Annotated in this window: 67 protein-coding genes and 1 pseudogene; 32 read left to right on the forward strand and 36 right to left on the reverse strand. The window is 59.2% G+C overall.

The window, feature by feature from the left end; all coding sequences use genetic code 11:
- Positions 1 to 129: 129 nt before the first annotated feature.
- Positions 130 to 963, reverse strand: coding sequence for a TlpA family protein disulfide reductase (locus tag FJ398_00800; GenBank protein MBM3836493.1), 834 nt, complete (start codon positions 961 to 963; stop codon positions 130 to 132).
- A 255-nt stretch (positions 964 to 1,218) separates the two neighbouring features.
- On the opposite strand from FJ398_00800, the gene tilS reads away from it, so the two are divergent.
- The 11 genes from tilS (at position 1,219) to FJ398_00855 (ending at position 22,794) form a co-directional block, all read left to right on the forward strand.
- Complete coding sequence (gene tilS, locus FJ398_00805; GenBank protein ID MBM3836494.1) at positions 1,219 to 2,757, forward strand: tRNA lysidine(34) synthetase TilS; 1,539 nt, start codon at positions 1,219 to 1,221, stop codon at positions 2,755 to 2,757.
- A 236-nt stretch (positions 2,758 to 2,993) separates the two neighbouring features.
- Positions 2,994 to 5,018, forward strand: a complete 2,025-nt coding sequence (hflB, locus tag FJ398_00810) for an ATP-dependent zinc metalloprotease FtsH (protein MBM3836495.1) — start codon at positions 2,994 to 2,996, stop codon at positions 5,016 to 5,018.
- A gap of 213 nt (positions 5,019 to 5,231) precedes the next feature.
- Positions 5,232 to 5,900, forward strand: a complete 669-nt coding sequence (gene rpe, locus FJ398_00815; GenBank protein ID MBM3836496.1) for a ribulose-phosphate 3-epimerase — start codon at positions 5,232 to 5,234, stop codon at positions 5,898 to 5,900.
- A gap of 223 nt (positions 5,901 to 6,123) precedes the next feature.
- The gene (locus FJ398_00820) at positions 6,124 to 7,542 is read left to right on the forward strand and encodes a phosphoglucomutase/phosphomannomutase family protein (GenBank protein ID MBM3836497.1); all 1,419 of its coding nucleotides are present in this window, start codon (positions 6,124 to 6,126) and stop codon (positions 7,540 to 7,542) included.
- A gap of 487 nt (positions 7,543 to 8,029) precedes the next feature.
- Positions 8,030 to 9,820, forward strand: coding sequence for an elongation factor 4 (gene lepA / locus FJ398_00825; protein MBM3836498.1), 1,791 nt, complete (start codon positions 8,030 to 8,032; stop codon positions 9,818 to 9,820).
- A 47-nt stretch (positions 9,821 to 9,867) separates the two neighbouring features.
- Positions 9,868 to 11,046, forward strand: a complete 1,179-nt coding sequence (lepB, locus tag FJ398_00830; protein MBM3836499.1) for a signal peptidase I — start codon at positions 9,868 to 9,870, stop codon at positions 11,044 to 11,046.
- A complete protein-coding gene (gene lepB, locus FJ398_00835; GenBank protein ID MBM3836500.1) occupies positions 10,992 to 12,233 on the forward strand; it encodes a signal peptidase I in 1,242 nt (413 codons plus the stop codon). Before lepB (FJ398_00830) ends, lepB (FJ398_00835) begins: the two co-directional genes overlap by 55 nt.
- 754 nt (positions 12,234 to 12,987) lie before the next feature.
- Positions 12,988 to 19,896 (forward strand): CHRD domain-containing protein, encoded by a 6,909-nt coding sequence (locus FJ398_00840; GenBank protein ID MBM3836501.1) that lies wholly within the window; start codon positions 12,988 to 12,990, stop codon positions 19,894 to 19,896.
- 67 nt (positions 19,897 to 19,963) lie between these two features.
- The gene (locus FJ398_00845; protein ID MBM3836502.1) at positions 19,964 to 20,992 is read left to right on the forward strand and encodes an ABC transporter ATP-binding protein; all 1,029 of its coding nucleotides are present in this window, start codon (positions 19,964 to 19,966) and stop codon (positions 20,990 to 20,992) included.
- Between the two features lie 11 nt (positions 20,993 to 21,003).
- Positions 21,004 to 21,966: an ABC transporter ATP-binding protein gene (locus FJ398_00850; protein MBM3836503.1), complete on the forward strand. Its 963-nt coding sequence runs from the start codon at positions 21,004 to 21,006 to the stop codon at positions 21,964 to 21,966.
- Between the two features lie 48 nt (positions 21,967 to 22,014).
- Positions 22,015 to 22,794 (forward strand): hypothetical protein, encoded by a 780-nt coding sequence (locus FJ398_00855; protein ID MBM3836504.1) that lies wholly within the window; start codon positions 22,015 to 22,017, stop codon positions 22,792 to 22,794.
- A 6-nt stretch (positions 22,795 to 22,800) separates the two neighbouring features.
- Here FJ398_00855 and FJ398_00860 read toward each other — a convergent pair whose 3' ends face one another.
- The 4 genes from FJ398_00860 to FJ398_00875 all read right to left on the reverse strand — a co-directional run bounded on the left by FJ398_00860 (position 22,801) and on the right by FJ398_00875 (position 26,264).
- Entirely contained in the window at positions 22,801 to 23,655 is an 855-nt protein-coding gene (locus FJ398_00860; GenBank protein ID MBM3836505.1) for a hypothetical protein, read from the reverse strand.
- 149 nt (positions 23,656 to 23,804) lie between these two features.
- Positions 23,805 to 24,830, reverse strand: a complete 1,026-nt coding sequence (gene ilvC, locus FJ398_00865; protein MBM3836506.1) for a ketol-acid reductoisomerase — start codon at positions 24,828 to 24,830, stop codon at positions 23,805 to 23,807.
- Between the two features lie 161 nt (positions 24,831 to 24,991).
- Complete coding sequence (gene ilvN, locus FJ398_00870; protein MBM3836507.1) at positions 24,992 to 25,465, reverse strand: acetolactate synthase small subunit; 474 nt, start codon at positions 25,463 to 25,465, stop codon at positions 24,992 to 24,994.
- 394 nt (positions 25,466 to 25,859) lie between these two features.
- Positions 25,860 to 26,264: a hypothetical protein gene (locus FJ398_00875; GenBank protein MBM3836508.1), complete on the reverse strand. Its 405-nt coding sequence runs from the start codon at positions 26,262 to 26,264 to the stop codon at positions 25,860 to 25,862.
- A gap of 6 nt (positions 26,265 to 26,270) precedes the next feature.
- Between FJ398_00875 and FJ398_00880 the strand changes: the two genes are divergently transcribed.
- Positions 26,271 to 26,849 carry a DUF1802 family protein gene (locus tag FJ398_00880; GenBank protein MBM3836509.1) on the forward strand — a complete coding sequence of 193 codons (579 nt, stop codon included), beginning with the start codon at positions 26,271 to 26,273 and terminating at the stop codon, positions 26,847 to 26,849.
- Positions 26,850 to 26,901: 52 nt separating this feature from the next.
- Here the strand turns inward: FJ398_00880 and FJ398_00885 are convergent, their stop codons facing one another.
- The 4 genes from FJ398_00885 to FJ398_00900 all read right to left on the reverse strand — a co-directional run bounded on the left by FJ398_00885 (position 26,902) and on the right by FJ398_00900 (position 31,090).
- On the reverse strand, positions 26,902 to 28,236 hold the full coding sequence (locus FJ398_00885; GenBank protein MBM3836510.1) for a signal recognition particle protein: 1,335 nt from the start codon (positions 28,234 to 28,236) through the stop codon (positions 26,902 to 26,904).
- A 489-nt stretch (positions 28,237 to 28,725) separates the two neighbouring features.
- The gene (locus FJ398_00890; protein MBM3836511.1) at positions 28,726 to 29,133 is read right to left on the reverse strand and encodes a rhodanese-like domain-containing protein; all 408 of its coding nucleotides are present in this window, start codon (positions 29,131 to 29,133) and stop codon (positions 28,726 to 28,728) included.
- Positions 29,134 to 29,267: 134 nt separating this feature from the next.
- Positions 29,268 to 29,981 carry an SDR family oxidoreductase gene (locus FJ398_00895; protein MBM3836512.1) on the reverse strand — a complete coding sequence of 238 codons (714 nt, stop codon included), beginning with the start codon at positions 29,979 to 29,981 and terminating at the stop codon, positions 29,268 to 29,270.
- Positions 29,982 to 29,995: 14 nt separating this feature from the next.
- Positions 29,996 to 31,090: a Gfo/Idh/MocA family oxidoreductase gene (locus tag FJ398_00900; GenBank protein ID MBM3836513.1), complete on the reverse strand. Its 1,095-nt coding sequence runs from the start codon at positions 31,088 to 31,090 to the stop codon at positions 29,996 to 29,998.
- A gap of 422 nt (positions 31,091 to 31,512) precedes the next feature.
- Between FJ398_00900 and FJ398_00905 the strand changes: the two genes are divergently transcribed.
- Entirely contained in the window at positions 31,513 to 31,929 is a 417-nt protein-coding gene (locus FJ398_00905; protein MBM3836514.1) for a hypothetical protein, read from the forward strand.
- Between the two features lie 174 nt (positions 31,930 to 32,103).
- On the opposite strand, the gene FJ398_00910 is transcribed toward FJ398_00905, so the two are convergent.
- Positions 32,104 to 33,069 carry a ketose-bisphosphate aldolase gene (locus FJ398_00910; protein ID MBM3836515.1) on the reverse strand — a complete coding sequence of 322 codons (966 nt, stop codon included), beginning with the start codon at positions 33,067 to 33,069 and terminating at the stop codon, positions 32,104 to 32,106.
- Between the two features lie 79 nt (positions 33,070 to 33,148).
- On the reverse strand, positions 33,149 to 34,639 hold the full coding sequence (locus FJ398_00915) for a sigma-54-dependent Fis family transcriptional regulator (protein ID MBM3836516.1): 1,491 nt from the start codon (positions 34,637 to 34,639) through the stop codon (positions 33,149 to 33,151).
- Between the two features lie 14 nt (positions 34,640 to 34,653).
- Here FJ398_00915 and FJ398_00920 point away from each other — a divergent pair, with 14 nt between their 5' ends.
- Complete coding sequence (locus FJ398_00920) at positions 34,654 to 36,783, forward strand: hypothetical protein (GenBank protein MBM3836517.1); 2,130 nt, start codon at positions 34,654 to 34,656, stop codon at positions 36,781 to 36,783.
- Between the two features lie 9 nt (positions 36,784 to 36,792).
- On the opposite strand, the gene FJ398_00925 is transcribed toward FJ398_00920, so the two are convergent.
- Together FJ398_00925 and FJ398_00930 are read right to left on the reverse strand one after the other, a co-directional pair.
- Positions 36,793 to 37,770 (reverse strand): TerC family protein, encoded by a 978-nt coding sequence (locus tag FJ398_00925; protein ID MBM3836518.1) that lies wholly within the window; start codon positions 37,768 to 37,770, stop codon positions 36,793 to 36,795.
- 722 nt (positions 37,771 to 38,492) lie between these two features.
- Positions 38,493 to 38,972: a hypothetical protein gene (locus tag FJ398_00930; protein MBM3836519.1), complete on the reverse strand. Its 480-nt coding sequence runs from the start codon at positions 38,970 to 38,972 to the stop codon at positions 38,493 to 38,495.
- A gap of 103 nt (positions 38,973 to 39,075) precedes the next feature.
- Between FJ398_00930 and FJ398_00935 the strand changes: the two genes are divergently transcribed.
- A complete protein-coding gene (locus FJ398_00935) occupies positions 39,076 to 39,981 on the forward strand; it encodes a LysR family transcriptional regulator (protein ID MBM3836520.1) in 906 nt (301 codons plus the stop codon).
- 64 nt (positions 39,982 to 40,045) lie between these two features.
- On the opposite strand, the gene FJ398_00940 is transcribed toward FJ398_00935, so the two are convergent.
- The gene (locus FJ398_00940; protein MBM3836521.1) at positions 40,046 to 40,885 is read right to left on the reverse strand and encodes an FKBP-type peptidyl-prolyl cis-trans isomerase; all 840 of its coding nucleotides are present in this window, start codon (positions 40,883 to 40,885) and stop codon (positions 40,046 to 40,048) included.
- Between the two features lie 96 nt (positions 40,886 to 40,981).
- On the opposite strand from FJ398_00940, the gene FJ398_00945 reads away from it, so the two are divergent.
- Positions 40,982 to 42,628 carry a hypothetical protein gene (locus FJ398_00945; GenBank protein ID MBM3836522.1) on the forward strand — a complete coding sequence of 549 codons (1,647 nt, stop codon included), beginning with the start codon at positions 40,982 to 40,984 and terminating at the stop codon, positions 42,626 to 42,628.
- A gap of 585 nt (positions 42,629 to 43,213) precedes the next feature.
- On the opposite strand, the gene FJ398_00950 is transcribed toward FJ398_00945, so the two are convergent.
- From FJ398_00950 to FJ398_00995, 10 genes are all read right to left on the reverse strand, one after another.
- Positions 43,214 to 43,783, reverse strand: coding sequence for a hypothetical protein (locus FJ398_00950; GenBank protein MBM3836523.1), 570 nt, complete (start codon positions 43,781 to 43,783; stop codon positions 43,214 to 43,216).
- Positions 43,784 to 44,127: 344 nt separating this feature from the next.
- Positions 44,128 to 44,775, reverse strand: a complete 648-nt coding sequence (locus FJ398_00955) for a metallophosphoesterase family protein (protein ID MBM3836524.1) — start codon at positions 44,773 to 44,775, stop codon at positions 44,128 to 44,130.
- Between the two features lie 31 nt (positions 44,776 to 44,806).
- A complete protein-coding gene (locus FJ398_00960; protein ID MBM3836525.1) occupies positions 44,807 to 46,003 on the reverse strand; it encodes a DUF1080 domain-containing protein in 1,197 nt (398 codons plus the stop codon).
- Positions 46,004 to 46,585: 582 nt separating this feature from the next.
- Positions 46,586 to 47,554 carry an ABC transporter permease gene (locus FJ398_00965; protein ID MBM3836526.1) on the reverse strand — a complete coding sequence of 323 codons (969 nt, stop codon included), beginning with the start codon at positions 47,552 to 47,554 and terminating at the stop codon, positions 46,586 to 46,588.
- A complete protein-coding gene (locus FJ398_00970; GenBank protein ID MBM3836527.1) occupies positions 47,541 to 48,512 on the reverse strand; it encodes an ABC transporter permease in 972 nt (323 codons plus the stop codon). The genes FJ398_00965 and FJ398_00970 overlap by 14 nt, the downstream gene beginning before the upstream one ends.
- Positions 48,513 to 48,703: 191 nt before the next feature.
- A complete protein-coding gene (locus FJ398_00975) occupies positions 48,704 to 50,368 on the reverse strand; it encodes a peptide ABC transporter substrate-binding protein (protein MBM3836528.1) in 1,665 nt (554 codons plus the stop codon).
- Positions 50,369 to 50,925: 557 nt separating this feature from the next.
- A complete protein-coding gene (gene secG, locus FJ398_00980; GenBank protein MBM3836529.1) occupies positions 50,926 to 51,366 on the reverse strand; it encodes a preprotein translocase subunit SecG in 441 nt (146 codons plus the stop codon).
- A 12-nt stretch (positions 51,367 to 51,378) separates the two neighbouring features.
- Complete coding sequence (locus tag FJ398_00985; protein MBM3836530.1) at positions 51,379 to 52,143, reverse strand: triose-phosphate isomerase; 765 nt, start codon at positions 52,141 to 52,143, stop codon at positions 51,379 to 51,381.
- Between the two features lie 98 nt (positions 52,144 to 52,241).
- On the reverse strand, positions 52,242 to 53,498 hold the full coding sequence (locus tag FJ398_00990; GenBank protein MBM3836531.1) for a phosphoglycerate kinase: 1,257 nt from the start codon (positions 53,496 to 53,498) through the stop codon (positions 52,242 to 52,244).
- Positions 53,499 to 53,551: 53 nt separating this feature from the next.
- Complete coding sequence (locus FJ398_00995; protein MBM3836532.1) at positions 53,552 to 54,166, reverse strand: sigma-70 family RNA polymerase sigma factor; 615 nt, start codon at positions 54,164 to 54,166, stop codon at positions 53,552 to 53,554.
- 485 nt (positions 54,167 to 54,651) lie between these two features.
- Between FJ398_00995 and FJ398_01000 the strand changes: the two genes are divergently transcribed.
- Both FJ398_01000 and FJ398_01005 read left to right on the forward strand, forming a co-directional pair.
- On the forward strand, positions 54,652 to 56,172 hold the full coding sequence (locus tag FJ398_01000; GenBank protein MBM3836533.1) for an SAM-dependent methyltransferase: 1,521 nt from the start codon (positions 54,652 to 54,654) through the stop codon (positions 56,170 to 56,172).
- Complete coding sequence (locus FJ398_01005) at positions 56,172 to 57,149, forward strand: restriction endonuclease (protein ID MBM3836534.1); 978 nt, start codon at positions 56,172 to 56,174, stop codon at positions 57,147 to 57,149. The genes FJ398_01000 and FJ398_01005 overlap by 1 nt, the downstream gene beginning before the upstream one ends.
- 358 nt (positions 57,150 to 57,507) lie before the next feature.
- On the opposite strand, the gene FJ398_01010 is transcribed toward FJ398_01005, so the two are convergent.
- The gene (locus FJ398_01010) at positions 57,508 to 57,702 is read right to left on the reverse strand and encodes a hypothetical protein (GenBank protein MBM3836535.1); all 195 of its coding nucleotides are present in this window, start codon (positions 57,700 to 57,702) and stop codon (positions 57,508 to 57,510) included.
- Between the two features lie 16 nt (positions 57,703 to 57,718).
- Positions 57,719 to 58,333, reverse strand: coding sequence for a hypothetical protein (locus FJ398_01015; protein MBM3836536.1), 615 nt, complete (start codon positions 58,331 to 58,333; stop codon positions 57,719 to 57,721).
- Between the two features lie 357 nt (positions 58,334 to 58,690).
- On the opposite strand from FJ398_01015, the gene glnD reads away from it, so the two are divergent.
- The 3 genes from glnD (at position 58,691) to queG (ending at position 63,533) form a co-directional block, all read left to right on the forward strand.
- The gene (gene glnD, locus FJ398_01020) at positions 58,691 to 61,468 is read left to right on the forward strand and encodes a [protein-PII] uridylyltransferase (protein ID MBM3836537.1); all 2,778 of its coding nucleotides are present in this window, start codon (positions 58,691 to 58,693) and stop codon (positions 61,466 to 61,468) included.
- A 465-nt stretch (positions 61,469 to 61,933) separates the two neighbouring features.
- Entirely contained in the window at positions 61,934 to 62,512 is a 579-nt protein-coding gene (locus FJ398_01025; protein MBM3836538.1) for a hypothetical protein, read from the forward strand.
- Entirely contained in the window at positions 62,469 to 63,533 is a 1,065-nt protein-coding gene (gene queG / locus FJ398_01030; protein MBM3836539.1) for a tRNA epoxyqueuosine(34) reductase QueG, read from the forward strand. The genes FJ398_01025 and queG overlap by 44 nt, the downstream gene beginning before the upstream one ends.
- Positions 63,534 to 64,129: 596 nt before the next feature.
- Here queG and FJ398_01035 read toward each other — a convergent pair.
- The 8 genes and pseudogenes from FJ398_01035 to FJ398_01070 form a co-directional block, all read right to left on the reverse strand.
- Positions 64,130 to 64,702: a hypothetical protein gene (locus tag FJ398_01035; protein ID MBM3836540.1), complete on the reverse strand. Its 573-nt coding sequence runs from the start codon at positions 64,700 to 64,702 to the stop codon at positions 64,130 to 64,132.
- An 87-nt stretch (positions 64,703 to 64,789) separates the two neighbouring features.
- Positions 64,790 to 65,182 (reverse strand): hypothetical protein, encoded by a 393-nt coding sequence (locus tag FJ398_01040; GenBank protein MBM3836541.1) that lies wholly within the window; start codon positions 65,180 to 65,182, stop codon positions 64,790 to 64,792.
- 336 nt (positions 65,183 to 65,518) lie between these two features.
- Positions 65,519 to 66,283: a dimethylargininase gene (locus tag FJ398_01045; protein MBM3836542.1), complete on the reverse strand. Its 765-nt coding sequence runs from the start codon at positions 66,281 to 66,283 to the stop codon at positions 65,519 to 65,521.
- Between the two features lie 129 nt (positions 66,284 to 66,412).
- Entirely contained in the window at positions 66,413 to 69,052 is a 2,640-nt protein-coding gene (locus FJ398_01050; GenBank protein ID MBM3836543.1) for an SAM-dependent methyltransferase, read from the reverse strand.
- 363 nt (positions 69,053 to 69,415) lie between these two features.
- Positions 69,416 to 69,793 carry a DUF309 domain-containing protein gene (locus tag FJ398_01055; protein MBM3836544.1) on the reverse strand — a complete coding sequence of 126 codons (378 nt, stop codon included), beginning with the start codon at positions 69,791 to 69,793 and terminating at the stop codon, positions 69,416 to 69,418.
- A gap of 639 nt (positions 69,794 to 70,432) precedes the next feature.
- Positions 70,433 to 72,517, reverse strand: a complete 2,085-nt coding sequence (locus tag FJ398_01060; protein ID MBM3836545.1) for a S9 family peptidase — start codon at positions 72,515 to 72,517, stop codon at positions 70,433 to 70,435.
- A gap of 141 nt (positions 72,518 to 72,658) precedes the next feature.
- A pseudogene (locus FJ398_01065) lies at positions 72,659 to 72,763 on the reverse strand (nucleotidyltransferase domain-containing protein).
- Between the two features lie 137 nt (positions 72,764 to 72,900).
- Positions 72,901 to 74,520 carry an L-lactate permease gene (locus FJ398_01070; protein MBM3836546.1) on the reverse strand — a complete coding sequence of 540 codons (1,620 nt, stop codon included), beginning with the start codon at positions 74,518 to 74,520 and terminating at the stop codon, positions 72,901 to 72,903.
- A 289-nt stretch (positions 74,521 to 74,809) separates the two neighbouring features.
- Between FJ398_01070 and FJ398_01075 the strand changes: the two genes are divergently transcribed.
- The 3 genes from FJ398_01075 to FJ398_01085 all read left to right on the forward strand — a co-directional run bounded on the left by FJ398_01075 (position 74,810) and on the right by FJ398_01085 (position 77,423).
- Positions 74,810 to 75,724, forward strand: a complete 915-nt coding sequence (locus FJ398_01075) for a phosphatidate cytidylyltransferase (protein ID MBM3836547.1) — start codon at positions 74,810 to 74,812, stop codon at positions 75,722 to 75,724.
- A 127-nt stretch (positions 75,725 to 75,851) separates the two neighbouring features.
- Complete coding sequence (locus FJ398_01080; protein ID MBM3836548.1) at positions 75,852 to 77,003, forward strand: 1-deoxy-D-xylulose-5-phosphate reductoisomerase; 1,152 nt, start codon at positions 75,852 to 75,854, stop codon at positions 77,001 to 77,003.
- 195 nt (positions 77,004 to 77,198) lie between these two features.
- Positions 77,199 to 77,423: a prepilin-type N-terminal cleavage/methylation domain-containing protein gene (locus FJ398_01085; GenBank protein ID MBM3836549.1), complete on the forward strand. Its 225-nt coding sequence runs from the start codon at positions 77,199 to 77,201 to the stop codon at positions 77,421 to 77,423.
- 259 nt (positions 77,424 to 77,682) lie between these two features.
- On the opposite strand, the gene FJ398_01090 is transcribed toward FJ398_01085, so the two are convergent.
- Positions 77,683 to 79,260, reverse strand: a complete 1,578-nt coding sequence (locus FJ398_01090) for an amidohydrolase (GenBank protein MBM3836550.1) — start codon at positions 79,258 to 79,260, stop codon at positions 77,683 to 77,685.
- Positions 79,261 to 79,841: 581 nt separating this feature from the next.
- Here FJ398_01090 and FJ398_01095 point away from each other — a divergent pair.
- The 8 genes from FJ398_01095 (at position 79,842) to FJ398_01130 (ending at position 90,568) form a co-directional block, all read left to right on the forward strand.
- Complete coding sequence (locus FJ398_01095; GenBank protein MBM3836551.1) at positions 79,842 to 82,307, forward strand: hypothetical protein; 2,466 nt, start codon at positions 79,842 to 79,844, stop codon at positions 82,305 to 82,307.
- Between the two features lie 42 nt (positions 82,308 to 82,349).
- Complete coding sequence (locus FJ398_01100) at positions 82,350 to 83,087, forward strand: type II secretion system protein (GenBank protein ID MBM3836552.1); 738 nt, start codon at positions 82,350 to 82,352, stop codon at positions 83,085 to 83,087.
- A 221-nt stretch (positions 83,088 to 83,308) separates the two neighbouring features.
- Positions 83,309 to 84,703: an RtcB family protein gene (locus FJ398_01105; protein MBM3836553.1), complete on the forward strand. Its 1,395-nt coding sequence runs from the start codon at positions 83,309 to 83,311 to the stop codon at positions 84,701 to 84,703.
- Positions 84,704 to 85,184: 481 nt separating this feature from the next.
- Positions 85,185 to 86,381 carry a hypothetical protein gene (locus FJ398_01110; GenBank protein MBM3836554.1) on the forward strand — a complete coding sequence of 399 codons (1,197 nt, stop codon included), beginning with the start codon at positions 85,185 to 85,187 and terminating at the stop codon, positions 86,379 to 86,381.
- Positions 86,378 to 87,916 (forward strand): MFS transporter, encoded by a 1,539-nt coding sequence (locus FJ398_01115; GenBank protein MBM3836555.1) that lies wholly within the window; start codon positions 86,378 to 86,380, stop codon positions 87,914 to 87,916. The genes FJ398_01110 and FJ398_01115 overlap by 4 nt, the downstream gene beginning before the upstream one ends.
- A gap of 112 nt (positions 87,917 to 88,028) precedes the next feature.
- Entirely contained in the window at positions 88,029 to 89,393 is a 1,365-nt protein-coding gene (locus tag FJ398_01120) for a hypothetical protein (GenBank protein MBM3836556.1), read from the forward strand.
- 13 nt (positions 89,394 to 89,406) lie between these two features.
- Positions 89,407 to 89,769 carry a 6-carboxytetrahydropterin synthase QueD gene (gene queD / locus FJ398_01125; GenBank protein MBM3836557.1) on the forward strand — a complete coding sequence of 121 codons (363 nt, stop codon included), beginning with the start codon at positions 89,407 to 89,409 and terminating at the stop codon, positions 89,767 to 89,769.
- A 172-nt stretch (positions 89,770 to 89,941) separates the two neighbouring features.
- Entirely contained in the window at positions 89,942 to 90,568 is a 627-nt protein-coding gene (locus FJ398_01130; GenBank protein ID MBM3836558.1) for a class I SAM-dependent methyltransferase, read from the forward strand.
- Between the two features lie 72 nt (positions 90,569 to 90,640).
- Here FJ398_01130 and FJ398_01135 read toward each other — a convergent pair.
- Positions 90,641 to 92,496, reverse strand: a 1,856-nt coding sequence (locus FJ398_01135; GenBank protein MBM3836559.1) for a hypothetical protein, incomplete at its 5' end; no start/stop codon positions are given.

Raw genomic sequence — 92,496 nt, forward strand, 5'->3', positions numbered from 1 at the left:
GCCGAATTTTGCCTGGGGCTGCGTTGCTCCTCGGTCACAGCCCCACTGGCGGGGGATGCTCGCTCGTCGCGCCTTGCCCCAGGCCAAATTGGGCGCAACGAACGTGAGCGTATTTACGAAACGGACCCCTTAGGGCTTCGCCACGAGTTTGGCGACCTCCGCTTCCAGCGCTTCGCCTCTTAAATCTTTGGCGACGATTTTGCCTTCGCCGTCGAGCAGGAACGTGGCGGGGATGCTGAGGATGCCGTATTTCTCGGCGAGTTTGTTCTCCCAGCCTTTTCCGTCGAAGAATTGTTGCCAGCCCATGTTTCGCTTCTTAATGAAGCCCGTCAAAGCCGCCTCGTCCTTGTCCAGGCTGATGCCGATGATTTCAAATCCCTTGCCGTGATGTTTCTCGTAGGTCTTGAGCACATTGGGCAATTCGCCGATGCACGGGCCGCACCATGTCGCCCAGAAATCGACCAGCACAACTTTGCCTTTGTAGTTGGCAATGGACAACAGCTTGCCGGCGATATCCTTTTCTTCGAAGTCTGGGAACTTGGCGCCTACGACAAGAGATTTCTGCATCCTGTGCGCGCTATCCTGCTTCTGGATCAAGGTGATCATGTCGTCGGCGCCCTTGGCCCGTTTCGTGTCGGGGAAGTCGGTTTTGAGCCGTTTGACATGATCCAGAGCTTTCTCGAAATTCTCCATGATCTCCAGATACAGGACGGCTTTCATGAAGAGGATTTCAGCGACCTCGTCAGTTTTGTCAGCTTTGTGCTTCTCCAACAGCGCGTCGAATTCCTTGAGTTCGTCGGCCAAGTCCTGCTCCGTATTCTTCTCCTGCTTAAGCTTCTCCTTGACCTTCACGACCAGCGCCTGGAGGTCGGCTTTGGGATTGGTTTTCTCCGCAGCGATTGCAGGGCCGGCCGAAAGGGTCAGCGCGGCAACGACGAACACGAACAGTGTTTTTTTGATCATTAGGGTTGGAAAGTTGAGGATTAGGATGCGTTCAAACTCCGGCGATCAGGCCAGCGAAGCAGAGAGATGGCAAGCGAATTCCCGGCAGCGCGACGGCGTCACGGCTGATTCCAGAATCGGCGAAAGGAGCGCGGGCAGCCGTGCCCGCGCGCTTCTGAAGATCTGGAGAGAAGCCTCTCGCGGGCAGGCTGTCCGCGCTCCTCCCTGCGCTCCACCATGCTTGCCGCTGTCTTTTGGCCACCTTAAGCTGGGTCGGTGAGTGACCTGCCGATCGCGATCAATGAAACCGTCCGGCGCTTGAAGCTCTTTGAGCCGCGCCAGTCCATCCTGGTGGCCGTCTCGGGAGGAATTGACTCGATGGCGCTGCTCTACGTGCTGAACCGGCTGGCGCCGGAGCACGCGTGGCGTTTGGTGGTGGCGCACTTCAATCATCGCCTGCGCGGCCGGGCGAGCGACGCGGACGAAGCGTTCGTGAGGAAATCGGCGAAGGCGCTTGGGTTGGCGTTCGCCAGTTCGGGCGCGGATGTGAAAAGGTTTGCGCGGCGGCACAAACTCTCCGTGGAAATGGCGGCGCGCAAGTTGCGGCACGATTTTTTCGCGCGGACTTGTTCGCGTTTCGGCATCCGGACGGTTGCCCTGGCCCATCACGCGGACGATCAAGTGGAGTTGTTTTTCCTTCGTCTGCTGCGCGGCGCAGGCGGTGAAGGCCTCGCGGGCATGGACTGGATCAGCCCCTCGCCGAGCGACCCGAGGATTCACCTCGTGCGGCCGTTTCTCAATGTTCGCAAAGAGGAATTGCGCGCCTTCGCCCAAGAGCAAGACATCGCGCACCGAGAAGATGCGACGAATGCGGCTCTGGAACACCAGCGGAATCGCATTCGCCACGAACTGCTCCCCTTGCTTCGGGTGAAGTACCAGCCGGCGCTGGCTAAAATCGTCCCGCGTGTCATGGAGATCATTCGTGAGGAGTCGGATTTCGTCACTCGATCCGCGCTGGCATGGTTGGCCGAGAATGGACCGGTCGCTTTGGCGGAACTTTCCCATGAACGGTCTCTTCGGACCGTGGCCTTTAGGCCGCTTCAACGCTCACCAGCGGAGCGCGCGCGGAAGCAGCCTGAAGACTGCGGTCCTCCAGGGCTTCGGTTCATGGGTGATCTCCGACGAGGAGACGCTGTTGCCGGTGGATTTGAACTGCTTCCGGTCGCGGTCCAGCGCCGGATCATGCATTTGGAATTGGCTCGCCTGGGCGTCGCGCCGGAATTTGAGTTGATCGAACGGCTGCGAGGTTCCGTGGGGGAGATTATCTCTGTGAATTCGATCCTGGCGATTTGGAGGGACGGACAGGGCCGGCTCCAATTTCGGCGTCCGACCCAGTTTCATTTCGACTCGAACACGATCTGGCTGAATGTGGCCGAGAAGCGTGGGCATGCGGATTTCGATGGTCTGAAGGTTGCGTGGCAGATCGAGCCTTGGAAACACGGAACAGATTGGCGCCAGAAGCTGAGAGGGCAAGCCGAGCAGTTCGACGCACGGAAGGTGGGATCGCCAATCATCCTGCGACACTGGCGGCCTGGAGACCGATTTCAGCCGATCGGCCTGCCTGCGTCCGTGAAAGTGCAGGATTTGCTGACCAACGCGAAAATTCCCCGGTCGCGCCGCCACCGCTTGGTGCTGGCGACTACACCAAGAAGGGAAATCTTTTGGATCGAGGATTTCAGGATTTCCGAGCGCTTCAAGGTCACGCGGCATACGACGTCTTGCCTGCGATGGGCGTGGCAACGGGCGCGAGCGTGATCCCTATGCACGTTGTCGGGAAACCATGGATTACGTGGCCAGCGAAGCCGGAGCCAAAATAACCGCGGATCTCACGGATTACGCGGCTAGGAGGCGGTTGTTGATCTGTGTGATCCGTGTCATCCGTGGTTGTTATCCTTTGTGTAGCGGACTGATTCACGGCCCAAATCCGGGCCCAAACAGCGGTTGCGTCGCCTATGCCACCATGATAGCTTGGCCCGGATTGGGAAAAGCAAATGGCTGACGAAAACAAACACTCCGGCAACGGAAAAAAAGAAAAGAACGGCGAGATCCGAGTGCCGCCCCGCAATTGGCTGCTCTGGATTTTGATCCTGGGCGCGATCCCTTTGCTGATGCTGCTTCAGAACAGCAAGAAAGCGAATGTCCAGGTGATCAAGCGTTCTCAACTGATTGCTCTGCTCACAAACGATCTGATTGTCTCCGGCGCGATTCATTACAGCCCGCAGGCGTCGCTTCTGAGCGAGATTGAAGGCAAGGCCTACAAGACTGACTTGGAGGGGAAAAAGATCGAAGGAGAGTTTGCCAATTTCCGGATCAAAACGCGCCTGGACGATGATCTGGAGAAGGCGCTGCTGAATTCCGGCAAATTCGAGACTTACGAAGCCAGCGCGCTTTTGTTGAATTTGTTTGTCACGATTCTCCCGATTCTTTTCGTGGCGTTCTTGATTTACTTTTTCTTCATCCGCCAGATCAAAATGGCCGGCAAAGGCGCGCTCAGCTTCGGCAAGAGCAAGGCGCGGCTCCTGAGCAAAGAGAAAAACCGGACGACGTTCAAGGACGTCGCGGGCGTCGAGGAAGCGAAAGAAGAGGTCTCCGAACTCGTTGAGTTTCTCAAAGACCCCAAGAAATTTCAAAAACTGGGCGGGCGCATTCCCAAAGGCATCTTGATGATCGGTGCGCCCGGCACGGGCAAAACGCTCCTGGCCAAGGCCATCGCCGGGGAAGCGGACGCCGCGTTCTTCAGCATCAGCGGCTCGGACTTTGTGGAAATGTTCGTCGGCGTCGGCGCCAGCCGCGTGCGCGATATGTTCGAGCAAGCGCGCAAGAACACGCCTTGCCTGATCTTCATCGACGAAATTGACGCGGTTGGGCGGAGCCGTGGCCACGGTTTGGGCGGCGGAAACGACGAGCGCGAGCAAACTTTGAATGCGTTGCTGGTGGAGATGGATGGGTTCGACACGCAGGAAGGCATTATCATCATCGCGGCGACGAATCGGCCCGACGTGCTCGATCCCGCGTTGCTCCGGCCCGGACGCTTTGATCGGCAAATCACCGTGAATCTGCCTGATGTGCGTGGCCGGGAAGCGATTCTCAAGGTTCACGCGAAGAACGTTAAGCTGGACCCGACCGTGAACCTCGCTGTCATTGCGCGCGGCACGCCTGGCTATTCTGGAGCCGAGTTGGCCAACTTGCTCAACGAAGCGGCGCTTCTGGCGGCGCGCACGAGCAAAAAAGCCGTCGGAATGGCGGAGTTGGAAGAAGCGCGCGACAAAGTGCGTTGGGGCCGTGAGCGCCGCAGTCTGGCCATGACGGACGAGGAAAAGAAGTTCACCGCCTGGCACGAGGGGGGCCATGCGCTCGTGAACGTCGTGCTCGAGCACACGCATCCCCTGCACAAGGTGACCATCATCCCCCGCGGACAAGCGCTCGGCTCAACGATGTCGCTTCCCAAGCAGGATATTTTGAACCGCCGCCGCAAGGAAATGCTCGCCATGATTTCGGTGACGATGGCCGGACGCATTGCCGAGGAAATCGTGTCCGGGGACATCTCGACTGGCGCCGCCGGCGACATTCAGCAAGCGACGCAAATGGCCCGGGCGATGGTTTGCCATTTCGGCATGAGCGAGAAACTCGGCATGGTCCAGTACGGCGACAACAACGAATACGTCTTCCTCGGCCGCGAGATGATTCGAAGCAAGGATTACAGCGAACGCATCGCGGAAGAGATCGACGCCGAGGTCAAGCGCATCATCGACGAATGCTATCGCATCGCCGAAGACATCATTGACATCCACCGGAAGAAGTTGGAGTTGATTGCCCAATCCTTGCTCGAATACGAGACGCTGGACGGAAGCCAGGTGGAAGAGATCGTGAAGACGGGCAAGCTGACTCCGCCTGCGCCAACTCCGAAGACCGACCCGCCCTCCGGCGCGCTGGCCGCCACGCCACTGCCTGAAGTGCCGCGTCCCGCCCCGCCACATTTGCCCGGCCTCGGCTCACCGGCGCCGGCGGCGGCGTAACGCCGACTTTGCGCAGTCCTGGAGCCGCAACCGCGAACAAGGGACACGAAATGGCACGGCGTGGAGGCGCCCTTCAACTCAGGGAATGGGCAGATAACGCGCAGGACATTGGCGCATGATCTCCCAAGTCTAGGCCAGCCGGATTGTTCCCCTCGTTCCTCCGTGAAGTTGGCCCGAAGTTGACTCTGGTCTTCAAATCCTTAGCCTCGCGCCATGATTATTGCGCCCTCCTTGTTGGCGGCGAACTTCGGTCGGTTCGGAGACGAAGCCAGACGCGCGGAAAAGTCGGGCGCGGAATGGTTGCATCTGGACATCATGGACGGCCATTTCGTGCCGAACATCTCGTTTGGCCCGGGCGTCGTGCAAAACCTCCGGCCGCTTTCGCGCCTGTTTTTTGACGTGCACTTGATGTGTTCGAGACCCGAAATTTTGCTGGACCCCTTTGCCAAAGCGGGCGCCGACTTGATCACCGTGCACGTCGAACTGGACGACCGGGTTCTGCCTTTGCTCTGGAAAATCAAGTCGTTGGGCAAGCAAGTCGGGTTGGCGGTCAATCCGCCCACTCCCATCGCCGCCGCGGAGCCGTTCCTGAAACAAATCGATCTGTTGCTGGTGATGACGGTCAATCCGGGCTTCGGCGGGCAATCGTTCATCGAGGAGACGGTGCCGAAGATTCAACAAGCGGACGCCTGGCGTCGCGAGAAAAAGCTGAAATACCGCCTGGAGGTCGATGGCGGAATCAATTTCAAAACCGCCGCCGAATGCGCGCGGTCCGGCGCCGACACGTTCGTCAGCGGCACCGGCCTTTTCGCTCACCGCAACATGAAGGCGGCGGTGCGGAAGATGAGGGCTATTGTCCAGGAGCAGCGCGTTCGCGATTGAGCAGTTGTCAGTTGCCAGTGGTCAGTGGGGCGAAGCGCCTGCCAGGCCGTGATTTCAATGCATCCGAGCAGGCGATTTCTATGCGCGACACATCCCCCTTCCAGCCGGTGTTTATTGGGGACCAATTCCCTGCGAAGCAAGACGATGGCTCCGCAGGAGCGTCGCCCCACCGCCACGCTCACCCCACTGGCAACTGGCCACTGACAACTGACCACTGAAGAGGATGACACCCATCAAATTCGGCACGGACGGCTGGCGCGCGGTCATTGCGGAGGATTTCACTTTTCACAACGTGGACCGTGTCGCCCAGGCGCTGGCCGATTACTGGAACACAAATCCCGTACCGGACACGCAAAAGAAGGTGGTTGTGGGTTACGACCGGCGATTCTTGTCCGATCAATTCGCGGCGCGCATGGCCGAGGTGCTGGCGGGAAATGCATTTCAAGTCACGCTCACGGACCGGCCCACGCCGACCCCGGCCGTTTCGTTTGCCGTAAAAGCGCAGCGGGCGGCTGGCGGGGTCATGATCACCGCGAGCCACAATCCGCCGCGGTTCAATGGCGTGAAGATCAAAGCGCACTTCGGAGGCTCGGCGGATGCCGCCCTTTGCGCGGGGGTCGAGGCGCTCCTGGATCAGCAGGCGGTGAAATCGGTGAGCTTGAGCGCCGGCCGGGCGCGCAAGCAGATTCACGTGAAAGATTTGTGCCCGGCCCATTTCCGAGCCGTGAAGCAGAAGGTTAATTTTGCGCTCATTGCCCGGTCGAGAATTCGTTTTGCCCACGACGCATTATTCGGCGTCGGAGCGGGGTGTTTCGAGGAATTGCTGGCCGGGACGACGTGCCGGGTCACGACGTTGAACGCACAACACGACCCCTTTTTCGGCGGCATCAATCCGGAGCCCATCGACAAAAATTACGGACGCAGTTCGGCCTACTTGAAAAAGCACCCGCACGACATCTGTCTCGTGACGGACGGCGACGCGGATCGCGTTGGCGGAATGGATGGGAGAGGGAATCCGTTGACGACGCACAAAATCATTTGCCTGATGCTGCGTCACCTGATCCACCACCGCCAGGAGAAAGGACGCGTCATCAAGGCCCTCACCACCACCTCCATGGTGGACAAGATGTGCGCGGCCTACGGTCTGCCGTTGGTGGAGACCGGGGTCGGCTTCAAATACATCTGCTCGGAAATGCTGAAGGGCGACGTGCTTCTCGGATTCGAGGAGAGCGGCGGAATCGGCTTTCCGGGACACATTCCCGAACGGGACGGCATCCTGGCCGGCCTGATGTTGCTGGAGTTGCTCGCGGCAGAAGGAGCGCCGCTTTCGAAGCTGCTGGCGCGGCTGGAGAAGGATTTCGGACCGCACCACTACGGGAGAATCGACACCCATTTCCCGCTGGAGAAGCGACCGGAGTTGATGAGCCATTGCCGGGAGCATCCGCCCGCCAGGCTCCTGGGTTCGCCGCTGGCAGGCGTGAAGTCCTACGACGGGGTGAAATTCATCGCCCAGGACGGAACCTGGCTCATGTTGCGCGGATCGGGCACGGAACCGATTCTGCGCATTTACGCCGAGGGTCAATCCGATGCCGCTGTCCGGAAACTACTTCGGCTGGGGGTGGAGATGACGAAGCAAGTTTGAGAAAGGCCATCGTTTCGAGCGCGTGTGGGAGCTGTCTTTCTGTGCACAGTTCGATAAGTGTGCACATGAAGTCGAAGGTCCGTTTCAGGATCGACCAGGGGGGCCAAGTTTTGAAGTGAATTCCCTTTTCTTCGCGCCGAGCGCGATTATCTTGTCCAACCTTCGGGCTCGGAGACGCGGACCGCTGAGTTGGGGGTAGCGCAGAGTTGCACTCTGCCGTATCGCCGATTTGCACTCGGCGGCGCTCGGCAGGTTCCAGGGCGCTCGATCTGGTCGGCCGCTTGCGGAATGCAATTCCGCGATACAGCAGATTGAAAATCTGCGCTACGGTGGACACATACCCGACTGCAAATCGGCGATACGACAGCCTGCAACTCTGCGTTACGTCGAAGGCGCGATGCCGGGCGAACGAAACGAATCCCGTGGTCAACGGTTGAAAAGAAATGGGTTTCAGATTACGTAAAAGCAAAGAAATTGGTTAAAGTCAATGGACGCAAAACACATTCGAAATTTCAGCATCATTGCGCACATTGACCACGGAAAGACCACGCTGTCGGACCGCTTGTTGCACCGGACCGGAACGATCACGGATCGCGAGATGCAGGATCAGTTGCTGGACTCCATGGATCTGGAGCGCGAGCGCGGGATCACGATCAAGGCGCATCCGGTGACCATGCTGTACCGCGCGGGAGACGGGCAGACCTATGAATTGAATCTCATCGACACCCCCGGCCACGTCGATTTTTCCTACGAAGTTTCGCGGAGCCTGAGCGCTTGCGAAGGGGCGCTGCTGGTGATCGATGCCGCTCAAGGCGTGGAGGCGCAAACCGTGGCGAACGTCCACCTGGCGATGAAGCAAAACCTGACGATCATCCCGGTGATCAACAAAATCGATTTGCCCCACGCGAATGTTGAACTGACGAAGACCCAGCTTGAGGACATCCTGGCCATTCCCGGCGAGACCGCCATTTCGGTCAGCGCGAAGGAGGGGATCGGAATCGACGAACTGCTGGAAGCGATCGTTGCGCGCGTGCCTCCGCCGAAACCCACCGGCGCCAAATCGCTGCAAGCTCTGTCCTTCGATTCCTATTTCGACACTTACAAAGGCGTGGTGACGCACGTGCGGGTGTTCAACGGAGAATTGAAACCGGGGATCCAGGTGAAGCTGCTGCACTCCGGAAAAACGGTCGAAGTGAAAGAGGTCGGGAGTTTCAATCCCAAGCCGTACGTGCGGGAAAAACTGGAGGTGGGCGAGACAGGATACCTGACGGCCAATATCAAGAGTCCGAAGGACGTGAAGATGGGGGACACGATCACTGACGCGCGCCATCCTGCTGCGCCGCTGCCCGGATTTCAGGAAATTCACCCCATGGTGTTCAGCGGCATTTACCCGATCAACACCGCCGATTACGAACATCTTAAAGCCAACATGGAGAAACTGCAGCTCAACGATTCCGCGTTCGTCTATCAACCGGAGAGTTCGGTGGCGCTGGGTTTCGGGTTCCGTTGCGGGTTTTTGGGATTGCTGCATTTGGAAATCGTTCAGGAGCGCCTCCGCCGGGAATACGGCATGGACATCATCGCGACCTATCCCAGCGTGATCTATCGCGTGACGATGACGAGCGGAGAATTGAAGGAAATCGACAATCCCGCCTATCTGCCGGAGCCGAACTATATCGGAAAAATCGAGGAACCCATGGTCAAATCTTTCGTGATTTGCCCGAACGAATACATTGGCGACATGATGGGCTTGATCGCGGAGAAGCGCGGCGTGGTCGATCACACCGAAACTCTCGATACGCGGCGCGTGATGTTGACGAGCCTGTTGCCGTTGAACGAAATCTTGATCGACTTCCATGACCGCATCAAGAGCATCACGCGCGGCTACGGGTCGATGGATTACGAGTACGCGGGCTATGCCGAGTCCGAAATGGTCAAGCTGGACATGCTCGTGAACAGCGAGGCCGTGGATGCGTTCTCGTGCATCGTGCACCGCGACAAAGCCGAATTCAGAGGGCGCGCGCTGGCGGCGAAGCTGAAGGAGGTTATTCCCCGGCAGCAATTCGCCGTCGCCATTCAAGCGGCCATTGGCGGAAAGATCATCGCGCGCGAGACGGTCGGCGCGCTGCGAAAGGACGTGACGGCAAAGTGCTATGGCGGCGACATCACGCGGAAACGAAAATTGCTGGAGAAACAGAAGGAAGGGAAAAAGAAAATGAAAGCCTTCGGCTCGGTGCAGATTCCGCAGGAAGCGTTCATTGAGGTGCTGAAAGCATGAGCGCGTTGTGATTTTATGAAGCGCCATTCGGAATACGGATTGATGCGATGAGTAAGCTGCTCTCTCGTTGGTTGTTTTCAAGAACGGTTCGCGAGGCGAGCTACCTGTGCCAGCGCGTCCGGAAAATTGCCAGCGCGCAACGCGATTTGCTTCTTCCGCAAGGGCTGGATTCCATTGGGCGGGCTCTCTCCGAAGTGCGGCTGGCTTTGTCGAACGGCGCGGACACGGCCGCGGTTCTGGACCGAGCCGCGAATTTGGAAGCTACGGCCAACAAATGGCTGAGGCCTTATCCTGCGGCCAGCATCCGCGAAAACGTCGATGTGATGCTGGTCGCGCTGGTCGTGGCGTTGGGGATTCGCACTTTTTTTCTGCAACCCATGGCGATCCCAACCGGCTCCATGCAACCGACTCTCTACGGCATCACCTACGAAGATCTGCGGCAGACGCCGGACGTCGAAGTTCCGGGAATGCTCGCGAGAATTTTCCAGCGGAGCGTTCTGGGCGCCAAGTACTGCCACGTGGTCGCCGAGCGAGACGATGTTTTCCTCGGATTTGAACCGCCGCGAAAAGTGGCTGGTTTTGTCCATACGCAGAGAATGATCTTCCAGAATGGACCGCCGCACACGATCTGGTTCGCGCCGGAGAAACTGGATGAGAAGTCAGGACTTCATTCGCAGCGTCCTGTCCGCAAAGGCGAGGAACTGATCAAACTGAAGGTCATGAGCGGAGATCGGCTGTTCGTGGACCGATTCACCTACCATTTCCGGCGGCCGCGGCGCGGGGAGATCGTGATTTTTTCTTCACAGGGTTTGCCCAAGCTCACGCCGGACACGCATTACATCAAGCGCCTCGTCGGACTTGGCGGCGAAAAAACTCGCATCGGAGATGATCGGCATCTTTACATCGATGGCAAACGCGTCGAGGCGACGGCCCCGGGCTTCGAGAATCTCTATGGCTTTCACGGGCCGCCGCAGGAAAACCAATACAGCGGCCATTTGAACGATGCCACTGCGGCTCGGTGCGGCAAAGCCGGCCTGGCACCCAATTTCCCGAATGCCGCCAGCGAATTTCCGATCCCGCCAGATCACTACCTGTTCATGGGCGATAACACATTGAACAGCTCGGATGGACGATACTTCGATCCGATCCCACAGGAGAAAGTCGTGGGCAAATGCGCGTTTGTTTTCTGGCCTGTGAGCCGGCGTTTTGGGTGGGGTTTCCGGTAAAAAGCTTGACCATGTGCATTCAGTGGTTTCTTTCACGCGCCGTTCGCCGAGCCACGGAGCTCCGGCAACAGGTGCTCCGACTTGTCAACGAGCAGCGGGATATCCTTGCCGCGGACACCGTGACCTCTCTGCTGCATGCGGCGGAAGAACTCAGATCCACGATTCGATCGCGCCAGGGCAAAGCCAAACTGGAGGCCGGGATGGCTCGGGTGACCGAAATTGCCAACGAGAAGTTAAAGCCGTACCCGTGCGCGAGCGCGCGCGAAAACGTAAAGGAGTTGCTCGTGGCCGCGACCGTCATACTCGCCTTCACCACTTTTTTTCTTCAACTCACAAAGATTCCGACCGGCTCGATGCAGCCGACGCTGTACGGCATCACCCATGAGGATTTGCGAAGCCGTCCGGATTTCAGGATTCCCGGACGGCTGGCTCGTTTCGCGCGTTACTGGTTTCGCGGCGAATCCTATTGCGAAATCATCGCCAAGACAGACGGCGTGATCCGAGAGGTGCCCCAGCCGAAGTTGGTTCTGCCGTTTGTAAAGCAGCAGAGCTTCAAGATTGGCGACGTGGCGGACCGAGTCTGGCTCCCACCCGAGCAATTGCTCACGCGGTACGGACTGCATGAAGGCCGCTCCGTGCATGCGGGCGAAACCATCGCGCGGCTCAAAGTTGTCGCGGGAGACCATCTGCTCGTGGACCGATTCACTTACAATTTTCGCCGCCCGACGCGCGGTGAAATTATCGTCTTCAAAACACGCGGCATTGCCGACCTGGACCAGGATCAACTTTACATCAAGCGGCTTGTCGCGTTACCGGGAGAACGCGTCCGCATCGGCAACGACCAGCATCTCGTGATCAATGAGCGGCGCCTGGACGCCGCTACGCCCGGCTTCGAAAACGTCTATACGTTTTCTCCGACCAATTGGGTGGAGAATCAGTGCTTCGGGCACGTGAACCAGGTCGTGGCGAACCGCTGGCGCAATGGGTACCCCTTGTTGGCTCCGCGTTTCCACGATGAAACTGTGGAGCGGGTCGTTGGCTCACGCCAGTACCTCGCGATGGGTGACAACACGCTCAACAGCCGCGATTCTCGCGACTGGGGCGATCTGCCGCAGGAGAATGTCATCGGCAAATGCTGGTTCGTCTATTGGCCATTTACCGAGCGCTTCGGCTGGGCGGTGAGGTGATATTCGTTCAACCGCAAATGAACGCGAATTATCAGTCATTGGCGTTCATTCGAACAAAGGGAATCCTTCCTTCGCATTTTGACCTGTTCACCCAAGCTTTGCGTGAGTTAAAAAATCTTGATCTCGCGGGCTACAAACAATCGGAACGCTTGCAGCCGAGTCAGTCTTTGCCGCTTCAGCAAGTCCTTTTACGGCTCGGCTACTGACCCAACTTTGAACTTTGAACTCGAAACTTGAACTCTCCGCGCGGGCCGTGGAGCGTTCGCTTCCTATTGTTGCTGCGCAGACCGTGCTGAGCCGCGTGAGTTCCACGCATCCCGCGTCATCCTCATGCGATTTCCATTCCATGGTTGCCTGTCACCCGCCGTCTCGCGCCTCGAAGGTGGTTTGTGAAAAACTATTCCTTGACAAAGCCCATTCTGAAAGCCAGGAATGGCGGCCGATAATTAGGACAGGAAGGCATTGTGAGGCTCGCTTCGGTTTTTTTCCGCAGCCCGGTCTGCAATTTGCTTTTGTTTTCGTCAACAGTGTGGGATTGATCTTGCGGGATAAACTTCGCGAAAGCATAAGATGAGCCGGACTCAATTTGCGTGAGGCATTTCAAAGTGGGTCCGCCAGAGATTTCGTGAATCGCTCAACGCGTCTGAAAACGTCGATTCGTGCCCAGTTTGAGACAATTAGAAATGGACGACCGAGAGGCTGTCAGCGGTGAATAAGATGTGAATAACTTTTTTTTTCAGAACTTTTTTCTTGCATGAAAATTGAAAAAACCCTATTTCTACCGCCAATGCACAAAAAACTTGTCCAAGCTCCGACAGATATGCGAAAGAACAGTTACCCCCAAAACACCATGAATAGGCACTTGATCAACCTTTTAGGGAAACGCCATGGCGCTACCGGGCTATGGGCTTTGTTAGTTGTTGTGTGTACTCTAGGCTTCGCCTTGCCAGCGAAGGCGGCAAACGTTAAGGCGATCTCGGCGACCCTCAATACGACCAAGGAGAGTTGCCCCAGTGGCGCGATTGATCCAGGCGAGACAAACACCGTCGCGTTTGTGTTCAGGAATGCTACGACTTCAGATATGAAGGACGTGACGATCACCCTCAAGAATCGAGTTGGCGGCGTTGAATTCTCCCTCACAAGCGGGCAGAAGGTGACCATTCCCAAAGAATCTAATGTCACGCTTGATTTCATGTTTCGAACTGATGGTGCCTGTGGATCGACCCTTATGCCTGATTTCACCGTTGGCGGCGGTGCTACCGGTTTGGACGACGCATCGAAATTCCAGCTCGCGGTCGGTCAGGTTCTCAAGCCCGTTACGGCGAAAGACGGCGGGGCAGTTACAATTAATGACAACGCCAAGGCTGGTCCCTTCCCGTCCTCAATCAACTTATCGGGGCTCGCCCAACCGGTTTCAGGTTCTCTGACTGCTGCCAGGATTTCCAAGGTAACCGTCAAGTTAAATAGCATCAATCATGGTTACAGTAGTGACGTGACTGTGATGTTGAAAAAGGGTGCCAAATCTGTCGTGCTCATGCGAAACGTGGGCGTCGGCTCTCCCTTGGATTCGGGCACGACGTTGACCTTTGCAGACAGCGGCTCAGCCCTCCCTCCCTCCACGAAGATTTCTTCAGGAACTTTCAGGCCGACCGATTACGGTTCCGGGGCGGTGAGTGATCAAGGTTCACCGTCTGCGACAACCCTGTCCACGTTCGAAGGAGATTCCGTAGATCCAAACGGCGATTGGCAACTCTTCGTCGTTGACACTGCTTCGGGTGCCACCGGTACGATTGGAAGTTGGACCCTTGAATTGGAGATCACTTCAAAACAGTGCTGCGGGGTCGGGCAGACGTTCCCAACCATCACGAGGACAACCGGTGATGGCGGCGCGGCTGGCATTGCGGACAAGTCGATCGCCGAAGACGCGAAAGATGTGGTCATTGCCACTTTCGACGTAAAAGATTTGGAGACTGCCACAGACAAATTGCTCGCGCTTCAAGTGACGTCTTCGGATCAATCGTTAATTAAGGATTCCAGCATAACCAAGACCCTCAGCGGCAGCACCTTCACGTTGAAGGGAACAGCCGAAGCTAATCAGAACAACGTGACGCGCGGTGGCCCATCGACGATTACCGTCGTTGCGTCCGACCCGGAACAACGTACTGCCACAACGACCTTCAAAGTGAACGTGGATTCGGCCAACGACACCCCAACCGTTACCGAAATCCGCGGTCAATCTGCAAATAAGGGTCAGACGGTTGGGCCGCTGGAAATCACGATTGGTGATGTGGAAACACCAGCAAACAACTTGATTATCAGCGTAGATTCAGACAACAAGACCCTCGTGCCCAATTCGAATATCCAAGTCTCTTCCTCCGGCTCAACCCGCCAGGTGACTGTCCGCCCGTTTTCAGCGACGGCCAACGGTGTAGCCTTGATTACCATCAAAGTGGATGACGGCAATTCAACAGGTGAAGGGGGTGGAGCAAAGGACGCTACGTCCCAGTTCAAAGTCAAGTTTACCACTGAAGCGGGCGACCCAACCATCGAACCCCTTAAGAATCAATCCACCGATGAGGATACGACCAAAACGGTTCCATTCATCGTAAAGTCGAACTCAGCTAATGCTGTAACAAACTTGACGACTACAGCGACAATCATCGCTGGCGAGACTCTTCTCGCCTCGGTGAGCACCTCCGGCACGTCAAACGATCGGACCCTGACTATCGTTCCAGCGGCCAATAAACACGGCACGGCCACGGTTAAGGTCGAAGTAAAAGATCCCAGTAATAACAAAACCGATAATACCGGCGAATTTACCGTGACGATTAACGCGGTCAATGATGCGCCTACGATCAGCGCGATCGCAGAGCAAACAATCAATGAAGATGCATCCACTGCGGACATCGCCTTTACCATAGGCGATGTTGAGACGCCGCCTGGCGAGCTGGCTATCGCCGTGGCTTCGTCAAACATCGAGCTGGTCGCTACAACCGATGTGACCTTCGGCGGGTCGGGTGCCAACCGAACAATCAAAGTCCAACCGAAGGCGAATAAGTTTGGCAAAGCTGAGCTTACGGTCAGTGTCACGGACAAAGGCGCACAAAACGACGGAACTAATCCGGCTACGGCCTCACAAAAATTCATCGTGAATGTCAGTCCCGTCAACGACGCGCCGACCATTAACAAGATCGTGACAACTGATGCGGGTACGATCAACAACGACAGCCCGCCCACACTCGTGACCGTAGATGAGGACGACTCGCTCAATTCTGATGGGACTCCGAAGGAACGCACGATCACGCTCGAAGGCATAGGGGTCGGACCTTCAAACGAAAGTGAACAGTCGGTGACCATTACGGCTACCTCCGACAACACCGGCCTGATCGCGAATCCGACCATCGATCCTGCAAAGATTAAGACGAGCGGCAACGCCACGTTGAAATACACAACGGCGAAGGACAAAAACGGAACAGCAACCATTACACTCACTTTGACAGATGACGGCGCGCCTGCTGCGACCACGGTCAAGAAATTCAAGATTGCGGTGAACGCGGTAAACGACACACCGACGATTGACGCGATCGCACCTCAGGAAACTCCGAAGAACACCGGCATCTCTGTGACATTTGTCGCCAAAGACGTCGAAACAACTCCCGCGGCACTTCTCACGATAAACGTGACCCAGGGCGGCGAAGGCGCTGGTTACAATGCCAATCTCATCGATGCAATCGAGCTTTACGCAGCCAACACAAAACTGACGATAATTCCCAAGAATGGGCAGTTGGGGAAGCGTGACATCACGCTAACCGCGACCGACAAAGGTGAGCCGAGCGGCAGTAACGTTAAGACATCGGCTGCCGTTACGTTCACCCTGACTGTTTCCGATATCGCGCCGCCGACGATATCATTCGCTAAGTCGAGCGACACGATCGACGAAGATACGGTCGCAGTTGCAACGATTAGTCTGGAGGACAACAAGAATCTTGATCCGGCAAAACTATCCTGGACGAGTAGCAATGCGGACCTTGTGCCCGCCGCCAATGTGTTGTTTAGCGGGATTCCAACTGGCGCGAGCAGCACCACCACCGGCAAAATGGTTGTCGTTCCAGTCGCCAATGCCAACAGCCAGAACTTGTCCGTAACGGGTCCTGTGACCATAACTGTCACCTACACCGACGATGAGAAGTTGTCCCGGAGCGCGACCTATGCGCTGACAGTCGCACCGGTGGCCGATACTCCGACCATCTCATTGTCCAAGACAACGGTAACGGTGAATGAAGACGTGACTCAGGTGAAGGATGGGGACAAGGATATTACCATCACCGTCGCGGATGCGGATGCTCCAAACAATCCTGAACAGCTCAGTACGAAAGCTGAAGTGCAGGGGGGTGACGCCAAGAAAGCACTCTTCAGCAGTGTGACGATTAACGGCACCGGCGCAACCCGAACCGTCGTTGTGGTGCCAACGAAGGACAAATTTGACACGGCTGGCGCTGACATCAAACTTACTGTCACCGACCCGGGCGGCCTGTCTCGCGAGACGACTCTCCATGTCAACCTGACTCCGGTTAATGATCCCCCTACGATTGATAAACCGGCTAACGTCAGCATTAACGAGGATTCCGGCGAACAGTCGGTCACGCTCAAAAATGTGACTGTCGGTCCGGATAATGAGCGCACGGCGGGCGCAGATAATGTAACAACTCAAAATCAGGCGCTCAAAGATCCGAATGGAATCGTCGCCTCTGCCAATGACAAAGGCAAAGCTGCCGGGGTCAACACGCTGATTGATGTTACTCAGCAACCGACCGCCGGCAATGGCTATGTCTTAAAATTCAAGCCGAAGAGCGCACAATTTGGCACCTCCGTGATCACGGTTACAGTGACTGATACTGGCGATGGTGCTGCCAGTGTGTCATTTGAAGTCCAAATTGATCCGAGGAATCACGCCCCCACCGTTGTCATCGCAGAAGCGGATAAAGTCGTTAATACGACTCAGAGCACACTGACCAGGCTCGTCGCATTCACGCTCAACGATGCGGAAACTCTCCCGAGGGACCTCAAGTTGGAGTTTACCTCGGACAACCCCGAACTCGTTCCGAATGTTTCATCGAGCTTCATACTTACTGGATCCGATGGAGCGCGCGGCGTTCTAGTTCAACCTGCGGCAGAGAAATTTGGCACCACGAAGATCACTATTAAGGTTACCGACGCTGGAAAAGCCGGGCAACCTGCGTTGAGCGGACAAAGTGATTTCACCGTCAACGTGACTGCGGGAGTGGCTCCAACGATTTCGACCATCCCAAATCAAACGCTTAATGTGGGCGACTTCTCGGAAATTATTTCGTTCACGGTCGGTGACGCGCAGACCCCTGCAGCGGCACTGGTCGTGACGGCTAAATCACAGAATACCGCCATTATCGCTCAGGCGAATATTCAAATCGCTTCGGTCTCGTCTGCGTCCCCAAGTACCAGACAGATGATTGTCAAGGCTGGCGACACGCCGGGAACCGCAGATATCGAGGTCACCGTCAAGGACGGGGATGACAATGCGACTAAGCGGACGTTCAGCGTGACAGTGCGCGGCGAGAAGCCCAAGATCTCGTCAATTCTGAATCAAACGATCGCGAAGGGTAGCAGCACGGGTCCCATTCCATTCACGGTCAGCGACAAAGAAACCTTCCCTGGCTTCCTGCAGGTGAGTGGGCGCTCATCCAATCAGGTGTTCGTTCCGAATGCCAATGTCGTAATCGGAGGCAGCGCGGGGAGCCGGACGGTCACAGTCACTGCGGCTGCGAACCAGGAGGGTGACGCGGTCATTACCCTGACCGTGACAGACAACGAAGGGCAGACCGCATCAATTGACTTTACTGTCGCCACGCCGCCACCGGTGAACGACGCACCCACAATCACTTCAATCCAGAACCAAACAACTAACCGCGACAAAACAACGCCAGTTATGGCCTTCACGGTTGGAGACGACCAGACGGCAGTCGGCTCCCTCGTGGTTACTGCGTCGTCCTCCCTCAAGACTCTTGTTCCGGATGGAAACATCTTCCTGGGTGGAAGTGGCGCAAACCGGACAGTGTTCATCCAACCAGCAACAGGACAGGAAGGCAGCACGACGATTACCATCACCGTCACCGACAATGGCCCTGGGCCTGCGAAGTCCGCAAGCACGTCCTTCACCTTGACGGTGAAGGCCAACGAAGCACCGACGATCTCCGCAATCTTGGGGCAGACGACCGAACGCAACAGACCGACCTCCTCCATCTCCTTTACGGTCGGAGACAAGGAAACTGAGCCGGCATCACTCGCGGTCGCAGCAACCACTAGTGATGTGAACATCGTTGCTGTCTCTGGGATCGCGCTGGGTGGAAGCGGAGCAAACAGAACAGTCGTGGTGACTCCTGCATCAAACGCCGTAGGATCCGCGACCATTACCCTTACGGTCACAGACGGCGGTGGGATTACCGCAAGCACCAGCTTTACGCTGAAGGTCACGCAGCCTCCTGCCGTGAAGGGCGATTTCAATGGAGACGGTCAATCCGACTTGTTGTTCCAGGACAACGATGGATTCTTGGCTGTCTGGCTGATGAATGGGACAACACTCTCATCAGCGGGCTTCACTCTGCCGAGTAACGTTGGTGATGCCGCCTTTAGAGTCGCGACGACAGGCGACTTCGATCGCGATGGAAGTGACGATATTATCTTCCAGCATACCGATGGCAGCCTCGCAATCTGGTTCATGAACGGCAGTCTGCAAAACAGCGGTGCGCTCATCAATCCCAGCAATCCAGGCGACAGCCGCTGGCGCGTGGTCGGAGCGGCCGATTTGAACCGCGATGGCAAGCTGGACTTGGTCTTCCAACACAGTGACGGCACGCTGGCCGTGTGGTACATGGACGGCACAAGCCTGAGTTCAGCGGCACTTCTCAGCCCTGCTTCACCTGGTGACTCGAAGTGGAAGGTCGTTGGAGTGGGTGATCTCACGGGAGACGGTCGTGAGGATCTGGTCTTCCAATATTCCGATGGCACCATGGCGCTCTGGGCGATGAACGGCACAACACTGACTACCGCCAGCCTGTTGAGCCCGTCAAATCCAGGAAGTGGCTGGAGAGTCGCTGGAACAGGCAAGATCTCTAAGGCGTTCTCCGTGGCGTTGACTGGGGCTGCGGAAAGGCCGAATCCAGTGACGACGACTGCGACCGGCTCAGGCAAACTGACAATCGTCGGAAATCAACTGTCGTTTAACATCACATATTCAGGTTTGTCCGGTGTGGCAACGGGCGCGCACATTCACTTGCCTGCCAGCACTGAACAAACAGCCGGTGTTTCCATCAACTTCCAGGCCTTCAACGGCGGCGCATTTGGCACATCAGGAAGCTTGGTTGGGACAGTTACACTGACGGCTGAGCAACTCGCAGCGATCGTCGGAGGACAAGCCTACGTCAATGTGCACACTGCGGCCAACGCCGGCGGCGAAATTCGAGGACAAATCGTTTCGGATGCGTCCGCAGCCAGCAAGGTGGACTTGATCTTCCAGAGCGCAACGCGCGACTTGGCGGTTTGGTTCTTGGATGGAACGAAACTAAGGTCCGCTCAACTCCTGACGCCGAGTAATTCCGGCGGCACATGGACCTTGGTCGCTCCGAAGTAATACCTGAAATCTAAAGAGCGAAGCCACCCCGGAACTCTGACCGGGGTGGCTTTTTGTTTCTGTGAGGATGTTGAGCAATGCTCACACACAGAAACCGTTAGACAAACGACTCGGCTTGAGATCGGAAGCCTTATTAGAGTTGCGACAGGTTTGCCTTGATTTGGTGCTCGATGATCGAGCTAAGCCAATTCTTACCAGTCTGAACCTCTCAATCCAGGAGAAGGAGATACTCTGCCTTGTTGGAGAGAGTGGATGCGGGAAGAGCCTAACCGCCTTGTCAATTGCTCGGCTTATCCCAACCCCCCCTTTTAAGTTTCGGGGCGGCGAGATCTTCATTCGAGGAGAAGACGTTTTGAGCATGACGGGATCGGATCTTCGGAGGATTCGTGGGCGTGTTGTCAGTTACGCGGTCCAGGAGACTGGTGGAGCGCTGAACCCAATGTTGAGAGTTGGCACCCAGATCGCGGAGGTCTTAGCCCTACAGGGTCGATCCGCGTACTTGAATGACGAACTGATCCGGTTACTGAAGCGCGTTGGGATCCCTGACCCTCATTTGCGCGCTCGGAGCTACCCTCATGAACTTTCAGGCGGAATGCGACAGCGCATCTGCATCGCGGTGGCACTTGCCTCACGGCCCGAACTCTTGGTTGCTGATGAACCGACGACAGCCCAGGACGCTACTGTGCAAGTCCAGATACTGGATCTCCTAAGGGAGCTAAGGGATAAGCTCGGACTGGCCGTGCTGTTTGTGACGCACAATCTGGCGATTGTTTGCGAGTTTGCTGACCGGCTCGCGGTTATGTATGCCGGTCAGATTGTCGAAATTGGACCTGCGAAACTGTTAGTAAGACGGCAATTCCACCCTTATACAAAGGCTCTAATTCAATGCACGCCTAAAGCGGGGAGTTCTAAACTAGCAGTTATTCCAGGCCAGGTTCCTCCAGTTGGTTTCTATCCATCTGGATGCCGCTTTCATCCCCGTTGTTCTTGGGCGAAGTCTGAATGCTCAACAGTAGAACCCGATCTGGACCAAGTCCTGCCTGACCACTGGGTACGCTGTCCATATTGGAGTTTGATTCCTGAGGGGACCGGTTAGGAGGGCAAGCTATGCCGGTGGTTGAAGTGCGCCATTTGACCGTTCGCTTCCATCCGTCGAATCGAGCTTTTCGAGGCGACAGCCACATGATTCGAGCGGTGGACGATGTAAGCTTTGACCTGGCATCTGGGCAAACCTTAGGACTTGTTGGCGAGAGTGGATGCGGCAAGACGACGTTGGGATGCGCTGTGGTGGGGTTAACAAAAGCAACGTCGGGCGGCGTCTGGTTCGATGGAGAGGACATCACGACCTTGAATCGAACGGCCTTGCGATCGCGGCGGCGCAAGTTTCAAATGATCTTCCAAGATCCTCAGACTACACTGGACCCTTGCATGACGGCCGGAGAGATTGTGAGTGAGGCACTCGAAATCCAGAAACTCGTGCAGAGTAAACAAGAGCGGCGTGACCGCGTCCTTGCTTTGCTGGAGAGCGTCGGGCTGGACTCGACGCAGCTTCATCGCTATCCGCACGAATTCAGCGGCGGCCAAAGACAACGCATCGGAATCGCCCGCGCCCTTGCGGTTCGGCCCAGATTGATTGTTTGCGACGAACCGGTCAGCGCTCTGGACGTGTCCGTGCAGGCGCAGATCATCAACCTGCTTCGTGATCTGCAACGTTCGCACGGCATCGCTTATTTGTTCATTTCGCATGATTTGGCTGTTGTTGAACACATCAGCCATCGAATGATGGTGATGTATTTTGGAAAGCTGGTCGAGATCGGCGACACGAAGGCGATCTGCAAAGCACCGAGACATCCCTACACGCAGGCATTGATGTCGGCGGTTCCTGAAATTGATTCGGAATCCAAGCGTCGCCGAATTATCCTTCGCGGAGAACCGCCTTCACCGATGTCCCCACCGCCAGGTTGTCCGTTCCATCCGCGCTGTCCCGTTGCCATAGAGCGGTGTCGGACCGTCGTTCCTGAACTGCGGGAGGTTGGGGAGGATCACCAAGTTGTTTGCCACCTGGCCTAATTTCCCGTCGCTTTTCATCCGCGCCGGCGTTATGAATCAGCATGAAGTATGGCTGAAGACTTGGCTCATCGAGCGCCAGAGAATCGCACTCCCCGAAGCACCTGGGCGAAAGCCACGGCCTGGATGGTAGTCGTTTTTCTTTTCGTGGCCGCGAGCATCTATGTATTTCGTTCGCTTCGGAATCTGCCGGGAGAACTCATCGAGAAGACTGGCAGCACCGTTGAACTGGCCAGCGCGGCGTTGAGGGACATCGCGGCGGCGTTCAGCCAGGGCACGGTGACGACCTCGTTTATTAGTTACGCCACCAGCCTGCACGCGAATCACTATTTGCAGTTTGCCACATTGAGGCAGATGGAGTCTTTCACGAGAACTGACGAAGCAAGCACGGGTTTCGGCTATATCCCCCTTCCAGATGTGGTGATCGAGGCCCGCGCGCCTGTGGAATACACCTTCTACATCGATTTCAATGCCCGGTGGGATCTCATTCTGCGCAACAACGTCGTCTATGTTTTGGCGCCTTCGATCCAGTACAACGAGCCTGCCGTGAACGCTTCAGAGATCACTTACGAGGTTAAGAAAGGGAGCCTGTTCAGGAGTACGCAGCAAGCCAAAGAGAACCTCAAGAAATCCGTCATGTCCATGGTGCATCGTCGAGCGAAAGAAAATGTCGCGCTGGTGAGGGAAACGGGCCGCAAGGAGGTCGCTGATTTCGTTGAGAAATGGCTGGTCAAATCGTTCGCCGATGGAAGCAAGTACCCGGTGAAAGTATTCTTCGCGGATGAGACCTTGCCGGCGGATTTGCAGATGCTGCCGAAGGCTGCGGACTGAGCCGGGTTATTGACCGGGCAAGCGCGGAATCCGCTGAACTCCAGGCAGAGGCGCAGTTGGGTCAGGAATGCCTGGCGGTGCCGGTGCGAGCGTCGTGTTGGGCAGGCCCGGAGTGGGAGGAAGCGAAGGGTTCGCCATTCGGTTAATCTCCATCATGATCACTTGCTCCTCGGAACTCATCGTGCTCTTGGGCATTGGGGGCGGTGGCAAGTTCGATACCGGCGTCCCGCTGAATCCATACGCGGTAGAACCCGGTTGTCCCGTCTGAAGCCTGGGTGTGCGGGAAGGAATTGTCGTTATTCCCGGACCGGAGGAAGGCGCCGGCGCGATACCTGTGGTGACAGGCATGACATTGACTCCTCCTGGGACTGGCGCGGATCCGGGCGCCATACCCGGGACTCCAGGCCCGCCAGGTGCTCCGGCGATCGCGGGTGGCGGCGTGGTGGGCGGTGGGACTCCGTGCGTGGCAAAAGTCATGACGGTTTCCGCGCCAGCAGTGCGGATGCGGACACTCTTTGAGGCGTCATCTATGGCCACGACTTCAATCCCATCCTTTTTCTCTTCAATCCCTAGACTGAAGTATTCGGGAGCTTTGGTCTTAGGGTCGCTCGCCATGAAGTAGGCCTTAAGAGATCCAAACGAAGTAATTCCCGTCAGTTTCAGATCGCTCTTGGCCTGTTCCACGACAGGTTGTGGCGGCGGCGCGGGTGGCGGCGGCGGTTTAAGTCCAAATGGATTTCGTTCGGCGATCGTCTTGTACGGATGGTCCGCCGGGCTGGTCTCATTCGTTGGCACATCAGCGCGGCAAAGCACCGTCAGGCAGCCGATGAGGCAGGCCACTCTGATTCCATCTCGATTCATGAGCGAAATATAGCGCACAGTTCCAATAAACACCAACTCCAGCACTTGGTTGCCAGACCGCAACCGTGGTTTGCTGACGGACGGCGGGCGATTCAGATCATCCAGTAATCCACGAATCCACCTATCCAATATCCAATCCGCTCATCCGTTCAATATGCGGCCTGCACGCCCTTGACAGAATGCTTCTTCATCCAGGGCATCAATGACCGCAGACGGGCGCCGACTTTCTCGATAGAGTGCTTTTCCCCCTTCTTCAGCAGAGCGTTATATTTCTTGTAGCCAGTTTGATATTCCTTGACCCACCCTTTGGCGAACTTTCCGGATTGAATTTCCTTCAACGCCGCCTTCATGCGCTTTCTCACGCTGGCATCGATGATCTTTGGTCCGATGCTCACGTCGCCCCACTTGGCGGTTTCCGAGATGGAAAAGCGCATTCCGCTGATCCCTGACTCATTAATCAGGTCCACAATCAACTTTAGTTCGTGGAGGCACTCGAAGTAGGCCATTTCGGGCTGGTAACCCGCCTCGACCAACGTCTCGTATCCGGCCTGGATCAACGCCGTGGTTCCACCGCAAAGCACGGTTTGCTCCCCGAACAAGTCGGTTTCCGTTTCCTCCTTGAAAGTGGTCTCGATCACGCCTGCCCGTGTGGCTCCAATTCCCTTGGCCCAGGCCAAGGCGACGTTCTTGGCCTGCTTGCTTGGATTCTGGTAAACGGCAATCAACGAAGGCACGCCTTTGCCCTCGGCGTATTGTCGGCGCACAATGTGTCCAGGGCCTTTTGGCGCCACCAAGATGACGTCCACTTGCTTTGGCGGCAGAACGGTTTTGAAGTGGATGGAGAAGCCATGCGAAAACAGGAGCGTCTTGCCTTTGGTCAGGTTCGGGGCGATGTCCTTTTCGTAAGCAGCCGGCTGTTTGGTGTCGGGCAACGCCACCATGATCACGTCGCCGCGCCGAACTGCTTCGGCGGTGCTGACGACCTCAAAGCCCCTTTCTTTGGCAACAGGAATGGACTTGCTCCCTTCGTATAGGCCAACAATCACGTTAAGTCCGCTATCCTTCAGATTAAGTGCGTGAGCATGGCCTTGGGAGCCGAAGCCCAAGACCGCCAGGGTCTTTCTCTGGAGGATATTCAGGTTTGCGTCGCGGTCAGTATAGACTTTAGCAGGCATTTGTTGCTTTCCAGGTTAAGGGTGGAGTCAGTTGTCAGTGGTCAGTCTTCAGTAATCAGTATTCGGTATCGGCCACGTATCAGGAATCTCGTTTTCTTACGCGCCACAAGATTGCAACTGGATACTGATCACTGAATACTGCATACTGACGTCTGGCCCAATCATTTTCGAGGCAGCGCCACTTTGCCGGTCCGGGTGAGCCCCAGAATTCCGAATGATCCCATCAATTCCACGAATTTCTCAACTTTGCTTTCCCCGCCGGTAATTTCGATCGCCAGGCTTTCCGGTTGCACATCGACGATTTTGGCTCGGAAAATATCCGTAATCTGCATCACTTCCGCCCGGGAAGCCGAGTTCACGGAAACCTTCACAAGAACCAGCTCCCGGTCGATATATTCGTAATCCCGGAAATCCTGGACTTCGAGAACGTCGATTAGCTTGTTGAGCTGTTTGACGATCTGTTCCAGCGTGGCGTCATCCCCTCGGGTGACGATGGTCATCCGTGAGGTGTTCGGATCGTGCGTTGGTCCGACGTTCAGGGTGTCGATGTTGTAGCCGCGTCCGCTGAACAGTCCAGCGATGCGCGTGAGCACGCCGAACTTGTTTTCCACCAAAACCGAGATTGTGTGCCTCATAAAAAACTAAACCCGCCTTCCGGCTGGAATAGCGGGCGACCTGTGAGCAAGATACCGAAGCCTCAAGGCCGCGTTAGTCAACGACGACTACCACGACTGGCTCAAGAGCTTCGGCGGAAATTTGCATCGGCGCGAAAGTAACAATCACCCCACCATCGGTCAACAGGTTTTTCGGGTGGGGGGCGTTTGAACGCGTTTGAACGTCAGCCGAGAGGGGGAGAGTGATAGTCGCGAGTCAGCCACTACTCCATTACTCCAGCACTCCATTTCCGAAAACAAATAGGCGACCCCACTCAGGGTCGCCTTAGCGTGGAACGAGGGACTGCCTATTCGTTCTATCTGTCAGGTGTTTCTTAAGCAGACGGTGTACCTTCTCAAGTTTGAGATTCTAAACTCATTTTGCCCGATTTGCCGTATCTTCTGTTGAAGCCGACACCGCTTCGGCGTCCGTGAATACGACAGTTCCGCCTTGGTTTTTGAGCTGAGCAAGGACCTTCCAGTGGTGCAGGTCTTCGGAAGCTTCGAGCAGGTATTGCTCGCCCGATTGGCTGTCGATCTGGATGGTGGCCGCACCGTTCTCGTCGAGTTCGCTCGCGGTGAGCTTCGGCGACCGGATTGCCAGGATTCCTTGCGGCGAACCCGTCGAGAAGAGCGCCAGGCCACCCTGTCTCTCCCCCCTCGGCGGAGGAGACGGTGGGGTAGGACGATGAGGGGACGTTCGTGGGAGAGAGAACGAGTTCCAGCGCTCGGCGCGAATGATGCGTCGCGGCTGGCCGAAGGTGCGAACAGTGATTAGCATGCAAGCATGCGTATCGCTTTCAAAGAATGGGCCGTGGTTGTGGACGCCCTCGGATCCGGAGAACAAATCCTGATCTTGCGCAAGGGCGGAATCAAAGAGGGGCGCGGCGGATTCCAGGTCGAGCATCCGCAGTTCCTGCTTTTCCCGACTTTGTTTCATCAGCAGCGGGAGTCCGTAATCGCGCCTGCCCAGGCGAGGTTCGATCAAATCGCACCGGGATTTGCGCGGCCCGACAGGCTCAGGATTGAATTCTTCGCGGAAGTCGCCGCCTGGCAACGGCTGGATTCATTGGCCACGGCCGAGCAGCTTCGCGGACAGCACATCTGGCGCGATGAAGTGATTCGGCAACGTTTCGATTGGGGGCGGGACAAGACCATCCACGGGCTGGCCGTGCGGGTTCGCCGTTTGCCGCGAGCCGTCGAACTGCCGATGCTCGCTGGCTACGGCGGATGCAAGTCCTGGGTTGAACTGGCCGAGGACATTTCAATTCAAGGCTCGCCGGTGGTCCTCAGCGACGATGCATTCGCCGGCAAACTCGAACGATTTCGGGAAACGCTTCAGGCGTCTTCCGTGCTACCGCCGTAGATTTTGAAAACCGAGCTAACCTGTGGCCCAGCCCTGCAATGAAGAAAACCCGTCAGAACCGCGGCATCACGCCGCCCATGCGCTTCATCATCTTTTGCAACTTGCCCATCTTCCGCATCATCTGCTGCATCTGATTGAAGCGATTCAGAAGGTTGTTCAGTTCGGCGACCGTGACGCCGCTGCCTTTGGCGATCCGTTGCCGGCGTCGGGCATTCAGGATTTGCGGATGCCGGCGTTCCTGCGGCGTCATCGCGCAGATCATGCCTTCCATCCGCCGGAATTCCTTTTCGCTCTTGCTCAAATCGGCGCCCTGAAGCATCTCCGAGCCGCCGGGCAGCATGCCGACAATGCTTTCGAGGGAACCGAGCTTTCGCATCTGGCGCAACTGATCCAGAAAATCCTCCAGCGTAAACTGGCCTTTCCGCATCTTTTCTTCCATGCGCTTGGCTTCGTCCAAATCCACAGCCTCGGCCGCGCGTTCCACCAGACTCACGACGTCGCCCATCCCCAAAATCCGCGACGCCATGCGTTCGGGATGGAACGGCTCGAAGTCCTCGGACTTTTCGCCGACGCCGACGAATTTGATCGGCTTGCCCGTGACCGCTTTCAGGCTCAACGCCGCACCGCCGCGCGCGTCGCCATCCAGCCGGGTGAGCACAATGCCGGTGAGCTGCAGCGCGCGGTCAAAATGAGTCGCCACGTTGACGGCTTCCTGTCCGGTCGCGGCGTCGAGGACGAGCAGGATTTCCTGGGGCTTCACCAGATCGCGCAAGCGAACCAGCTCCCGAACGAGCGGCTCGTCAATCTGGAGGCGGCCCGCCGTGTCGAAGATGACCGCGTTGCGGTGGTTGGTGCGGGCAAAATCGAGCGCTTCGCGTCCGATCTTCAACACGTCCGTCTCGCCCTTGCGGACAAAGACCGGCAATTCGAGTTGCCGGCCGAGTGTTTCGAGCTGGTCCATGGCCGCCGGACGATACACGTCGCAGGCGACGAGGAGCGGGCTGCGGCCTTGTTTGTTGAGCCAGCGCGCCAATTTGCCGGCGGAGGTGGTTTTGCCGGAGCCGTGCAGACCCACAAGCATCACGCAGCCGGGATTCCCGCCCAGTTCGATTTCCGCGTTGGCTGAGCCAAGCAGGTTCACCAGTTCGTCGTGAATGATTTTGATGATTTGCTGGCCGGGCTGAATGCTCTGGATGACTTTCTGCCCGATGGCTTGTTCCTTGACCTTTTCGATGAAATCGCGGGCGACCTTGAAATTGACATCGGCATCGAGCAACGCCAGCCGGACGTCGCGAATCGAGTCGCTGATGTTCGACTCCGAAATCTTTCCCAGTCCGCGCAGGTTCTTGAAGACATTTTGCAGCTTGCCGCTCAGCGTATCAAACATATCGGGGACGTTAGGCCAGAGCGGTTGGCAAGTTCAAGGTTCAAAGTTCAAGGCGAAGGCGCGGCAAATATGCCCATGAAGCTGTCGATGGTAGGGCGGCGCTGCTGCGCCGCCGCATCGACTGAAGACTGGCTGCGCGGCAACGCAGCCCCACCAGGTTCATGGGCAGAGTTCCTCTGAGCTGTCCCGTATCTTGACAGCGGTGTACGGAAATTCACGACGCGCCCAGAGTCGTTCTTGCACGCACAGGCGGTCGCGATTGCCTAACCCCCTTTGAAACAAGGGGTACTGCCGCTGAGGCCACAGATGATCGGAGTTGGCCCGCCAGTAGCTTCAAGGCGCCAGAATCTCCGGGCTGTGTCGTACGGAGACTGCCATGACACTGGCAAACCGCGGTCGTTACGCTAATGATGCTGCTCCTGGCCTCGCTGAAAGAATCCCACAGGCCGCCGTCGGAGTGAATGGTTTCGAAACAAAACGTTTCAGCGGTTAGCTCTTGGAATCCTTCTTCTCGTCACCGGACTCCAATTTCTCGCCGGCTTGTTTCCAACCAGAAATACCTGCAGAGAGATGTTTCACATTGGAATAGCCGAGTTCTTTGGCCGCACGGGCCGCGCTTTGGTAAGCCATTCAGGTAGGCCCCGTGCAATACGCCACGATCAGGGCGCTCTTGTCTTTGGGCAGAACCTTCGCGAGGTCGTTTCTGTGCGTGGCGAAGTCAATCGCTGTAGGGATGCGGCCATTCTTCCATGATTTCGTTCCCATGACGTCAATCACGGTGACTTTCTTGGCTTCGATGGCGGCTTTCAGTTCCTTGATGCTGACATCCGGGAACTCGCCCGCCCAGAGGGTGGCGGCGAACGCCAGAGCTGTGACGAGAGTAAGGACTTTTTTCATTGTTGCTTAACGTTTCTGGTTTTGTTGATTCGAACTTGCCTCCTATAAGACCAAATCTCGGCCAATTGGTTACACAATGATTAAGTTCAGGGAGCCCCTCAGTTAGCGACGGTGGAGGGGATACAAGTTCACGCTCAACGAGGCCGGATCAGGATTTCCTCCACGATCGCGTGAGGCGGCAGGTTGATGGCCAGCAAGACGCACTCGGCCACGTCCTCCGGCCGGAGCATTTTCGTGCGCGCCTCCGCCGTGGGAGGAGTCGGGCGCCGTTCCAGCAACGGCGTGTCGATGTCTCCCGGCAAAACGGAACACGCGCGGACCCGGCGGCCGCGTTCTTCCGCGTTGATGGATTGAGTCAGCCCGCGCAGCCCAAACTTGGACATCACATAGGCCGGACCGGACTTGGCGCTGGCCTGGATGCCCGCGTCGGAGCCGATATTCACGATGGTGCCGGACTTATTTTCCCGCATCGACGGGAGGAAGGCCTGGATACAGTAGTAGGCGCCGTTCAGATTCGTATCGAGCATGAGGTTGTAGTCCTCAATCGAGAGAACCTCCAGGCTTCGGTTCGGGACGTTCGTCCCGGCGGCGTTCACGAGTGCCTCGACCCGACTGAACTTCTCGAAGATGCGTTTGGCCGTTTTCTCCACGGCTTTGCGCTGGCCGATGTCGCACGGACATATTAGCCAGTCCTCGGAATAAAACTGGCGTGCGAGCTGGGCGGTTTCTTGAAGCGCGGCTTCGCGGCGACCCAGGACCGCGATCTTCCAATTCTGTTTGGCCAGCGCGATGGCCACGGCGCGGCCCACGCCGCTCCCGGCACCGGTGACAACAGCAACTTTGTTCATGCTCGACTTGACATTCACTTCCATGGTTCCGCGTAACGCACTTCGATCCAGCGCCGTTCCTTGGCCGATTGCATGGCGGTGTCCATCACCTCCTGGACGCGGGCGCCGTCGAGGAACGACGGCACGCACGGCCGCTGGTTGACGATGGCATCGACGAATTCGAAATTCTGGTCGTAGCGGAAATTGAACAACGGGTCGCCCTGGCTCGGATCGCGCGGCGAGCCTGGCCACTTGAGGAATTCCTTTGGCACCGGCACGGATTCCAAGGTGCTGGAGCCGCGCTTCCCCACGTGCAATTCGGGCTTGGCGCTCATGAAATAGACCACCGTGCCTTCACTGCCGTTGACTTCACAATAGTCCTGGCTGCGCGCGCTCTCACCGCGTCCCGTCGCGACCTTGGTGCTCTCGAACACGCCGGTCGCCATGCTCGTGAATCGCGCGAGAAGCGCCACCCAATCCTCCAAATCGGAGGCCTGGCTTTCCCGCACGTCGTGGAACCGGTGCAGATCCGCAACCAGCGATTTCATCTGCCCCATCAACACGTGGGCGTAGTCCAGACGATGCGAAAGCATGTCGCCGAGTTCGCCCGACCCGGCCAGCCGCGCCACTTGCCGCCAGCCGAGGTGGCGTTGCCCCCAGTCCTGGAAGCGTTGCACGCGGAGATGATACGGCTGGCCAATCGCGCCCGACTTCACCAAATGCGCCAGGTAACGAAACGCCGGCACGAACCGGTAAGTGAAGGCCGTCATGTGCCGGACCCTGGCGGTTTCCGCGGCGCGGACCATTTCCAACGCTTCCGCCGAATTCATGGCGATCGGCTTTTCGCACAGAACATGTTTGCCCGCTTTGATGGCGGCCAGCGCGATGGGCGCGTGAACGACATTCGGCGTGGCGATGATGACCGCGGTGATGTCGTCGCGTTTGAGCAATTCGTGGTAATCCGTGGAACACGCCGTGACGCCGCATTGCTGGCTGGCGCGCTGAAGCGTGCCGGGGTCGCTGTCGCATAGCGCTACGACGCGCGTTTGCGGGCACAGCGCGAGGCCGGGCAAGTGATTTTGCAGGGTGATCCCGCCGCAACCGATAATAGCAATCCCAATCTTTTCCATCATTCAATCCAGGTTTTCAGTCTTTGCCTGGGCGAGCCTGTTCTGCCGGCAGCCCATTTCGTCAGTCAACTCTTTGACAATTCAAGTTGCAACGGACTGCGGCAGCAATGCGCCGCGCCAAGCCGGGCGAGTATGTCTGGACGCCGGGTAAAGACAAGGCCGGGGAGGAGGTAACGCCCTTGGCGGATCCCTGCGACACCGCTTCAGGGAGCCTGGCCAGCGCGGCCAAAGCGGCGTGGCGCTTCGCTTCCCGCCGCAGTCCAAAAAGAATTTGCGCGTCTCGCGAGGATTTCCAGAGATACTGATAGATTGAAAATCTGCGCTGCGCGACGAAGAATTCCGTCCTGCGTGAACCGCGCCGGAACGAACCGTATTCAGAGAACCATTGCAGAAAAGCCCGGCTGCGCCATTATCGGCAGGGCATGAACATCCAAATGGCGGTCCTATGCGACGCGGCGGCGGATTACGGCGGCAAACTCAACGTTCTCGGCACGTTCGACACTATCGTTACCAACCATTTGCCCGCGGTTCACCCGCAGTGTTCCATCGCGCTCCGGATCACGTTCAACAAAATCGAGGAGGGCGCCCACAAGGTCAAAGTGAACTTCGTCGATGAAGACGGGAAGTTCGTCATGCCGAGCATCGAGATGCCCGTCGAAATCACCATGCCTGCGGAGGTCAATTTCCTGGTCCGCAACTTTGTGATCAACATCCAGCAGCTCAAGTTCGACAACCCCGGCCAATATTCAATCGACATTGCGATCGATGGCCGGCAAGAGACGAGCATTCCACTCTCGGTCCGGCATCAGGAGCAATCCAAAAGCGAGTCCGGGAATTAGCTTCAACTGGTTGGGGAGCGCACGCGCCCTCGCGTGCCGTGGGCGGCGCCCTCGCCGACCACCGTCTTCCGTCCGAAAAAACGATCGCTTGATGAGATGGCTTCTCCGACGTCCGACCGGCGAGGGCGCCGGTCGGCACACGCGGGGGCGCGTGTGCTCCCCAGATCCTCCCGATCAATCAAAGGCGTGGCCGGCGCAGCAGAGGACGTTTTTGACTTTGTGCCGGACGAGTTCTTTGACCTTGTTGCGGGCCGGGTTCAGATATTTGCGCGGATCGAATTCCTTCGGGGATTCGGCGAAGAATTTTCTGAGCGCGGCTGTGAACGCCAGGCGCAAATCGGTATCGATGTTCACTTTCGTGCAGCCGACGCGACGGGCGACTTCGATGTCCGCTTCCGGCACGCCCGCAGTATCCTCGCCAAGCTTGCCGCCATAGCGATTGATTTCGACCGCCAGCTCTTTCGGGACGCTGGAGGCTCCGTGCAACACAAGCGGGTAATCGCCCAGGCCGGCGTCCATCAACGCCTTTTTGATCGCCTTGAGCCGTTCCAGGTCGAGGCGTTGCTGGCCTTTGAATTTGTACGCGCCGTGCGAATTGCCGATGGCCACGGCCAGCGAGTTCACGCCGGTCTGCTTGACGAATTCCACCGCTTCATCCGGGTGGGTATAGACGCCCCCCTTGGAATACCCGCCGCCTTCCTCGCCGTCGTCGTGTTGGGCGCCCACGAGCATCCCCAGCTCGCCCTCGACGACGCAGTTGTGCTTGTGCGCGTAGTCCACGACCTTCTTGGACACCTCGGCATTTTTCTCAAACGGGAGGTGGCTGCCGTCGATCATCACGCTGGTGAAGCCTTCATCGATGCATTCCTTGCACAGCTCGTAGGAGTCGCCGTGGTCAAGATGGACGGCGATGGGGATGGTCGAAAGACTGACGGCGGCTTCGATGAGTTTCTTGAGATAGACCGGATTGGCGTATTGGCGCGCGCCCTTGGAGATTTGGAGCATGACCGGCGCTTTTTCCTCTTCGCAAGCCTCGACGATGGCCTGCAACAATTCCATGTTGTTGACGTTGAAGGCGCCGAGGGCGTATTTGCCTTTCAGGGCTTTGGCAAATAAATCTTTGGTATGGGTGAGTGGCATAGTGTGATTCTTTCAAGTCTAAGTTGCGAAACGCTATCGGGGGAGCATCCTAGAAACCCGCCCCGAAAAAGAAACAAAATTAAATCTCCTCCTCTGAGAGCTTGCGGTAAAGCGTGGCCAGACTGATGCCCAGGAGTTGCGCGGCTTTCTCTTTGTCGCCGCCGGTCTGGGCCAAGGCGCGATTGAGGTAGGAAACTTCCTGATCTCGGAGGAAATCTTTGAGCGAACCGAGGGATTCCGGGGAAGGCGGGGGTTCCGATGGCTCCAAGGATGGATGGTCCTTCTTTGCTTCCGTGTAACTCAACGGGTAGAGGGATTCGGAGATGACCATCATTGATTGCGGCGGGCCGCCCGGACGCGTTTCCACCACGGTGTCCGCCGCGCTTTGACTCACCAGACGCTGCAAGGCCATCGGGAGATCACCGACCTGGATCACCTGGCTCTCGCAAAGCGCGCACGCCCGCTGGATCGCGTTTTCCAGCTCGCGGACATTGCCCGGCCAAGGATGAGCCGTGAGCGCTTCCATCGCCTGGCGCGTGATCTGATACGGCTTGCCCGTGCGGGGATGCGTCTTCTCCCGGAGGAAATGGGAAACGAGCAAAGAAATATCCTCCGGGCGCTCCCGCAAGGGGGGAAGTGGAATCGGGATGACGTTCAACCGATAATACAAATCTTCCCGGAACGTGCCGTCCGCGATGCGTTTTTCCAACGGTTCGTTGGTCGCCGCCAGCACGCGCACATTGACGTAAATGGGGACGTTGTCGCCGACGCGCCGGACTTCCCGTTCCTGCAACACGCGCAGCAGCCGGCTTTGCAGCATTTGAGACATGGACCCGACCTCGTCGAGGAAGATCGTTCCGCCGTCCGCTTCCTGGAACAGTCCCTTCTTGTCGTTGATCGCCCCGGTGAATGATCCTTTCCGATGCCCGAACAATTCGGATTCCAGGAGGTTTTCCGGCAAGGCGCTGCAATTCACCGGCACGAAAGGCGCGAATTGCCGGCGGCTGTTGTAATGCAGGGCGCGAGCGATGAGTTCTTTCCCCGTGCCGCTTTCGCCCAGGATCAGGATGGTGGCATCCGAATTCGACACGCGTTCCACCATTCGGAAGACTTCCTGCATCTTCGCCGAATTGCCGATGATCTGGTTAAACTGATATTTCTTCTTGAGCTGCTTGCGGAGATACACGTTCTCCGAAACGGCATCGCTATACGAAAGCGCCCGCTGGACGCAGAGATTCAATTCTTCCAGCTTGAATGGTTTCTCCAGATAATCGTAAGCGCCTTTCTTCATCGCCTCCACCGCGGTCTCAATCGAGCCAAAGGCGGTGATCACGATGACGACGGGCGGGGGATTCAACGCGCGGGCCTTTTGCAGAATCTCCAGGCCGTGCGCGCGGGTTTTGTCGAGGTAAAGGTCGGTGACGACCAGTTCCGGGCCGACGGTCTCCAGCGCTTCGACGGCGGCATTGAAATTGGTGAACGGAAAAACTTCATGGCCTTCGGAACGGAACAGTTCAGTGACCATCTGCACCATCGTCATCTCGTCATCTACGAGAAGAATTTTTCCCATTGAGAAAAGCTATAGTGAAGTCAAGGAACAGAGCAAGCTGGATTGTGCTGGCCGAAGCGCCTTGTATTTCCGTCACGACCGAGATAGTTCGAATTCTCATCGATCAAAAGGGCAATTCCAGGGACGCGGTGGACCGCGTCCTTACCTTCGACTTGCTATTGTGGATCGTCGCCAAGACTCGCTACATCGACTCATCGGCGCCGCGTCTGCTCACGATCATTCCCGCGGGCATGGTCATGTTTGTTGTGGACCTGATCGCGTTGCGTTGGGTCGCGCTGTGGTTGGCGTTGACCTCGAAAAATCTCAGCCAGGCCATGGGCGGGGCGTGGGTCCGCATTCTGGGGCTGCCCTGGCTAATCTACCTCGGACTCTATTGGTCGTGGACCCTGCTGTTCCAATTCGCGGGCCGGCCCGGTCCCGATCTGACTCTGCAGGCGTGGACGATTTGCTGGCTGACCATTGGGCTGTTGTTCGATGCAGTATTTGGCTTGCAAGCCAGGCGTGGCTTCTTGATGGAATTTCGCGCGCTCGCATCGGAACGGAGCGATTCGAGGAAATCGGATGCCGTGCGACCCGCAGCGAGGAATCTACTTCGCGGTGCGCTCAATTCATTGACACGCATCATTTCCCCTTCCAGGGGAGCACACGCGCCTCCGCGTGTCCCGTCCGGCGCCCCCGCCGGTCGGCCATCTCACAGTAACGATCTACAAACCGCAGATCAGCCGGCGGCTTCGTTGGCCCAAACGCGCGCGCCGCGTGCGTTTCCCGGTTTTGCGTCGCGGCGGCACGCACTTGCTGGAGCGTTGATTGGCGCCGCATTGTTAGGGGCAAGTTGGTTCGGGTGGTATCGATGGTCGCTCAGCCGGCAAATCAAAGTTCATTTCGCGGCGATTCAAAAAGCCGGAGAACCCGTGACGGAGGCGGACTTGCTCAAGTGGCATCCGCCGATTCCAGGTGAGGAGAATGCCGCGAGCGTGGTCGAGCGTGCGGCCCTCGCTCTGTTTTCAACCCAGTGGCTGCCGAAGCCCGCGCAAGACCTCGTCAGAAGCCTGCCAACCGCGGGGCCGTCCCTTCGCGCCGAGCGGTTGAGTGAGGAATGCAGGGAAGTGCTCGCGGGCTTCATCTCCAGCAATCAAACCGCGTTGCGCGTCGTTCATGAAGTTCCGCGTTATCCGAAAAGCCGCTACGACTCCGTCTGGAACCGCACGCAAAACCCGGTCTGGTCCTGGTGGGTGCCAACTTTGCGCGGCGCGCACGAATTGATGCATGTGTTGCGGATCGAGGCTCTGCTGCAAATCGACGAGAACCAACCCGGTCCGGCATTGCGCTCCTTGAACGCGCTGCTGGCGGTGTCCCGGACGCTCGCCCAGGAACCGCTGCTGGGACCGCGGGGGCTGCAAAACACCGGGCTGAACTCCGCGGCTTCGTTGCTCGAATGTCTGCTCACGCGCCACGCGCTCTCGGACGGCGAACTGCGAGAGTTATCGGCGCGCTTCAATCTGCTCCAAACCTCGAACCGGCTTGCGCGCGCCATGGCTGGCGAACGCTACGAACGCATTCATCTGTTTGAAATGCCGGCGCCCCGGTTGCTCGCGCTCTGGATGCCGGGGATGTCGGGTTGGCAGACGGCCGCCCTGGGAGCGATCCAGAGCGTGCGCGCCTGGACCGGATTGCGGGATCGCGATCTGCTGGAGTTCCTGGAATTGACCGAACAGCAGATCGAAATTGCGCGGCTCCCATTTCCGGAATGCTTGAGCAAGGCCGCCGCAGTATCGGGGGCAATCCGCGACCCGTCGAGGTCGCCGCTGGCGATTCCATCCGGCATGGGTCTGGATCTGCCAGGGATTCTGGTGGGGGAAGCGGAAAAGGAATCCCGGTTAAGGGCGGTGCTGGTCGGGTTGGCGGTCGAACGCTATCGCGTGGCCAAGGGCGGCCGGCTTCCGGAAAACCTGGGGGAACTGATTCCGGAGCAACTCCAGGCCATTCCCCTCGATCCGTTCGACGGAAAACCGATCCGCTACAAACGGCTCGCCCGCGGTTACGTGACTTACGGTATCGGCAAAGACAACACGGATAATGGCGGCCAGGAATACACAGGATTCGCGAGACGCCCCATGGACGTCACGTTCACCGTGGAACGGTGAATCGTGGAGCTAACGTTTCCCAGGGTAGCTCGTTCCTCGCAACCCTGGGCTTTGCGTCGGAATTCCGTTTGGATCCTCGTCCAAATCAAGACCCCTCAATCCCCTACCCTCAACCAGCGACGCCGCCTGCCGGCTCGCGCGCAGCAGCGAAGCGAGGACCGCCACGGCTAACAGCGCGACAATGACCAGAAGTGAGGTCAGCGTCGGAATCTTGTAAAGGCCGGACACCAGCATCTTCGCGCCGACGAAGACCAGCACCGCCGCCAGCCCGTAGTGCAGATAGGAGAAGCGTTGCATGACGCCGGCCAGCGCGAAGAACATGGAGCGCAATCCCAGGATGGCGAATACGTTCGACGTATAGACGATGAACGGGTCCGTCGTGATGGCCAGCACGGCGGGCACGGAGTCCACGGCGAACACCAGATCGGTCGTCTCCAGCATCAGGAGAACGACGAAGAGCGGTGTGGCCAGCCACAGCTTGTCCTGTTTCACGAAGAATTTGCCGCCCTGAAACGCCGCCGTGACCGGCATGAACCGCCGAAAAAGCCTCAGCACAGGATTCTTCTCCGGATGCACATCGTGGTTTTTCTGCACGATCATCTTGATTCCGCTCACGACGAGCAACGCGCCAAAGAGATAGGTAATCCAGTGGAACCGGTGGAGGAGCGTGACCCCGGCGGCGATGAACACGGCGCGCATGGCCAGCGCGCCCAGAATTCCCCAGAACAAAACCTTGTGCTGATACTGCGCCGGCACCTTGAAGTAAGCGAAGATCAGCAGGAACACGAAGAGGTTGTCCACGCTCAGCGACAGTTCGACCAGATAGCCGGTCAGAAATTCCAATCCTTTTTCGCCCCCGCGCCAGTGCCAGACTCCGGCGTTGAAGAGCAAGGCGAGAGCGACCCAAAGCCCGCTCCACATCAACGCCTCTTTCATGCCGACCGCGCGCGTCTTGCGGTGAAACACGCCCAGGTCCAGCGCCAGCATTGCCCCGACGAAGAGCGCGAATCCAACGCAAAGCCAAGTGGAGTATGTATTCACTGGATGGAAATAGAGGGGATGGCCGGTTATGGCAGGATGCAGAGAGACGTCGCGAGCGGCTTCTGAATCGTCAGCGGAACTTCGCTCGCATTCATCCCCGCCTCCGGGAGAAACGGGCCGCTTCGCCCCTGGTTCTTCCCTTGAACCGTTCCTCCGGACCGTGGCCTTTAGGCCGCTTCAACGCTCGACTCCGGAGAGTGCGCGGAAGCAGTCTGAAGGCTGCGGTCCGCACGGTTTTCGATTCAAGGGCCATGTGCATGGCCCTGAGGCCAAGAAAGCTTCCCATGAACGTCGGTTCGTAGCCGCCGAGGTAACATGGCGGACACTTTGGTTAACCCGGAAATCCGCCTCCTCCCGTCGTCGGCTACGGTTCATGGCCCCAATGCGCGCTTTTTGGGCGTGGAAGCTTCCCATGAACCGGACGGCGGGGCGAGCCTGTCCCCAGCGAGCCGCGTCGGACGTGTTCCACGCATGTCGAGCGGCTCGCCGGGGTGGACTCGCCCTTCGGCGGTCGTGAACCGAGTGCAGATCCGAAAGGAACAGGGCCCTTTCCATGAACCGGAAGACGCGGGTAATCGCAACCGCCTCGGGGGCGGACGCCGTGTATTCAAAAGGAATCCACGTGAGTTCAGCCTCATCGCCACCTCGGTGTGCGATCTCTTTCCTTTTCACGCGAGTTCCCTTTTGAGCAAAAAGCTCCTGCGAATTCGCCGGAGCAGAAATGCGATGCCTCTGCGAAGAGATTGCACCGTGATCCTCCTGATCCTTGTGGAAGGTTCGCTCTTTGATTTCTTCGGCACCATCGCGCGCGCCGACCGCAGCCAGCGTCTGGCCCAGGCAAACTCAACCGCGAGAATCGCCAGCCCGAGTGGAATCACAATGAAGGCCGGACCGGGAAGCACGACGAGCGCCAGACCGAGGAGCAGGACCGTGCCGCCCAGTACGACCACTAAAATGCGCCGGATGTAGTTCATGACGCTCCCTGCGCTGCGCTCAGAGGATTGCCGGGTTGCCGGCCCGCGATCTGCCTCCAGTCCCGGAGCAGCGCGGCCATTCCCGCGGGGACCAGCAGCAGTGCCAACAACAAAAGCACTGCAACCAAAGCGGTCTTCGCCAGGGCCGAGGAACAGAGCTTGATCGAGAGCCATGTCGTCATCGCTTCACGCGGCCACTTTCTCGTCAGTCGGAGGATTAGACTAATACGATTTCTCGATTGGACTTTTAGGTTTAAGTGAAAGATGGTGCCGGGGCATGGAATTCTTGAACTACCACCACTTGCGCTATTTCTGGTCGGTCGCGCGGGAAGGCAGCCTGACCAAAGCCGCGGCGAAGCTTCGCGTTTCGCAACCTACCATCAGCGCGCAAATTCAGGCTCTGGAAGGCGTGCTCGGAGAGAAGCTATTTCGGCGGGCGGGCCGTGGATTAGCCCTGACGGACGTGGGCCAGCAAGTGTTGAGTTACGCGGAAGAAATTTTTTCGCTGGGGCAGGACTTGCTGAACTCGGTGAAGCAGCGGCCCACGTCGCGCCCCTTGAGGTTGCATCTCGGCGTGTCGGACGCGCTGCCCAAGCTGGTCGTTTATCGCATCATCGAGCCGATCTTTCGCTTCCCGCAGCCCGTCCAGGTTTCCTGCTGGGAAACCAAACTCACGGACATGCTCATCGAGTTGGCGGCGTACCGGCTGGACGTCGTGCTGGCCGATGAACCGGCCTCCACGGGAGTCACCACGCGCGTCTTCAACCATTTTCTGGGCGAATGCGGGGTGACGTTCTGCGCGTTGCCGGTTCTGGCGGACAAGCTCAAGCGCGGCTTTCCGCGCTCCTTGAATGGCGCGCCGGCTCTGTTGCCGATGTCAAGCAGCGGGCTACGCCGCTCGCTGGAAAAATGGTTTCAGGCTACGGGCGTCCGGCCGCGGCTAGCCGCAGAGATCGAGGATCCGGCGCTGGTGAACGTCCTCGCGCTCCACGGCCTGGGCTTTATGCCGGTGCCGACCTTTGTGGTCGAAGAGGTCATCAATCGGTTTGGGTTCCGCGCCATCGGACGGACGGACGAGTGCCAGCAGCAATTCTACGCCATTACGCCGGAACGCAGACTAACCCATCCCGCCGTGACCGCGATTACCTCGGACGCGCGCGGCAGAATGTTTCCCGGCGCATGAAACTCTCGATCTGTTTAGTGTTCCGGATAATTCTGGAAAGATGAGGAGGCCTTCCCGATGCGCTTCACTTCTTGGGCGCAGTATCCGTTTTGGGAAGCTGATCCGCTTTGATGACCTCGATCTGGGCGCCTTTCTTGAGTTCCTCGGCCGATGGGACCTTGATGATGTCGCTCGTGACCGGCTGAGGCACGGGAGCCGGGACCGGCGGGGGCACCGTGGTGGAAACCAAATCGATTTCGAAGGTCAGCAGGGAATTCGGTCCAATCTGAGATCCGTAGCCGCGCTCGCCGTACGCCAGGTCCGGCGGGATGAACAACTGCCATTTCGAGCCAACCTTCATGAGCTGCAAAGCTTCGGTCCAGCCCTTGATCACCCCGGTGACGGGGAAGGTGGCAGGCTGGCCTCGTTTATGCGAACTGTCAAACTCGGCGCCGTCAAGCAGCGTGCCCCGATAATGAACAGTGACCGTGTCGTTGCTGCCGGGCGTTGGGCCGTTGCCGGCGGTGAGCACCTTGTATTGCAGACTGCTGGGCAAAGTCACGATGCCGGGTTTGCCTTTGTTTTCAGCCAGAAATTTCGCGGCTTCGGTTTTGTTTTTCTCGCCGAGTTGCTTTCGCTTTTCCTCCTGCCTGACGCGATGCTCGGTTCGGTAGGCGGCCAGGACGTCGCGCATTTCCTGTTCGGTCAGGAGCAACTTGGCTCCGGACAGCACGTCTTTGATCCCTTTGAGAACTTGCTCGGGATCGAATTCCGTATAGTCCTGTTGCTTCCAATTCTGGCCAATGTTGACGCCCACGCTGTAGCTGATCTGGGCGTTTTTGTCCGGAAGCACCGGTTTGTCCGCGGCGTGGAGAGAGACCAGGCCTGAGACGGCCACCAAAAAAGCGACTGAGAATGATTTCATAACGATATTTCTTTTGGGTTAGAGTTCCCAAAAAGTCTCCTGGTTTCAATAGAATTATCTGTTGCTCCGGCCCGGCCCGTCGTTAGATTCCGTTTCGTGAAATCCTGGAACGCGGGCAAAGTAGGACAGGCTTCCAGCCTGTCTCCTTCCGATGAAGCGAACGGTAGGGCGAGCCTGTCTCCAGCGAGCCGAGTCGGACGTGTTCCACGCACGTCGAACGGCTCGACGGGACGGACTCGCCCTGCCGGGTTCATGGGCCGTGTGCAGGTCCGAAAGGAACAGGAAGCTTCCCATAAACCAACCCACCCCTCCACCCCTCCCAGCAGGGGAAGGGGTAGGTTCACGGGCTGTCTGCACTTCGGCTTCGTCGTCGCTTCCCTGCTGCTCTTCTCCTTTTCCCTGGCTGCGCAAACTCAAGAGGTGAAAACACCGGGTGATGACCGGAATCACTCCGTCAGTTTCGCCAAGGACATCGCTCCTATCTTTTCCAAAAAGTGCTTCAAATGCCACAGCGCCGAGAAACCCAAAGGCAGTTTTCAACTCCACACGTTCGATCTGTTGCTGAAGGCCGGAGACAGCAAATCCCCGCCGATCGTTCCAGGCGACGCCAGCCAAAGCGAACTTTACCGGCGCCTGGTTGCCTCGGACGGGGACGACCGAATGCCGCAAAAGGATGATCCGCTCCCGGCCAGCCAAATCGCATTGATCGAACGCTGGATCAAGGAAGGCGCGCGCTTCGACGGGCCGGACTCCAAAGCTCCGATTGTCTCATTGATCCCGCGCGACCCGTATCCGGATCCGCCGGCGAAGTACCGTTTTCCGGTCCAGATCACCGCGCTCGCGTTCAGCCCGGATGGAAGCGAACTGGCGGTCGCAGGCTATCATGAAATCACCGTCTGGGATCCCGTCGCGGGAAAGCTTCTGCGCCGAATCAAAAACGTGGCCGAAAGGACTTATGCTTTGGCCTACAGGCCGAATGGCGCCGTCCTGGCGGCGGCAAGCGGCGTTCCGGGCCAGACCGGGGAATCGGCGCTTTACGATCCGAAGGAAGGCAAGCTGATCAAGAGTCTTGGCACAACGACGGATGTGATGCTGGCCCTTAGTTTCAGTCCGGACGGCGCACGACTCGCCGTCGGCGGCGCGGATAATGCCATCCGCGTTTACGACGCGGCCAGCGGCAAGGAAATGCTGCTGATCCAGCAACACGCCGATTGGGTGACGGCGCTGGCGTTCAGCAAAGATGGGAGCCATCTGGCCTCGGCGAGCCGGGATCGCTCCGCCCGCGTCTATGACAGCAAGAGCGGCGAACTCGAAACCACTTACAACGAGCACGCCGGGTCGGTTCTGGCCGTGGCGTTCGCGGAGGATGGCAAACAGGTTTTCAGCGCGGGCAAAGAAAAGAAGATTCTCGTCTGGAACGCCGCCGACGCTCGAAAAGCCGGCGAGTTGGTCGGCTTCGAAGGCGACATCGTCAAACTCCTGGCCGATGGACCGAATCTGTTCAGTTGTTCAAGCGACAAAACGGTCCGGCAACACGACGCCGCGGATCGCAAATTGATCCAGACGTATTCCGGGCACAAAGACTGGGTTTATTCGCTGGCGTACCATCCACAGACCCGGCGCCTCGCCAGCGGCAGCCACGACGGTGAAGTGCGCATTTGGACGACGGAAGACGGGAAGCTTCTCGCGTCCTTCACCGCGGCGCCGGGCTACTTCGCCGCCAGAGATCAACAGAAGCCGTAGCAAGGTGGGCGACGCTCCCGCGCAGCCTCGTCAACTGATGGAAGCTTGAGGGGGGTGCGACTTAGAGCGTGTCCGAAAATTGCGCGGGGTCCTGCGGCGAGGGATTTTGGCTGTGGCCAAGGCGGCGAGGTCCGAGCATCCCCAACGCGGGCTGTAAGGACCGAGCCAACGCAGGCCACGGACAAAAGACCCGCCGCCCGGAGGGTTTTCGCGCCAAAGGCCGCCTGGCTTCGTTGCTCCTCAGTCGAAGATCCAGGGAGGATATTCTCCTTCGTCGCGCCTCGCCATCCGGCCTTTGGCGCGAAAACAGGACCCCGCGGAATTTTCGGACACGCTCTTAAAGTGTAGGTCATTGACTTCCCTCTCCCCGCGAGGAAACGAGTCGGGAGAGAGGGGTTTCCTGGAAAATGAGAAGCGAGCCAACGCCCCTCCTCTCCCCAGCCCTCTCCTCCCTTCGGGAAGAGAGGGAGAAGATTTCGTTGACCGACAGTATTAATCGTACCCAGCTTGGCGGAGTCCTCGCGTCACCGCCGGTAGGACCGCGGATAGAGTTCAACTCTGCGCTACGAGAGCAGCTTGGCTGAGTTACTTCGCGTTAACGTTCTCGGACATCTGATAAATGCACTTGCCGTTCGAGGCATAGTAGATCGCGCTGATCATCCGGCCGTCTCGGTAAGTGCGCTGGGATTTTGCGGTTCCGTCAGGCCAGTATTCCGCGACGCTGCCGTTGTGCGGGACCGCATTGTCATGAATGTGAGGCAACTCTACCGCATGCGTCCGAGCTTCTTTCGGTGCGGGAGACTTGGGGCTTTTCTTACGAAGGCTTGGCCCTTGTTCTGAGGCCAGAATTCTCTCCTTCACGTTCCGAGCTTTCTCCTCGGCGCGCTCGGCTTCTTCGTGTCGCCCTTGCGCATGGAGTTCCTTGACGTGCTGCCGGAGTTGCAACAGGTGTTCTTTGGCTTGGGCCATCTCTGCCTTCCGCGGCACGCGGCCGTGGGCTTCCTTCAACTCGGTGATCTGATTCTTCAACTTGCTGGCCTGTTCCATTTGGCCAGCGGCAACCAGATCTTCCAATTTGGCGTGAAGTCGTTTGACGTGTTCCTGGTGCTCCGCGTGGATCACTTCCGCATCCTTACGTTCGGCAAATTGTCGCATCCACGAGTTTGTCGGTGGCCGTAGCGCAGATTTCCAATCTGCTGTATCGCCGATTTGCAATCGGCATGGCGTCGGCAAGCTCCCAGGTCCGTGGACTTGTCGGCGGTTCGCAGAATGCAACTCTGCGCTACGAGGACAGAATCACCGTAGCCCTACGGTCAGGTTTGATGGGAAGTTTCCTGTTCCTTTCGGACCTGGACTCGGCCATGAATCCGGCAGGGCGAGTCCGTCTCGTCGAGCCGTTCGACGTGCGTGGAACACGTCCGACTCGGCTCGCTGGGGACAGGCTCGCCCTACCGTCCGGTTCATGGGAAGGGCAGGCCGCGGGAAAAGCGACGGGCTATTCAAGGCACTTCCAATCGCCTCAGCTCAATCGTCTGCCCGTCCAAATCGTAAATGGCGTAGGTGGCTTTCCGTTGCCCGTCGCGCGGATGGCCGACGCTTCCGACGTTCACGAAATATTGCCGGTTCGGCTCGATCTTGAACTTCGTGTAGCTGCCGCCCCGAACGGTGGTGTCCCGCACAAAAACCACCGGCACATGGGTGTGCCCGAAGAAACAAACCGGCGTCGTCTGATGATCGAATTGAAAACGCGCGGAGACGCGGTCGAACACGTAAGCCCATCGCCGCGGCTCGTTCAGGCTGGAGTGAACGATGGAGAAACCGTGCAACACTTCCACATAGGGTAGCGCACGCATCCAGGCGCGGTCGTCCTCCGTCAGTTGGTCGTGAGTCCATTGGATGTATTCCAGCGCCTTCGGATTCAAGCCCTCCGGGTGCGTCTCCATGCAGCAGTACTCGTCGAAATTGCCCTTCACACAGGGGATGCCCAGGCGGCGGATGGCATCAACGCATTCTTTGGGCTGGCGGTTGTAGCCGACCAGGTCTCCCAGACACGCCAGGTGCGTGCAGTGGTGGGTTCGCGCGTCCTCCAGAACAGTTTCGAGCGCCTTGAGATTGGCGTGGATGTCAGCGAGGAGCGCGTATTTCATGCACGCCGGCTAGACTAGGACTAGACTAGGACTAGTTCCGCGCCGCAGGCATTTCGGCGATGCGGATTCGGCGGAAGGAAAGATCGGTCGTCGGATCGTGGCCTTGCAAGCTGATGACGCCGGGCTGGGCGCGGTAACCCTGGCGCGCGTTTTCATTCGGAGCGCGTGTGTCCGTGAAGTCGCTGACCTGGATTCCGTTGATCCACACCGCCATGTGCGGCCCGTGGGCCACGATGGTCTTGGTGAACCATTCGCCGTCGCTCGAAACAACTCGCCGAGCCGGCTGGCGATTGTAAATCCCGCCGGTGCCGTAATCGACCGGTTTAGTGCGGTCGTCACCCTGCCATTGATTGCGAATCTGGCTTTCGTAACCGCTCCAGAATTGGCCGGCCAGCGCGCGGAAAAAGACGCCGCTGTTCAAGTGCTTGCCGTTGGAGATGATGTCGAGCTGGAAGGTGAAATCGCCGTAAGCCGCTTCCGTCTGCAAATCGCCGTTTCCGTTCTTGACGTTAAGCCGGCCCTCCGGCGTCACAGAGTACACCGACTTGCGGCCCGGGATTTCTTTCCAGCCGGTGAGGTCTTTGCCGTTGAAAAGGCTGCTCAGGCGAATCGGCTGCAAACGGAGGTTGCGGAATTTCAATTCGCCCTGGCCGTTGTATTGGAGCGCGAGGGTGCCGCGCGCTTGTTTGGGATCATTCTTCGCCACCAGTTTTTCGCCATCCAGCCCGACAACCAGATATTGCTGGTCGGTCATGATGTCGAACCGGCACCAGCGGCCCACGGTAGGAACTTTTTTCGTGGCGCGCGCCACTTCATTGATGCTGCCGGTCGGCCACTTGTCGTGCTTGTCGTAAATGTTCACCTCGTAAGCATTGGTCGCGGTGATGGCTCCGGCGGGCGGGCAACGGAGAAACACGCCGCTGTTCGCGGTGTCGTCGATCCAGAACTCGACGCTCAAATTGTAGTTCGCGAACTCGGTCGTCGTGCTCAAGTAACCGATGCCGCTCCCTGGGACGGCCTGGATCGTGCCGTCGGTCACGGTCCATTTGGCATCGCCGCGCGGCGCCCAGCCGAACTGCGTTTCGCCGTCGAAGAGCAGAAGCCAGCCTTGGGAGGCTTCATTGGGGGTGAGCGTGTTCGGTTTGCGCTCCGCGGCCAGAGCAGTCAGAGGCAAACAAATCGCTCCGGTGAAGAGGATGAACCAGATTGAATTCGTTGATTTCTTCATAGCCCGGGAAGGGGTCGAGTTTTCGATGTTGTCTTGAAGAGAGATGTTTTCGGTTTCGCGGAGGAAATGCAATGCTTCGTTTGGGATTGAGCGTGTGCTTGTGGGGCAAGCCAGGGATGCTACGGTGCCCTCCGACCTGGCTTCAGCAAGTCTGAACAGGATCGAAAAAATACGCAGGCGTCTGGAAGCGTTGTCCTCCCGCGCTCCAACGCCGCTTGCCCTCGCCGGTTGCGAACTGGCCGCGATTTCATCAATCCGTCGCCGACGTGCTGCTCCGAATCGTCTCTTCGGAATGCCATCGAACCGATCTGAACGGATATCGGCTGCCACGCGAAGTCCATCAGGCGATCGCAGCGTTGAGCGAAAGGCTCGCGGCGACGAACGCGCAAGGCCGCGCTTTCCCTGCGGAGTCCATTGTCCGCTATGTGCTGGCACTGGGTGAACTAGGTCGAGGGGCCGAGAGATCAGTTCCGGCATTGATTATTGGGCGACGAGAATCGAAATGTCGCGGACCGGGCGAGAAAGGCCCTTCAGGAAATCGCTCCGGAAATCGAGGTTTCTCGCTGAGCTCTGGCGTGGCGTCTATACTGAATGCCGCTCCGCCGCTCGCGGATCAAAAGCGTCGCGCAGGCCATCGCCGATGAAATTCAAGGCGAGCAAGACCGACGCGAGAAAGCCGCCGGGAAATACGATCAGCCACCAGTAAATCCGAATCGGATTGATCTGCGACGCCCCCTCTGCGATCAGCGACCCCAGGCTGGCCTGCGGCGGCTGGATGCCCAAACCCAGAAAGCTCAGGAACGATTCGTAAAGAATGATCGAAGGCACGGAAAGCATCAGATAAACGACGATCACCCCATACACGTTGGGCAAAATGTGCCGGAAGATAATCCGCGTCGTGGTCGCCCCCAGCGCAACGCTCGCGAGGATAAAATCCTGCTGGCGCAACGAGAGCACCTGGCCCCGCACGATGCGCGCCATCGTGAGCCATGACACGGCGCCGAGCCCGGCGAACAGAAACAACATCCGCCCCATCGACGCGGCTTCCGGAGAAAAGACCTTCGCGAGCCAACTCTTGAATAATTCCTCCAGCGTGGTGATCAGCACGATGACAAAGACAATCGACGGCGTCGCATACAGGATATCCACGATCCGCATCATGATTTGATCGCACCGTCCGCCCAGATATCCGGCTACCGCGCCCCACAATACGCCGATGAACAAGCTGACGCCTGCGCCCACCAACCCCACGAGCAGTGAAATCCGCGCGCCATAAACGATCCGGCTCAGCAGGTCGCGGCCATGGACGTCCGTGCCGAACCAATGGGTGGAGCCAGGCGGCTGGAACTGGGCGTCCGACAGCGCGAGGGGAGAATGCCGCATTCCCGAAGGCAGCCCGGAAGCGATGCGGGCCGTGTTGAAGATGGGCCAACACAAGATCAAGACGATGATGAGGCCGAGAAACCAGGCGCCGCCGCACGCTGCGCGGTTCGCTTTGAATCGGCGCCACGCGGCCTGGCCGGGGCTCAGGTGCAAATCAGCGCTCCTCATAGCGCACGCGCGGATCCAGCCAGGCGTAAGCCAGATCCACAATCAGATTCAGAACCAGCAGCAAGACCGCATAGAGAAGGACCAGGCCCACGGCCAGCGTGTAGTCTTTGTTCAGCGAACTGTTCACCATGAGGACGCCAATGCCAGGGAGCTGAAAAATCGTTTCGACCACGAACGACCCGGTCAGCAGATCGGCGAGCAACGGTCCTGAATAGGACACCACCGGCAAGACCGCGTTGGGAAAGGCGTGCCGCCAGAGCACCGCGGCTTCGCTGAGCCCCTTCGCGCGCGCCATCAGGATGTACGGGGCGGGGAGCGTGTTGAGCATGCCCTCGCGCATCAGCCTCGAAATGCGCCCGGCGAAAAATAGTCCCAAGGTGATCGTCGGCAAGATCGCGTGCAGTGGCGACCCCCACAAAGCGACTGGAAACCATTTGAGTTCGATGGCGAAGAGCATCGCCAGCACCGGTCCGACGACGAGCGCGGGAACGCACACGGCCAGGAACGCAAAAAAGCTTGCGGCGTATTCGTCCCAGTACCCTTTGCGGACCGCCGTGTAAACCCCTAGCGGAATCCCGATCCCCATCGCCAGACAAAAGGCCAGCGCGCCGATCGCCAGCGACACCGGGAGTCCCTGGGCAATGATCTCGTTGACCGTGTGATTGCGGTGTTTGAGCGAAGGTCCCAGATCGCCTCGGATCAACCCGCCCTGGAAGAGCTGAAGTTTCCCATCGTTGAACTCCCAACCCACGCCGAGGTAGCGCAGATATTGTTTCCAGACCGGTTCATCGAGGTGAAATTTCGCTTTGAGCGCCCGTTCAATTTCCGGCGAAGCCGGCGCACGATCTCTATCGAACGGCCCGCCCGGCGCCACCCGGACCAGGACAAACGCGAGCAGGCTGATGATCAGGAGCAACGGGATCATCAACAGGAATCGCGTCAGGAAATACCAGCGCATCGGACGAATCGTAAGGCGTAAAACGTAAAACGTAAAACGTAACGAATGCGGCTTCGTAATCCCCGTTGCGAAGGCCGGTGGGGCGAGTGTCCTCGCGAGCCAAATTCAATCGAACTCTGCGATGGACCGGCTCGGCAGGAGTCCTCGCCCCACCAAGACCGAGGCATTACCTCCGACTTACGTTTTACGTTTTACGGATTCCGGTCCGTTTGCTTCCAAATCGCCCGGAGCGGATGTTCGCCGCGGACGTTGGGATAGACGCCTTGAATGCGCGTCGCGTCGTAGCCTTCCAAACCGGCGTAAACGTAGAGCGGCACGATGGGGACTTCGTCACGGATCAGGAGACCTTCGGCGGCTTGCAGCAATTGAGCCCGTTCCCGCCGGTCTATTTTGGCGTTGGCTTCGCGCAGGAGTTGGTCGTAGCGCGCGTTTTTCCAACCCGTCCGGTTGTTGCCGCTCGTGCTCAGGAACACGTCGAGAAACGTGTTTGCGTCGTTGTAATCGCCGATCCAACTGCTCCGGCAGACGTCGTAATCGAGCCGGGCTTGCGCATTCAGATAAATCTGCGAGTCCAGATTGCGCAGTTCGACGTGAAGTCCCAGTTCGCGTTTCCAAAGAGCCTGGAGTTCGACCGCGATCTGTTCGTGGTTTTTGCCCGTGTTGTTGTACATGTAATGGAAGCGGGGAAAATTCTGGCCGCCCGGATAGCCGGCTTCGGCCAGCAAGCGCCGGGCTTCGGCAGGATTGAATTCAAGCCCCGGCGGCGGCGTATAATCCGGCACGCCGGGAGGCACCAGATGTTGCGCGACTTTTTCACCCGCCTTGAGGACTTTCGACACGATGTGCCGCTTGTCGATGGCCAGGGCGAGGGCTTTGCGGACGCGCACGTCATCGAACGGCTTCCGGGTCACGTTGAAGCGGATGAAATACGTGCCCAGATAGTCGGAGCTGTGAAAATCGGGGCGCCGGCGCAGGAGGTCCATCAATTCCAGCGGCATGAGCTCTTTGTCCCAAATAATGTCCGCCTGACCGGTTTCGTAGAGATTCAGCGCGGTGCTGGCGGAGGAACATCGCAGCAAGTCCACAAGGGGCGAGCGCGTATTCGCCGCGTCCCAGTAACGGGAATTCTTCCGAAGCCGAATCCTGTCGTTCAGCCGCCACGCTGCCAATTCGTACGCGCCGCTGACGGGGACCGGATGAACCAGGACCCAGCGGTCGCCGTGTTTTTCAATCGCCTGCCGAGGAACGATTCCCAGCGCGGGCAGCGCGCAGAGATCCAGGAAGAACGGCGTGGGATCGTTCAGTTCGACGCGAAAGGTGTGCAGTCCGACCGCCTTCAATCCGAGGGCGTCCGGTTCTTTGAGTTTGGCGGTTGCGAAGGCTTCGGCGTTTTTGATGTAAAACAACAAGCCCGAATACACGCAGCCCGTCGCGGGATCGAGGACGCGACGCCAGGTGTACGTGGCGTCCGCGGCAGTAATCGGCTCGCCTGTGGACCACACAGCGTTGGTACGCAAATGGAACGTGTAAACGAGGCCATCGTGGGAAATGTCCCAGCGTTCCGCCAGGCCCGGCTCGGGTTTCGCGGTTTCGGCGTTGAAACGAGTCAGGCCTTCGAACAACGAAGCGACGATCCGTCCGTCCGCCACGGCGCTCACAAGGGCAGGGTCGAGCGACTCAGGTTCGGGTCCGTTAATGATGGTCAGGTCGGCTGGTTCTTCGAGACGCGCGCAACTGGCAAGGCAAGGGAGTAAAACGTAAAGCGCAAGGCGTAAAAGATGAATGTGAAGAGAGCTACGCATAGGGGCTACCGCATCTGGATTCCAACGACTCCCACGATCTTCTGACCGCACCATGAATGGTAAGGACGCGTTCCACCGCGTCCCTGAGATCGCTTATTCGCTCGCTGAGCAGATAGTCAGGGACGGAGTGGAATCCGTCCTTACCAGGTTCAATGGAAAGTCCTGATGCTTGCGGCCGTGAATGCCCACAAACCGAAAATCGTGCTGAACGCAGTCTTCAGGCTCAGAATTCCTGCTCACGGCCTGTGAGCAAGGTAGGGCGAGTCCGTCCCGGCGAGCCACTCGACGAGCTTGGAACACGTCCAGTGCGGCTCGCTGCGGACAGGCTCGCCCTACCGCTAGTGATGTGTCTCACAAATGGCTGGAGTTATGCCGCAAGGGATTTTGGCCTCCCGCGAGGCGCGAGCGACGCGCATACCCCTGGTGGGTCTGTAAGGCGCGAGCAACGAAGCGGGAGGCCAAAAGACCTGCGGCCCGAAGGGTTGCGCCGAAAACGGTCTGGGGCTGCGTTGCTCCTCGGTCGCAGAGCACCGGGGCTATGCTCCCTTGTCGCGCCTTGCCCCAGGCCGTTTTGGGCGCAACATAACTCCAGCCATTCGTGAGACACATCACTAGGGTTTCGCGGGGGGCGCTGTCGCTGCCGCAGGCGAGCTTGTCGTGGCCGTGATTGCGGGCAGATTCGTCAAAGTCTGCGGGGAAACGGGCAAAGACTGATTAGGCGCGCCGCTCAGGTCTCTCATGGGATTGGACTGGTCGGACGCGGCGGCCTTCTTGCGCAGTTCCTCATCCAGGAGGCGTTTGCCCGCCTGGGCATGGCGCGAATTCATCAAGGAAAGGCTGAACGCCAACACGATAAAGACGGTCGCCGTATATTTGGTCATTTTGGTCAGCGCGTTGCCGGACCCGGCGCCAAACAGGGCGTCCGTCGCCCCTCCCCCGAAGGCCACGCCCGCGCCCGCTTCTTTCTTGGGCAGTTGAATCAGGATCAACAGCATCAACAGGAAACAGTCCACCACCATGATGAACGTCAGAAAACCAATCACTAAACTCATAGCATCGTTCGGTTAAATCGAATTCTTCACAATGTCAGAAAACCCCCGGGCTTCCAACGAAGCGCCGCCCACCAAAGCTCCATCCACATCCGGCTGGCCCATGATCTCGCGGGCATTGCCCGGTTTGACGCTGCCACCGTATTGGATTCGCACGCGTTTGGCAATCGCTCCATCGAACAACTCCGCCAGCGTTTTGCGAATGAACGCGTGCGCTTGCTGGGCTTGCTGCGGCGTGGCATTGCGCCCCGTGCCGATGGCCCACACCGGTTCGTAAGCGAGGATCGTGTCGGCCATTTGCTCTTTGGCCAGTCCGGCCAGGCTGCCCCGGAGTTGCTTGCTCAATACGTCGTCCATTTTGCCGGCTTCGCGCTCCTGGAGCGTCTCCCCCACGCACACGATGGGTTTCAGCGACGCGGCATGCGCGGCGAGCGTCTTCTTGGCTACCAGCGCGTCGCTTTCCTGCTGATACTGCCGGCGCTCAGAGTGGCCGAGGATCACGTACCGGACGGAGAACTCCTTGAGCATGCCCGCCGAAACTTCGCCGGTGTACGCGCCGCCGTTCTGCTCGCTCATGTTCTGCGCCCCCAGCCGAATATTGGAGTCCAGAATCTGCTTCGAAACCTCGCCCAACGCCGTGAACGGCGGGCAGACGACAAGGTCGATTTCCTTGACCGCGCCCAATTCCCGCTTCAAGCCCTGGACCAGGTCCAACGCCTCGGCGACGGTCTTATTCATCTTCCAATTGCCGGCAATAATGAGCTTGCGTTCCTTTTGCATGGGACCGGGGCTAGATTCCCTCTCCCTGAGGGAGAGGGCCAGGGTGAGGGGAAAGGATGCGTTGTTGGGACTGTGAACTCATCGAATCTGCAAACGCGTCACTTGCTCGAAAGGGCTGCCACGCCCGGCAGTTCTTTTCCTTCCAGAAATTCCAGGCTCGCGCCGCCGCCCGTGCTCATGAAAGTGACCTGTTCGCCCAGGCCCGCCGCGTTCAAAGCTTTCACGCTGTCTCCGCCCCCAATGATGCTTTTGGCGCTGTTCTGTTTCGTGGCTTCGGCGACGGCGCGCGCGATGGCAAAGGTGCCTTCCGCGAAACGTTTGTCTTCAAAAATCCCCATCGGGCCATTCCAGAGAATCGTTTTGGCGGTCCGGATTGCCTCGCCGTAAGCTCGGATTGTCGCGGGACCAATATCGACCCCCGCGCCGTCCTCCGGCAAATCTGCCGAGCTGTTCACGCGCGGGTTTTGCATTTCGATCACAGGCTTGCCTTTTTTGTTCAATTTGCCGGTGTCCACGGGCGTGGCGATCACATCGTCGGACGGCAGCAAAAACTTCACGTCGCGCGCGGCCGCTTTGCTCAGCGCGGTCTTGGCCACGTCCGTCTTGTCCGGTTCGACCAGAGACTTGCCCGTCTTGCGCCCTTGAGCCAGCCGGAAGGTGTAAGCCATCGCGCCGCCGATCAGGATGCAATCCGCTTGCTCGATCAACCGGTCGATGACGCTGATTTTGTCCGAAACTTTGGCGCCGCCCAGAATGACCACAAAGGGGCGGGCCGGCTTTTCCAATTCGTCGCCCAGGAATCGCAGTTCGCGTTCCATCAGGAGCCCGCCTGCGCACGGATCGCCCCGGCGGGCAACGGCGCGCGCCATGCCTTCGGTCGATGCATGAGCGCGATGCGCCGCGCCGAATGCATCGTTGATGTAAAAGTCCGCGAGCTGCGCGAGCTGCTCGGAGAACGCGGCATCATTGGTTTCTTCTCCGGCGTAAAACCGGAGATTCTCCAGCAACAACACATCGCCCGGTTGCAGCAGCCCAATTGTCTTCTCGACCTTTTCGCCCACGCAATCATCGACGAACGCCACGGGCCGGCAGATCAAATCCGCCAGCTTCGCCGCCACGGGCCGCAGCGACATAGAAGGCTCGCGTTTGCCCTTGGGACGTCCGAGATGCGACGCGAGAATGATTCGCGCGCCCTTCTCGATCAGCCATTCCAGCGTCGGCAGCGTCTCTTTGATGCGGGTGGTGTCCGTGACGATCATCTGCCCGTCCTTCTCTTCCATGGGCACGTTGAAATCGACGCGCACGAAGACGCGTTTGCCCCGGACGTTCAGATCATGGACGGTTAACCTGGCCATAAAGCGAAATAGGCGCGAAGCATAGCGAAGCCGCCCATCGAGTCAAAGGGGAATTAGAACTGCTTCGTTGCCTCCCAGGCCCCAGTCCGCAGATACGGCTTGAGCTTCAGTTTGAGCGATTCCCGTCCGCGATGGATCAACGATTTGGTCGCGGAAAGCGAACAGCCCAGGACCTGGGCGATTTCCTCGTAGGACATTTCGTCCTCCTGAAACAACAGGATGGCCGTCCGCTGGTTCTCGGGGAGGTCCGCCAGGGCTTCTTCGATCTTACGCGTCAATTCATCCCGCAGGACAAGATCAGGGGGGAGCGCGTTCTTGGTATCTTCGTACTGGCGGATCGGTTGGTCTTCGTTGTCTGGATGCGGCGCGTCCAGAGAATCCGCCGGGTGCCGCGAGCGCCGACGGATTTCGTTCAGGCAAAGGTTCCGGGCGATCGTGTACAGCCAGGTGGAGAATTTCGCCGACACGCGATAGCGATGCGCGGATTTGAATACCTGCAGAAAGACGTGCTGCGCCAGGTCTTCCGCTTCGGTCGCGTCGGGCAGGGTCCGGAAAAGAAGATTGATAACCGGCTGCTTGTACTTTTCGACTAGTTCCTCAAAAGCGGCCATATCGCCCTGTTTGACGCGAAGCATCAGGGCGGCATCGGGATCGAGGTTGGCAGCCATCGGGTATCAACGTAACAGACCGCAACTCTGGCACAAGCCGGTTAGAGCCTGTCAGACAGGCTCTTAAGCCGAAGCCTTGGCAAACACCGGCGGGGTGGAAGAGTTTTGGGAGGTGTTCAGGATTTCGATTTTTGCTGATCTCGGCCTTTTGATGAAGCTGGGGAGCGCGACCGTCTCGGTTGCTGTGTTTGGCGTCGCGCCGCGTCCTTTTCGACGAAGATGCGAGCCGGATTGAAACGTCGCCGGCTCAACAGCGGTTTGCCGTTTCCGCTGACGCTTGTTTGCCGCAGTTCGGTCGCACAATCATGGCGCTGCGTGCTTATGCGCCCCATGAAAGCGCATTTCCCGCGCGGGGCTCTTCAGGGCGCTGAACAATCGGACGCAAGCGGAAAGCTGCTTGGGTGCGTCCAAAATGCGGAGGCCACAAAGGCCACAAAGGGCATCTTGCGCAACCATCCCGCTCTCGAGTAAAGTTTCTTTCAGCAATGCAGGTGCTTGATTCATCCCGAAGCCGCATCCTTGAACCTCTCCGTTCCAAGGCGTCCGTCGAGTTTGATGCCGAACGGAAACAGGAGTTGGGGCAATTCTTCACGCCGGAATCTATCGGGGCTTTCATGGCGTCGTTATTCGAGAAATGCCCGGCCGAAATCCGTCTGCTTGACGCCGGCGCGGGAGACGGTGCACTCATCGCTGCTTTTGTGAAGCAGTCATGCGGCGGCGGGCGTCCGCCAAAACGAATTGCCGTGACAGCCTACGAGCTTGACGACGCAATCCTTCCGGCTCTTGAGCGGACATTGCGGTTGTGCCGGACCGAGTGTGAGCAAACCGGAATCGCGTTCACTGCGGACTTGCACCACGAAGATTTCATTGGGGCTGCGGTTACACTCACGCGCCAAGACTTGTTCGATTCATCCAAGACACCGTTCAACGCGGTCATCCTCAATCCACCCTATCGCAAGATCAACAGCGACTCACACGCGCGACGGCTGCTGCGTGAGACTGGAATTGAAACGAGCAACCTCTACACAGGCTTTCTTGCGCTCGCCGCGAAACTTCTGTGCGAAAGCGGCGAGATGGTGGCGATTTGCCCGCGCAGTTTCTGCAATGGGCCTTACTTCCGTCCGTTCCGCGAACAGTTCCTTGCGGTGATGTCGCTCCGCCGACTCCACGTTTTCGAATCGCGGTCGGTGGCGTTTCAACATGATGACGTGTTGCAGGAGAACATCATCGTTCATGCCGTTAAGTCGCCGAAGAAGCCGGAGTTGGTCGTCATTTCGACGAGCAGCGGCGAGACCGGCGGCAAAATGACGGCCCGAACCTGTCCATTCAGCGAGGTTGTTTCGCCGCGCGACCCCGAGCAGTTCATTCACCTTGTCGCTGCCGAGTCAGACGAAGCGGTTCGCCAGAAGATGCGGAGATTCACGGCTCCGCTCGCGACGCTCGGCTTGGAAGTTTCGACGGGACGCGTCGTAGATTTCCGCGCGAAGCAGTTTCTCGTTCGCGAGCCTCAGGACGATACCGCGCCGCTGATTTACCCGTGCCACCTTAACGGCGGCTTCGTGCATTGGCCGAAGCCGGGCGGCAAGAAGCCGAACGCCATCCGCGATACCGAACGCACGCAGGAACTGCTCGTGCCGGGCGCGATTTACGTCCTGGTGAAACGCTTCACGTCGAAAGAGGAGCGTCGGCGAGTGGTGGCTTGCATTTACGACCCACACCGCATCCGCGCAGAGCGTGTCGGCTTTGAAAACCATCTGAACTATTTCCATGCTCGTGGACGCGGGCTGCCGATGGACGTGGCGAAGGGGCTCGCCGCCTTCCTGAATTCAACGCTGGTTGATGTTTACTTCCGCCAGTTCAATGGTCACACACAGGTCAACGCGACCGACTTGCGGAACATGCGCTACCCGACGCGCGCGGAGCTCGAATCGCTTGGCCGCAAAATCGCCGATGCGTTCCCCGACCAGGCCGAGTTGGACGCGCTCGTTGAAAGGGAGCTTGTTTGATGGCCGCCGCCAATGCCCGCGCGAGCGCCGCAGCGAGGAAGGGAAAGCTGGGCGAAGCGATGGAAATCCTCAAAGCAATCGGCTTCGGTCCGAGACAGAGCAGCGAAGTCGCGGCCTACACTTTCCTCGCGCTGCTCGACCTTGTCGCGAACGCCCCGTGGAGCGCCGCCTCAAATCCGCTCCGTGGCATCACGCCCATCATTGGGTTCATTGCGAAAGCCTACGGTGTCCGATACGCGCCGAACACGCGCGAAACCATTCGCGACGAAGCCGTCAAATACTTCGTCGAAGCGGGATTGTTGCTGCGCAACCCGGACAATCCGAACCGCCCCACGAACAGCGGCCAAACCGTTTATCAAATCGAACCGACGGCGTTAGCGCTGGTGCGCACGTTTGGAACGAAGCCGTGGTCCGCGCAGTTGAAGGAGTATCTGGCGAATCGCGCAAAGATTCGTGAATCTGTCGAGCGCGAGCGCAAGCTGGCGCGCATTCCAGTGAAGCTTCCTTCTGGCGAAACGGTAACAATCTCGCCGGGCGGCCAGAATCCGCTCATTAAACAAATCATCGAGGAGTTTTGTCCACGCTTCGCGCCGGGCGCGACAGTTGTTTACATCGGCGACGCCGAGAGCAAGTTTCTGCATCTGGAAGCAGCCTACCTCGAAGGCTTGAGGGGTGTGATTGCGGCGTCGGCGAAAATGCCCGATGTCGTGGTGCATGACACGAAGCGCAACTGGTTGCTGTTGGTTGAAGCTGTCACGAGCGCTGGGGCGGTGGATTGGAAGCGTCGGAATGAACTCAAAGACCTTTTCAAAAGCTGCAAGGCCGGCCTGGTGTTCGTTACCGCGTTCGAGACGCGGCGCGCGATGCAGAGTTTTCTGCCGCTGATTTCCTGGGAGACAGAAGTTTGGGTTGCTGAAGCTCCGGATCATTTGATTCACTTCGACGGGGAACGGTTTCTCGGCCCTTATCCAGATTGAAAGGCTTTTATGCAACGCTGCCCGACAACACAAGACGTCGGTTGGTTTTTGGACCTCTACAAAAACGGCCAACTTGATTTGACCCACCGTATCAGCGGCGCTCCTAAACCCGACTCTGTCCTCGTTCGACGGCGAGAGGCGGAATCAAGTTGCGCGACGTGAATGCGCGGTGGCTCTCTGGCCACAACGGCGGGTTGGTGTTCAGTTTGAACGGTCAGCGCTCTCCGTTTTCTGGCGCTCGATTTCGCGTTGTTTCGCGCTGTCCTTGGACTGGATGACGACGATGGTAACCGTGCGTCGGCGAGGCAAGTCCTGCGATGCGGGTGAGCGGGAGGCCCGTGCTGCCTTGTGACGAAAGTCAGCGAGCAGTGAGTTTGCGGCGGCGGGCGACGCCGTTGCGGTGGACGCGGCGGTGCGGACGGCGGGCCTTGTCCATTTCCGCAATCATGCGGGCTTCCAGCAAGGCGCGAGGCGAGGCGAACGCGATTTCGTGCGTGCGCTCGTATTCCAGCAGGTCATCCAGCCAATCTTTCGGCGTCAGCTTCCGTTTCATATTGGATAGAGTGCGTTCAGTGTTTCGCTTTTGCAAGACGGCGCTTCCGATCGGTTAAGTAGTAATCCCGGATGCCGCGCATGGTGTCCCGACGGATGATGAACAAATCCTGCACAGGGCGGGTTTGCAGAATCTTTTCGTAAAACGGGGCGGAACTGCCCGTGGCCTCGCCCCAGATCATTTCGATGCCGAGGAAAGCGGCAATCCCCGTGAGGCTGAAAAGCATTCCAGTGCCGATCCCGGAAATGGGCTGATTCGCGAACATCAAGCCTGGACGGACGGCGAGGAAGTCCAGAACAAGATGATGACACCAAGTGCGGCGGCAGTAGGCGAGCGCGAGGAACTTGTATCGCTTGGCCCAGTCCGCGGACGCGACGAGGAGGAATGCAAGTTCGGCGCGGTCGTTGCGGCGGACGGCGGCTTGCAGGTCTTTGAGACTGGCTACAGTCGCGCCCTCACGGGTGTAGTAGAACCAGCGTTTGGCGGCGAGTGCGGCGAACTCCGCCGCGTCCGTTCCCGGTGTCATCTTCCGCCAAGCCCGCACGCGTCGGACTTCCGCTTCTGTAGCGAACGTCAATTCGACAGGCCGGAATTCGCCCGCCGCTTCGGCGTGGAAGATGATGGGTTTCATGCTTTCGCGCGGCGGGCGGCGCCTCTCGACGGAACCCGCTGACCGTTGCGCTTTCCATGCGGGTCAATCTGATCGGAATCCCGGACGAAACCAAGCGCCATTCTCGCCCTCCGGATCCTCTCCACGGTTTTGGGAAAGATGAACTATTCCGTGTGACGCGAACCCGGCTCGTTCGTCCCCCTCCGGCCACAGAGGCGGTTGGTGTTCAATCGGAAGGGCGATTCCTGCGATGATCAAAGTCAAAAGTCAGTTTCAGTTTCATTCACGCTCTGGAAATACCGGTGACTGAGTGTTCAGTTGGAAAGACTTCTCAGGTTCACTTGCGTTTTCGCGGACTTCTGACCTATCGTGCGTCGGATGCGGAACCTGTTGGAAAAGATCGAAGCGCACGCCGCGCAGCGGCTGGTCTTGCCGCAAAACCGCGCGCCCAGCAGCGAACTGGCGCGCTACAAGAACTTCCTCAAAGTCGAACGCCATCGCCTCAAGATGCAACATCGCGCCGGCGCCGGCGGGCGCGCGGTCTGCCAGGGGCAAGCCGCGGTGCTCGATGTCCTCTTGCGCTACCTCCTGGACGCCGTCCGAAACAGCGCGCCGCTAGATGCGTCCGCCCGGAGAGTAACCTTTGCTCTGGTCGCGCTCGGTGGCTATGGCCGGGGCGAACTCAATCCCCAGAGCGACATTGACATCATGTTCCTGCATTCGGGGGAACTGGTTTTCAACGGCAAGCCGCGTCCGTATCTCTCGGCCCTCACGGATGGGTTGCTTTACACGCTCTGGGACATCGGACTGAAGGTTGGCCATTCCGTCCGCAGCGTCGATGACTGCGCGCGGATTGCCAACACGGACATGCAATCCAAAACGTCGCTGATCGAAGCGCGGTTGATCGCCGGGGACGAGGAGTTGTTCCAGCGCATGCAGGCCGTCGTCCTGGCCAAATGCGTGCGGGGTTCGGAAGCGAGCTACATCAAGGCGCGAATCGAAGATCAGGAGGCTCGCCGCGCCAAGTTCGGCAATTCCGCCACCATGCAGGAACCCAACATCAAGAATGGCTGCGGCGGATTGCGCGATTTCCAGAACCTGGTCTGGATGTCCTTCTTCAAATACCGCGTACGCACGCTGCGCGAAATGGAGACGCGGGAATTGATCGGCGCCGGCGAATCCAAGCAACTCGAAGCCGCTTACGATTTCCTGCTCCGGACCCGGAACGAGCTGCACTACCAGACCAACCGGCCCGTGGACGCGCTGTCCAGGAGTCTGCAGCCGGTTGTGGCGCACCACCTGGGCTACACCGACCGTTCGCCGAGCAAGCGGCTCCAGCGGTTCATGCGCGATCTGTATTCGCACATGCGCAACATTTACCTGATCACGCGCACGGTGGAGCAGCGGCTGGCGCTGCTGCCGCAACCGCAGCGGCTGCCTTCGCTGCGCCAGATCATTCGCAGCGGCCGCCAGCGCGCGCTGCAGCAGTTGTTCGACGGCTTCAAGCTGATCGACCGCGAGATTCACGCCGCCACGCCGCGCGTCTTTCGCGACCAGCCGCGGCGGTTGATGCGCGTGTTTCTCTACGCGCAGCAACGCGGATTCACGCTGCACCCCGACCTGACGCAGCTCGTCCGCAACCATCTGTCGCTGGCCGGCAAAACCTTCCTGCAGGACCGGCACGTTCACGAAACGTTTCTCGAAATCCTCAACCAACGCGGAAACGTCGCGCCGATCCTGCGCGCCATGCACGACGTCGGACTGCTGGGGCGGTACCTGCCGGAGTTCGGGCGTTTGACGTGCCTGGTCCAGCACGAGTTCTATCACCGTTACACCGCCGACGAGCATACACTGATGTGCCTCGAAAAGCTGGACCAGGTCTGGGAAGCGAAGCAACCACCCTTCAACCGTTACACCGAAATCTTCCAGCGCATCGAGCGGCCGTTCGTCCTTTATCTGGCGTTGCTGCTGCACGACGCGGGCAAAGCCTATGACGACGGCAAGCACGAGGTGCTCGGCGGGAAACTTACCCTGAACGTCTCCCGGCGCCTGGGCCTGGACAGCGCCACCACCCACGCCCTGCGCCTGCTCGTGGAACAGCACCTGGCCATGATTCAAATCTCGCTGCGCCGCGACCTGGACGACCCGGTGGTGATTCGGAATTTTGCCGCGCTGGTCCAGTCTCCTGAAAACCTGGACATGCTCCTGCTGCACACCTTTGCCGATTCCCTGGGGACCAGCGAACAACTCTGGAACGGATTCAAGGATACTCTGCTCTCGACGCTTTATCACAAGACCATGAACCTGCTCTCGGGCGGGACGGACTTTCTTCGTGCCGAAGAAAAACATCGTGAACTGCTGGCCGCGGAGGTTCGCAAGCTGATGTCGTCTCACCTCGGGGAAGACGAACTCCAGGCTCACTTCGCGCATTTGCCCGCGCGTTATTTCCAGATTCATTCCGCCCGGCAAATCATGGCCGACCTGGACCGCGAGCAGCGATTCCTGCAACTGCAAATGCACGAGGAGGACAAAGCGCTCGAACCGGTCATCGACTGGCACAACGAGCCGGACCGCGGCTACACCGCCGTGCACGTCTGCACCTGGGACCGCGCCCGCCTCTTCAGCAAGATCACCGGCTGCCTGACTGCGGCGGGCCTCAACATTCTCAGCGCGCAAATCTTCTCACGCACGGATGGCATCATTCTGGACACGTTCTTTGTGACCGATGCCAAAACCGGTTTGCTGCCGGTCCGGGAGGAACGCGAGAAGTTCGAGCGATTCTTGAAAACGGCGCTCACCGGCCATCTGGATCTCTCGCCGCTGATCGCCCGCCAGAAAGTGACCGTGCCGATCTATCGCGCGCTCGAAGGCGAGCAAATCCCGACCGTCCTCCATTTTGACAACGATACCTCCGATTACTACACGGTCATCGACATCCAGACCGAGGACCGGGTCGGGTTGCTTTACATCATCTCGCAGGCGCTGGCAGACTTGAGCCTCGACATCGCCCTGGCGAAGATTTGCACCGAGAAAGGCGCGGCCATCGACAGCTTTTACGTGTCCCAGGCCGACAGCCGCAAGGTCACTTCTCCCGAATACCAGAAATTCATTTCGGACAAACTCAAAGCCGCCATCGCCAGCCTTGATCCAAGCTAATAATACTGTGCAGACCGTGGGATTGACGACAGATCGACCGGAGAACCGTAGCGCAGATTTTCAATCTGCTGTATCGCCGATTTCCAATCGGCAGGGCGCCGGCCAGTCCCAGCGGGCTCGGACTGGGAGACGCCCCGCAGAATACAATTCTGTGATACGGCAGAGTGCAACTCTGCGCTACGAGCTTTGTCGTCCATCCCGTGGACCAAGCAGTAAGCAGCGACGATTCAGATCGGACGGGGAGCACACGCGCCCTCGCGTCCGGGAGTCGGCGCCCTCGCCGACTCTATTCAATCGAACTGAACCGTCCCACTCAGTGCGACGGTTTCAACGAGGATCCGACCGGCGGGGCGCTGGTCGGCACACGCGAGGCGCGTGTGCTCCCCAGTTCAACTGAATCGTTCCGGCTAAGCCAGGCTCGCTAAAATGCGTGCCTGGCGCTCCCTGATCGGCTAATTAGAGAACGTGAGTCAGTCGCGGCCTCTGCACAACATCGCGCTGGTTGGTTTCATGGGCACGGGGAAAACTTCCGTCGGCCAACTGCTCGCGCGCATCCTCCACTTTCGCCTGGTGGACACGGACGTCCTGATCGAACGCCGGACCGGCAAGAAGATCAGCGCGATTTTTGCCGAAGAAGGCGAAGTGAAGTTTCGCGAGCACGAGCGCGCGGTGGTGGAAGAATTGGCGCGTTACCGGCGGACGGTCATTGCCGCCGGCGGCGGGTTGGTGACGCATCCGGCCAACCTGGCCAGCCTGAAAACGCACGCGCTCGTCGTCTGTCTTTGGGCCGCGCCGGAAGTCATCTGGCGCCGCGTCCGCCACCAGGCCCATCGCCCGCTCCTCAACACCCCGGATCCGCTGGCGACCATCCGCAAGTTGCTGGCGGAACGCGAGGGATTTTACCGCCAGGCCGACGTGTTGATCGGCACCGACATTCGGTCCGTCAAAGAGGTCGCGCTCCAGGTGGCGCATCAATTCCGGGCCGCCCAGGCCCGCCCTCGTGAAAAACCGCATTCTGAGCCGAGCGCTGGCACTGGGCTTTGACGCCTGCCGATTCACCACGGCTGATCCCCCGCTGGCCGCAGCCGAGTTCCGCCGTTGGCTCGCGGCCCGCCGCCACGGCGAAATGGCTTACCTGGAGCGCAACGCCGCCAAACGCGTCAACCCTCAAGAAGTGCTCGCGGAAGCCAAAACCATCATCACCCTGGCCGTCAACTACGCCAATCGCCGCGATTCTGCTAGCGCTCCTGACGATTCACGTTTTACGCCCCCCGCCCCCCGCCCCACCGGAATTGTCGCCCGCTACGCCCGCTACACCGACTACCACGAAGCATTGGCCGAGCCTTTGAAGCAGCTTACCCAGCACGTCAACAGCCTCGGCGGACCAGGAACCCGTTCGCTGTGGTATGTCGATACCGGCCCGTTGCTCGAACGGGATCTCGCGCAACGGGCGGGCCTGGGGTTCATCGGAAAACACACAAACTTGATCAACCGGCAACTGGGCAACTGGTTCTTCCTGGCCGAAATTCTCACCACGCTCCCGCTCGAACCCGACGCCCCCGCCAAAAATCTTTGTGGCTCGTGCGCCCGCTGCCTGGCGGCCTGCCCGACGCAAGCGATCGTGGCCCCGTTCCAACTCGACGCGCGGCGGTGCATCTCCTACCTCACCATCGAACTGCGCGGGGCGATCCCGGTCGAACTGCGTCCCGCCCTCGGGGCGCGGATTTTCGGTTGCGATGATTGCCTGGAGGTTTGTCCGTGGAATCGGTTCGCCCGCGAAGCCAACCTGATGAGGGAACACGCGCGGCCAGACCTGGCCGCGCCGGACTTATTGGATTTGCTTGCGCTGGACGACGCGGCGTTCAAACGCCGCTTCGCCAACACGCCCATTCTCCGCGCCAAGCGCCGCGGCCTCTCGCGAAACGTATGCGTCGCGCTGGGGAACGTCGGGGATCAAAGCGCGCTGCCGGCCTTGGAGCGCGCGGCGAGGGAGAACGAACCGCTCATCGCGGAGCACGCGCAATGGGCGATTCATCAGATTCGGAGTCGCGGGGGCAAGCCGTAACGATTCAGTGAAGAAGGGGAGCGCACGCGCCTCGCGTGCCGTGGTCGGCGCCCTCGCCGACCCAAGGGTTCCGTCCAACCTGTCGCCCTCGAGTGGCCTTCTGACGCGTTCCATCCGACCGGCGAGGCGCCGGTCGAAACACGCGAGGGCGCGTGTGCTCCCCGGTTCGGACGGCCTGGTTCTGGCTAAGCTTTCCCGGCCAGAAGAACGGCCAGAGTGCCACGGTACGAATACCAAAGCCACCGCTACCGGCGAAACCGGATTTGGAGATCAGGGATTCTCCGAGCCGTCAGACTGCCAAAAGCAATTTCCGAAAAGGGGGCCGACACCCTGCCGGGCGGTATCTGTTTAGCGTGGGTAGGGACGGATTCCACTCCGTCCCTGATTAATCCTTGAGGCGTCTCTTGAAGGGGGAAACGGGTAACGGAAAAACCAGGAGCCTCCGTTGGGCCATCGTCTCTTCCTGGGCGGCGGTCTGCCTCAAGGCTTGATTTGGGACGGAGTGGAATCCGTCCCTACCACGCAAACACGTATGCCGTCGTGGCAAACCGGCAAGTTTGCCCCACGTTTCGGAAATTGCTTTTGGCAGGTGGTCTCTAAAACTGAAACACCGCCACGACCGGGCGATGGTCGCTGGGGCGGTCGTCGCGAGTTTTTCCCTTGTTCACGACGTGCTGCCCGTAAGCTTGATGATCCACCTTGCCGGCGTCGCGTAGCGATTTGAGTTTGGTCGTGCCGTTGAAAATGCCCGTGGTGACCAGGATGTGGTCGGTGAGCGTCCGGATCATTTTCCCATCGCGCGTCGGGTCCGAGAACTCGGCGGAGTAAGCGTGGTCGGCGTCGGGTTCCAGATAAGCTTGCGGGAGCGCGTGGTGCATGAGCGCGGCTTCGCGATGAAAACCGCCGCGCAATTCATCGACGATGTTGTGGATAAGGAAATGCTCCTCGAAGACATCGCGGTGCGGCCCATCGTTCAGGTCGCCCATGAGAATGCAGCCGTCGGTGCGCAGGCTGAGAATGGCGTGGCTGAGGTAGCGGCGCACCGCGGCCATCTCCGCCGAAAGCTTCTGGCGGGAACGCAACGCATCGACGATGACCTCTTTGTCGCGCCGGGTGAAATGCTCTTTCCGCTTGAGACTGGAGATTTGCGACTTGGTGTGGAACAGCATCAGCTCGTACGTCTCAGTCTGGATTTTGAAGCGCAGGACTGCGGGCTTGCGCGTGAACTTCTCCAGGGTCGCCTTTTTGACCTCGTCCTAGTGGTAATACTCCACCTTGCGCGAAAGATGTTTGTAGATGTCGTTGGTCTCGGGGACTTGCACCGCCTTCACCGGGCAATCGTCGCGCACGAGGAGATGATTGGATTGCGGCCCGCTTTCCGCGCTGAAAACCTTGTAGCGATTGCCCAGGTATTCTTTCACGAACAATTCCATCTGGGCCTTGCGCGGCGGGCCTTCGACGATGCCCACGACGTGGCAATCCACGGTCTTGACGACGCCCGCGATGCGTTTGCACACGCCCGGGCAATCCTTGGGTTTGCCGCCCAATCCGCCCTTCTTGGATTCGGCCGGGTAAATTCTGGCTTCGTTGCCGACGAACAGATTCGGCATCCATTCGGCGTTAAATGAGGCGATTCTGAGTTTTGGCATAATGGACTCCTTGCAATGACATGGCCTCGCCTCGAAATTCACGGAGAAAGCCCTTGTTCCAGCGCGCTGACGGCGAGCAGGTAAAAGAGATTGTGCACGACAGGTACTCATTGGTCATCCCTCTTGGCCACGAACCTCGCGCCATCTTCGAACGACCCGTTCGGGAGAACGGCGACCACGAACTTCAAGGTAGGGCGAGCCTGTCCCCAGCGAGCCGCCCCGGACGTGTTCCGGGCTCGTCGAGCGGCTCACCGGGACGGACTCGCCCTACCAGCGATAAGCTCAAGAGCCGCGCGCACGGCTCGGAGGCCGTCCGAGCTTTCCGTTGTCGTCATTTTAGTGGGACTCCAGAATCAAACTCAAGCAAGTGACACCGCCTTCCGCCTTGGCAAATTCGGACAAATCCGTTGTTTGAACCGTGAAGCCAAGTTTGGCAATTGCCTCAGCCGTTCGCGGGTACACGGCGGCCATGCAAACGATATCGCCGATGCTCAACACGTCCGCCGCCCAGGGTTCGGATTCGGGCACAGGAACGGTTTCAAACCCAGCCAAATCTCGAGCATTCACCCACGCCGGATTGATGAGCAGCCGTCCATCGGGCAAAGCCGTGCAAGCCGACTTCAAGTGCAAACATTCCCGGATCGGCACGCCCCGGACGCGGTAATTGTGGAACACCGCGATGGCCGCCAATGCTTCCAGCCCGGCCGGGTTCGTCCTCGACGACAGACCCACGAGCAACGTCTGCCCCACGCGCACTACGTCTCCGCCTTCAATGGTTGCGGGAAATTCCACTCTCTGGACCTCCCGGTATTTGCGAAGCACCGGTTCGATCCCGGCCGGCTCGGCGCGCCGGGATTCCGCGCCCATCGAGGCGAGGACGGCCACTTCATCCAGAATGATCGCTGTGTCTTCGATAAACACACCATCCGGGAAATCGCGATTCACGTCCAGCACGCGGACCTCGGCGCCGCATTCGCGCAGCATCCGGCAATACGCTTCGTGTTGAAGGAGCGCCCGGCGGTAGTCGATGGCGGTGCGAGCAACGAAAGTCAGTTCGCACCGGCTCAGCTTCGGCGAAGGAATGTGAGTGATTGCGAGCATTTCAACGTAGAACAGGCTTCCAGCCTGTCCCAATTTCAGTCCAGGATCGCGTTGCGTTTTCGGATGGTCGTTAGCGACGCGTCACTGGGCAGGCAGGATGCCGGCAGGATGCCTGCCCTACATTGTTGTTCACTGCGAATCCTTTCCCTCCAGCGCGGCTCTTAACGCCTCTCTCTGACTCGCCGAGAAGATGAAGAGGTTTTCCGGAAACTTCCGGTGAACGATCATTTGCTCGAAAATGCTCCAACCCTCGCTGGCATTGAGTCCCAGTCCAGCCAGGTATTGGAGCCGGAGGTTGCGGTCCTGATTGATTTCCGCGTCCTTCAGCCACGGCTTCAGGTCCGGTCCCTGGCCGCCATAGGTCGCGAGCAAACTCACCGTCGATTTGAAACCGACCTCGCCGAGGGATTGGCTGACGGCCTCGTGGTGTTCCAGCCGCCGATCCAGCTCGTCCACGTTGATCTTGATCGGGTCGCTTTGGCCGAGCAGAACCACGTCGTAGCCTTCGCCGCCCAGATCGTTGCTCCAGATCGTGCCGTGGGGAAACACTTCAAAGAAAGTCGCGATCTCGCTTTTCACGACGTCCATTCGGCTCTCGTAAAGCGGCACCCATTGGGTCACCAGCCCGCCCGGATTCAAATGCCGTTTGCACAACTCGAAATACTCCTTCGTGTAAAGCGTCGCCGCGCCTTTGACCCAGGGATGGATCGGATCGGAGGTGATGATGTCGAACTTTTCCGCGGTCGTGAGCACGTAATGCCGGGCGTCGTCATAAACGATCTTTACGCGGGGATCTTTCACGACGTTGTAGTTTTCTTTGCCGAAATACTGAGCGACGACCTTCGGAATGAGCGGTTCAATCTCGCAAACGACGATCTTCTCGATGCCGGGATGCACGATGAACGAGCCGGCCGTCACGCCCGCGCCGCAGCCGACAATCAAGACGGATTTGGGCTGCGGATGGAACAAGGCCGGGATGTGGCCCAGCATGCGTTGCAGCCGCATGTCCTGGGGTTCGGTGGACGCTTCGATTTTGCCGCTGACATGGAAATTCCGCACCTGGCCGCTGGACTCGGTGACCGCGACCGACGAGTTCATTCCCTCGCCCAGGTAAAGCGGCTTCGAAACCTCGTCTTGAATCGCGAGGTTGCGGCCATACGCGACCAGGCCCCACGGGACCTTGGGCACGTGCCAGATCAACCACGCGGCCAACACGCCCGCGAACAACAGAGCCAGAGAGCCCGAGATTCTGCCGAACATCGTTGGCACGGTTTGGCCGGGGGCGGAATGCGGAGTGCGGAGTGCGGAGTGGGCCGGGCCTTCGGCTTCAGAGGCGTTGTTCCGTCTTGCCCAGAGCAGAGGAGTCAAAACCAACACCGCAGCCACCACGGAGATTCCCATCAACACTTGCTGCGAATGCTGCGTGCCGATCCATGGAATCAGGCCGACACTCGCGCCGATTGCGCCCAGGATCGCGCCGACCGTGTTCGCCGCGTACACGCCGCCGACCAGCCGGCCTGGGTCGCGTCCGCGCGAGGCCACGGCCGCGAGCGCCAGCGGGAAGCTTGCGCCCCAAAGGAGCGTCGGCGGCAGCACCGCCCAAAAACATCGCGCCAGATCTAATTGGAAACCGATCCACGGATTGGTGGAAAGCGCCGGTTTGATCGGCCAATTGGGAAGCGAATTGGCCAGCATGTATGCGGTCCACGCCGTCGCGGCGGCCAACAGCAGTTGACAGCCACCCACCGCCAGCCGTGCTCGAACGGTTTCGCGCGCCAGGATCGACCCGACGCTGCTGCCGATTCCCAATCCGACGAGGAACACTGCAAGAATAATGGAGAACGTATAGACCGTCCCACCGAGGAGCAGCGACAAGAGCCGCGTCCAGATCACTTCGGCGCCCAACGCGCAGAATCCGGAGAGCGCGATGGCCACATACACCGGCCAGGAAGCCGCGGTATCAGCAGCAGAGCCTGTTTCACTGGAATCGGGCGTACTCGTAGCCGCGGACGTCAGGAGGCTCTGATCCACTTCGGATTTCGGATTTCGGATTTCGGATTTGAGAGAATGAGCCTCCTCGCGTCGGCTGCTGCGCGAAGCAAAGGATTGGTCGCGCTCGTAACGAGCCAGCGCCGCAAAGGCCAAGGCACCCAGAGCCACAGCTCCGTTGATCGCAGCCGCGACGTACGTGGCCGTCGCCATGTCATGGACGCGGAGCAAATAGAATCCCGCCAGCAGACAACCAAACACGGCCCCGGCGATGTTCCCTCCGTAGAAAAAGCCCAGCCACGAAATACCGTGCGGCGTTGCTTCGACCCAACGCGCCATGGCCGGGAGCGTCGCGCCCATCAGAATGGTCGGTGGCAGCAAACACCCGGCGCATACGACCCCGCGAAGCAGGATGCCCGTGAAGCCATGGCCGGCGCCTGCCACATAGAGCCGGGCAACTTGAGGGACCAGAAGCAAAACCAGAATGCCAAGAACTCCGATCGCCAACTCCAGACCGGCATACACCCGCAAAGGATGGCGATTAGCGGAAACGATCCGCGGCAAGACCACGCTCCCCAGACACATCCCGCCCATGAACGTCCCCAGCAACACGCCCAAGGAAACCGCCGACGACCCGATCACGAGTTGGAGCAACTGGAACCAGACAATCTCGTAGATCAACGCCGCGCACCCGCTGCCGACGAAGAACAGGAGCAGCACGGGAAGAAATCTGCCTGCGCCGGAATCGCCGCTCCGCGAGGTTTGCTTCTCTTCACTCATAGCTCAATTCAGGCAATGAGACCGACTCGATGTCAGGTTGGTTTCAGGATTCATCCAGGCAGCGCAGATTTGTAATGATTATCGCGGCATTGCCGGCTGCCTGCACTAGAAATTGGACGTTGGACCGCGGAAGCTCTCCCGGAGGGAGACTTGAAAATAGCCCGGCAGTTTACTGCCGGGTTTTGAGCACCAGCCGCCCAAGTCCCGAAGACGGAGTGAAGGAGTTCTTTGGAGTTCTCTGCCTCTCCCCACGAGGCACCAGTGGGCAGAGGACCAAGGAGAGGGGGAACGCATAAAGACGGACCTCCCCTCTCCAGCCCTCTCCTCCCTTACCGGGGAAGAGGGTGATCCGAACCCCGGTCTTCAGGATGCGCTGGGCTCCAAGCGAAGCTGGAACTCAAAAACAATCGCCACGGAACAGTCCGCGGTGTTCAGGACTTTTTCGGGCATTTCGGCGATCCGTGTCGAGTTGTCGATCAGCGTGCGCAGTTCCAAGCCGAGGAAGCGGGGTGTGGGGCCAGACGCGGGTTGAACTTTCATTGGCTCGAAAATACTGCGCGCGCGCTGGGCATGTTGTTTGACTCCGCCGGCCCGCCCCTCGCGGGCTTTCACGCCTGCGGCCGCCAGCGCGATCAGTCCTTTGAGAAATTCCGCCACCGGCCCTCGCCGGCCCGAGGCGTGCCAGAGACTTTCCCAGGCTTCGTGCGCTTCCCAGTAATAGCCGTGATTGAAAAGATCGATTCCCCGGACATACGGCCGGCATTCGCGCCAATGATCCGGATCGAGTGGCGCAGGGGATGCATGAGGTTTGTCGCTACCGCGGTGCGCGGCGTTGCGCGTCGGATGCGGCGATTTGCCCGGAACATACGCATAGGCAGGAAATGGCTCCTCGGGAACCAGGCGCGGAATGGGATGGCCCGGGTCGGGCACGGATTCAACGTTTCTTGGTGTCTTCAAGTTCAGCGTTCGATGTTCGGCGTTCGATGTTCGATGTTGAGATTCCAAACTTTGAACATCCAACCTCGAACGCCGAACGTCGAACCAACCATCTTTACCCCTGGCATTCCATGACGAAGAGGCAGGGCGAGCCTGTCTCAGCGAGCCGAGTCGGACGTGTTCCACGCACGTCGAGCGGCTCGCCGGGACGGACTCGCCCTACCTGGTTCATGAGCCGTGTGCATGGCCCCGTGACCAAGCCGGATTTCCATGAAGACGGTAGGGACGCATTCCACTGCGTCCCAAATCGAACCTGGCGGCGTTCGGCTGCCAGGGAGGCAACGATGGAAACAGAGAGCCGCTCAGGGTACCCATCGTTCGCTCTCGGTTCGGCCGGCGCGCTCAGGATAATCCAGGGACGCGGTGGAACGCGTCCTTACCCGGTCAGGGTTCCCGAAGTTCCTTTACCAGGAAGGTGTAGGCCAGAGCTGACATGTAAGCGGCTTGCTTGTTGTTCGCCGCGCCGCCGTGGCCGCCTTCGATGTTCTCATAGTAAAGCACGTCATGGCCTTGTTCCTTCATCTTCGCCACCATTTTGCGGGCGTGGCCAGGGTGAACGCGGTCATCACGCGTCGAAGTCGTGAACAGCACGCGCGGATATTTTTTCCCCTTCACGACATTTTGATACGGAGAGAACTTGCTGATGTAGGCCCAGTCTTCGGGCTTGTCCGGATCGCCGTATTCGTCCATCCAGCTCGCGCCGGCCAGCAATTTGTTGTAGCGCTTCATGTCCAGGAGCGGCACCTGGCAAACGAGCGCTTTGAAAAGATCCGGCCGTTGCGTGAGCATCACGCCCATCAGCAATCCGCCATTGGACCCGCCTTGAATGCCGAGGTGCTTCGCCGACGTGATCTTGCGCGCGATCAAGTCCTCGGCCACGGCAATGAAATCGTCGTAAGCGCGCTGGCGATTCTCCTTTCGGGCAGCGTAATGCCACTTCGGTCCGAACTCGCCGCCGCCGCGAATGTTCGCGAGCACATACACGCCGCCGCGCTCCAGCCAGGCCGAACCGACGGCCGGGTTGTAGCTGGGCAGCATCGGGATCTCAAAACCGCCGTAGCCGTAGAGCAAAGTCGGGTTCTGCGCGTTCAACGCCAGCCCCTTTCGGCTGACCTGGAAGTAAGGAATCCGCGTGCCGTCCTTTGATGGCGTCTCGTGCTGGCTGATTTCCAGACCTTCCGCATTGAAGAAGGCGGGCAACTGTTTCAGCAGCTCGCGTTTTTCCTCGCCGACGGTTCCCAGATAAAAACTGTAAGGCGTGAGAAAGTCCGCGACGTTCAAAAAATAATTGTCGGATTCGTGTTTATCGACGCCGTTGATATTCAGCGAGCCGAAAGAAGGCGCCGGCAACGGGGCTTTCCTCCACTGGCCGTTCTCGCGCTTGAGCGAGTACAGCTTGTTCCGCACGTTCTCCAGCTCGTTCAAGATCAGATAATTCTTCGTTTGCGTGGTGCTCGCCAGAGATTTGCGCTCCGTCGGCTCGAACAGAATCTCGAACGTGCGATCCCCGTTCACATAGGCTTCGAAGTTGGCCGCCAGCAGCGCTCCCGCCGCGTAAGTCTTCCCGCCGACCGTCCAATCCGAACGCAGCCGGAACAGGATTTGGTCGCCGAAGGTCTCGACTCGCGCGTCGGCCGGTTTCTCGATCTTGATCCATTGCTCCCCGCGACGCCAATACCTCTCGCTGGTGAAGAAGGTGACTCCCCGATCGATGAATTCGTAGGTGCGCCCGTGATCGTGGATGACGTTCACCTGCATCCCGACGTCTTCAGTCTTCCCCTCATGAACCGTCCGCGCTTCCTGGAGCGGCGAATGGCGCTTCCACTCTTTGATAATCCGCGGATAACCCGAACTGGTCAGAGAGCCGGAGCCAAAGTCGGTTCCCACATAAAGCGTGTCGCGATCTTTCCAACTCAAGTCCACCTTCGCTTCGGGAAGCGAGAATCCCTGCGGCACGAACTCTTTGGTGTTCAGGTCGAATTCGCGCACCACAACGGCGTCGGCGCCGCCTCGGGAAAGGAAGACCAGGGCGCGGTCGTAAGTTGGATGGAGCGCATCGTAGCCCTTCCAAACCCAATTCTCCTTTTCCGTCGCCGCCAAGCGATCGAGATCCAGCACGGTCTCCCAGGCGGGATTGGCTTTTTTGTACTCCTCCAGCGTCGTTCGGCGAAACAAGCCGCGAACATTTTTGTCATCGCGCCAGAAGTTGTAGTAGAACGCGCCGTGCTTGGCCGGGTAGGGAATTCGCTCCTTCGAATCGAGAATGGACAGCAGCCGCTGCCGAATCTTCTCGAAGTCCGGCGAAGCTTCGAGTTCCCGCGTGCTCACGGCGTTCTGTTCCTTGGCCCAGGCCAGGGCCTTCTCGCCCGTGACATCTTCCAGCCACAGGTACGGATCGGGTGAAGTCAGGGCGCCCGCATCGCGGCCGGAAGCCGGGACGGATTCGGCGGCTTCAATTCGATTGGACATGATGGAACCGGTGGCGAGCGCGGCGCTCAAGCCCGCCAGAATTGTGATCTTGGTCATAAATGCGTTTCTCGTTAATGGCTGCCAGGCACACGAACTTGGATCAGTTGCAATCACCCTGGCTCCTGCGGAGTTCGAGCCCGTAAACGGCAGAATCACCAGCAAATCCACGTCCGAATCCGGACGAGGTGTGCCATAGGCATGGGAGCCAAAGAGGATGATCCGCTCCGGATTAAACTCTTTCGCGATCCGCTACGCCATTTGTCGAATTTCCGCGTTGGCTATCCTTGTCGCAACGGCGGAAAATCTAACCAGTGTGCATCGCTCTGACGAGGCAAATTCATTGGTTCTTCACCGGCACCGGCATGAAACTCATTGGACAAACATCACGGAATCACGCCCGGAAACACGTAAGCATAGAGCATCACCACCAGTCCGACGAGCACCGCCAGCACGATGCTGTGTTTGAAGACCGCCTTGAAAATCGCCGCTTCGTTCCCTTCCTGGTGCGTGGAAGTGCTGGCGACGACGATGGATTGCGCGTCGATCATTTTGCCCATCACGCCGCCGGCGCTGTTGGCCGCGGCCATCAGGACCGGACTCAGATTGAGTTGTTCGGCAGTGACCTTTTGCAGGTTGCCGAACAATGCGTTGGAACCCGCGTCGGTGCCGGTCAACGCCACGCCCAACCAGCCCAGCAGCGTGCCAAACAGCGGGAACAGCCAGCCGGTGTGCGTCAGGCTCAATCCTAACACCGTATCCATCCCCGAATACCGCGTCACGTAAGCCAGGCCGACCATGAAACTGATTGCCAGGAGCGAAGGGACAAGCTGCCGAATGGTCCGTCCGAGAATCGCCAGCGCCCGCGAAAATGCCATCCCCGACAGCATGGCGGAGAGAAATGCGCCCGCCACAACCGCCGTTCCCGGCAGCGCAAAGATGTTCAAGTCCAGCATCGCCGGCTCTGGCGTCGGCGTGGGAACGACTGGCGGAACGCGAATCACCGCGTTGTGCAAGCCCGGCATAGGAAACGAGAGCGCGGCGATCTTCAGATACTTGTTCAACGAGGGCATGCCGCAAACGAAGATGAACACGGACGACAGCAAAAAAGGCGACCACCCCTTCACCACGCCGAGAAAGGAATGGCGGCGCATTTCAATTTGGACCTTCCCGTTTTCCACGAGCATCAGGTTGCGCGGCTTCCAGAGTTTGAGGAAGCCCACCATGACGAGCAGGGAAAAGATCGCCGCGATGATATCCACCAGTCCGCTTTCCTGATAATTCGACCAGTAAAATTGCATCCCAGCGAACGAGGCGCCGCTCACCAGCAGCGCTGGAAGGACTTCGCTCGTCTGTTTCCAGTTCACCATGCTGCGCACCAGCCAGAGCGGAAGAATCAGCGAGAAGGGCGGCAGAATTCGGCCAACCATCGCGTTCAACTCATGTTCCGGCAGACCCGTCACCAGGTTCAGAACGCGAATCGGATTGCCGACGCCGCCCCAGGCAACGGGAGCGGTGTTCGCCAGCAAGCAAATGGTCGCCGCCTGAAACGGCGGAAAACCCAGGCCGATCAGAAACGATCCCGCAATCGCCACCGGCGCGCCGCCGCCGCCGGTGCCTTCGAGAAACGCGCCGAAGCAAAACGCGATCAGGATGACTTGAATCCGCCGGTCCGAAGACAGGGTGGCGATGGACTCCTTCATGACCTGGAACTGGCCCGTCTCGACCGCGATGTTGTAGAGAAAGATCGAGGCGATGATGATCCAGGCAATGCGGAGAAATCCAAAGATGAAGCCCATCAACGTGGCCTGGGAAATCAGCGCCACCGGCATGTGAAAGACGGTGCCGGCGAGAAGCACGGCCATGATCATGCCGCTCAACGCTGAAATCCAGACGCGCTTCTTCAGAACCAGCAGAACGAAGAACAAAGTCAGGACCGGGAGGGCGGAAACCAGCGTGGAAAGGATCCAATGCGGCAGGGGATTGTAATCCTGGTTCCAGGTCATTCGCTTCGGATGCGGATTGTGAACTTCCGAGCCGCGCCAGATCAATTGAAAATTCGATATTTCAATCGTAAATCTTCAACTGGGTCCAATGCTCTCCCTCTCCCACTGGCAAGGACGGATTCCACTCCGTCCCTGACTTTCCTGACTTTACTCACCGATCGAAAGAGCAATTTCAGAGACGCGGTGGAACGCGTCCTTACCGTTCAAGGGCTGTGCGCATGGCTCCGAAGCCGCGGCAGTGCAGCTTTCAGGATAGACACGACGACTCAGCCCGTTATTTTCCTCCCCCATGCCCGAAGCGCAGCAAGCTGCCTCACTGTCGCCGTCCAAGCACCACGTCTTGCTGCGGCGATTGGCAAGTTCCGTGACGTTGTGGGCGCTCGTCATCGGAACCTTGTTCGTGAAGAACAAGGTCATTTCGGATTACGTCTTCCTGATCACGATGATGGCCATTGCCGGAATTGGTCTGGCGGAATTCTACGATCTGGTCGGGCGGCGGCAGTTGGCTTGCTTCAAAGGCCTGGGCGTATTCGGCGGACTGCTGCTCATGACGAGCACGTTCGTGTATCTCTCCGACGCTTTTCCGCTCCATCTGCACCCGGCCAAGGCGAACGATTTTGAGACGAGCGTTCTGATCGTTTTCGTGCTCGGTCTTTGCCTCCGCCAATTGGTCTCGCGCACGAACCCTGCCGGGATCACGGCGATCGCCACCACCTTGTTCGGTTTGATGTACGTGCCCTGGCTTCTCAACTTCATTCAGAAGATCAAGTTCTTTCCCGACATCCACGCGGCGCACTACGTGCTCTATTTCATTCTGGTCACGAAATTCAGCGATCTGGGCGCGTACGTCGTCGGCTCGTTGATTGGCAAGCACAAGATGTGTCCGCGGATCAGCCCCGGCAAAACCTGGGAAGGATTCGCCGGCGCCCTCGCCGTTTCGACGCTGGCCAGCGTCCTTTTCTTTCAAGCGGCGCAAGCGAAGTTGGTTCATATGAACCTCGGTCACGCGATCATTTTGGGAATTCTCCTGGGCGGCGCGGCGGTGGTCGGAGATTTGATTGAATCGCTTTTCAAACGCGAAGCCGGGGTCAAAGATTCGGGGCGGCTGTTTCCCGGCATCGGCGGAATGCTGGACCTGATGGACAGTCTGCTTTTTAATGCCCCGCTGATGTATGTGTACCTCCGGCATGTTTTAACGGCATGAGAACGCTTGATCGGTTCAGATTGGAGTGGTGGAGTCCTGGAGTAACGGGGATCCATTGTTGGAGGTCGAAACACTGGATCGAGTCACTCCAGCATTCCATCACTCCACTCCTTCCCTCCTTCCTGGCATGAAACACGTCGTCCTCCTTGGCAGCACGGGATCGATCGGCACCAGCACGATCAAGGTCGTGACGGACCTGCCCGATCACCTTCGCCTGCTCGGCCTGGCCGCCGGCGGCAATGCCAAGTTGTTGCTCGAACAAGCCCGGCAGCATCTGCCCGAAGCTGTTTCCGTGCGCGATCCGGGAGACGCCAAAGAACTCAGCGCCGCGCTCGGCACAACGACGAAAGTTTTCTGCGGCGACGAAGGTTTGATTCGTTTGGCGACTCTGCCTTCCGCCGACATCGTCTTGATCGCCATCGTTGGAACCGCCGGACTGGCGCCGGCCCTGGCCGCGATTCGCGCCGGGAAAGACATTGCCGTCGCGTCGAAAGAAATTCTCGTCATGGCGGGTGAGACCGTGATGCACGAGGCGCGCCAGCATGGCGTGCGGGTCCTGGCCGTGGATAGTGAGCATTCCGCCATCTTCCAATGTCTCCAGGACAAACCGGCGCATTCGGTGCGCCGCCTCTGGCTCACGGCTTCGGGCGGCCCGTTCCGCACCACGCCGAAAGAGGATTTCGACGGCATCACGCTGGAGCGCGCGTTGAAACATCCGTCCTGGGTCATGGGAACCAAAATAACCATCGACTCGGCCACGCTCTTCAACAAAGGCCTGGAGATGATCGAAGCGCGCTGGCTGTTCGACATCGAAATTGGCCGCGTCCAGGTCGTGGTCCATCCGCAAAGCATCATCCATTCGATGGTCGAATTCATCGACGGCTCGATGCTGGCGCAACTTTCGACTCCGGACATGTGCTTGCCGATTCAATACGCGTTGACCTATCCCGAACGCATCGGCAGCGACCGCGTGCAAACGAATCTGGCGCGGCTGGGCACGCTGACCTTCGAAGAGCCGGACCTGGAACGGTTCCCGGCGCTGGGCCTGGCGCGGCGCGCCGGCGAACTCGGCGGCACCATGCCAGCCGTCTTGAATGCAGCGAACGAAATCGCGGTCGCGGCCTTTTGCCAGGGCAAGATCGGCTTTCCGCAGATCAGTGAGACGGTGCGCAGGACCATGGACCGGCATCGGCTCGTGTCGCATCCGTCGCTCGAGGACGTGCTGAAGGCCGACGCCTGGGCGCGTGCCGGAGCGCTGGGTGGCGTTGCAGGGCCATAATGGGATTGGGGAGCACACGCGCCCTCGCGTGTGCCGACCGGCGCCCCCGCCGGCCGGAGGAAGGCGCAGGAGGATAGCAAGACGCTGGATATTTCGGACGCGTTCTTGTGTTCCGCGAGGGCGCGGAACACGGCACGCGGGGCGCGTGCGCTCCCCAAGAATCGCATGGACTCAGGCAGGGAATTGCATTAGAAAATGGCGCGAAGGACTGCTGGAGAAATGCGGATGCACCGACCAAAGATGAAGAAGCCCAAGCGAGGATTCACTCTGATCGAACTACTGGTCGTCGTCGCGATTATTGCGATTTTGGCGGCGCTGCTTTTACCGGCGCTGACCAAAGCGAAATCGCAAGCCTGGCGCGCGAAGTGCCTCCACAACCACAAACAATTGGTCCTGATTTGGACATTTGTACCAGGATGACCATAATGGCTTGATCCCGTCGAACGTTCGCGGCAGTCCTTTGCCCAATTCCGGATATGGCGCCAATTGGGTCGAAAGCACGATCCACGGTGTCACTTCGGGTTACGTCGATCCGGAAGCGTTCACCGATTCCAAACGCGCCGCCTTCGCGCCTTACCTCAAGACCGTCGAGACGTACAGTTGTCCGGCTGATCGCAGCGTGTTCACCGCCGGAAACCGCAACTTCCAAGAATCCACTGATCCGCGAATCCATTCCCGGTCACGGCCTTCGCACGGTCGGATACTTGATGCCGAGTTGTTCGAGGTAGGTTTTGTGCTTCGCCGAGTCGAAGTAGTACTTCTTCACTTCGGGAAGGAACTTCGCCATTTTCTCCCGGTTCAATTCGATCGCGGGCCGGTCGCTCGGACCAATCAAGGGCACGTATTTCGTTTCCTTGGTTTGAACTTCGTGGAAATACGCCCAGGCGCGCTTGACTAATTCCGGCGAAAGCAGGAAGTCGAGCGCCGTCGCGGCCTGAACCTTCGCGCCGGCGGTCGAACCCTTGTGCGCAATCGGGGTCGCCATCGCGACCGCGTTCTCCCAACTGTGCCCGGGAAGATTCGGAATGTTGGCCGGGTAATAGAGATAAACGGTCGGCACGTTCCAGGAAATGTCGCCGATATCATCCGAGCCTCCCCCGGTGGATTCCTTGGGCTCGGAGAGCGGCTCAACCTTGAGTTTCAGTCCCTCGGGTTTGGCGCGGATTTCCTGCTGGAGCCCCTTGGCCAGCGTTTGATCGGCGTCGCTCCACTCCGGCATTCTCACGCGCTCGATGTTTTTCTGCTGAGTTTCCGCGACGACTTTGTTGAAGTGTGCGGGCCAGGCGGAACCGATCAGCCGCTGCGTGACTTTCGTGTCGGTCATCATCGTCGCGGCATTGGCCATGGTATTGCCGAGGTCGTAGAGGTCTTTGATCCGCGCGTAATCGAGCTCGCGAAAGAAATACCACACCGCGGCTTCGGACGGGACGACATTGGGCTGGTCCCCGCCATTGATAATCACGTAGTGGGACCGATGCTGCCAGCGGAGGTGCTCCCGTCGGAAATTCCAGGCCGTGTTCATCAATTCGACGGCGTCCAGGGCACTGCGACCTTCCCAGGGCCGGCCGGCCGAATGCGCGGCTTTGCCAGAGAAAACATACTGCACCGAAACCAGGCCGCTTGAGGTCACAGGCTGGCCGTACGCCGTGGAGAATTTGTCGCCGACGTGCGATCCCAGGACAATGTCCACGTCCGCAAAGAGGCCTGCCCGAACGTAAAAAGCTTTGGTGGCGAGTTGCTCCTCCGCGATGCCGGGAAAGAGTTTGAGCGTTCCGGGCAAGCGATGCTTTTGCATCAATTCCTTCAAGACCAGCGCCGCCGTGACGTTGACCGCCTGGCCGGAATTGTGTCCTTCCCCGTGGCCGGGCGCGCCTTCGATGAGCGGATCGTGATACGCAACGCCGGGTTTTTGCGAAGCGCGTGGAATGCAGTCGAGATCGGTGATGAAAGCGATCACTGGCTTTCCGGAACCGAACGTGGCGATCCAGGCGGTGGGAATCCCGGCCACGCCGTGTTCGATGCCGAACCCGTGCCGGGCGAGAATCCCCGTGACGTATTTCGAGGTCTCGTACTCCTGGAAACCGAGTTCGCTGAAACTGAAAATCTGATCGACCATCTGCTGCGTGAGCGTGCGCAGGTCGTCCACTTTGGCGATGGCTTCGCGTTTGAGATCGTCGAGGGACGGTGGGACGCCGGGCTGAGACTGGAGCTGCAAGGGCAGAAGCAGGAGAGGCAGGAGGAAGCAATGCGTTTTCATGGGATGTCGGATGTGTTTGTCGAGAGGGGAATTTACAGGACGGCACGAATTCGTTTCGACAACTTTCTCCAGCGGTTTTGAGATTCCTCCCCGGGCAGGGCGGAACTGCCGCTCCGTACGGATTTAGCCTGGTGGGGACGGATTCCACTCCGTCCCAAGTCAGGCCTTGAGGCAGACCGCCGCCCAGGAAGAGACGGCGGGCCAACGGAGGCTTCAGGTTTTTCCGTTGTCCGTCTCTCCCTGCAGGAGACGCGTCCAGGATTAGCCAGGGACGGAGTGGAATCCGTCCCTACCTCGCTAACAGATACGCCGCTCCACCGCGACTTGGAAACGACCAGGCCAAATGAAGATCTTTCCAAGAGATCCATAGACAAGGCCGCTGCAGGGGGCGACGTAAGATCGGCAGACCGGCAGGTCTGCCCTACCGTGCCTCCGCGCGGTGAATCAATTCGGATTTGACAAATCCATTTCAGAGGCGTAAGCACGCACTCGAAACGCCGACGGGAGGCGATCACACAAGCGCGACACGCAAACGCTCGCTCACCAGGCGCTTTCTCGCCGGCCAAACCAAAGGAGGTTCTATGTTCAGAAATATTGTCGGCTCAGTAGGGCTCTCATTGGCGCTGTGGAGCGGAAACGCCCGCGCCGCCGTAATCTTGTCCGAATCGTTCGAATACCCGGACGGAGTTCTGCAAACCGTGTCATCCGGCAGATGGACCGGCCACAGCGGCACGACGAACCAGGTCGATGTCGCCCAGGGCGCCCTCAATCTCACGGGCGCGGAGACCCAAGATGTCAACGCGCTCCTGAGCGGACAACCTTACGCTCCCTCCGATGGCACGGTGCTTTACGCGCGCTTCGATTTGAAGATGGCCACGCTGCCGTCGCGGACGGGCGCTTACTTCGCGCACTTCAAAGACGCGACGGACGGCTTTCGCGGCCGCATTTGGGCGCTGACCAACGGCGCCGCGCCCGGTTCATTTCGATTGGGAATCAGTTCGGGATCGGGTTCATCCGCGGCCGTGGTCCTGAACACGGACCTTCAGCCCGGAATCCGTTACAAAGTTGTTTGCAGCCTGGCGGTGAGCAACGCCGCGGTTTCACTCTGGCTCAATCCCGTGGTCGAGGCCGACGCTCATGTCTCGGCGGAACCCAGCAGCGGCGTTTCCGTCGCGGCATTCGCCTTCCGACAGGCCACGGGCATCGGCGCGATGGCCATCGACGATTTGGCGGTCGGGACCAGCTTTCGCGACGTGGTGCCCCCGAACGAAACGGCTTCTTCGCCATCCCCGCCGGACGCGCACGAAACCGCTCCGACGGCGCCGGCACCGGTGATCGTTGAACCCCCTGCGCCCACTCCGGTTTCGCCGCCCTCCACAGTGGGCCTCGCCATCACCGTTCAACCCGAAAGCCAGACCGTCTTGGCCGGACAGGAAGTTTCCTTCAATGCGCGGGCGCAAGGCGCCGAGCCAATGCGCTTCCAATGGCAGTTCAACCAGGCTGACATTCCCGCGGCGACGAACCAGATCCTGCGCATTGCCAGCGCCAGTCCCGCGCAGCAGGGCGATTATCGGTTCGTCGTGAAGAACGCCTCAGGCCAGGCCGCCAGCGTCGCTGCGCGGTTGACGGTGATTGGCCCGGAGCCGCCTCAGATTATCAGCCAGCCGGTCAGCCTGACGATTAACCAGGCGCAAACCGCCAGCTTCGCCGTCGCGGCGTCGGGCAGCGCGCCGTTGGATTATCAGTGGCGCTTCAATGGCGCTGACATCGCCAGCGCGACGGCATCGACCTTGACCCTGACCAATGTGCAACCCAATCAGACCGGCACTTACCGCGTCGGCGTGCGCAACAGCGGCGGGTCGGTGGAAAGTGAACCGGTCGCGCTCACCGTTCTCTTGCCCGTCGTGGAACCCCTGCCTGATCCAGCCAAACTGCCGGTCATTCTTTTCACCAACTACCTGGCGAATGTGATCCGCCGGGGCGACCAACTCACGAACACTTTCATCGAACACGCCTTGCTCCCCGGGGAATCTCTCACCCTGCGAGTCCGTGTGTCGGCTCCGGCCGAACAAGGGGTCAGGCTTTCCGCGGACACTCGTGGATTGCCGGCTTCGGCCCGGTGGGAACTCAGCGAAACAACGGGAACGAATTGGGTTGCGACCTTCCGCTTCTCTCCCACGGCCGGCGAAGCGGGCTCGAACTTCGTGGCCAGCCTTCAGGCCTGGAACGGCGCCGGCACGAATTCGAGTTCGTGGTGGTTCTATGTTCCGACCGAACGGGAACAGCAAATCGTGCTCAGCGAGTTTCTTCCGAATCCGGCGGCGAGCGAGGCGGCGCCGCATTTCAATCCACTCCGCCGCGCTGAGCCTGCGCCGAATCCCACGTGGCAGGATGAATACATCGAACTGGTCAACGATTCGGGACGCGACGCCGATCTCTCCCGCTGGGCCCTTTTCGATTCCGAGCACGTGCGCCATCGGTTCGAAGAGCCATTCGTCCTGGGAGCCAGAGCGGCAGTGGTCATTTATGGCGGCCCGCGAACTGGCTTTCCACCGATGCTTCCTGCACCCACCATTTGGGCCAACGCCAACGCCACCGGGCTTGGTCTGAATAATTCCGGCGGCGACACGATCATCCTTCGTAATGCCGAGGGCCGGATGGTGAGCCGCATCGTGTATTCGGCCAGTTCGACCAATGGTTCGCTGACGCGATTTCCCACGTTACACGACGATTTCCTGCCGCACGCGAGCGTATCCGTGAACCCGGCTTCGCCGGGGCTTCACTACGACGGACAAAAGTTCAGCGAGATTTCGCTACGGGCGCCTGCGCCAATCCGGCTTGGGGTGACGCTGGAAAGCCGCACGCGAGCCGTGCTGACGTGGAACGCGGAGCGGAACCAGAGTTACTCCGTGCTCCAGGCAGAAAATCCGGCCGGGCCATTCTCCGTGCTCGCCACCGGCCTGCGTTTCCCCGATGCAACAGGAAAGTACGAGGTGGAACCATCGAACGCCGAGACCGCGCGGTTCTACCGAATCAGCCTTCCGTAGGGGAACATTCTTAACAGGAGGCAACGGAGGCAACGGAGAGCAATGGGAATCAAATTGGCGGCGCCTCCGTTACCTCTGTTTGCTCCTCTTAAGAAAAAATCGTGCGTCATCGAAATCATGAATCGCTTGCGTGCATTCAGTTTGATTGAATTGCTCGCCGTCCTCGCGATCGTCTCTCTGCTCGCGAGCTTGCTTGCGCCCGCCTTGCGGGCCGCGAAATCGAAAGTTCGGGATATCGGTTGCCTCAACAATTTGAAGCAGTGGGGAATCGCCACGTCGCTCTACGCCGCAGACAACTTGGACGCGTTGCCGCCAGATGGCGTCCCGAATCCCACGGAAAGATCGACCAACAGTGGCTGGTACATTCAATTGCCGCGGCAATTGAATGTGCCCCCCTATCATCGCATGCCCTGGAGAACCAATCCCGCCATTGAGCCGGGCCGATCCGTGTGGATTTGCCCGGCCAACCCGCGGCGGAGCAACGGCAGAAATCTGTTTCACTATTGTCTCAACGAGCACGTCAATGGCACCGGACGCGGCAACCGGACGGTCAAGCTCTCCTCCATCAAAAACCCCGGCGCAGTCCCGTGGTTGTTTGATTCGAAGAATCTGCCCGCGGTCGGCTACTGGTCCTTCGTCCACACGAATCTGCACGCGCAAGGGGCGCAATTCCTGTTTCTGGACAGTCACGCGCGCTGGCTGCAAAACAGCCAATACTGGAATTTCGTCTCCAACCGAGGCCGCACAAATAATCCGGCGCTGCAATGGATCCCAGAGTAGGGCAGGCTTCCGGCCTGCCAATAGAAGAATCCAGCCGTGAGGGTTCTCCACCACGACGCAAAATAGGTTGGATGCGGGAAAACCGCCTGTCCGGTTTGGCGGGAGGGGGAGCGGCAAACCGCTCTCCCTACCCCGATCTGAGGATTTCCATTGCGCCCTTGGACATGCAGCGATTTGCAAAAGCCCACAGTTCGCGCGAGACTTGCAACCGGCTCACTTTCATGAACGCGAAAACCCTTCTTCACCTGGGCGTGCCGCTGGGAGAACCGATGCGGCGCGCAACCGATTTCGTCAGCCGCTTCGTCCTTGGCGGCGGAGACAAGACGCGAATCGCGGAGGAAGTGAAAGCGATCCTCTCCAATCCACCAGCCTTCACTGACGATCCGTTGCGGGGAGAATTTGCGAAAGTCTTGCTCGCCGCCCCGCCGCCGCCACGCGCGGAGCCAGTGAAATACCGGCAGTGGGGCGAAGGATTGGAGGAAGAAGCCGTCATGCAAATGGAGAAAGCCTGCTTGCTGCCGGTCTCGGTGGCCGGCGCACTCATGGCCGATGCGCACGTCGGTTACGGCCTGCCCATCGGCGGCGTGCTGGCGACGGACAACGCGGTGATTCCCTACGCCGTCGGGGTCGATATCGCTTGCCGCATGAAAATGACCGTGCTGGACATTCCCGTGAATGATCTGGACCGCAAGCAGAATCGTCTCGCCGGCGCCATCGGCGCCGAGACGCGCTTCGGCGTCGGAGCGACCTTCAAGCAACGCCGCGAGCACGATGTGATGGACGCGGATTGGTCGGTCAGTCCGATTACAAAAGGCAACCAGGACCGCGCCTGGGCGCAGCTCGGCACCAGCGGCAGCGGCAATCATTTTGTCGAGTTCGGAACGTTTACCGCGCACGAGAGGATTCATGACCTGGAGCCGGGCACGTACGTGGCGTTGCTCAGCCACAGCGGCAGCCGCGGCACCGGCGCGGCGGTGTGCGATTACTACAGCAAGCTGGCAGTGAAGAAACATCCGGAATTGCCCAAGGAACTACAGCGCCTGGCGTGGCTGTCGCTCGACGAGGCGGGAGGGCAGGAATACTGGGCGGCGATGGAATTGATGGGCCGTTACGCCGCGGCGAATCACGCGTGCATCCACAAACACATCGCGCGCAACCTTGGCGTGCCGGTGCTGCTGGATTTGGAGAACCACCACAACTTCGCGTGGAAGGAACGCCACGTGATCGGCGGCGTCCAACGCGACGTGATCGTCCACCGCAAAGGCGCGACGCCGGCGGGCGACGGCGTGCTGGGGATCATTCCCGGTTCGATGGCCTCGCCCGGCTTCGTCGTGCGCGGCCGGGGCAACTCGGAGTCGCTGAACTCCGCGTCGCACGGCGCGGGCCGTGTCATGAGCCGCACGCAAGCGATCAAGACTTTCAATTGGAAAGACGTGAACCGCTTTCTCAAAGAAAAAGGCATCACCCTGATTTCCGCGGGCCTCGACGAAGTGCCAATGGTCTATAAGAACATCCGCGAAGTCATGGCCGCGCAGCATGATCTGGTGAAGGTCGTCGGCCAGTTCGATCCGAGGCTGGTGAAGATGGCGCCGCACGGCGAGCGGCCCGAGGATTGACCTGGAAGGCAGAGATTCCACCACAGGCAAAAGCAGCTCGCGGCGAAGTCGCGACCGAAGTCGTTACACCGTTGCAGCGTTACAAGGTTAAATCGTTAAATCGGTTAAATGGGCCACTCGGTCACTTCACTGACAACTGACAACTGATTACTTCGTTCGTGGCTATTGAGCCAAGCCGCCAAGCCACGGGCGGCTTGCGCCGCGAAGGATTCCAGGTTACACGTCTAGGCCGGCTGTGGCGGAAAACCAGCCGGGACCGCTTCGGCGGCCCAAAGAAAACCGCATGCAAAACCGTTCGACATTTTCAGACTACGCCGCGCGCCTGCGCGAATTCATCTGCCGGAATTCTGATCGTGGCACTCCAGCCGTTCCTTCCCATGAACCGGGTAGGGACGGATTCCACTCCGTCCCTGACCTTACTCCGCGATCGAAAAGACAATTCCAGGGACGCGGTGGAACGCGTCCTTACCGGTCCTGTGAGATGGACGCAGAATTCAACGAACTCGCGCTGGCTCTGTTCTCCCAGCAATTTGAGCACGTCCCGGCCTACCGCCGTTTCTGCGAAGCGCGAGGCGTCACGCCGCAAAACGCCGCGTCGTGGAAAGAGATTCCGGCCATTCCAACCTCGGCCTTCAAGGAATTCGATCTATCCAGTCTGCCTCCAGTCGAGCGCACCAGGGTCTTTCATTCGAGCGGCACGACGGCGCACAAGCCCAGCCGCCATTTCCACAGCAGAGAATCGCTCGAAATCTATGAAGCGTCGTTGCGGCCCTGGTTTCAGAAGCACGTTCTGCCCGAACTTCAGTTGGGCAGACCCGCCTTCCGTTTCCTCATCTTGACGCCGCCGCCAGCCCTGGCGCCCCATTCGTCGCTCGTGCATATGTTCGAGATGGTTCGCCGCGAATTCGCGCCAGGTCAGTCCTTGTTTGTGGGCAGCATCGCCGTTGGTAGGGACGCGTTCCACCGCGTCCCTGATCAAAGCTCCGAAGGAGCGCCGGATCTCGACCACTCGCCACCCCGTCGAGATTTAGTCAGGGACGGAGTGGAATCCGTCCCTACCAGAATGATGGGAAACGCCTGGAGACTGCAAACTGACCGAGCCTGGGCATCTCTGGCCGAGGCAGCCGATAACGATCAGCCCGTCGTTCTGCTGGGCACCGCCTTTTCATTTGTCGAGTTGCTCGACTGGATGTTTACGAACCAGCTCCGGCTTTCCTTGCCTTCCGGCTCGCGCGCGCTGGAAACCGGCGGTTACAAGGGCCGGACGCGCGCGTTGCCGAAAGCCGAACTCTACGCCATGATCACAGGCCGGCTCGGCATCCCATCGACGCACATCGTTTGCGAATACGGCATGAGCGAATTGAGTTCCCAGGCCTACGATAGGGTGGCGGGCGCTCCAGAATCTCAAATTTCAAATTTCAAATTTGAAATGGGCCAACGGCTCTTCCGCTTTCCACCCTGGGCTCGCGTCCAGGTCGTGTCTCCAGAGACCGGGCGCGAAGTGGGCGAAGGCGAAACCGGCCTGCTCCGGATCTACGATCTCGCCAATGTCCGATCCGTGCTCGCGGTTCAGACAGAGGACTTGAGCATTCGGCGCGGCGAGGGCTTCGAGTTGGTGGGCCGCGCCGCGTTTTCGGAACCGCGCGGTTGTTCGCTGATGTCAACCGCCCTGCCATGACTTTGCCGGTTCAACCTTGCGCGAACTCCGCGGCTTCGCCGTCCGGGTTGACAGTCGAATCCCAACAGCGCGCGCGTGTGCGGACGCTCTGGCTTTGCGGCGTGCTGCACGCGTTCACGCATCTTTACAACGTGGCGTTGCTGCCGTTGTACTTATTGATCCAGGCCGATCTTCAACTGGCCAGCGTCGATCAAGCCACGATGCTCGTGACCGTGATGATGATCGCGTATTTCGGGCCGAGCTATCCGATGGGTTTGCTGGCGGATCGTTTTAGCCGCAAGAGAATCCTGGGAATCGGTCTGGCGCTCAATGGGCTTGGATTCGTCGGGCTGGCCTTTTGCAGCAGCTACGCGATGGCCCTGGCGTGTGTCGTCCTGGCGGGATTGGGCGGCAGCTTTTATCATCCGGCTGCGACCGCGATGGTCGCGCGATCGTTTCCGACGAACACGGGCAAAGCGCTGGGGCTCGTGGCGGTGGGCGCAAGCGTGGGCTTCTTCATCGGCCCGATCTATACCGGCTGGCGCGCGGCGGTTTCGGGAAACTGGAGGACTCCGATCCTGGAATTGGGTCTGCTCGGAATCGCGGCGGCTGTGATCTTTTTGCGGTATGCGCAGGAAGATGGCGCGGCGCGCGCGAATCGAGAAGCTGGATCCTTCTCGATTTTCAGGTTTGGGCGTCTTCGGCGCATCAGAGAACAACCGGCTGATTTGGCGTCCCTTTCCCCTCACCCTAGCCCTCTCCCCAAGGAAAGGGAGTCCGGCCGGAGCGTCTGGTCAAACTTGACGCAACTCTTCGCTAAGCGCTGGCATCGATTCACCCTCTCCCCCAGGGAGAGGGCCGGGGTGAGGGGGAACGCGATGACCAACAAGGAGGAGGGTGCTTGGGAAAACAACCAAGCCGCGGTCGCGGCTCCCGCCGAGAAAATGTTCCCGAACACGACGCTCTGGCTGTTTTTCATCGGGGCGAGCCTGGCGTTCAGTTTGCGCGATTTCACGGGGTGGAGCATGGGCAGCCTGGGGTCGCTGTTCATGCAGAAGGCGCACGGGTTTGACCTGAACGTCACGGGACTGGCCTTGAGCAGCATTTTTCTGGCAAGCATCGTGAGCAATCCGCTCTTCGGCGGCCTGAGCGACCGCGGGCGCAGTCGCTGGCTCGCTTTTGTCCTCATTGTTTCCGCGATCCTGGTCGCCGTTTTCCCGCGCGTGCCGAAAGCGGCGGTGATTCCGGCGCTGGCGTTGTACGGATTTTTCTTTTTGGCGGGCTATCCGATCATTGAGGCGGCGTTAATGGAATCCGTGCACGACTCGGTGCGCGGGCGCGTCTTTGGCGCCTTCATCACCATCGGCGGAACGGTGGGAAACCTGGCGCACTGGGCGGTGGGCGCCTGGGTGAAGCGTTTCGGAGCGGAAGCGTCCGACCCTGTGGCGTACTATCCACTCTACACGCTGCTGGCGTTGCTGGTGGTGTTTTCGCTTGCCGGTCTGCCTTGCCTCCGCGCCATCCGCAAACGGGAGATCCATCCCCCCTCGGAATGAAATCACACAAAATTCCTGAACTTGGCGAAAGGAGCGCGGGCAGCTTGCCCGCAAGCATCTCCAGGATTTCGACCAAACCCTGCGCGGACGAGATGTCCGCGCTCCTGGCGAAATGAACTTGCCGAACTACTTTCTGGCAGATCTGCCGCCCGAAGCCACGCTAAGTCCAGAACTGCTGGCCGAAGCGTGCCAGAACTTGAAACGAAACCGCGAAGAGTACCTCACGCGCCGTTCCACAGAGAGTTTGCTCGAAGTCTTTCACGAACTGGGTCAGAGCTGGCTCCATCCCGAATTTCCCTTCCGGCGAAAGGCGCTGGAACTCGGACCGGCCGCGACGGGTTTTTCGCAAGCGACCCTCGCCGCCGGGCTCGATCGCTTCTTTGCCGAACTGACCGGGGAGAAACTTCAGAACCTGATCGCGCAAGATCTCGGCCACGAACAGCGGCTCGACGATCTCGTCGCCAACGCCAGCGAAAGAAAGTCCTCGCGACTCGCGCTGGCGCGTGGCCCAGGCCTGATCGCTCACATCTGCGCCGGGAACATCCCCTGCCCGGCGCTGCTCAGCATCGTGCTGGGATTCCTGGTCCGGTCGGCGCAGATCGTGAAATGCGCGTCGGGCGCGACGCTGCTTCCGCGTCTCTTTGCCCACTCCCTCTACGAGCTCGATCCAAAGCTGGGCGCGTGTCTGGAGCTCGCCGGCTGGCCCGGTGGCTGCGACTCACTCGAAGCGGCGTTGTTTCGGGAAGTGGATTGCGTGACGGCGACTGGCGCGGACGAAACGCTGGCCGCCCTCAGAACGCGGTTGCCGATTCAGGTTCGTTTTCTAGGCTACGGACACCGCGTGAGTTTCGGTTATGTCGCCCACGAAGTCTTAAGCCACATCAAACTCGCAACCCTCGCCGCGTATGCGGCCGCGGACGTGGCGGCGTGGGATCAACTCGGCTGTCTTTCGCCGCACGTCATCTATGTGGAAGGCGGCGGGCGGGTTTCGCCGGAACAATTCGCGGAAGCACTCGCGGTTGAACTGGCAAAGCGCGAAGCGATTGAACCGCGCGGCTCGGCGCCGACGGAGACCGCAGCGACGATTGCGACGCGGCGGGCTTTCTATGAAGTGCGGGCCGCGCACGGTCCGGAAACGCGCTGCTGGTTCAGCAAGGAATCCACGGCCTGGTCCGTGGTTTATGAAGCCGACCCGCGCTTTCAACCGTCGTGTCTCCACCGCTTCATCTATGTCAAAAGCGTGGCGAATCTCAAAGAAGCTTTGCAAGCCGCCGACTCTATCCGAACCAAAGTTTCGACTGTTGGTCTGGCCGCACCGGAGTCCCGCGCGCCTGACATCGTGCGCGAACTGGCGCATTGGGGAGTCAGCCGCGTTTGCCCGCCGGGACAGATGCAGAACCCGCCCCTCGCCTGGCGGCACGATGGCCGGCCGTCGCTGGCGGATTTGGTGACCTGGACCGACTGGGAGCAAACATGAGGCGTTGCGAACCATGAAAACCGAACTGCGCAAGACGTTCCAATTTGAAGCGGCGCATCTGTTGCCGCATTTGCCCGAAAACCACAAGTGCCGGCGCCTGCACGGTCACAGCTTCAAAGTCGAAATCGCCGTCGCGGGCGCGTGCGATTCGCGCCTCGGCTGGCTGATGGATTACGCGGAGATTGCCGACGCCTTCAAGCCACTCTGGGAGCAACTGGACCACCGCTACCTCAACGAAGTTACCGGGCTTGAAAATCCGACGAGCGAGAACGTCGCGGTGTGGATCTGGCAACGGCTGAAACCGCAATTGCCTTTGCTGGTTGAGGTGGTCGTGGCGGAGACTTGCACCGCGCGGTGCGTTTACCGAGGAGCGTGAGAGCCTGTCTGAAAAATGGGTGGAACGGGCTACCAGCCCGTGTTTGGCGGCAACCTGCCGCCAAAAGGCCCGGCGGGCTGGTAGCCCGCCGCAACAGGCCGGTGGCCTGTTCCACCCAGAAGACAATTTTCAGACATGCTCTAAGGCGCAGACGTGAGATTCTGCTCGCGCCATGACACGATTCTTGCCCGGCGCCGCGGCAGAATTCCTCCAGCATTATGCCCGCGATGCGCGACAGCGTTGGTCCCCTGAAGATTTGGGCGCGCAAGAGGCATTCGTTCGGGGACAGACCGCGAATGCGGATTGGCTCGATTGGTCCACAGAGAGCGCGGCGCTGCAACTGCTCCAGGCCAGTCTGGTTGCGACAGCGGACGGACTGGGCGGACGGCACGAAGCCATTCTGGTCGCCGGACCCATTGTCGAGTTGCTCGATCCAGAGGCCTTGTTCGGACGCGCGGCCGGCAGCCTGCGGCCTGGCGGGCGGCTTGTGGGGATCATGCCCTGCTTGCGGGACAATTCGCCGGAAAGCCAGCTCTTCGCGCAACTCGCTGCCTCCACGTTTTGGCCATACTACACTGCGGAAGAATTGACCGAGATGCTGCGCGAAGCGGGCTTCAATCCTGTCCCGGAAATCAGCCGCTTCGTAACGGTCACCCGGTTTAACCAGGCGGTGCTGAAGGACGAGCTTGGATTCAAGGGATTCAGCCAGGTATTTCAACAACTCCAGTCCGAAGGCTACGATCCGATGGAGATCGGTTGGGGCGAGCTGCGGTTCGTGGCCTGCTTGAGGCCGATATGACCTCCCCGTCTCATGCGGTGAGTTCAAGCGCCATTCGACATGCGCCACGGCTGACCAATTGATCGTTGCCACTCACGCTCCAGGCCGAGCCGTTCTCCGAATCTGGATCAACTGGCGGATCACGAATGAGTAGGTGCTCCACACAATCGACAACAGCGTGAAAATCGTGAACACCACGCCCCGGGGCGCCTTGGGCGACCACAGAGCGCGTGGAAACGGATCGATCTGCCTCTCCTTCTTGAGCCCCGCTTCACAGGTGATCTGGCCCCGGACAGACGCGTATTCGGGAGGGGTGGTGATTTCCGCTTCGAGGCGCAGTTCGCCGTTCGCGTCGCCGGGCAGGTCCACCGGAAACGAGACCACCGCCCGGCCTTCCTCACTGGTCGTGGCTGTGCCGATCGAGAGTTTTCCGAAGAGGCGATTGGCGAAGAAAGTCACTTCCGCGTCCTTGACCGGTTGGCGGTCGAGTCTGACAACGGCCACGAGTACCTTCTCGTCATCTTCCAGGGCGGAACTAACAGTGACCTGCGGCGTGGGTTTGTCATTCGGTTCGCCACGCGCGACGCCGAGGATCCCAGGCGCGAGAAGCAGAGCTCCAACCAATAACGCGGGAGCCGGTTGAAAACGCGACCGTTTGGCCGGTTCAATCGGCACGACGACGTCGACGCCAATGTTCTTGGCCCCCACCTCCTGGACTCCTTCCACCGTTTCCCAGATTGAGACGATGGGAAAGAGTTTGGCGAAAAGGGTGAAGAGCAAAAGGAACGTGGCCAGGCCGTCCGCCGTCACGGTCCACTCGACCCAGGTCGGGAAGTAACTCGGAACGACCCCCGCCGCCTCAGCCGGGATGTAGGGCGACAGCAGCGTCGGGACGATGATGAGGTAGCGTTTGATCCACATCCCGATGTTGATGAGGATCGAGGCGACAACCAGGCGGGTGATCAAGTTTTTCCGGTTGGGATACATGACAATGAAGACCGGCAGAAAGAGGCAGAACACGGCCCAGGACCAGAACGCGATGCCGTACGCACCGCGCCCCATCAGCACGTCGATGAGCCGGTTCTCCGCCGTTTCCGCCCCGTACCACGTGGTCAGATATTCGCTCAAGGTGAAGTAGATGTAGAGCAGGTTCAGCGCGAGCATCAAGCGGCCGAGATTCTGGAATTGGCGTTCGGTCAGGAAATTTTCAAGATGATAAACTTTTCGGAACACCGCCATGGCCGTGATGATCGCAGCCGTGCCGGAAAAGATGGCGCCGATCACAAAATACGGGCCAAAAATCGTGCTGTGCCAGCCGGGCCGCAGAGTCATCCCAAAAATCCACGAGACCACCGTGTGCACGGAAATCGCCACCGGAATGATGATGACCGCCATGGTGGCGAGCGCCCGCTCGAGGAAGAGGCGTTGCTCCGGGGTCCCGCGATAACCCAGGGAAAGCCACCGATAGAGCCGCTGCCGCAAGGTGCGGCGCTCCCACACCGGAGCAGGGGGCGCCAGCAGGGCGAAGTCGGGGATCATGGCCACATACAAGTAGAATAGGCTTCCGCAAAGGTAAGTGCAGATCGAGCACACGTCCCAGAGAATCGGCGAGTTGAAGCGTCCGTGAATCAGCACGTTCAAAATGCGATCCGGCCGCCCCATGTCGATGATCACCATCGGCGCGCCCACCATCAGCGCAAAGACCGTGATCGCTTCGGCCATGCGAGTGATCGAACGGCGCCACTCCGCGTTGGTCACTCTCAAGATGGCGGAAATCAGCGTTCCTGCATGGCTGACGCCGATGAAGAAGACGAAGTTGGTCATGTACACGCCCCAGGAGATGTACTCGCGCATGGCGGTCACTTTGAGGCCATGGACACATTGCCAGACGTAGGCCCACAGACCTGCCGCCATCACGGCCAGCAGGAAGCCGATCCAGAGCCGGCCCA

It is taken from the genome of Verrucomicrobiota bacterium, from assembly GCA_016871535.1.
Lineage (GTDB): Bacteria > Verrucomicrobiota > Verrucomicrobiia > Limisphaerales > SIBE01 > VHCZ01.

Excerpts from the sequence above, each read along its gene's own strand:
- FJ398_00985 (MBM3836530.1), bottom strand. The coding sequence starts at position 52,143 with ATGCAAAAGGAACGCAAGCTCATTATTGCCGGCAATTGGAAGATGAAT.
- FJ398_01015 (MBM3836536.1), bottom strand. The coding sequence starts at position 58,333 with ATGAAACCCATCATCTTCCACGCCGAAGCGGCGGGCGAATTCCGGCCT.
- lepB (MBM3836500.1), top strand. The coding sequence starts at position 10,992 with ATGCGCGTTTGTTTTCTGGCCTGTGAGCCGGCGTTTTGGGTGGGGTTT.
- FJ398_00905 (MBM3836514.1), top strand. The coding sequence starts at position 31,513 with ATGAACATCCAAATGGCGGTCCTATGCGACGCGGCGGCGGATTACGGC.
- FJ398_01045 (MBM3836542.1), bottom strand. The coding sequence starts at position 66,283 with ATGCTCGCAATCACTCACATTCCTTCGCCGAAGCTGAGCCGGTGCGAA.
- FJ398_00970 (MBM3836527.1), bottom strand. The coding sequence starts at position 48,512 with ATGCGCTGGTATTTCCTGACGCGATTCCTGTTGATGATCCCGTTGCTC.
- queD (MBM3836557.1), top strand. The coding sequence starts at position 89,407 with ATGAAAACCGAACTGCGCAAGACGTTCCAATTTGAAGCGGCGCATCTG.
- FJ398_00900 (MBM3836513.1), bottom strand. The coding sequence starts at position 31,090 with ATGGAAAAGATTGGGATTGCTATTATCGGTTGCGGCGGGATCACCCTG.
- FJ398_00965 (MBM3836526.1), bottom strand. The coding sequence starts at position 47,554 with ATGAGGAGCGCTGATTTGCACCTGAGCCCCGGCCAGGCCGCGTGGCGC.
- FJ398_01070 (MBM3836546.1), bottom strand. The coding sequence starts at position 74,520 with ATGACCTGGAACCAGGATTACAATCCCCTGCCGCATTGGATCCTTTCC.
- FJ398_01060 (MBM3836545.1), bottom strand. The coding sequence starts at position 72,517 with ATGTCCAATCGAATTGAAGCCGCCGAATCCGTCCCGGCTTCCGGCCGC.
- glnD (MBM3836537.1), top strand. The coding sequence starts at position 58,691 with ATGCGGAACCTGTTGGAAAAGATCGAAGCGCACGCCGCGCAGCGGCTG.
- FJ398_00855 (MBM3836504.1), top strand. The coding sequence starts at position 22,015 with ATGGCTGAAGACTTGGCTCATCGAGCGCCAGAGAATCGCACTCCCCGA.
- FJ398_01010 (MBM3836535.1), bottom strand. The coding sequence starts at position 57,702 with ATGAAACGGAAGCTGACGCCGAAAGATTGGCTGGATGACCTGCTGGAA.
- FJ398_00845 (MBM3836502.1), top strand. The coding sequence starts at position 19,964 with ATGTTGAGCAATGCTCACACACAGAAACCGTTAGACAAACGACTCGGC.
- FJ398_00935 (MBM3836520.1), top strand. The coding sequence starts at position 39,076 with ATGGAATTCTTGAACTACCACCACTTGCGCTATTTCTGGTCGGTCGCG.
- FJ398_01075 (MBM3836547.1), top strand. The coding sequence starts at position 74,810 with ATGCCCGAAGCGCAGCAAGCTGCCTCACTGTCGCCGTCCAAGCACCAC.
- FJ398_00975 (MBM3836528.1), bottom strand. The coding sequence starts at position 50,368 with ATGGTGCGGTCAGAAGATCGTGGGAGTCGTTGGAATCCAGATGCGGTA.
- FJ398_01115 (MBM3836555.1), top strand. The coding sequence starts at position 86,378 with ATGACTTTGCCGGTTCAACCTTGCGCGAACTCCGCGGCTTCGCCGTCC.
- FJ398_00930 (MBM3836519.1), bottom strand. The coding sequence starts at position 38,972 with ATGGCTCTCGATCAAGCTCTGTTCCTCGGCCCTGGCGAAGACCGCTTT.
- FJ398_00995 (MBM3836532.1), bottom strand. The coding sequence starts at position 54,166 with ATGGCTGCCAACCTCGATCCCGATGCCGCCCTGATGCTTCGCGTCAAA.
- FJ398_01040 (MBM3836541.1), bottom strand. The coding sequence starts at position 65,182 with ATGCCAAAACTCAGAATCGCCTCATTTAACGCCGAATGGATGCCGAAT.
- FJ398_01095 (MBM3836551.1), top strand. The coding sequence starts at position 79,842 with ATGTTCAGAAATATTGTCGGCTCAGTAGGGCTCTCATTGGCGCTGTGG.
- hflB (MBM3836495.1), top strand. The coding sequence starts at position 2,994 with ATGGCTGACGAAAACAAACACTCCGGCAACGGAAAAAAAGAAAAGAAC.
- FJ398_00960 (MBM3836525.1), bottom strand. The coding sequence starts at position 46,003 with ATGAAGAAATCAACGAATTCAATCTGGTTCATCCTCTTCACCGGAGCG.
- FJ398_00955 (MBM3836524.1), bottom strand. The coding sequence starts at position 44,775 with ATGAAATACGCGCTCCTCGCTGACATCCACGCCAATCTCAAGGCGCTC.
- FJ398_00925 (MBM3836518.1), bottom strand. The coding sequence starts at position 37,770 with ATGCTGGCGCTGGACCTGGGCGTGTTTCACCGCAAGACGCGCGCGGTC.
- FJ398_00990 (MBM3836531.1), bottom strand. The coding sequence starts at position 53,498 with ATGGCCAGGTTAACCGTCCATGATCTGAACGTCCGGGGCAAACGCGTC.
- FJ398_01120 (MBM3836556.1), top strand. The coding sequence starts at position 88,029 with ATGAACTTGCCGAACTACTTTCTGGCAGATCTGCCGCCCGAAGCCACG.
- FJ398_00850 (MBM3836503.1), top strand. The coding sequence starts at position 21,004 with ATGCCGGTGGTTGAAGTGCGCCATTTGACCGTTCGCTTCCATCCGTCG.
- FJ398_00880 (MBM3836509.1), top strand. The coding sequence starts at position 26,271 with ATGCGTATCGCTTTCAAAGAATGGGCCGTGGTTGTGGACGCCCTCGGA.
- FJ398_00940 (MBM3836521.1), bottom strand. The coding sequence starts at position 40,885 with ATGAAATCATTCTCAGTCGCTTTTTTGGTGGCCGTCTCAGGCCTGGTC.
- FJ398_00860 (MBM3836505.1), bottom strand. The coding sequence starts at position 23,655 with ATGAATCGAGATGGAATCAGAGTGGCCTGCCTCATCGGCTGCCTGACG.
- FJ398_01000 (MBM3836533.1), top strand. The coding sequence starts at position 54,652 with ATGCAGGTGCTTGATTCATCCCGAAGCCGCATCCTTGAACCTCTCCGT.
- FJ398_00895 (MBM3836512.1), bottom strand. The coding sequence starts at position 29,981 with ATGAACAAAGTTGCTGTTGTCACCGGTGCCGGGAGCGGCGTGGGCCGC.
- FJ398_00885 (MBM3836510.1), bottom strand. The coding sequence starts at position 28,236 with ATGTTTGATACGCTGAGCGGCAAGCTGCAAAATGTCTTCAAGAACCTG.
- rpe (MBM3836496.1), top strand. The coding sequence starts at position 5,232 with ATGATTATTGCGCCCTCCTTGTTGGCGGCGAACTTCGGTCGGTTCGGA.
- FJ398_00840 (MBM3836501.1), top strand. The coding sequence starts at position 12,988 with ATGAAAATTGAAAAAACCCTATTTCTACCGCCAATGCACAAAAAACTT.
- FJ398_00950 (MBM3836523.1), bottom strand. The coding sequence starts at position 43,783 with ATGCGACAATTTGCCGAACGTAAGGATGCGGAAGTGATCCACGCGGAG.
- FJ398_01005 (MBM3836534.1), top strand. The coding sequence starts at position 56,172 with ATGGCCGCCGCCAATGCCCGCGCGAGCGCCGCAGCGAGGAAGGGAAAG.
- FJ398_01105 (MBM3836553.1), top strand. The coding sequence starts at position 83,309 with ATGAACGCGAAAACCCTTCTTCACCTGGGCGTGCCGCTGGGAGAACCG.
- FJ398_00910 (MBM3836515.1), bottom strand. The coding sequence starts at position 33,069 with ATGCCACTCACCCATACCAAAGATTTATTTGCCAAAGCCCTGAAAGGC.
- lepB (MBM3836499.1), top strand. The coding sequence starts at position 9,868 with ATGAGTAAGCTGCTCTCTCGTTGGTTGTTTTCAAGAACGGTTCGCGAG.
- FJ398_01110 (MBM3836554.1), top strand. The coding sequence starts at position 85,185 with ATGGACGCAGAATTCAACGAACTCGCGCTGGCTCTGTTCTCCCAGCAA.
- lepA (MBM3836498.1), top strand. The coding sequence starts at position 8,030 with ATGGACGCAAAACACATTCGAAATTTCAGCATCATTGCGCACATTGAC.
- ilvN (MBM3836507.1), bottom strand. The coding sequence starts at position 25,465 with ATGAGGCACACAATCTCGGTTTTGGTGGAAAACAAGTTCGGCGTGCTC.
- FJ398_01050 (MBM3836543.1), bottom strand. The coding sequence starts at position 69,052 with ATGAGTGAAGAGAAGCAAACCTCGCGGAGCGGCGATTCCGGCGCAGGC.
- secG (MBM3836529.1), bottom strand. The coding sequence starts at position 51,366 with ATGAGTTTAGTGATTGGTTTTCTGACGTTCATCATGGTGGTGGACTGT.
- FJ398_01035 (MBM3836540.1), bottom strand. The coding sequence starts at position 64,702 with ATGCTGTTCCACACCAAGTCGCAAATCTCCAGTCTCAAGCGGAAAGAG.
- FJ398_00875 (MBM3836508.1), bottom strand. The coding sequence starts at position 26,264 with ATGCTAATCACTGTTCGCACCTTCGGCCAGCCGCGACGCATCATTCGC.
- FJ398_01080 (MBM3836548.1), top strand. The coding sequence starts at position 75,852 with ATGAAACACGTCGTCCTCCTTGGCAGCACGGGATCGATCGGCACCAGC.
- FJ398_01100 (MBM3836552.1), top strand. The coding sequence starts at position 82,350 with ATGGGAATCAAATTGGCGGCGCCTCCGTTACCTCTGTTTGCTCCTCTT.
- FJ398_01085 (MBM3836549.1), top strand. The coding sequence starts at position 77,199 with ATGGCGCGAAGGACTGCTGGAGAAATGCGGATGCACCGACCAAAGATG.
- ilvC (MBM3836506.1), bottom strand. The coding sequence starts at position 24,830 with ATGCCTGCTAAAGTCTATACTGACCGCGACGCAAACCTGAATATCCTC.
- FJ398_01090 (MBM3836550.1), bottom strand. The coding sequence starts at position 79,260 with ATGAAAACGCATTGCTTCCTCCTGCCTCTCCTGCTTCTGCCCTTGCAG.
- FJ398_00915 (MBM3836516.1), bottom strand. The coding sequence starts at position 34,639 with ATGGGAAAAATTCTTCTCGTAGATGACGAGATGACGATGGTGCAGATG.
- FJ398_00800 (MBM3836493.1), bottom strand. The coding sequence starts at position 963 with ATGATCAAAAAAACACTGTTCGTGTTCGTCGTTGCCGCGCTGACCCTT.
- FJ398_01130 (MBM3836558.1), top strand. The coding sequence starts at position 89,942 with ATGACACGATTCTTGCCCGGCGCCGCGGCAGAATTCCTCCAGCATTAT.
- FJ398_00820 (MBM3836497.1), top strand. The coding sequence starts at position 6,124 with ATGACACCCATCAAATTCGGCACGGACGGCTGGCGCGCGGTCATTGCG.